At 59.8% G+C, this 113,559-nt stretch carries 102 protein-coding genes and 1 rRNA gene (2 of these 103 only partly in view); 42 read left to right on the top strand and 61 right to left on the bottom strand.

Features of this window, described 5'->3' with window-relative positions:
- Positions 1-820, top strand: the 3' portion of a protein-coding gene (cysB, locus tag ACZZ0G_RS02910) for an HTH-type transcriptional regulator CysB (protein ID WP_003183769.1). Its footprint begins 155 nt before the window's first position; the window shows 820 of its 975 coding nt (coding positions 156-975); its start codon lies off the left edge, out of view; its stop codon occupies positions 818-820.
- Between the two features lie 9 nt (positions 821-829).
- Here cysB and ACZZ0G_RS02905 read toward each other — a convergent pair whose 3' ends face one another.
- Together ACZZ0G_RS02905 and ACZZ0G_RS02900 are read right to left on the bottom strand one after the other, a co-directional pair.
- Positions 830-1,312: a GreA/GreB family elongation factor gene (locus ACZZ0G_RS02905; protein ID WP_463395339.1), complete on the bottom strand. Its 483-nt coding sequence runs from the start codon at positions 1,310-1,312 to the stop codon at positions 830-832.
- Positions 1,313-1,314: 2 nt separating this feature from the next.
- Entirely contained in the window at positions 1,315-1,722 is a 408-nt protein-coding gene (locus ACZZ0G_RS02900; RefSeq protein WP_463395340.1) for a hypothetical protein, read from the bottom strand.
- Between the two features lie 124 nt (positions 1,723-1,846).
- On the opposite strand from ACZZ0G_RS02900, the gene earP reads away from it, so the two are divergent.
- Both earP and ACZZ0G_RS02890 read left to right on the top strand, forming a co-directional pair.
- Complete coding sequence (gene earP, locus ACZZ0G_RS02895) at positions 1,847-2,989, top strand: elongation factor P maturation arginine rhamnosyltransferase EarP (protein ID WP_463555245.1); 1,143 nt, start codon at positions 1,847-1,849, stop codon at positions 2,987-2,989.
- Between the two features lie 48 nt (positions 2,990-3,037).
- Complete coding sequence (locus ACZZ0G_RS02890; RefSeq protein ID WP_007908599.1) at positions 3,038-3,607, top strand: elongation factor P; 570 nt, start codon at positions 3,038-3,040, stop codon at positions 3,605-3,607.
- Positions 3,608-3,785: 178 nt separating this feature from the next.
- On the opposite strand, the gene ACZZ0G_RS02885 is transcribed toward ACZZ0G_RS02890, so the two are convergent.
- The 4 genes from ACZZ0G_RS02885 to ACZZ0G_RS02870 all read right to left on the bottom strand — a co-directional run bounded on the left by ACZZ0G_RS02885 (position 3,786) and on the right by ACZZ0G_RS02870 (position 7,063).
- Positions 3,786-4,796 (bottom strand): alpha/beta hydrolase, encoded by a 1,011-nt coding sequence (locus tag ACZZ0G_RS02885; RefSeq protein ID WP_463555244.1) that lies wholly within the window; start codon positions 4,794-4,796, stop codon positions 3,786-3,788.
- A gap of 34 nt (positions 4,797-4,830) precedes the next feature.
- Positions 4,831-5,250 (bottom strand): organic hydroperoxide resistance protein, encoded by a 420-nt coding sequence (locus tag ACZZ0G_RS02880; protein WP_034155242.1) that lies wholly within the window; start codon positions 5,248-5,250, stop codon positions 4,831-4,833.
- Between the two features lie 328 nt (positions 5,251-5,578).
- Positions 5,579-6,061, bottom strand: a complete 483-nt coding sequence (locus tag ACZZ0G_RS02875) for a MarR family winged helix-turn-helix transcriptional regulator (RefSeq protein WP_463555243.1) — start codon at positions 6,059-6,061, stop codon at positions 5,579-5,581.
- A 45-nt stretch (positions 6,062-6,106) separates the two neighbouring features.
- Positions 6,107-7,063 (bottom strand): LysR family transcriptional regulator, encoded by a 957-nt coding sequence (locus tag ACZZ0G_RS02870; RefSeq protein ID WP_463555242.1) that lies wholly within the window; start codon positions 7,061-7,063, stop codon positions 6,107-6,109.
- A gap of 114 nt (positions 7,064-7,177) precedes the next feature.
- Here ACZZ0G_RS02870 and ACZZ0G_RS02865 point away from each other — a divergent pair, with 114 nt between their 5' ends.
- Complete coding sequence (locus ACZZ0G_RS02865; RefSeq protein WP_463555241.1) at positions 7,178-7,924, top strand: sulfite exporter TauE/SafE family protein; 747 nt, start codon at positions 7,178-7,180, stop codon at positions 7,922-7,924.
- On the opposite strand, the gene ACZZ0G_RS02860 is transcribed toward ACZZ0G_RS02865, so the two are convergent.
- Positions 7,914-8,768: a LysR substrate-binding domain-containing protein gene (locus tag ACZZ0G_RS02860; protein ID WP_007908606.1), complete on the bottom strand. Its 855-nt coding sequence runs from the start codon at positions 8,766-8,768 to the stop codon at positions 7,914-7,916. The genes ACZZ0G_RS02865 and ACZZ0G_RS02860 overlap by 11 nt on opposite strands.
- A gap of 96 nt (positions 8,769-8,864) precedes the next feature.
- Between ACZZ0G_RS02860 and ACZZ0G_RS02855 the strand changes: the two genes are divergently transcribed.
- Positions 8,865-9,080, top strand: coding sequence for a DUF1127 domain-containing protein (locus ACZZ0G_RS02855; RefSeq protein WP_122592284.1), 216 nt, complete (start codon positions 8,865-8,867; stop codon positions 9,078-9,080).
- Positions 9,081-9,144: 64 nt separating this feature from the next.
- A complete protein-coding gene (locus ACZZ0G_RS02850) occupies positions 9,145-10,371 on the top strand; it encodes a winged helix-turn-helix domain-containing protein (protein WP_463555240.1) in 1,227 nt (408 codons plus the stop codon).
- A gap of 98 nt (positions 10,372-10,469) precedes the next feature.
- Here the strand turns inward: ACZZ0G_RS02850 and ACZZ0G_RS02845 are convergent, their stop codons facing one another.
- Positions 10,470-11,816 (bottom strand): class II 3-deoxy-7-phosphoheptulonate synthase, encoded by a 1,347-nt coding sequence (locus ACZZ0G_RS02845; RefSeq protein ID WP_463555239.1) that lies wholly within the window; start codon positions 11,814-11,816, stop codon positions 10,470-10,472.
- 152 nt (positions 11,817-11,968) lie between these two features.
- Between ACZZ0G_RS02845 and ACZZ0G_RS02840 the strand changes: the two genes are divergently transcribed.
- On the top strand, positions 11,969-12,724 hold the full coding sequence (locus ACZZ0G_RS02840) for a spermidine synthase (protein WP_463555238.1): 756 nt from the start codon (positions 11,969-11,971) through the stop codon (positions 12,722-12,724).
- A gap of 108 nt (positions 12,725-12,832) precedes the next feature.
- Here the strand turns inward: ACZZ0G_RS02840 and ACZZ0G_RS02835 are convergent, their stop codons facing one another.
- Positions 12,833-13,624 (bottom strand): crotonase/enoyl-CoA hydratase family protein, encoded by a 792-nt coding sequence (locus tag ACZZ0G_RS02835; protein ID WP_463555237.1) that lies wholly within the window; start codon positions 13,622-13,624, stop codon positions 12,833-12,835.
- Between the two features lie 424 nt (positions 13,625-14,048).
- Here ACZZ0G_RS02835 and ACZZ0G_RS02830 point away from each other — a divergent pair, with 424 nt between their 5' ends.
- Positions 14,049-15,722 carry a DEAD/DEAH box helicase gene (locus ACZZ0G_RS02830; RefSeq protein WP_123453007.1) on the top strand — a complete coding sequence of 558 codons (1,674 nt, stop codon included), beginning with the start codon at positions 14,049-14,051 and terminating at the stop codon, positions 15,720-15,722.
- 105 nt (positions 15,723-15,827) lie between these two features.
- Here ACZZ0G_RS02830 and ACZZ0G_RS02825 read toward each other — a convergent pair whose 3' ends face one another.
- Entirely contained in the window at positions 15,828-16,595 is a 768-nt protein-coding gene (locus ACZZ0G_RS02825) for a DODA-type extradiol aromatic ring-opening family dioxygenase (protein ID WP_463555236.1), read from the bottom strand.
- 103 nt (positions 16,596-16,698) lie between these two features.
- Here ACZZ0G_RS02825 and ACZZ0G_RS02820 point away from each other — a divergent pair, with 103 nt between their 5' ends.
- A complete protein-coding gene (locus ACZZ0G_RS02820; RefSeq protein WP_463555235.1) occupies positions 16,699-17,346 on the top strand; it encodes a thiopurine S-methyltransferase in 648 nt (215 codons plus the stop codon).
- A gap of 201 nt (positions 17,347-17,547) precedes the next feature.
- On the opposite strand, the gene htpX is transcribed toward ACZZ0G_RS02820, so the two are convergent.
- Both htpX and ACZZ0G_RS02810 read right to left on the bottom strand, forming a co-directional pair.
- Positions 17,548-18,435: a protease HtpX gene (gene htpX, locus ACZZ0G_RS02815; protein WP_007908619.1), complete on the bottom strand. Its 888-nt coding sequence runs from the start codon at positions 18,433-18,435 to the stop codon at positions 17,548-17,550.
- Positions 18,436-18,738: 303 nt separating this feature from the next.
- Complete coding sequence (locus tag ACZZ0G_RS02810; RefSeq protein WP_007908620.1) at positions 18,739-19,950, bottom strand: pyridoxal phosphate-dependent aminotransferase; 1,212 nt, start codon at positions 19,948-19,950, stop codon at positions 18,739-18,741.
- Positions 19,951-20,174: 224 nt separating this feature from the next.
- On the opposite strand from ACZZ0G_RS02810, the gene msrB reads away from it, so the two are divergent.
- The 3 genes from msrB to ACZZ0G_RS02795 all read left to right on the top strand — a co-directional run bounded on the left by msrB (position 20,175) and on the right by ACZZ0G_RS02795 (position 21,624).
- Complete coding sequence (msrB, locus tag ACZZ0G_RS02805) at positions 20,175-20,570, top strand: peptide-methionine (R)-S-oxide reductase MsrB (protein WP_463555234.1); 396 nt, start codon at positions 20,175-20,177, stop codon at positions 20,568-20,570.
- Between the two features lie 110 nt (positions 20,571-20,680).
- Positions 20,681-21,166, top strand: a complete 486-nt coding sequence (locus ACZZ0G_RS02800) for a glutathione peroxidase (protein ID WP_034155230.1) — start codon at positions 20,681-20,683, stop codon at positions 21,164-21,166.
- Positions 21,163-21,624, top strand: a complete 462-nt coding sequence (locus ACZZ0G_RS02795; protein ID WP_463555233.1) for a MarR family winged helix-turn-helix transcriptional regulator — start codon at positions 21,163-21,165, stop codon at positions 21,622-21,624. Before ACZZ0G_RS02800 ends, ACZZ0G_RS02795 begins: the two co-directional genes overlap by 4 nt.
- On the opposite strand, the gene ACZZ0G_RS02790 is transcribed toward ACZZ0G_RS02795, so the two are convergent.
- On the bottom strand, positions 21,608-23,929 hold the full coding sequence (locus ACZZ0G_RS02790; protein ID WP_463555232.1) for a hybrid sensor histidine kinase/response regulator: 2,322 nt from the start codon (positions 23,927-23,929) through the stop codon (positions 21,608-21,610). The two genes, ACZZ0G_RS02795 and ACZZ0G_RS02790, sit on opposite strands and share 17 nt — an antisense overlap.
- A gap of 167 nt (positions 23,930-24,096) precedes the next feature.
- Between ACZZ0G_RS02790 and ACZZ0G_RS02785 the strand changes: the two genes are divergently transcribed.
- A complete protein-coding gene (locus ACZZ0G_RS02785; protein WP_007908631.1) occupies positions 24,097-24,987 on the top strand; it encodes an ATP-binding protein in 891 nt (296 codons plus the stop codon).
- Positions 24,984-25,466 carry a GAF domain-containing protein gene (locus tag ACZZ0G_RS02780; RefSeq protein WP_401213422.1) on the top strand — a complete coding sequence of 161 codons (483 nt, stop codon included), beginning with the start codon at positions 24,984-24,986 and terminating at the stop codon, positions 25,464-25,466. The genes ACZZ0G_RS02785 and ACZZ0G_RS02780 overlap by 4 nt, the downstream gene beginning before the upstream one ends.
- On the opposite strand, the gene ACZZ0G_RS02775 is transcribed toward ACZZ0G_RS02780, so the two are convergent.
- The 8 genes from ACZZ0G_RS02775 to ACZZ0G_RS02740 form a co-directional block, all read right to left on the bottom strand.
- Positions 25,467-28,412, bottom strand: a complete 2,946-nt coding sequence (locus tag ACZZ0G_RS02775) for an HD domain-containing phosphohydrolase (RefSeq protein ID WP_463555231.1) — start codon at positions 28,410-28,412, stop codon at positions 25,467-25,469.
- A gap of 47 nt (positions 28,413-28,459) precedes the next feature.
- Positions 28,460-32,104: a transporter substrate-binding domain-containing protein gene (locus tag ACZZ0G_RS02770; RefSeq protein ID WP_463555230.1), complete on the bottom strand. Its 3,645-nt coding sequence runs from the start codon at positions 32,102-32,104 to the stop codon at positions 28,460-28,462.
- A gap of 8 nt (positions 32,105-32,112) precedes the next feature.
- Positions 32,113-32,739, bottom strand: coding sequence for a response regulator transcription factor (locus ACZZ0G_RS02765; RefSeq protein ID WP_007908640.1), 627 nt, complete (start codon positions 32,737-32,739; stop codon positions 32,113-32,115).
- Between the two features lie 366 nt (positions 32,740-33,105).
- Positions 33,106-34,434: a deoxyguanosinetriphosphate triphosphohydrolase gene (locus tag ACZZ0G_RS02760; protein ID WP_077573918.1), complete on the bottom strand. Its 1,329-nt coding sequence runs from the start codon at positions 34,432-34,434 to the stop codon at positions 33,106-33,108.
- Between the two features lie 76 nt (positions 34,435-34,510).
- A complete protein-coding gene (locus ACZZ0G_RS02755) occupies positions 34,511-35,674 on the bottom strand; it encodes an EAL domain-containing protein (protein WP_463555229.1) in 1,164 nt (387 codons plus the stop codon).
- Between the two features lie 123 nt (positions 35,675-35,797).
- Positions 35,798-36,136 (bottom strand): hypothetical protein, encoded by a 339-nt coding sequence (locus ACZZ0G_RS02750; RefSeq protein WP_463555228.1) that lies wholly within the window; start codon positions 36,134-36,136, stop codon positions 35,798-35,800.
- On the bottom strand, positions 36,133-36,519 hold the full coding sequence (locus ACZZ0G_RS02745) for a phage holin family protein (RefSeq protein ID WP_007908652.1): 387 nt from the start codon (positions 36,517-36,519) through the stop codon (positions 36,133-36,135). Before ACZZ0G_RS02745 ends, ACZZ0G_RS02750 begins: the two co-directional genes overlap by 4 nt.
- A 2-nt stretch (positions 36,520-36,521) precedes the next feature.
- The gene (locus ACZZ0G_RS02740; protein ID WP_007908653.1) at positions 36,522-36,836 is read right to left on the bottom strand and encodes an ElaB/YgaM/YqjD family protein; all 315 of its coding nucleotides are present in this window, start codon (positions 36,834-36,836) and stop codon (positions 36,522-36,524) included.
- A 305-nt stretch (positions 36,837-37,141) separates the two neighbouring features.
- Here ACZZ0G_RS02740 and ACZZ0G_RS02735 point away from each other — a divergent pair, with 305 nt between their 5' ends.
- Entirely contained in the window at positions 37,142-38,350 is a 1,209-nt protein-coding gene (locus tag ACZZ0G_RS02735; protein WP_463555227.1) for an ammonium transporter, read from the top strand.
- Here the strand turns inward: ACZZ0G_RS02735 and ACZZ0G_RS02730 are convergent.
- Positions 38,347-40,059, bottom strand: a complete 1,713-nt coding sequence (locus ACZZ0G_RS02730) for a cation:proton antiporter (protein ID WP_463555226.1) — start codon at positions 40,057-40,059, stop codon at positions 38,347-38,349. The genes ACZZ0G_RS02735 and ACZZ0G_RS02730 overlap by 4 nt on opposite strands.
- A 209-nt stretch (positions 40,060-40,268) precedes the next feature.
- Here ACZZ0G_RS02730 and ACZZ0G_RS02725 point away from each other — a divergent pair, with 209 nt between their 5' ends.
- From ACZZ0G_RS02725 to ACZZ0G_RS02715, 3 genes are all read left to right on the top strand, one after another.
- On the top strand, positions 40,269-40,505 hold the full coding sequence (locus tag ACZZ0G_RS02725) for a glutaredoxin family protein (protein WP_463555225.1): 237 nt from the start codon (positions 40,269-40,271) through the stop codon (positions 40,503-40,505).
- A 113-nt stretch (positions 40,506-40,618) separates the two neighbouring features.
- Entirely contained in the window at positions 40,619-40,936 is a 318-nt protein-coding gene (locus ACZZ0G_RS02720) for a transcriptional regulator (RefSeq protein WP_093435111.1), read from the top strand.
- A gap of 70 nt (positions 40,937-41,006) precedes the next feature.
- Positions 41,007-41,897, top strand: coding sequence for a pseudouridine synthase (locus ACZZ0G_RS02715; protein ID WP_463555224.1), 891 nt, complete (start codon positions 41,007-41,009; stop codon positions 41,895-41,897).
- Positions 41,898-41,977: 80 nt separating this feature from the next.
- Here the strand turns inward: ACZZ0G_RS02715 and ACZZ0G_RS02710 are convergent, their stop codons facing one another.
- Both ACZZ0G_RS02710 and mobA read right to left on the bottom strand, forming a co-directional pair.
- A complete protein-coding gene (locus ACZZ0G_RS02710; protein ID WP_016770600.1) occupies positions 41,978-42,199 on the bottom strand; it encodes a YgdI/YgdR family lipoprotein in 222 nt (73 codons plus the stop codon).
- Between the two features lie 78 nt (positions 42,200-42,277).
- A complete protein-coding gene (gene mobA, locus ACZZ0G_RS02705) occupies positions 42,278-42,880 on the bottom strand; it encodes a molybdenum cofactor guanylyltransferase MobA (RefSeq protein ID WP_463555223.1) in 603 nt (200 codons plus the stop codon).
- A gap of 81 nt (positions 42,881-42,961) precedes the next feature.
- Here mobA and moaB point away from each other — a divergent pair, with 81 nt between their 5' ends.
- Both moaB and ACZZ0G_RS02695 read left to right on the top strand, forming a co-directional pair.
- The gene (gene moaB / locus ACZZ0G_RS02700) at positions 42,962-43,501 is read left to right on the top strand and encodes a molybdenum cofactor biosynthesis protein B (RefSeq protein ID WP_463555222.1); all 540 of its coding nucleotides are present in this window, start codon (positions 42,962-42,964) and stop codon (positions 43,499-43,501) included.
- Positions 43,485-44,711 carry a molybdopterin molybdotransferase MoeA gene (locus ACZZ0G_RS02695; protein WP_463555221.1) on the top strand — a complete coding sequence of 409 codons (1,227 nt, stop codon included), beginning with the start codon at positions 43,485-43,487 and terminating at the stop codon, positions 44,709-44,711. The genes moaB and ACZZ0G_RS02695 overlap by 17 nt, the downstream gene beginning before the upstream one ends.
- A gap of 61 nt (positions 44,712-44,772) precedes the next feature.
- Here ACZZ0G_RS02695 and ACZZ0G_RS02690 read toward each other — a convergent pair whose 3' ends face one another.
- Positions 44,773-45,081 carry a hypothetical protein gene (locus tag ACZZ0G_RS02690; protein WP_463555220.1) on the bottom strand — a complete coding sequence of 103 codons (309 nt, stop codon included), beginning with the start codon at positions 45,079-45,081 and terminating at the stop codon, positions 44,773-44,775.
- 312 nt (positions 45,082-45,393) lie between these two features.
- Here ACZZ0G_RS02690 and yegS point away from each other — a divergent pair, with 312 nt between their 5' ends.
- Entirely contained in the window at positions 45,394-46,311 is a 918-nt protein-coding gene (yegS, locus tag ACZZ0G_RS02685; RefSeq protein WP_463555219.1) for a lipid kinase YegS, read from the top strand.
- On the opposite strand, the gene ACZZ0G_RS02680 is transcribed toward yegS, so the two are convergent.
- The 3 genes from ACZZ0G_RS02680 to ACZZ0G_RS02670 all read right to left on the bottom strand — a co-directional run bounded on the left by ACZZ0G_RS02680 (position 46,295) and on the right by ACZZ0G_RS02670 (position 48,798).
- Positions 46,295-46,954, bottom strand: a complete 660-nt coding sequence (locus tag ACZZ0G_RS02680; RefSeq protein WP_435037551.1) for a response regulator — start codon at positions 46,952-46,954, stop codon at positions 46,295-46,297. The genes yegS and ACZZ0G_RS02680 overlap by 17 nt on opposite strands.
- Entirely contained in the window at positions 46,951-47,844 is an 894-nt protein-coding gene (locus ACZZ0G_RS02675) for a sensor histidine kinase (RefSeq protein WP_463558811.1), read from the bottom strand. Before ACZZ0G_RS02675 ends, ACZZ0G_RS02680 begins: the two co-directional genes overlap by 4 nt.
- A gap of 486 nt (positions 47,845-48,330) precedes the next feature.
- On the bottom strand, positions 48,331-48,798 hold the full coding sequence (locus tag ACZZ0G_RS02670) for a hypothetical protein (protein ID WP_463555218.1): 468 nt from the start codon (positions 48,796-48,798) through the stop codon (positions 48,331-48,333).
- A gap of 454 nt (positions 48,799-49,252) precedes the next feature.
- Here ACZZ0G_RS02670 and ACZZ0G_RS02665 point away from each other — a divergent pair, with 454 nt between their 5' ends.
- Positions 49,253-50,188 (top strand): chemotaxis protein CheV, encoded by a 936-nt coding sequence (locus ACZZ0G_RS02665; RefSeq protein WP_064391361.1) that lies wholly within the window; start codon positions 49,253-49,255, stop codon positions 50,186-50,188.
- Between the two features lie 167 nt (positions 50,189-50,355).
- Complete coding sequence (locus tag ACZZ0G_RS02660; RefSeq protein ID WP_463555217.1) at positions 50,356-51,162, top strand: MOSC domain-containing protein; 807 nt, start codon at positions 50,356-50,358, stop codon at positions 51,160-51,162.
- A 72-nt stretch (positions 51,163-51,234) separates the two neighbouring features.
- Here the strand turns inward: ACZZ0G_RS02660 and ppnP are convergent, their stop codons facing one another.
- The 8 genes from ppnP to ACZZ0G_RS02620 all read right to left on the bottom strand — a co-directional run bounded on the left by ppnP (position 51,235) and on the right by ACZZ0G_RS02620 (position 60,587).
- A complete protein-coding gene (gene ppnP, locus ACZZ0G_RS02655) occupies positions 51,235-51,519 on the bottom strand; it encodes a pyrimidine/purine nucleoside phosphorylase (protein ID WP_003226701.1) in 285 nt (94 codons plus the stop codon).
- 105 nt (positions 51,520-51,624) lie between these two features.
- Positions 51,625-52,167: a 3'-5' exonuclease gene (locus ACZZ0G_RS02650; protein ID WP_463555216.1), complete on the bottom strand. Its 543-nt coding sequence runs from the start codon at positions 52,165-52,167 to the stop codon at positions 51,625-51,627.
- A gap of 70 nt (positions 52,168-52,237) precedes the next feature.
- Positions 52,238-54,199 (bottom strand): acetyl/propionyl/methylcrotonyl-CoA carboxylase subunit alpha, encoded by a 1,962-nt coding sequence (locus ACZZ0G_RS02645; RefSeq protein WP_463555215.1) that lies wholly within the window; start codon positions 54,197-54,199, stop codon positions 52,238-52,240.
- 119 nt (positions 54,200-54,318) lie between these two features.
- Positions 54,319-55,116: an enoyl-CoA hydratase/isomerase family protein gene (locus ACZZ0G_RS02640; protein WP_463555214.1), complete on the bottom strand. Its 798-nt coding sequence runs from the start codon at positions 55,114-55,116 to the stop codon at positions 54,319-54,321.
- Positions 55,113-56,270, bottom strand: a complete 1,158-nt coding sequence (gene atuD, locus ACZZ0G_RS02635; protein ID WP_463555213.1) for a citronellyl-CoA dehydrogenase — start codon at positions 56,268-56,270, stop codon at positions 55,113-55,115. Before atuD ends, ACZZ0G_RS02640 begins: the two co-directional genes overlap by 4 nt.
- Before the next feature lie 30 nt (positions 56,271-56,300).
- Complete coding sequence (gene atuC, locus ACZZ0G_RS02630; RefSeq protein WP_463555212.1) at positions 56,301-57,917, bottom strand: geranyl-CoA carboxylase subunit beta; 1,617 nt, start codon at positions 57,915-57,917, stop codon at positions 56,301-56,303.
- Positions 57,918-57,920: 3 nt separating this feature from the next.
- Entirely contained in the window at positions 57,921-58,790 is an 870-nt protein-coding gene (locus tag ACZZ0G_RS02625) for an SDR family oxidoreductase (RefSeq protein ID WP_463555211.1), read from the bottom strand.
- A 12-nt stretch (positions 58,791-58,802) separates the two neighbouring features.
- Positions 58,803-60,587, bottom strand: coding sequence for an acyclic terpene utilization AtuA family protein (locus ACZZ0G_RS02620; protein WP_463555210.1), 1,785 nt, complete (start codon positions 60,585-60,587; stop codon positions 58,803-58,805).
- Positions 60,588-60,771: 184 nt separating this feature from the next.
- Here ACZZ0G_RS02620 and ACZZ0G_RS02615 point away from each other — a divergent pair, with 184 nt between their 5' ends.
- From ACZZ0G_RS02615 to ACZZ0G_RS02605, 3 genes are all read left to right on the top strand, one after another.
- The gene (locus ACZZ0G_RS02615; protein WP_454565015.1) at positions 60,772-61,395 is read left to right on the top strand and encodes a TetR/AcrR family transcriptional regulator; all 624 of its coding nucleotides are present in this window, start codon (positions 60,772-60,774) and stop codon (positions 61,393-61,395) included.
- 92 nt (positions 61,396-61,487) lie between these two features.
- Positions 61,488-62,285 carry a substrate-binding periplasmic protein gene (locus ACZZ0G_RS02610; RefSeq protein ID WP_463555209.1) on the top strand — a complete coding sequence of 266 codons (798 nt, stop codon included), beginning with the start codon at positions 61,488-61,490 and terminating at the stop codon, positions 62,283-62,285.
- Positions 62,286-62,371: 86 nt separating this feature from the next.
- Entirely contained in the window at positions 62,372-63,385 is a 1,014-nt protein-coding gene (locus ACZZ0G_RS02605; protein ID WP_463555208.1) for a GNAT family N-acetyltransferase, read from the top strand.
- Between the two features lie 136 nt (positions 63,386-63,521).
- On the opposite strand, the gene ACZZ0G_RS02600 is transcribed toward ACZZ0G_RS02605, so the two are convergent.
- A complete protein-coding gene (locus ACZZ0G_RS02600) occupies positions 63,522-64,076 on the bottom strand; it encodes an RNA polymerase factor sigma-70 (protein WP_008088195.1) in 555 nt (184 codons plus the stop codon).
- Positions 64,077-64,446: 370 nt separating this feature from the next.
- Here ACZZ0G_RS02600 and ACZZ0G_RS02595 point away from each other — a divergent pair, with 370 nt between their 5' ends.
- Both ACZZ0G_RS02595 and ACZZ0G_RS02590 read left to right on the top strand, forming a co-directional pair.
- A complete protein-coding gene (locus tag ACZZ0G_RS02595) occupies positions 64,447-77,445 on the top strand; it encodes a non-ribosomal peptide synthetase (protein ID WP_463555207.1) in 12,999 nt (4,332 codons plus the stop codon).
- 191 nt (positions 77,446-77,636) lie between these two features.
- The gene (locus ACZZ0G_RS02590) at positions 77,637-78,452 is read left to right on the top strand and encodes an alpha/beta fold hydrolase (protein ID WP_463555206.1); all 816 of its coding nucleotides are present in this window, start codon (positions 77,637-77,639) and stop codon (positions 78,450-78,452) included.
- A gap of 134 nt (positions 78,453-78,586) precedes the next feature.
- Here ACZZ0G_RS02590 and dsbG read toward each other — a convergent pair whose 3' ends face one another.
- The 4 genes from dsbG to ACZZ0G_RS02570 all read right to left on the bottom strand — a co-directional run bounded on the left by dsbG (position 78,587) and on the right by ACZZ0G_RS02570 (position 82,738).
- The gene (gene dsbG, locus ACZZ0G_RS02585) at positions 78,587-79,357 is read right to left on the bottom strand and encodes a thiol:disulfide interchange protein DsbG (RefSeq protein ID WP_463555205.1); all 771 of its coding nucleotides are present in this window, start codon (positions 79,355-79,357) and stop codon (positions 78,587-78,589) included.
- Positions 79,333-80,214, bottom strand: a complete 882-nt coding sequence (locus tag ACZZ0G_RS02580) for a TlpA family protein disulfide reductase (RefSeq protein ID WP_463555204.1) — start codon at positions 80,212-80,214, stop codon at positions 79,333-79,335. Before ACZZ0G_RS02580 ends, dsbG begins: the two co-directional genes overlap by 25 nt.
- Entirely contained in the window at positions 80,214-81,947 is a 1,734-nt protein-coding gene (dsbD, locus tag ACZZ0G_RS02575) for a protein-disulfide reductase DsbD (RefSeq protein ID WP_463555203.1), read from the bottom strand. Before dsbD ends, ACZZ0G_RS02580 begins: the two co-directional genes overlap by 1 nt.
- A gap of 98 nt (positions 81,948-82,045) precedes the next feature.
- Entirely contained in the window at positions 82,046-82,738 is a 693-nt protein-coding gene (locus ACZZ0G_RS02570) for a hypothetical protein (protein ID WP_463555202.1), read from the bottom strand.
- Positions 82,739-82,983: 245 nt separating this feature from the next.
- Between ACZZ0G_RS02570 and ACZZ0G_RS02565 the strand changes: the two genes are divergently transcribed.
- The 5 genes from ACZZ0G_RS02565 (at position 82,984) to ACZZ0G_RS02545 (ending at position 87,550) form a co-directional block, all read left to right on the top strand.
- Entirely contained in the window at positions 82,984-83,664 is a 681-nt protein-coding gene (locus ACZZ0G_RS02565; RefSeq protein ID WP_463555201.1) for a response regulator, read from the top strand.
- Positions 83,664-84,986, top strand: a complete 1,323-nt coding sequence (locus ACZZ0G_RS02560) for an ATP-binding protein (RefSeq protein ID WP_463555200.1) — start codon at positions 83,664-83,666, stop codon at positions 84,984-84,986. Before ACZZ0G_RS02565 ends, ACZZ0G_RS02560 begins: the two co-directional genes overlap by 1 nt.
- Before the next feature lie 215 nt (positions 84,987-85,201).
- Entirely contained in the window at positions 85,202-85,687 is a 486-nt protein-coding gene (locus ACZZ0G_RS02555; RefSeq protein WP_463395386.1) for a GNAT family N-acetyltransferase, read from the top strand.
- 142 nt (positions 85,688-85,829) lie between these two features.
- Positions 85,830-87,242, top strand: a complete 1,413-nt coding sequence (locus ACZZ0G_RS02550; protein ID WP_463555199.1) for a diaminobutyrate--2-oxoglutarate transaminase — start codon at positions 85,830-85,832, stop codon at positions 87,240-87,242.
- 83 nt (positions 87,243-87,325) lie between these two features.
- On the top strand, positions 87,326-87,550 hold the full coding sequence (locus tag ACZZ0G_RS02545) for an MbtH family protein (protein WP_003226665.1): 225 nt from the start codon (positions 87,326-87,328) through the stop codon (positions 87,548-87,550).
- A gap of 182 nt (positions 87,551-87,732) precedes the next feature.
- On the opposite strand, the gene ACZZ0G_RS02540 is transcribed toward ACZZ0G_RS02545, so the two are convergent.
- The 8 genes from ACZZ0G_RS02540 to ACZZ0G_RS02505 are packed head-to-tail and all read right to left on the bottom strand — an operon-like array spanning position 87,733 to position 93,966.
- The gene (locus ACZZ0G_RS02540; protein ID WP_463555198.1) at positions 87,733-88,638 is read right to left on the bottom strand and encodes a metal ABC transporter substrate-binding protein; all 906 of its coding nucleotides are present in this window, start codon (positions 88,636-88,638) and stop codon (positions 87,733-87,735) included.
- Positions 88,639-89,538 carry a metal ABC transporter permease gene (locus tag ACZZ0G_RS02535; protein WP_007917717.1) on the bottom strand — a complete coding sequence of 300 codons (900 nt, stop codon included), beginning with the start codon at positions 89,536-89,538 and terminating at the stop codon, positions 88,639-88,641. It lies immediately after the preceding gene.
- Positions 89,538-90,368, bottom strand: a complete 831-nt coding sequence (locus ACZZ0G_RS02530; RefSeq protein WP_463555197.1) for a metal ABC transporter ATP-binding protein — start codon at positions 90,366-90,368, stop codon at positions 89,538-89,540. Before ACZZ0G_RS02530 ends, ACZZ0G_RS02535 begins: the two co-directional genes overlap by 1 nt.
- Positions 90,365-91,294, bottom strand: a complete 930-nt coding sequence (locus ACZZ0G_RS02525; protein ID WP_463555196.1) for a metal ABC transporter substrate-binding protein — start codon at positions 91,292-91,294, stop codon at positions 90,365-90,367. Before ACZZ0G_RS02525 ends, ACZZ0G_RS02530 begins: the two co-directional genes overlap by 4 nt.
- Before the next feature lie 35 nt (positions 91,295-91,329).
- Complete coding sequence (locus ACZZ0G_RS02520) at positions 91,330-91,902, bottom strand: DUF6162 family protein (protein WP_463555195.1); 573 nt, start codon at positions 91,900-91,902, stop codon at positions 91,330-91,332.
- Positions 91,899-92,231 carry a hypothetical protein gene (locus ACZZ0G_RS02515; RefSeq protein ID WP_463555194.1) on the bottom strand — a complete coding sequence of 111 codons (333 nt, stop codon included), beginning with the start codon at positions 92,229-92,231 and terminating at the stop codon, positions 91,899-91,901. Before ACZZ0G_RS02515 ends, ACZZ0G_RS02520 begins: the two co-directional genes overlap by 4 nt.
- On the bottom strand, positions 92,228-92,770 hold the full coding sequence (locus ACZZ0G_RS02510) for a thiamine pyrophosphate-binding protein (protein WP_463555193.1): 543 nt from the start codon (positions 92,768-92,770) through the stop codon (positions 92,228-92,230). The genes ACZZ0G_RS02515 and ACZZ0G_RS02510 overlap by 4 nt, the downstream gene beginning before the upstream one ends.
- Positions 92,767-93,966, bottom strand: coding sequence for a PepSY-associated TM helix domain-containing protein (locus ACZZ0G_RS02505; protein ID WP_463555192.1), 1,200 nt, complete (start codon positions 93,964-93,966; stop codon positions 92,767-92,769). Before ACZZ0G_RS02505 ends, ACZZ0G_RS02510 begins: the two co-directional genes overlap by 4 nt.
- Before the next feature lie 400 nt (positions 93,967-94,366).
- Between ACZZ0G_RS02505 and leuC the strand changes: the two genes are divergently transcribed.
- Positions 94,367-95,785, top strand: a complete 1,419-nt coding sequence (gene leuC, locus ACZZ0G_RS02500) for a 3-isopropylmalate dehydratase large subunit (protein WP_463555191.1) — start codon at positions 94,367-94,369, stop codon at positions 95,783-95,785.
- Positions 95,782-96,396 (top strand): 3-isopropylmalate dehydratase small subunit, encoded by a 615-nt coding sequence (gene leuD, locus ACZZ0G_RS02495; RefSeq protein ID WP_463555190.1) that lies wholly within the window; start codon positions 95,782-95,784, stop codon positions 96,394-96,396. Before leuC ends, leuD begins: the two co-directional genes overlap by 4 nt.
- A gap of 126 nt (positions 96,397-96,522) precedes the next feature.
- Here the strand turns inward: leuD and ttdR are convergent, their stop codons facing one another.
- The 4 genes from ttdR to soxR all read right to left on the bottom strand — a co-directional run bounded on the left by ttdR (position 96,523) and on the right by soxR (position 99,637).
- The gene (ttdR, locus tag ACZZ0G_RS02490) at positions 96,523-97,437 is read right to left on the bottom strand and encodes an L-tartrate utilization transcriptional activator TtdR (protein ID WP_463555189.1); all 915 of its coding nucleotides are present in this window, start codon (positions 97,435-97,437) and stop codon (positions 96,523-96,525) included.
- Positions 97,438-97,498: 61 nt separating this feature from the next.
- Positions 97,499-98,374 carry an alpha/beta fold hydrolase gene (locus ACZZ0G_RS02485; RefSeq protein ID WP_463555188.1) on the bottom strand — a complete coding sequence of 292 codons (876 nt, stop codon included), beginning with the start codon at positions 98,372-98,374 and terminating at the stop codon, positions 97,499-97,501.
- A gap of 248 nt (positions 98,375-98,622) precedes the next feature.
- Positions 98,623-99,081: a VOC family protein gene (locus ACZZ0G_RS02480; protein ID WP_463555187.1), complete on the bottom strand. Its 459-nt coding sequence runs from the start codon at positions 99,079-99,081 to the stop codon at positions 98,623-98,625.
- Between the two features lie 103 nt (positions 99,082-99,184).
- Positions 99,185-99,637 (bottom strand): redox-sensitive transcriptional activator SoxR, encoded by a 453-nt coding sequence (gene soxR, locus ACZZ0G_RS02475; RefSeq protein WP_463555186.1) that lies wholly within the window; start codon positions 99,635-99,637, stop codon positions 99,185-99,187.
- Positions 99,638-99,730: 93 nt separating this feature from the next.
- Between soxR and ACZZ0G_RS02470 the strand changes: the two genes are divergently transcribed.
- Positions 99,731-100,084: an antibiotic biosynthesis monooxygenase gene (locus tag ACZZ0G_RS02470; protein ID WP_463555185.1), complete on the top strand. Its 354-nt coding sequence runs from the start codon at positions 99,731-99,733 to the stop codon at positions 100,082-100,084.
- On the opposite strand, the gene ACZZ0G_RS02465 is transcribed toward ACZZ0G_RS02470, so the two are convergent.
- The 4 genes from ACZZ0G_RS02465 to msuE form a co-directional block, all read right to left on the bottom strand.
- Positions 100,081-101,184 carry a sigma-54 interaction domain-containing protein gene (locus ACZZ0G_RS02465; RefSeq protein ID WP_463555184.1) on the bottom strand — a complete coding sequence of 368 codons (1,104 nt, stop codon included), beginning with the start codon at positions 101,182-101,184 and terminating at the stop codon, positions 100,081-100,083. The two genes, ACZZ0G_RS02470 and ACZZ0G_RS02465, sit on opposite strands and share 4 nt — an antisense overlap.
- Positions 101,185-101,220: 36 nt before the next feature.
- Positions 101,221-102,408 carry an acyl-CoA dehydrogenase family protein gene (locus ACZZ0G_RS02460; protein WP_463555183.1) on the bottom strand — a complete coding sequence of 396 codons (1,188 nt, stop codon included), beginning with the start codon at positions 102,406-102,408 and terminating at the stop codon, positions 101,221-101,223.
- A gap of 146 nt (positions 102,409-102,554) precedes the next feature.
- A complete protein-coding gene (gene ssuD / locus ACZZ0G_RS02455; RefSeq protein ID WP_463555182.1) occupies positions 102,555-103,700 on the bottom strand; it encodes an FMNH2-dependent alkanesulfonate monooxygenase in 1,146 nt (381 codons plus the stop codon).
- 10 nt (positions 103,701-103,710) lie between these two features.
- Complete coding sequence (gene msuE, locus ACZZ0G_RS02450) at positions 103,711-104,274, bottom strand: FMN reductase (RefSeq protein ID WP_463555181.1); 564 nt, start codon at positions 104,272-104,274, stop codon at positions 103,711-103,713.
- A gap of 389 nt (positions 104,275-104,663) precedes the next feature.
- Between msuE and ACZZ0G_RS02445 the strand changes: the two genes are divergently transcribed.
- From ACZZ0G_RS02445 to ACZZ0G_RS02430, 4 genes are all read left to right on the top strand, one after another.
- On the top strand, positions 104,664-104,921 hold the full coding sequence (locus ACZZ0G_RS02445) for a hypothetical protein (protein WP_007917547.1): 258 nt from the start codon (positions 104,664-104,666) through the stop codon (positions 104,919-104,921).
- 101 nt (positions 104,922-105,022) lie between these two features.
- Positions 105,023-105,637, top strand: a complete 615-nt coding sequence (locus tag ACZZ0G_RS02440) for a LysE family translocator (protein WP_463555180.1) — start codon at positions 105,023-105,025, stop codon at positions 105,635-105,637.
- 205 nt (positions 105,638-105,842) lie between these two features.
- Complete coding sequence (locus tag ACZZ0G_RS02435) at positions 105,843-107,009, top strand: aminotransferase class V-fold PLP-dependent enzyme (protein ID WP_463555179.1); 1,167 nt, start codon at positions 105,843-105,845, stop codon at positions 107,007-107,009.
- A gap of 56 nt (positions 107,010-107,065) precedes the next feature.
- Complete coding sequence (locus ACZZ0G_RS02430; RefSeq protein WP_463555178.1) at positions 107,066-108,874, top strand: aminopeptidase P family protein; 1,809 nt, start codon at positions 107,066-107,068, stop codon at positions 108,872-108,874.
- 43 nt (positions 108,875-108,917) lie between these two features.
- Here the strand turns inward: ACZZ0G_RS02430 and ACZZ0G_RS02425 are convergent, their stop codons facing one another.
- Positions 108,918-109,514 carry a 2-hydroxychromene-2-carboxylate isomerase gene (locus ACZZ0G_RS02425; protein ID WP_463555177.1) on the bottom strand — a complete coding sequence of 199 codons (597 nt, stop codon included), beginning with the start codon at positions 109,512-109,514 and terminating at the stop codon, positions 108,918-108,920.
- Between the two features lie 36 nt (positions 109,515-109,550).
- Positions 109,551-110,279, bottom strand: a complete 729-nt coding sequence (locus ACZZ0G_RS02420) for an SDR family oxidoreductase (protein WP_463555176.1) — start codon at positions 110,277-110,279, stop codon at positions 109,551-109,553.
- Between the two features lie 91 nt (positions 110,280-110,370).
- On the opposite strand from ACZZ0G_RS02420, the gene ACZZ0G_RS02415 reads away from it, so the two are divergent.
- Positions 110,371-110,934: a TetR/AcrR family transcriptional regulator gene (locus ACZZ0G_RS02415; protein WP_463555175.1), complete on the top strand. Its 564-nt coding sequence runs from the start codon at positions 110,371-110,373 to the stop codon at positions 110,932-110,934.
- 1 nt (position 110,935) lies between these two features.
- Here ACZZ0G_RS02415 and ACZZ0G_RS02410 read toward each other — a convergent pair whose 3' ends face one another.
- A complete protein-coding gene (locus tag ACZZ0G_RS02410; protein ID WP_463555174.1) occupies positions 110,936-111,217 on the bottom strand; it encodes a hypothetical protein in 282 nt (93 codons plus the stop codon).
- Between the two features lie 168 nt (positions 111,218-111,385).
- Positions 111,386-112,273, bottom strand: coding sequence for a threonine/homoserine exporter RhtA (rhtA, locus tag ACZZ0G_RS02405; protein WP_463555173.1), 888 nt, complete (start codon positions 112,271-112,273; stop codon positions 111,386-111,388).
- A 610-nt stretch (positions 112,274-112,883) separates the two neighbouring features.
- Here rhtA and ACZZ0G_RS02400 point away from each other — a divergent pair.
- Positions 112,884-113,559, top strand: a 16S ribosomal RNA gene (locus ACZZ0G_RS02400) (it continues 861 nt past the right edge of the window).

Raw genomic sequence — 113,559 nt, 5'->3', positions numbered from 1 at the left:
CGGCAAGCACCTGACCCGCGTCACCCCGGCCGGCGAGCGCATCATCACCACTGCCGGTGAGATCCTGCGCAAGGTCGAAAGCATCAAGCAGATCGCCCAGGAATTCTCCAATGAGAAGAAGGGCACCCTGTCGATCGCCACCACTCACACTCAGGCACGTTATGCGCTGCCACCGGTGATCAGCAATTTCATCAAGCAATACCCGGACGTTGCGCTGCACATGCATCAGGGTTCGCCGATGCAGATCGCCGAGATGGCCGCTGACGGCACCGTCGATTTCGCCATCGCCACCGAAGCGCTGGAGCTGTTCGGCGATCTGGTGATGATGCCGTGCTATCGCTGGAACCGTTGCGTGGTCGTGCCACAGGGCCACCCGCTGACCAAGCTGCCGAAGCTGACCCTGGAAGCGCTGGCCGAATACCCGATTGTGACTTACGTATTCGGTTTCACCGGCCGTTCGAAACTCGACGAAGCCTTCAGCCATCGCGGCCTGACGCCGAAAGTGGTGTTCACCGCCGCCGACGCCGACGTGATCAAAACCTATGTGCGTCTGGGGCTGGGCGTGGGCATCGTCGCTAAAATGGCGGTCGACACCAAGCTCGACAACGATCTGGTGGTGCTGGATGCCAGCGAACTGTTCGAGTCCAGCGTGACCAAGATCGGTTTCCGTCGCGGGACTTTCCTGCGTGGTTTCATGTGCGACTTCATCGAGAAGTTCGCCCCGCACCTGACCCGCGAAGTCATGGCCAAAGCCATTCAGTGCCACAACAAGCAGGAACTGGAAGAACTGTTCGACGGCGTCGAACTGCCGGTTCACTGATCCGTCGAATCAGAGCACCTCGGTAACAGCAAACTGTTGCCGGGTGCCCGCCACCAGAATCTCCACCTCATCACCTTCGCACTTGCCCAGCAGACCTTTGCCCAGTGGCGAGCGCGGGGTGATGACGGTAATCGGCTGGCCGACCACATCGACTTTCAGGCCGGCGGCATCCGGCGCCAGAAACAGCCATTGCTCGCGACCCTTTTCGTCTTCCAGACCGAGCAGGGCGCCGATTTCGATGCCGCGATTTTCGTCGTAGGCACGCAACGTCAGGTTCTGGCACAGCGCCAGTGACTGGCGAATTTCCTCGACCCGCTTCGCCTGACCCGCCGCCAGATACGACGCCTCCAGTCCCAACGTGTCGTACTTGTTTTCGGCGATGTTCTCTTCGTGAGTCGCGGTTTCGTAGGCGGTTTGCGCGGCACGTTCGGCGATATCAAGGTCGATGCGCAGTTTGTCGAGAATCAGTTGGTGAACCGTGTGCTTGTTCATGATCAATCGCAGAATTGCAAAACGTTGGCGCGGCTTTTCTCGCTCGGGGCGGTCTGATCCTGCTGCAGCCAGAACTGGCACTTCGGATTTGACTGATTGCGAATGCTGCTGCGGGCCTGATCCAGGCGCACCTGCTGCTCGTTCTTGCGCAGGTTTTCTTCGTATTGTTCGAACAATGGACTTTGCGGCGGAATTTCCGGCTGCACCTGCACTGCCGGCGGATTAGCCAATTGCTGCACCGCCTGGGCAACCGGCGCCAATTGTTCTTTGAACAGCAAATGCGACAGCAGCCAGCAAGTCAGCGCGATGGCGACAAAGCCCAGCCACATGCCCAAGGCAATGCTGCCGGTCAAATGCAACGCGCTAAGCTGAACAGGCAACGGGCGACGCGGGTTGGGACGATAGGGCATGGCTGCCTCCTGGCGGGTGATTGCGGGCAAGTGGCGATTGTCGCACGAAGATTAATCGCCGTCGGCTCTTCTGCGCGAGGTGATTTATGCGGACAATCGACGCTTTTGCCAACGGGAGTCTTGAATGCCGGAATTGAAACCCCGCTGGGATATTTTCTGCACCGTGGTCGACAACTATGGCGACATCGGCGTGACTTGGCGTCTGGCCCGGCAACTGGCGGCCGAGCATGGTCTGGCGGTGCGACTTTGGGTCGATGATCTGCGCGCATTCGAACGGATGTGTCCCGAAATCGATATCAACGCCGCACAGCAATGGCAGCAGGGCGTCGAGGTGCGGCACTGGCCGGGCGAGTGGTTACACACTGACGCCGCTGATGTGGTGATTGCCGCGTTCGCCTGTCAGTTGCCCAGTGATTACATGGACGCGATGGCCACGCGAGAGCAGCCGCCATTGTGGATGAACCTCGACTATCTCAGCGCCGAAGACTGGGTCATTGGCTGTCACGGCTTGCCGTCGGTCAAATACAAATCGGTGCAGAAGTTCTTTTTCTTTCCGGGGTTCCAGCCGGGCACTGGCGGGCTGTTGCGTGAGCGCGGCTTGCTCGAGCAGCGTCGGCAGTTTCAACAGGATGCCGAGGCTCAGCGACAATTCCTGCAAGGTCTCGGGGTCGATCACGCAGCGGATGCACAGCTGATTTCGCTGTTTGCCTACGAGAATGCCGGGCTGGCCAGTTGGCTCGATGTACTGGCTGGCGACGCGACGCCGACACACCTGTTGGTGCCTGAAGGGCGGATTCTGGGCGATATGGCACGCTGGCTGGGGGTGGAGACCCTGACCGTGGGCGAGATTAATGTGCGTCAGTCACTGACTGTGCAAGTGTTGCCGTTCGTCCGGCAGGATCAATACGACCATTTGCTCTGGTGCTGCGATTTCAACGCGGTGCGCGGTGAGGATTCATTCGTCCGCGCGCAATGGGCGGGGCGGCCGATGCTCTGGCATATCTATCAGCAGGACGAAGACATCCATCTGGATAAGCTCGACGCCTTTCTCGCGCTCTACACAAAAGGCCTGTCACCGGCCGCTGCCGAGGCGATGAACGGTCTCTGGCGAGCCTGGAGCGCCGGTCAACCCATCGGCGAACACTGGCTCGCAGCCCGTAATCATTGGTCAGAACTGCAGGAAAACGCCGAGGCGTGGTGTCTGGAACAAGGCTTGCAGGCCGATCTTGCCGCAGCGCTGGTACAGTTTTACCTAAATTGGATATGATACGCGGCCTAGATTTTTGTAAATCCCATCCAAATTCGGATATTCGCAATGAAAACTGGTAAAGAACTGAAACCCGGTACCGTGATCCGTCTCGAGAACGATCCTTGGCTGGTTCAGAAAGCTGAATTCACCAAGTCGGGCCGTAACAGCGCGATCATGAAGACCAAGCTGAAAAACCTGCTGACCGGTTACAAGACCGAGATCGTTTACAGCGCTGACGACAAACTGGACGACGTAATCCTCGACCGCAAAGAAGCGACCCTGTCCTTCATCAGCGGCGACACCTACACGTTCATGGACACCACCGACTACACCATGTACGAGCTGAACGCTGAAGACATCGAAGCCGTTCTGCCTTTCGTTGAAGAAGGCATGACCGATGTTTGCGAAGCGATCTTCTTCGAAGAGCGTCTGGTTTCCGTAGAGCTGCCGACCACCATCGTGCGCGTAGTTGACTACACCGAAGGTTCGGCTCGTGGCGACACTTCCGGCAAAGTCATGAAGCCAGCCAAGCTGGCCAACGGTACTGAGCTGCAAGTTGCTGACTTCATCGAAATCGGTGACAAGATCGAAATCGACACCCGCGAAGGCGGTTCCTACAAAGGCCGTGCCAAATAAGCACTGGTTTTTGCGGAAAGAAAAAGCCCGACCATTGAGTCGGGCTTTTTTGTGCCTGTTAGAAACACTCTGAACCCTGTGGGAGCGAGCTTGCTCGCGAACGCGGTGTGTCATTCAATGGCATGTTGTCTGACAGGACGCCTTCGCGAGCAAGCTCGCTCCCACAATGGGGCTGCGTTTATTTCAGATGTTCCTTCAACTCCTGCGAAGCCTGCAACATCGCCGAACGCACCGCCGGCACTTGGCTCACCACGTTAAGCAAACCGTAATCGTGAATCATGCCGTTGTAACGCACTGACGTCACCGGCACGCCGGCCTCGTCGAGTTTGCGCGCGTAGGCTTCACCCTCATCACGCAACACATCGGCACCAGCGGTCTGTACCAGTGCTGGCGGCAGGCCCTTCAGTTGTGCGGTGGTGGCGCGCAGCGGGGAGGCGTAGATCTCGTTTCGCTGCTTGGCGTCGGTGGTGTAGTTGTCCCAGAACCACTTCATCATGTTGCGAGTAAGGAAGTGTCCCTCGGCGTACTGGTTGTAGGAACCGGTATCGAAATTGGCATCGGTCACCGGCCACAACAACACTTGGAATTTGATCGCCGGAGTGCCTTTGTCTTTGGCCATCAGTGCAACCACAGCCGCCATGTTGCCGCCGACGCTATTGCCCGCAACGGCCAGACGCTTGCCATCGACATTGATCTCTTTGCCGTGCTCTGCGACCCACTTCGTCGCCGCGTAGGCCTGGTTGATCGCCACCGGATAATGCGCTTCCGGCGAAGGCGTGTAATTGACGAACACCGCCGCCGCGCCCGAACCGACCACCAGATCGCGCACCAGTCGTTCGTGAGTCGGGAAGTCGCCTAGCACCCAGCCACCGCCGTGGAAGAACATGAACACCGGCAGCTCGCCTTTGACCCCGGCCGGCCGGACGATGGTCAGGCTCAACGGTTGATCATCGACCTGGATGGTTTTCTCGCTGACGTCCGCTTTGGGCAGCGTCAACTTGACCCCGGACTGCGCGCCAACCAGCACGGCGCGGGCATCTTTGGGTGTCAGCTGTTCCATCGGTTTGCCGGTGCCGGCATTCAGCACATCGAGAAATGCCTGAGTGTTGTTTTCGACATCACCGGCAAATGCGCTGTGGATGGACAGGGCGAGAAGGGTACCGGTCAAGACTTTGCTGAAAGTGTTCATGTTCATTTCCTGTTCGGGCCTGGGACGTCAGCCGTTAGACGGTCACGTGCAGACGTACATCGACGTTGCCACGGGTAGCGTTGGAGTACGGGCAGACCTGGTGGGCCGCATCGACCAGTGACTGCGCGTCGGCCTGTTCCAGACCGGGCAGGCTGATGTGCAGGTCGATGTCCAGACCGAAGCCGCCAGGAATCTGGCCGATACCGACGTGGGCGGTGATCGAGGCGTCGTCAGGGATTTTGCGTTTGGTCTGACTGGCGACGAATTTCAGTGCGCCGATGAAGCAGGCCGAGTAGCCGGCAGCGAACAGTTGCTCAGGGTTGGTCGCCGCGCCGCCGGCACCGCCAAGTTCTTTCGGGGTGGCCAGTTTGACGTCGAGGATGTTGTCGCTGGAGATCGCGCGACCGTCACGGCCGCCAGTGGAGGTTGCGATTGCGGTGTAGAGAGTTTGCATGGTGTGAGCCTCATTAAGTGTGTTTGTGTGCGCTAATTGTTTGCGCGCTAAGTAAGTGCGAGATAAATGTATCGCGTGAATATTTAGTGCGCAAGATAAATTTTAAAGAAATCTGTGCTTTGACGGAGAGGTGGGGATGGGAGATGGCCTATAAGGCTTGATTTAGAGCGGTTTGTGCAGCATGTCAGTTGTTGAAAAATATTTTGCTGTCGATGAAATCAATGTGGGAGCGAGCCTGCTCGCGAATGGAGTCTCTCATTCACCAAACAAATTGGCTGACAGACTGCATTCGCGAGCAGGCTCGCTCCCACAAGGGACAGTGTCGGGGTTAGATCAGGCTTTCTTGTAGATGGCTACGCAGCGCCTGCAACTCTGCTTGCAGCTTTTGCAGGCGTTCCAGAGAAAAGCCGCTGGCGCCGAGGATGCATTGCGGGACCGTCTGGGCTTTTTCTTTCAACGCACGGCCTTGCTCGGTCAGCTCGACAATCACCACGCGCTCATCTTCACGGCTGCGCGTGCGACTCAGTAGGCCTTCAGCCTCCAGCCGTTTGAGCAGTGGAGTCAATGAGCCGGGATCGGTCAGCAGTCGAGCGCTGATTTCTCCTACGGTCAAACCATCCTTCTCCCATAACACCATCATCGCCAGATATTGCGGATAGGTCAGGTTCAAGGCTTGCAGCAGCGGCTTGTAGACCTTGGTCATCATCAGCGAAGTGGAATGCAGGGCGAAGCACGCCTGGTTATCCAGCAGCAGGTCGTCGCAGTTGTCGCGTTCGGAAGTCATGTCAAAGCCTTGTTCGGTGATGGTCATGAATCTAGCGCTCGAATCTTTAATGCGCCAGATAATTCTGGGGAACTAATGGCGTCCCAGATCCCGTTGCAACGCCAGATCCCATGGCGGCACTGGGCTGAAACGAGTCTTGAGGTATTCAAGCAACAAGCGGCTGCGCGAGTTGGTCTGCTGTTCCATGCGCAGTGCGTAGATGCCGGTGGATTCCGGGGCCGGCAGGCCGTTTTCGCAGAACAACGGCAGCAGTTCACCGCGCAGCAGGTATTCGCTGGCCAGCCATGTCGGCAGATGCGCGATGCCCAGTCCGGCAAGGGCCCCACACACCAGCGCTTCGGCATTGTTGGCGCTCATGCGGATCCGTGCCGGGCGGTGCAAGTGCATCTGGCCGTCCTGTTCGAACCGCCAGGCGAAGGGCGGAGCGAGACCGTCCCAATCCAGACCATCGTGCTCGTTCAGTTGGGCTGGATTGACAGGCACGCCTCGGCGTTTGAGATAGTCGGGACTGGCGCAGGCAATGCGCACCATGCTTGCCAATGGTGTGGCCACCAGTCGGGTGTCAGCCATTTGCCCGGCGCGCAGCACCAGATCGACTTTGCCCAGATTCGCGCCGCTCATATCGACGAAGCTGTCGATCAGGTGCAGCTGCACATCGAGTCCAGGGTACAAAACGAGAAAGTCAGCTATTACCGGTGCCAGATGTCGCCGCCCGAAAGCTGCTGGGGCATCGATGCGGATCAAACCTTCCGGCGCACTGCTCAAGGACACCGCCTCCGCACGGGCCAGTTGCAACTCGGCAACAATTCGCCGCGCCCGCTCGGCAAAGGCCAGGCCCGCCGGTGTCGCGCGCACGGCATGCGTACTGCGGACAAACAACTGACTGCCGATTGCGTTTTCGAGGTTGTCGATCCGTCGGGCGACGGCCGAGGGGGTCAGTGGATGGCGGCGGGAAGCAGCAGAAAAACTGCCACTTTCCAGCACATCGAGAAACAGTCCGAGTTGAGCGGTCAATTGATTGGGATTCATGGTCAGCTTCACGCTTGTGCGAAATCGGCACAACCATTGTGCGTTGCTGTGCGTTTCCCCGCCAGCCGCGACTGCGTAGGATGAGTCGCCTGACGTAAGAGGAATTCAGCTGTGATGGAGTTTGTGTTGTACCTGCTGTTCGGCGCCGCCCTTGGCACACTCGGTGGCATATTCGGGATCGGGGGCGGCTTGATCGCCATTCCGTTACTTGGCGTGTGGTTTGGTCTGGATCAACAGATTGCCCAAGGCACTGCGCTGGTCATGGTCGTACCGAACGTAATGCTGGCGCTATGGCGTTATCACCAGCGCAATCGCATCGAACTGCGGCATGCGCTGCCCTTGGCGGTGATGGGCTTCTGTTTTGCCTGGATCGGTTCGATCTGGGCGGTGGGTATCGATGCGCAAGCCATGCGCATCGGCTTTGTCGCGTTCCTCGTGGTGCTCTCGGCGTACAACCTGCTGAAGATGTTCGGCAAGCCACCCGCTGCGACTTCGCAAATGCGTTATTCCTGGCCATGGCTCGGCGTGCTCGGGGCGGCGTCCGGGACCATGGGCGGTTTGTTCGGGGTCGGCGGGGCGGTGGTTGCAACGCCGGTGCTGACCAGCCTGTTCGGCACCACGCAAGTCGTCGCTCAGGGCTTGTCGCTGGCGTTGGCCTTGCCAAGCACCGGCGTGACCCTGGTGACCTACGCGGTACATCACGAAGTGGACTGGATGATCGGTCTGCCGCTGGCCATCGGCGGTTTGGCCAGCATCAGCTGGGGGGTGAAAGTCGCCCACGCCATGCCGGAGAAACTCCTGCGCGGGTTGTTCTGCGGTTTTCTGGTGCTGTGTGCGGTGATGCTCGCGTTTAAAGTTTAAAGCCTTCGACAATGTGCTCGGCCAGGCACTCGGTGATCGGCGACGGATTGTTCAAGTTGCGGATCAGCATGATGCTGGCCTCGGGCAACAGCGGCAGATCTTCGGCGGCGCCAAGAATGCGCATGTCCGGGGTGATCAGGCTTTCCAGTTGCGCGGTGATCGCCAGACCCGCGCTCACCACCGCCATTAGCGCCGAGAGACTGGTGCTGTTGTAAGCGATGCGGTATTCGCGGCCCATCGCATCCAGCGCATTACACGCCCACAAGCGGCAGAAACAATCACTGTTGAACATCGCCAGCGGCAGCGGCGTTTGCTCGTGGGCACTGAAGTTCTGCGCCTCGGCCCAGACGAAACGCTCCTTGCGCAGCAACTGGCCGATCTCGTTGCCCGGCTCGCGGGTAACGATCGACAGATCCAGGTCGGTTCGTTGCAACAGTTGCTTGGTCGATTCGCAGTGCACTTCGATCTGGATCAGCGGATAGAACTGCGCGAACCGCGACAGAATCCCCGGTAGAAAACGCATCACGTAATCATCCGGTGTGCCGATGCGCACGGTGCCGACCATGTGCGGCTCGCGCAAAGTGTTGAACACTTCGCTGTGCAGCTTGAGGATGCGTCGGGCGTAACCGAGCAGCACTTGGCCCTCAGCTGTGAGGCGCACCTGACGTCCATCACGCTCGAACAACTGGCGTTGCAACACATCTTCTTCCAGACGCTTCATCTGCATGCTCACCGCTGATTGCGTGCGGTTGACCATTTCGCCGGCGCGGGTAAAACCGCCCTGATCGGCAATCGCCACGAAGGTGCGCAGGACATCGGTATCGATACTGGGGTAGGCGGACAATTGATGAATCTCCGTGATGCATGCCATCAGAAACATTCGTTGGATTGATCTTAGCGCTGGCGCGAGACTTGAGCCATCCACATGGAGGGCAACACGATGAAAGGTCAAAGAGAGTATGCAAGCGAAGAAAAATACAGCGGCCATATCGTTTCCGACCTGTTGCACAAGTTTAGCCGCTGGTACGAACTGCACCGTGAGCGCGAGTTGCTGGCCAGTCTGAGCGACGAAGCGTTGAAAGACATCGGCGTCAGTCGTGCCGACGTTGAACACGAAGCCGTGCGGCCGTTCTGGGATGACCCGATGCACAAATGATGAGCAGAACGCTACACAAACCAACTTCCGGTGAGGTAGGTTGCGAGCAGACAAGGAGATGCTCATGCCCGCAACAGTATCCTTTTCCCTCAAACAGGCGCGACGACTGGCGCTGGCTGCCCAAGGCTTCAACGGGCGCCAGCCGCCGACCGTCAAAGCCGCTAACGTCAACCGGCTGATCGAACGGCTCGGTCTGCTGCAAATCGACTCCGTCAATGCCGTGGTGCGCTCGCACTACCTGCCGCTGTTTTCCCGTCTCGGTTCCTATTCTTCTGACTTGCTCGACCAGGCTGCCTGGAGTTCGGGGCGACGTCGCACGTTGTTCGAATACTGGGGGCATGAAGCGTCTTTGTTGCCGATGTCGATGTATCCGCTGCTGAACTGGCGTATGCAGCGGGCCAGGCGTGGCGAGGATATCTATCAGCAATTGGCCAAATTCGGTCGCGAGCAGCAGGACGTGGTTCGTCGGGTCTTGAGTTTGGTGGAAGAGCAGGGCGCGTTGGGCGCCGGCAGCCTTTCAACCCGTGAAGACAAGGCCGGGCCGTGGTGGGACTGGAGCGCGGAAAAGCATGCTCTGGAGTGGCTGTTCGCGGCTGGCGAGGTGACGGTGGCGGGGCGGCGTGGTTTTGAGCGTTTGTATGATTTGCCGGAGCGGGTGATTCCTTCATCGATTCTGCAACAAGCGATGCCTGATGAAGCCGAGGCGCAGCGCGGGCTGTTGCTGCACGCGGCGCAGGCCTTGGGCGTCGGTACTGAAAAAGACCTGCGTGATTACTTCCGCCTGAACCCGGCGGATGCGCGACCACGTCTCGCGGAGCTGGTCGAGGCCGGGCAGTTGCAGATGTGCGAGGTCGCCGGTTGGCGGCAAATCGCCTATTGCCTGGCGGAGCCGAAAGTCCCGCGCAAGGTGGCGGCCAGTGCGTTGTTGTCGCCCTTCGATTCGTTGATCTGGGAGCGCAGCCGCACTGAGCGCTTGTTCGATTTTCGCTATCGATTGGAGATTTATACGCCGCAGGACAAGCGGGTTTTCGGCTATTACGTGTTGCCGTTTTTGCACAACGAGCGAATTGCCGCCCGAGTGGATTTGCGTGCCGAGCGCGCGGCCGGGCAGTTGGCAGTGCATGCGGTGCACGAGGAGGAAAAAGGGCTGGATGACGAGGGGGTGTTAGCGTTGGCCGTGAATCTACGGGACATGGCGGATTGGCTGGGGCTGGCGCGGGTGCAGTTGAATTGTCAGCGCGAGAGTGCGGTGCGGTTGCGGGTGGCATTGGCAGAGATTGTTAGTGTCTGAGTCGGCCTCTTCGCGAGCAGGCGCGCTCCCACATGGGTTTTGTATACGACACAAATCCAGTGTGGGAGCGAGCCTGCTCGCGAAAGAGGCGACGCGGTCTAGCGGCGAACCTGCTTCAAGGTTTCGGCAATCAAAAACGCCAGTTCCAGCGACTGATCAGCATTCATCCGCGGATCACAATGCGTGTGATAGCGATCCGACAAGCCATCTTCTGTAATCGGCCGCGCGCCACCAATGCACTCGGTGACATTCTGCCCGGTCATCTCGATGTGAATGCCGCCGGCATAGCTGCCTTCGGCTTCGTGAACCTGGAAGAACTGTTTAACCTCACCGAGGATCTGCGCAAAGTCGCGAGTCTTGTAGCCGCTGCTGGCCTTGATGGTGTTGCCGTGCATCGGATCGGAGCTCCACAGCACTTGCTTGCCCTCACGCTGCACCGCGCGAATCAGCGCCGGCAGGTGATCACCGACCTTGTTCGCGCCCATCCGCGCAATCAGGTTGAGACGCCCCGGATCGTTGTCCGGGTTGAGCACGTCGATCAGGCGGATCAGATCGTCGGGGTCCATGCTTGGGCCGACTTTCACGCCGATCGGATTATTCACGCCACGGAGGAATTCGACGTGAGCGCCGTCGAGCTGACGGGTGCGGTCGCCGATCCACAGCATGTGCGCCGAGCAATCGTAGTAATCGTTGGTCAGGCTGTCGCGACGCACGAAGGCTTCTTCGTAGTTCAGCAGCAACGCTTCGTGGGCGGTGAAGAAACTGGTTTCGCGCAGTTGCGGCGAACTGTCCATGCCACAGGCGCGCATGAACGCCAGAGTCTCATCGATGCGGTCGGCGAGGTGGCTGTACTTCTCGGCCAGCGCCGAATTGGCGATGAAATCGAGGTTCCACTTGTGTACTTGGTGCAGGTCGGCAAAACCGCCCTGAGCGAACGCGCGCAGCAGGTTCAGCGTCGCGGTGGACTGGTGGTAGGACTGCAGCAGACGCTCCGGATCCGGCACGCGGCTCTTTTCGTCGAAGCCGATGCCGTTGACGATGTCGCCACGGTAGGCCGGCAGGGTTACACCATCGATGGTCTCGTCGTTGGCCGAACGCGGTTTGGCGAACTGACCGGCCATGCGCCCGACCTTGACTACCGGGCAACCGGCGGCAAAGGTCATGACGATCGCCATTTGCAGCAACACTTTAAAGGTGTCGCGAATCTTCGCCGCAGAGAACTCGGCAAAGCTTTCCGCGCAATCGCCGCCCTGCAGCAGGAATGCCCGGCCCTGGGTGACTTCGGCAAACTGCCGACGCAGTTCGCGCGCTTCACCGGCAAACACCAGCGGCGGATAGCTGGACAGCGTCTGCTCGACCTGGCGCAGATGCGCAGCGTCAGGATATTGGGGTTGTTGCTGGATCGGCAGGGCGCGCCAGCTGTCAGGGCTCCACGGTTGGCTCATCACGGTCTCTAATTGGTTCTACGCACGGAAGGCCATGTTAGCAGCAATTAGTGCGTGACCTGCTCCCGCCCCATCACCGACAATCGCCGCTTTGCCACGGCGCCACAGCGGTGCCATCGCGTCACCGCGCCCGGTGACCATCAGGAGACGAAATGACTGAGGAGCGCGTCGAGCATCTGCTCGCCGAAGTACAGGATGAGTTCGGCGTGATTCGCGTGCTGGAAGTGGCCGACTACCGGTTTCTCGAATTTGGCGATGCCATTGAGCAGAGCTGCGTGTTCACCGCTGATCCGAGCTGGCTGGAATACGACTACACCCGGGCGATGCTGATCGGCGCGTTGTGCCATGAGCAGCCGGAGAGTGCGCTGTTTCTCGGGCTCGGCGCCGGTACGTTGACTCAGGCCTGCCTCAAGTTCCTGCCGCTGGAAGATGTCGAAGCCATCGAACTGCGCCCGGACGTGCCGCGTTTGGCTATCGAATACCTCGGGCTGGATGATGATCCTCGCCTGTACATCCGTGTCGGCGATGCGCTGGAGTTGTTGCCGACCGCAGAGCCTGCGGATCTGATCTTCGTCGACCTCTACACTGACGTCGGGCCGGGTGTCGGGCATCTGGCCTGGGGTTTTCTCGGTGATTGCCAGAAGCGTCTGAATCCGGGTGGCTGGCTGGTGATCAATCAGTGGGCTACCGATGATGGCCAGCCGCTGGGCGCGGCGCTATTACGCGGACTCTATCACCGGCATTATTGGGAGCTGCCGGTGAAGGAGGGCAATGTGATTCTGCTTGTGCCAGCGGATCTTGATCAGGCGCTGGACATGCAGGCGCTGACCGCAAGGGCTGAAGCGCTGGCGCCGCGGCTGGGGTATTCGTTGCAGTCGTTGATCAATGCGATTCGCCCGGCTACATGAGTTGTCAGTGAGGGCCCCTTCGCGAGCAAGCTCGCTCCCACATTGGAATGCATTTTCCCTGTGGGAGCGAGCCTGCTCGCGAAGAGGGTCTGATAACCAGCGAATATTTCAGATCCCTTTGAAAATGCCAGGTCGCCGCTCCACCAGCGACCTCACCCCCTCCTTGGCATCCTCACTGGCCAGCAACTTCTTCACCAGCGCCGGCAACCCTTGTGCCGCCGCCGTCTCACCTTCATACCGCGCCTGCCGCGCCGACAGCAACGTCGCCTGCACCCCCAACGGTGCCTGGCGGGCAATCCGTTCGGCCAGTTCAATCGCCCGTGGCAGCAAATCCTCACTGGCCATCACTTCCTGCACCAAGCCCAAGTGCAACGCATCGTGGGCATCAAACTCGTCGCCGGTCAGCAACCAGCGCATGGCATTGCCCCAGCCAGCGATCTGCTGAAAACGTAAAGTCGCGCCACCAAAAGGAAAAATCCCACGCTGCACTTCCATTTGCGCGAAGCGGGTATTGCTCGCACACAGGTTGATATCCGCCGCCAGCATCAGTTCTATGCCAATGGTCAGGCAGTAACCCTGCGCGGCGACAATCACCGGTTTGCTCACCCTTGGCCCGACGAAAACACCCCAGGGGTCGCATCCACCGGTCGGAACCTGCCAGCCTTCGGCGAGTGCGCCGCTGGCATTCACCAGATCCAGACCGGCGGTAAAGTGCTCGCCATGGCCGAACACCACCGCGACCCGTGCCTCGCTGTCGGCCTCGAACTCGCCATAGGCCAGGCTAAGTTCATTGAGCAGGTCGAGGTCGAAAGCATTGCGCTTGGCTGCTCGATCAAGGCCGATCAGGTGGACGTGGCCACGGCGTTCACGGCTGACGCGGCCGGGGCAGGGCTGATTCATGGCTGGATCCTCGGGCGGGAAGGGCGGTGGCAGCGACGGTATGCCGCACATCGGTGAATCGTTTAAGCGTCATCGCCCGCAGGGCCGGGCCTTTGAAAAATAGACCTTGACGCGATTATCCGCAAAACCCCGTTACACAGCGGTGACACACGCATTCAGACGATAAAAAAAGCTCCCTTTTCGGGCAAAATCCGGTATAGTGCGCGCCGGCCTTTAACCGGGCCGCGTTTAGGTAGCGCAATTCCCCGAAGTCAGCTTCGGCTGCACGTCCGCATTGCGGGCTCTTCCCGGACGATTCTTTTTTTTCATTCATTCGTTTTCGCAAATCCCCGCCGACAAAGCTGCCAGGGCGACTCTTGAGTCTCAACACGGCATGCGCAGCTTTGGAGCATGGGTCTTTGCGGATGCACTTAGAGGCAGACCCATGACCCAGGAAACCGGCGGATTCGCCGCTTTTAATCTTAACCCGAATATTCTTGCAGCCGTCGCAGCGACCGGCTACGAAGAGCCTTCGGCGATTCAGCAGCAATCGATCCCGATCATCATGGCCGGCCAGGACATGATTGGCCAGGCGCAAACCGGTACCGGTAAAACCGCCGCGTTCGCACTGCCTATCCTGCACCGCATCGATCCTGCCAAGCGCGAACCGCAAGCCCTGATCCTGGCGCCAACTCGTGAGTTGGCGCTGCAAGTAGCAACCGCTTTCGAAACCTACGCCAAGCAAATGCCGGGCGTTACCGTTGTGGCCGTTTACGGCGGCGCGCCGATGGGCCCGCAACTGAAAGCAATCCGTAATGGCGCACAGATCGTTGTCGCCACTCCGGGCCGTCTGTGCGACCACCTGCGTCGTGACGAAAAAGTGCTGTCGACCGTGAACCACCTGGTTCTCGACGAAGCTGACGAAATGTTGAAACTGGGCTTCATGGATGACCTGGAAGTCATCTTCAAGGCTCTGCCACCTACCCGTCAGACCGTATTGTTCTCGGCTACCCTGCCGCAGTCGATCCGCGCCATTGCCGAACGCCATCTGCGCGATCCGCAACACGTGAAGATCCAGACCAAGACCCAGACCGTTACCGCGATCGAACAGGCTCACCTGTTGGTTCACGCTGACCAGAAGACTTCGGCCGTTCTCAGCTTGCTGGAAGTGGAAGATTTCGACGCGCTGATCATGTTCGTGCGCACCAAGCAAGCGACCCTGGATCTGGCCAGCGCCCTCGACGCCAAAGGCTACAAAGCCGCGGCGCTGAACGGTGACATCGCCCAGAACCAGCGTGAGCGCGTCATCGACTCGCTGAAAGATGGCCGTCTGGACATCGTTGTCGCGACCGACGTTGCTGCTCGTGGTCTGGACGTTCCGCGCATCACTCACGTGTTCAACGTTGACATGCCGTACGACCCGGAATCCTACGTTCACCGTATTGGCCGTACTGGCCGTGCCGGTCGCGAAGGTCGTGCACTGCTGCTGGTGACTCCACGTGAGCGCCGCATGCTGCAAGTGATCGAGCGTGTAACCGGTCAGAAAGTCGCTGAAGTCCGCCTGCCGGATGCTCAGGCTGTTCTCGATGCGCGCATCAAGAAACTGACCAACAGCCTGTCGCCGCTGGTCGCTGATGCCGAGTCGACTCACGGTGAGCTGCTCGACCGTCTGACTGCAGACATCGGCTGCACCCCGCGTGCTCTGGCCGCTGCGCTGCTGCGCAAAGCCACCAACGGTCAAGCGCTGAACCTGGCTGCCATCGAGAAGGAACGTCCACTGGTGCCGAACAACGCACCGCGTGGCGACCGTCCTGAGCGCACCGGTGATCGTCCTGATCGTGGTGACCGCGAGCGTCGCGCGCCAATGCCTCTGGGCGAAGGCCGTGCTCGTTGCCGTACCGCGCTGGGCGCGCGTGACGGTATCGCTGCGAAGAACCTGCTGGGCGCCATCCTCAACGAAGGCGGTCTGGCCCGTGAAGCGATCGGTCGCATCCAGGTGCGTGACAGCTTCAGCCTCGTCGAGCTGCCGGAAGATGGTCTGGACAAGCTCCTGACCAAACTGAAGGACACTCGCGTTGCCGGTAAGCAGCTGAAACTGCGTCGCTATCGCGAAGATTGATCCGCCCCCGGGCTGATTGATCGAATATAAAAAATCCCCGACTGGTTCGGGGATTTTTTTTGCCTGATTTTTGCCTTTGTGGGAGCGAGCCTGCTCGCGAAGGCGTCAACCGAAACGATAAATATCCATGCCCAGCGCACCCATCGTGAATCCCTTGTGCGCCACGCTGAACTCACCGCCCGCACCCCGCGCGAAATACAGCGGCAACAAATGCTCATCACTCGGATGGCTGCGCACCGCATGCGGCCCCTGCTGGCGATAATCATGCAGCGCCGCCTCATCGTCGGCCGCCAGTTTCTCGATCACCCAGTCACGGAAATCCCGCGCCCAAGGCTCGACACTCTCCGGGCCGGCGTGCCAGTCCAGTTCACGCAGGTTGTGGGTGATGCTGCCGGAGCCGATCAGCAAAATGCCCTGATCACGCAGGCTCGCCAGCGCTCGGCCGACCCGGGTTTGCAACGCCGGGCCAGCGCGACTCGGCAGCGAAACCTGCACCACTGGAATATCCGCTTGCGGGTACATCAGCGACAACGGCACCCAAACACCGTGATCGAACGGGCGTTGCGGATCGAGACGCGCAGGCAGGTTGTTGGCATTCAACAGATTGGCCACCTCAGCGGCCAGTTGCGGATTGCCCGGCGCCGGGTACTGCACCTCAAAGAGTGCGCGGGGGAAACCGCCGAAGTCGTGCCAGGTTTCCGGTTGCGCATGACTGCTGACCAGCAACTCGTGACTTTCCCAATGCGCAGAGACGATCACGATAGCTTTGGGTTTCGGTAATTCAGCGGCAAGGCGCGCCAGGGCCGGACCACTGGCACCGGGTTCCAGAGCGAGCATGGGTGAGCCGTGGGAAATAAACAGGCTGGGAAACATGATGGGCTCCTGAGCGTTAAGATGACCTCATCTTCAGTCAGATCATTGATCTAAATCTAATATAAGTTTTAACGCTTTTTGATCGAATTATTGGGAGTGATGCATGCAACCTGAGTTTTGGCACAAGAAGTGGGATTCGGGGCAGATCGGTTTTCATTTGCCTGAGGTGAACCCGTACTTGCAGCGACACTGGGCGGTGCCGGCACCGGCGCGAGTGCTCGTGCCTTTGTGTGGGAAAAGTCTGGATCTGGCGTGGCTGGCCGGGCGCGGTCATCAAGTGCTTGGGATTGAGCTGTCGGCGAAGGCCATCGAAGATTTTTTCGGTGAGCATCAGGTGCAGCCGCAGGTCAGCCAGAAGGGCGCATTCAAAGTCTATCGCAGCGATGCCATCGAGTTGTGGTGCGGTGACTTCTTCGCGCTGACGGCGAGCGATGTAGCCGATTGCACGGCGTTGTACGACCGCGCCGCGCTGATCGCCTTGCCGCCGCCGATGCGTGAGCGCTATGCCGCGCATCTTCAGCAGATCCTGCCGTTGGGTGTGCAGGGGCTGTTGATCACGCTGGATTACGATCAGGGGCAAATGCCCGGGCCACCGTTTGCGGTGGGGGATGATGAAGTGCAGCGGTTGTTCAGTGGTGCCTGGCAGGTGCAGGTGCTCGAAGAGCAGGATGTGCTGAGTGAGAGCGGGAAGTTCTTGCAGGCTGGCGTGACGCGGCTTGAGGAGCGGGTTTACCGCGTTTCTTCCCGATAGTTTGTTGCCGCCCTTATGGGCCTCTTCGCGAGCAAGCTCGCTCCCACAGTGATTTGTGCTGTGTCACCTATTGCATTAACACCACGTAACCCTGTGGGAGCGAGCTTGCTCGCGAAAGGGCCGGCACTGTCGACGCATAATCCAGAGATATGAAAAAGGCCCGCATCACTGCGGGCCTCTTTCATGTTTACACCGGTCAGATCAACCGCGACGACGCAGTGCGTCAATACGCTCTTCCAGCGGTGGGTGGCTCATGAACATGCGGGCAAAGCCCTGCTTGATGCCACCGTTGATGCCAAAGGCGTTCAGGGTGTCCGGCATGTGCACCGGCAGGCCCTGTTCGGCACGCAGGCGTTGCAGTGCGCCGATCATCGCGCTGGTGCCGGCCAGGCGTGCGCCGGCTTCGTCGGCACGGAATTCGCGCTTGCGCGAGAACCACATGACGATTGCACTGGCGAGAATGCCCAGTACCAGTTCGGCGAAGATGGTCGCCACGTAGTAGGCGATGCCCTGGCCTTCTTCGTTCTTGAAGATCACTTTGTCGACGAAGTTGCCGATGATCCGTGCAAAGAACATCACGAAGGTGTTCACCACGCCCTGGATCAGCGCCAGCGTGACCATGTCGCCGTTGGCGACGTGGCCGATTTCGTGGGCCAGCACGGCCTTCACTTCATCAGGCGAGAAACGCTCGAGCAAGCCCTGGCTGACCGCGACCAGCGCGTCGTTCTTGTTCCAGCCGGTAGCGAAGGCGTTTGCTTCGTAGGCCGGGAAAATACCGACTTCGGGCATCTTGATCCCGGCTTCGCGGGACAGTTGCTCGACGGTTTGCAGCAGCCATTGCTCATGCCGGGTACGTGGCTGGCTGATGATCTGGGTACCGGTGCTCATCTTCGCCATCCATTTGGAGATGAACAGCGAGAACAGCGAGCCGGCGAAACCAAAGACTGCACAGAAAACCAGCAGCTGACTAAGGTCGAGATCAACCCCGTTGGCCGCCATGAACCCGTTGAAGCCGAAAAGGCTCAGGGTGATGCTGGCTATCAGCACGACCGCCAGGTTAGTGGCCAAAAACAGCAGGATGCGCATCATGGTTGTAGAAATCTCCTCAAGCTAAAGATGTAGCGTACTGCGGGGTATATAAGGTGCCGCACCGGGCTATTCAACTGAGTGACTATTTCAAACTGTGTCCTACAGCGGATTCTTCGGTGCTCGGCATATTTCCCACAACAGATAACGATAGGGATGACAGCCAGCCGCGACCCGTCGCCATTACGCCGAACGCAGGCAACCGGTACGAATCGCAAGTGTAGAAGGCGTACGCAGAGCTGGAATGCAGAAGTGTTGCTGAATCAGACAGTGCGCAACGTTTTGCCGTTGCGCACTGCTGGCCAGTTACTGGCGGTAGGACTTGAGGAAGTTGCCGATACGGCCGATGGCCATTTCCAGATCGTCGACGCGGGGCAGGGTGACCACGCGGAAGTGATCCGGCCACGGCCAGTTGAACGCCGTGCCCTGCACCACCAGCAGTTTCTCGGAGAGCAACAGGTCGAGGACGAACTTCTCGTCGTTGTGGATCGGGCAGACTTTCGGGTCGATTTTAGGGAACGCATACAGTGCGCCCATCGGCTTGACGCAGCTCACACCCGGAATGTCGTTGAGCAATTCCCAGGTGCGGTTGCGCTGCTCCAGCAGGCGCCCCTGCGGCAGCACCAGATCATTGATGCTCTGGTAGCCGCCCAGCGCGGTCTGGATCGCGTGTTGGCTCGGCACGTTGGCACAAAGGCGCATATTGGCCAGCATATCGATGCCTTCGATGTAGCTCTGCGCATTGTGCTTCGGCCCGGAAATCGCGATCCAGCCGGAACGGAAACCCGCCACGCGGTACGACTTCGACAGACCGTTGAAGGTCAGGCAGAGCAGATCCGGGGCCAGCGACGCGGTGCAGATGTGCACCGCGTCGTCGTACAGAATCTTGTCGTAGATTTCGTCGGAGAACACCACGAGGTTGTGCGCACGGGCGATTTCCAGCATGCCCAGCAAGACTTCCTTCGAATACACCGCACCGGTCGGGTTGTTCGGGTTGATGATCACCATGGCTTTGGTGTTCGGGGTGATCTTGGCCTTGATGTCGGCGAGATCCGGGAACCAGTCGGCACCCTCATCGCACAGGTAGTGCACGGCGTTACCGCCGGCGAGGCTGACGGCGGCAGTCCACAGCGGATAATCCGGGGCCGGCACCAGCACTTCGTCGCCGTTGTTGAGCAGCGCCTGCAGCGACATCACGATCAGTTCGGACACGCCGTTGCCCAGGTAGATGTCTTCGATGCCGACACCTTCGACATTCTTCTGCTGGTAGTACTGCATCACGGCTTTACGCGCGCTGAACAGGCCTTTGGAGTCGCTGTAGCCCTGTGCGGTCGGCAGATTGCGGATCACATCCTGAAGGATTTCGTCCGGCGCTTCGAAACCAAACGGCGCCGGGTTGCCGATGTTCAGCTTGAGGATGCGCTGGCCTTCCTCCTCCAGACGTTTGGCGTGCTTGAGCACCGGGCCGCGAATGTCGTAGCAGACGTTGGCGAGCTTGTTCGATTTGCTGAACTGCATGGCGATGTGATCCCGAAAATGAACGATCCAGGCGGCGAATGGACAACCGTGCTGGGATTCCTGTGTTTTCACACAGGCGGACGTCTTGAGCCGTGGCTCCCATAATCCGTTTGAATGCGCCCGGTCTGGCTGCCAGACTGGTGCGTGACGAGGCGCAATCATACGTGCCGCCCGATCCGTGGAAAAGGTACAGATCGGGCTTTTTCAGCCGCTGAGGTGTGATGATGGAAAAGTTGGAAAAAACCCTGGAAGAATGGAAAGCCATGCTCGATCCGCAGCAGTACGAGGTTTGCCGCCTCAGTGCCACCGAGCGACCGTTCTCCGGCAAATACAACGCGACCAAGACCGACGGCGTTTATCACTGTGTCTGCTGCAATGAACCGCTGTTCGATTCCACGACCAAATTCGATTCCGGCTGCGGCTGGCCGAGCTTCTATGCGCCGATTGGCGAAAGCGCGATGACCGAAATCCGTGATACCACCCACGGCATGATCCGCACGGAAGTGAAGTGCGCGCACTGTGATGCGCATCTGGGTCATGTGTTCCCCGATGGTCCGCCGCCGACCGGTCTGCGTTATTGCATCAATTCGGTGTGCCTGAACCTTGAGCCACGCGAATAAATGAATGAAGGCGACCTGTGGGTCGCCTTGTTTTTCGATAATTAAATTGCACGCAATTTAATTGCTCGCTATGTTTGGCCTTTCCCGACTTTTCTGCGGAGCCCTACGTCATGAGCGACAACCTGCTGAACATCCCCTGCACCACCATCAAGGGTGAGCAAAAGACCCTCGCCGACTTCGCCGGCAAAGCCGTGTTGGTGGTCAATACCGCCAGCAAGTGCGGTTTCACCCCGCAATACAAAGGCCTTGAGGAGCTGTGGCAGACCTACAAGGATCAGGGCCTGGTGGTTTTGGGCTTCCCGTGCAATCAGTTCGGCAAGCAGGAGCCGGGTAACGAAGGGGCGATCAGCGAGTTCTGCGAGCTGAACTTCGGCGTTAGCTTTCCGCTGTTCAAAAAGATCGAAGTCAACGGCGCCGGCGCGCATCCCTTGTTCGTGCAGTTGAAGAAACGCGCGCCGGGCGTACTGGGTTCGCAAGGCATCAAGTGGAACTTCACCAAATTCCTCATCGGCAAGGACGGTCAGTTGGTCAAGCGCTTCGCCCCGGCCACCAAGCCGCAGGACCTGAGCCGCGAGATCGAAGCCTTGCTCAAATGAACAGCCTGCCGGTCGATTCGCTGAAGCTCGACAACCAGTTGTGCTTCAAGCTCTACGCCGCCTCCCGGGCGGTGATCCGGGCCTACAAGCCGATGCTCGATCAGCTCGGCCTGACGTACCCGCAATACCTGGCGATGCTGGTGTTGTGGGAATGGCAGGACACCGCGCCGGAGCAACCGACCGTCAAGGCCTTAGGAGAACGCCTGGCACTTGATTCGGGCACGCTGACGCCGTTGCTCAAGCGTCTGGAGCAGTTGCGATGGGTGCAGCGCCAGCGTTCGACGCGTGACGAACGGGAAGTGCACCTGAGCCTGACACCGGCCGGCCAAGCCTTGCGCGAGCAGGTCGGGCCGCTCAAGGCCCGTCTGCTGTGCGACAGCGGGGTGGATCTGAACCGCCTCAATGACTTGCGTGATGGCCTTGATCACTTGTTGGGGCAGATCAGAGCGCTGTCGTAGTCGGGATCCATTGATCGAGCAATGCCGCCAGTTCCTCACGGCGGAATGGCTTGGCCAGATAGTCGCTCATGCCGGCGGCGCGACAGCGTTCGCGTTCCTCGGACATGGCGTTGGCAGTCAGGGCGACGATAGGCAGGTTCGGCCAGCGCCCGCTCTGGCGGATCTGCCGGCTGGCTTCGTAGCCGTCCATCACCGGCATGTTGCAGTCCATCAGCACCAGATCGAATTCGTGATACTCCAGTTGATCCAGCGCTTCGGCGCCATGGGCGGCGACGATGACTTCGCAGCCCAGTTTGCCAAGCATGCCTTTGGCCACCAGTTGATTGACCGGGTTGTCCTCGACCAGCAACACCCGGCCGCGTCTCAGGGTAGGGGATGTTTCAAGTTGCGCATCATTGATGGCGACGATGTCCGGTTGCAGGGTGCGCCTCAGGTTCTGATAGAGCGCGTTGCGCGCCAACGGCCGCGCCTGTTGTTGCAGAGGCGCCAGCGCTGCCGCTTCTTCGCTCGGCAGAAAACTGCCGTAGGCGGTCACCAGCAAAATCGGCGCTCCGAGCGTCGGGCGCAGGCCGAACAGGCACTCGGGACAATCGGTAATCACCACGTCCGGTGCCAGGCCGATCAGTGAGTCATCGATGGTGCGCTGCTCATACGTCAGGCCCCAGACCGGTAACAGACTCTGCAACAGTTCCGCCAGACCGCTGCTGGCCGCAGTGATAGCGAGGACTTTGCCGTGCAGGGGCGCAGGGGCCAGTGCGCGGGTATGACAGGGCAGTGGCAACTCGGCACAGAACTGACTGCCGAAACCGGTCTCGGAACTGATGGTCAGACGCCCCTGCATGGCTTCGCAGAGGTTGTACGTCAGCGCCAGTCCCAGCCCGGTGCCGCCGTACTGTCGAGTGATGCCGGCGCCCGCCTGCGTGAACGGCTGAAAGATTTTCAGCTGTGCGTCCTGGGCGATACCGATGCCGGTGTCGCAGACTTCGATGCGCACGCCATCCTTGTAAGTCGACAAGCGCACGTCTACCCGGCCGAAACGGGTAAATTTCAGTGCGTTGGACAGCAGATTGCTGACGATCTGCCGGACCCGTGTCGGATCGCCCAGCACCAGTGCCGGGAAGTGCGGATCGATCAGGCAGGTGAGTTCCACGCTCGGCGCTGCGTTCTGCGACAACAGGTTGGCGGTGTCTTCGACCAATGAGCCGAGATCGAACGGGATGTGCTCAAGCTCCAGCTGCCCGGCATCAAATTTCGACAGGTCGAGGATATCGTTGAGCAATTCGACCAGCACCTTGCCCGAATCGTGGGCGATCGACAGCTGTTGCTGCTGTTCGGCATTCAACGGGCCGTCGAGTGACAGCGCAATCATTCCCAGCAGACCGTTAAGTGGTGTGCGGATCTCATGGCTCATGTTGGCGAGGAACGCCGAGCGGGCCTCGGCCATTTCCAGGGCGGTGCTGCGGGCGACTTCGAGTTCCTGATTGGACTGACTGAGCCGTGCGTTGATTGCCTTGAGTTCAGCGGTGCGCGCCGAGACGATATTTTCCAGTTGTCCGAGGTAGTCGGTCAGGCGGTTTTCGGCGTTGCGCCGCTGCTGGATTTCAGTGGCAATGTTCTCGAATTGCTGATTGGCGACCTTGACCAGCACGCCGATTTCATCGTTGCCGTGGCCGGACGGACACTCCAGCGTGGTCGGCTCGGCGCTGCGCGGGTCGCGCCCGCTGAGTTCGCGGATCACCCGCACCAGCGGTTTGGTCAGCATCACGTAGAACAGCGCCAAGAGGATACCGGTGAGAATCAGGCTGCGCGCGAACCCATTGAGCAGGGTGACCTCGGCCCGGCGCAGAAAACGGCTGCCGAAGGCATAGGTGTCGACCTCAAGGCTCAAAACCCCCAGCGATTCGTTGGGCAGATGATCCAGATACAGACGATCCTCGAACTGGCGCTTGGCGCCAAACAGGAAGTCGCTGATCACCCGATAGCCGCTTTGCAGTTCCGGGCGTTTGACGCTGGCCAGCACCGTATTGTTGTTGTCGATCAGTTGCGCAGAAATGATCGCCGGCGAGCGTAACAGACCCAGGGTCAGTTCCTGCGCCAGTTCGGCGTCGATGTTGTAGGCAATCCGTGAGGCCGGGTTATGGCTGATTTCCAGCAAAGACAGGATTTCACGGTTGATGGAGGCGTCTTCACTGGCATAATCGATGCCGATTTGCAGCAGGCTGAGCAGCGTGCCCAGAATGAACCCGACCAGCACAGTAAGCCTGGCTTGCTTGTAAGACAGCCGGTGGGTGAATTTGATATCCATGGGGTGTTGAACCACTTCCGTTTCCCTTCGCTGCTCAAGCATAGTCGATCATGTATGGATACCGAGGTTCCCGAATCGCCTTGTAACAAGGCTTGGTAGGGTGATTTTTATCTGTACGTCGTCACAGCAATCGCCATCATCACTGTGAACGTGCCCGAGGAGAAGACGTGGATTCCCGATTGAATGCTTTTCTTGAACGCGCCGAGTCGGTTCTGGCGCGGATCGAACCGCTGTTGCCGGCACCACGGCCGGTGATCGACTGGGGCACTTGCCTGGCTGCGCGCTGGCAGCGCGACGGGCGCAGCGGCTACCTGTTGCCGCTGGAGGTTAGCCTCGACATGCGCCTGTCCGACCTGATCGGTGTCGACCGACAGCTTGAACAATTGGGGCGCAATACCCAGCAATTTCTCGATGGCATGCCGGCCAACCATGCGCTGCTCTGGGGCTCGCGCGGTACCGGCAAGTCTTCGCTGGTGCGGGCCTTGCTGGCGGAACACGCCGCCGCTGGCCTGCGCCTGATCGAGATCGAGCGCGATCATCTGGCGGATCTGCCGCGGGTAGTCGAGCAGATCGGTAAACTGCCGCAACGTTTCGTGCTGTTTTGCGATGACCTGTCGTTCGAATCCGGTGAAGGCGATTACCGCGTGCTGAAAAGCGTGCTCGACGGCTCGCTTGAGCAGGCGCCGGACAATGTTCTGTTGTATGCCACTTCCAACCGTCGCCACTTGGTGCCGGAGAAAGAAAGCGACAACGAAAACTGGAAACGCGTCGACGGCGAACTGCACCCCAGCGAAGCCGTGGAAGACAAGATCGCGCTGTCGGACCGTTTCGGTCTGTGGCTGTCGTTCTACCCGTTTACCCAAGAACACTTCCTCAACGTCGTCGAGCACTGGATCGGCCAATTGGCGGCCAAGGCCGGCCTGAGCTGGCAGCGTGACGAAGAACTGGACATCCTCGCCGTGCGTTGGGCCACCGGCCGCGGTAATCGCAACGGACGTTGCGCGTACCAATTCGCCCGGTACTGGGTGGGACTGAAATTGTTGGAGCACAAGGCATGATTGATTTGCAACAAAGCGGCCAGGGCCTCGAAGGCTATGGCATGTTGGCCGCACAACTGGAATCGCTGCTGGCGGACGAGCGCGATTTCATCGCCAATGCCGCGCAGTTTTCGGCGTTTCTGTTCAACCAGCTCGATGATCTGAACTGGGCGGGTTTTTACCTCAATCGCAACGAGGAACTGGTGCTCGGCCCGTTCCAGGGACAGATCGCCTGTGTGCGTATTCCGTTCGGTCGTGGCGTATGCGGTGCGGCGGCGGCCACTCTGCAAACCCAGCGCGTTGAGGACGTGCACGCGTTCCCAGGACATATCGCCTGTGACAGCGCTTCGAACAGTGAGCTGGTCGTGCCGTTGGTCAAGGACGGTCGCCTGATCGGCGTGCTCGATCTCGACAGCCCGAAACTGGCGCGTTTTGGTGCCCAGGATCAGGCCGGTATCGAGCAACTGGCGGCGATTTTCCTGCGTCTGACCGACTGCTGATCACGCTGTGAGGCCAGCCTTGCGCAACAGGCTGGCCGGATCGACGTTGTCGATCTGCCCGTGATCGAGAAAACGCATCGCGTACTGCATGTACACGCCTTCGTTGATGAACAATTCAAACAGCTCGGCATCGATGTGCGCCTCACGGCACATGGTGGCCATGATCGCTAACGCCTCGCTCAGGGTTTTCGCCTTCTTGTACGGGCGATCCGCTGCGGTCAGCGCCTCGAAGATATCGGCAATCGCCATCATCCGCGCCGGCAGGCTCATCTCCTCACGCTTCAGGCGTTTCGGGTAACCGGTGCCGTCCATTTTTTCATGATGACCGCCGGCGATTTCGGCAATGCTGTCGAGGTGGCCAGGGAAGGGCAGGTGGCTGAGCATCATGATCGTCTGCACCATATGGTGATTGATCACGTAACGCTCTTCGCGGGTCAGCGTGCCGCGGCTGATGCTCAGGTTGTACAGCTCGCCGCGATTGTATTTGTAGCGCGGTACATCCAGTTTGAAGCCCCACGGATTGTCTTCGGGAATCAACTCGTTCGGGTCCCGTTCGAGCAAGTGCTCGGGCTTGTCGGCCAATAGCTTTTCACTGATCGGCAAACTCGGTGCAGGCGTGCGCGCCTGACGCTGGCTCTCTTCCCATGACACGCCCAGTCGATCATCAAGGGTGCGCATCCAGGTGCGTTGGGCCAGGTGAGCAAGGCGTTGCAAATCCGCTTCGGCCATCGCTTCGCTGCCCAGATTGCAGCGCGCGACAAACGCAAAGTCGTCGTCCAGCGCCGCCAGCGTGGCATCGCGCAATTGCGCCAGTGCTGTCTCATCGCCGCCCAAGGCGCGCGCCTGCCAATAGCCGATCCAGGCATCACGCTTGAGCACTTCAAAGCGGGTGCGGATTTCATGAATGCGGTCGTTGATGGTTTCCAGTTTGGTCGCCTTGTCGACCACGTATTCCGGCGTCGTGACCTTGCCGCAGTCGTGCAGCCACGCGGCAATGTGCAAGGCTTCCCATTCATCCTCGCTGGGCTGGTAGGCACTGAAGGCGGGTGCCTGACTGGCCGCCGCTGCCTGGGCAAGCATCAACGTCAGCTCGGGCACACGCTGACAATGCCCACCGGTGTACGGACTCTTGGCGTCGATGGCTCCGGCGAGCAATTGAATAAAGGCGTCGAGCAGCTGCTTCTGGCGGGCTTGCAGGCGTTGGCTCTCGATGCTTACCGCCGCCGCACCGGACACTGCCTGCAGGAAAGCGATGCGGTCGGGGCGCAGTTTTTCCAGGTCGGCTGCCGTGCCACTGTCATTTACCAGCAGGATCAGCAGGCCGATGGTTTCGTCATGACGATTGTGCAGGCGGATGCCGATCAGATGGATGCGTGGCGATTGCATCGCCAGCAGGACTTTCTGCAGATCCCCGGCCTGATCGACGCCGAAATTGCTGACGACATTGTTGGCGCTGACCAATTGCTCGAACCACACCGGACCGTTGCTGTGTTGCAGGTCGTGGCCCTGGATGTCGAATGCGGACAACGCCTGAGGCGAGCCATCGATGACCAATCCGTAGGGCTCCATCCGGCTGCTGTCACTTTCACGCAGATAGATCAGCCCTGCCTGAGCCTGGGCGATCTGTACCGTTTCGAACAGCACCCTTTGCAGCAGGGGGGCAAAGCGGGTTTCGGCGCCGAGGGTATCGGTGATCCGGAAGAAACTCGCGAGGGTGTCTTTCATCCGTGCCATCGACAAGCTCAACTGGTCGACTTCCAGCACCGGCGAGCGGCGTGCCAGCGGAAAATTGAAGTCGAAACTGCGGATTGCGTCCGCTTCTCTGACCAGCGCGTGCAGTGGCTTGACCAGAATCCGCGAAATCACCCAGCCCAGCGGCAGGCACAACAGCAGGGTCGCGAGGGTGATCAGCGCGCCTTGCCAGCGCAAGCGGTAGGCATCGACCAATAATTCGTCCTCCGGTACCAGCAGCGCCAGTTGCAAGCCTTTCGGGCCACCCTCCTGAATGCTGCTGCGGGCGACGATCCACTGGCGACCATCCGCTTGCAGGCGATTGCCGGTATTTGTCCCGGATAACAACGCATGCAGGCCCGGGCTCAGATCCGCCGCTTTGGCCAGATGCGCTGTGCTGCCGTCGACGATCAGGCGTTGGCTGTCGGGGTACGCCACGGCGTTGCCCTCGGCATCGAACAGGGCAATGTCGGTGGACGGTGTGACGACATGTTTGCTCAGCGCGGCCGACAGGGCGACCAGCGTCAGGTCTGCGCCGATGACAGCGTTTTCGCCGCTGCGTCGGGCCAGCGTCGTACCGACATTGTGCGTGGAGAAAAACACGTAGGGTTCGGTGGTGATCTGTTCGTCTTGTTGACGGGCATCGTTGAACCACGCACGGCTGCGCGGATCGTAGCCGTCCTCGGGGTTGTTCTGACGGCTGATCGGCGTCAGTGCCTGATCGAAAAACAGCGACTGTGAGTGCGTCGCACCCTGGGGGTCATGCTCGATACTCCAGACCTGATACGCCGCTGCTTCAGGGGCCTTGAGCAATGTTTTCAGGGCGGCGCTGCGTAGCGGGCGCACCATGAAGAAGTCGCCATTGGCATAACCCAGATACAGCGAGGCCAGGTTGGGATTGTCGGTGAGCGACTGGCTGAACGGTTTGAGCAAGGGCAAGCGTTGTTCAAGGCGGGTGGCCTGACTGGCGGGGTTGTCCGCCAGCAAACTGAGCAGGTGGCGGATCGGCTGATAGGTGGCGGACATGTCCAGCCGAACGTCCTGTTCAATCCGCTCGAACAGCTTCTCGCTGCTCGACAGGATGATCTGCGTCGTCTGGCGGTAATTGAACAGCCCTAACACTACCCCGGTGAGCAGCAGGAGGAATGTGAACATGACGCTGATGTGCACATGCAGCGGGAACCGGCGTTGCTCCGGGCGCAGTGGGCTGGGCATTTCTGGCTCTCCATGATGTTTAACTCACTGCTCAGCGCCAAGCATAGTTAAGGCAAGCTCATTGTGCTTTGATCCGACATCGCCAATTGTTGCTGTAACGCTTGCTCAAGATCGAGCATCGCCCGGTTGCTCGCCTCGCAACGGCGGGCGACTTCGTCCGTTGTCATGACCTCGGCGCAGGCCTGTTCAAGGGCATCGCAGCACTCGATCACGCGCGAAGCCTGAGCGATGCGCGCGGCCCCCTTGATTTTGTGAGCGACCACCGCCAGCGCGCCGCGATCATGTTCGGGCGACAGCGCAAGCAGTTCCTGCCGGTCCAGCCGACTGCTTTTGAGCAGTTCGGCCAGCAGCCGGCGAGCCTGCGCAGGGTTGCCACCGGTCAGCATGTTCATGCTTTGCAGGTTGAAAACCGGTGGCCCTGACGTCGGCGTGATGCCATCGACCCACTGGCTGAGCAGGCTCAGGCTCAGGGGTTTGAATAGACAATCGTTCATGCCGGCCTGTTTGCAGCGCTGGATTTCTTCCGGTTGCGCATTGGCCGTGAAGCCCAGCACGATGCAGGGCTGGCAACGGGCCTGCAGTTCATGCTGGCGAATGGCGCGGGTCAGGTCATAGCCATTCATCAACGGCATGTTGCAGTCGACAATCACCAGATCGAAGTGGCTGGTCTTCCACAGTTCCAGGCCAGTGCAGCCATTCTCGGCAATGCTGAAGTGATGGCCGAGAAACTCCAGTTGCTGACACATCAATAAGCGATTGGCGGGATGATCATCGACCACCAGCACGCGCAGAGGTACCTGTGAAGTCTTGATCGCGGGTTCACTTTTCACCGTGCTCACCTGTATCGGCAGTGTTTCCAGGGCCAGGGAGATGCAAACCTGAGTGCCGATGCCCGGCTGACTGCTCAATTGCAGCTGTCCGCCCATCATTTCGCAGAGATTGCGACTGATCACCAGCCCCAGGCCTGCGCCGCTTCTGCCTTGTTGGCTACTGTTTTCCGCTTGGGCGAACGGTTCGAACAAGCGCTGCTGATCCTCGGCACTGATGCCGACGCCGCTGTCCTGTACGGTCAGCTGCATCAGGGCGCGGGCGGACACCTCGGTGTTCATCAGATCAAGGGTGATCCGGACTTGGCCCTGCTCGGTGAATTTGATGGCATTGCTGATCAGATTCGACAGCACCTGCTTGAAACGCAGGGGATCCAGATACACATCGACGGCCAGATCCGGCGGATTGAAGATGACTTGCAGGGAGATGTTTTTCTGTCGGGCCAGGCCATCGAAGATCCTTGCCACTGACGCCACCGTCTCGACCAGATTGACCCGTTCCGGGCATAGGCTCAGGCGCCCGGATTCGATCCGGGCGATGTCCAGAATGTCGCCGATCAAACCCAGCAGGTCCCTGGCCGAATGATAGGCAGTATCGATCGATGAGCGATCCGGATGCTGTTGGTCCATGCGTTTGAGCGTCAGTTCGAGCATGCCGATCACCGCATTCATCGGTGTGCGGATTTCGTGACTCATGGTCGCCAGAAACGTGCTTTTCGCCCGGTTGGCCTCATCCGCGCGTTCTTTGGCCATACGCAATTCTTCGAACAACTGACGGCGCTCGCTGATGTCGATCCAGCCACCAATGATGCCTTGCACATCGCTGCTTGAGTCGCGGTACGGCAGTATCCAGTGATAGATCGTCAGGCGCCGGTTGCCGATATGCAAAGGCCGGTCGACGACCATCGGCGTGCCCTCCGCAACGACGCGCTGGTAATCGGCCTGAAAGGCCTGGGCCTCGAAGGCGTTGCTCAGGGTGCCCTCAATGACGCTTTTGCCGATCACGTCTTCGCGTCGGGTATTGAACGCTTCGAGGTAGCTGTCGTTGCAGCTTTGCAGCAGGCCTTGGCGGTCGCGAACATAAATCGGGTGCGGTGTACCGTTGACCAGTGATCGCATGAATTCGAACTGGTCGTTCAATGCGCGTTCGGCCGCCCGGCGTTGTTTGATCTGGTGGCGCATGTAGGCGTTCCAGGCCAATAGCAGCAGCAGTACCAGACAAGCACCGATGATCACTTGATAGAACAGGCGCTGGTAGTTGTGCCAGATGTTCTGCGATGCCGTGGAGTAACCGCGCCAGCGGCCGTTGATCACACCCAGTTCATCCGGTGCGATGCTCAATAGAGCTTTATTGATGATCGACGCCAGTTCCGCGTTGTCGCGGGCAGTCGCCAGTGAGAACGCGGCCTGGCCGGTGCCGATGGTGGTGGTGATTTGCAATGGCTGGTTAAAAATCCGCGAAGAGATGAAGTAGTTGGCAATCACCAGCGAATTCACCGCGCCGTCGACCTGACCTTCAGCGAGCAGCGACACTGCGCTGAAGGTATCCGCCGTCTCGATCAACTGGATGCGTGGATACTCTCGGCGCAGGTATTCGACCATCGGGTTGCCCTGAGCAATCGCCAGTTGTTTGCCTTTGAGCTGGCCCAGATTGGTCGGGCCGTCGGCGCTCTTGCGGGTCAGCAGAACGTAGGAGTTTTCCAGGTAGGGGCGACTGAAGTTGAGGGTTTTTTCGCGCTCCGCGGTCGGCAGCAATGCTGCGATCAGATCTGCTTGATGGTGGTCTATCTGCTGGATCATCTCCGCATCATTGCGGCTGCGACGGATCTCGAAACGCAGGCCGGTGCGCAGGCGTATCAGCTCGAGCAGGTCGGCACTGATCCCGCGAAAATTGCCGTCGCTATCGAAGAATGTCAGGGGGGCGAATGCTTCATTGACGACCACGCTGACCACTGGATGTTGTTTAAGCCAGGATTCTTCGCGCTGAGTCAGTTGCAGTTTCTGGTCGGTCAGCAACAGATCGCTGCCGGCACCCCACCGCTTGGCAATATTGTCGCGTTCACTGGCGGGCACGGCTTTAAGCACGGTATCGATAATGGCCAGCAGTTGCGGGTTGTCGCGGCGCACGGCGAAGCTGAATCCCTGGGCTTCCTGTTTGCCAAAATTGGCCATGCGCACGTTGTTCAGGTAGCCCTTGTTGATCATGTAATGCGTGGACAGAGTGTCGCCGAGAAACACGTCGGCCTGGTCGAACGCAACGGCATTGATCGCATTCTGGTAGGAGGGGTAGCAGGTAATGAGTGCTTTGGGATACAGCGCCTTGATTTCGGGCAGCGGCAGATAGTGATAGACCATACTCAGCCGCAGCCCGGAGAGGCCTTCGGTGAGGGCGCGGGTTTCGTCTTCGCGGGTGACCAGCACCGGCAGGTCAATGGCATAGGGGGTCGACAGCGCCAGGTTGGCATTGCTCGCTTCGAACCCGTTTGCGGTGCCGAGCAGGTCGATCTGGCCATCGATCAGTGCGCGAATCGCCGCATCGCGAGAGGCAAAGCGCTGCACCCGAATCGGTAAACCGGCGGCCTGGCCGAGGAGTCCGGCGTAGTCGGCCGTCAGACCTTCGTAATCCTTGCCACTGACTGTCATGTCAAAAGGCGGGTAGTCGGGCGCCGAGGTGCCCAGTATCAGTTCGCTACGTGTGAGCAGCCACTGCCGTTGGGACTGTTCCAGCGTGACCGGCACCGGTTCGTTCGCCGAACGGCTGAGCAGGGCATAGTCCGGTGAAGTCACGGGCATGGCGAACACGTTGGCGCTCAGGAAAAAACCCGCACTCAACGCAATTAAATAGTCCATTAAACGACTGGGCATGCAGGCTCTCACACGAGTGCGTTTCGTTTGGCCATCTCGATAAGTTCTACAAGGGACTTGGCTTTAAGTTTTTGCATCAGGCGTTTTTTGTAGGTGCTGACAGTTTTGTTACTGAGAAACATGCCCTTGGCGATTTCCTTGTTAGTGCGGCCCTGTGCAAACAGTTGCAATACCATCAGTTCGCGATCATTGACGGATTTGAACAGTTCCAGTTCGGCAAATCGGATATCGTCACTGCGCACCGGGTTCAATGCCTGACTGGGGAAGTAGTTGTAACCGGAAAGCACCGCTTTGATAGCACTGACCAACTCGCTCAAGTCTTCCTGTTTGCAGACATAACCCGATGCGCCGGATTGCATGCAGCGGATGCCGAAGAGCGTCGGACACTGCGCCGTCAGAATCAGGATCTTCAGCGGAGACCCCATAGCGTTGAAGCGCGCCAGTACTTCCAGGCCGTCGAGCTTGGGAATACTCACATCGAGAATGACCAGATCGGGCATGCACTCGCGCACCATCTGCATGGCATCGACCCCGTTATCGGTTTCACCGACGACCTTGTAACCTTCATGCTCCAGCAACATTCGAACGGCGAGACGGATGACCGGGTGATCGTCGACAATAAAAACGGAGTTCATAATCAAATCCCATGCAAGCACGAATAAAGCGCGCACCTTAGCTCAGTTGAACGAGCACTCGCATGAAGTGACATGGCTTCAGTTACGTTATCGGATTATTCCTACAATTAATAAGGAAACGGACTACGGCCGAACTAGGTTTGACGTAAGGAAGTGCAGGATTCGAAGGGCCTTATAGTTTGCCTTGATTGATTTGCAAGTGCTGGCTGTAAATGGCTTTTTATAGATGTTTAAAGTTGCCGGGTCGGCAGTTGGCAATAACCGGACTTTCCAGTGATTTCAGTCGTCGGTTCAGCTAACGGGTCGACAAAGACCAGCGGCGTGCATACGGGCGGCGAAACTTATGGCCGCCCGTATGCGAGAGGATCAGTGACTGGAGCGCCCGGTCATTTCCAGCGCCATGTCGCTGGCGTAGCTGTCGGTCATGCCGGCAATGAAGTCGATCATGCGCAGAAACGAGGTGTGTAGCGATCCCTGCGGATCCGGTGCGTTGCTGCCCAGCAGATCGAGAATGCGTCGGCTTTTGAACGACGGCGTACGACCATTGTGCTGTTCCAGCGCGGCGCCGCAGAACGAGTTGAGCAGAATTTCCAGCGTCGTATAGGCGCCGATTTCATGCAGGGTTTTGCGTTTGTCCTGAAAGATTTTCTTGCGCGCGATGTCCTTGGCATTCAACACGCAACGCTTGGCCGGGCCGTGCATGTGCTCCACCAGATCGCCATGCAGCGTGCCGGCGAGGAGGGCGTCCTGTTGCTCGACAAAGGCCCGCGCTGCGGCGTTGGTCAAATGCTCGATGGCCTTGCCGCGCAGGATTGCCAGTTTGCGTCGGCGCGAATCCTGCGGGCCGAGCTGACGATAGGTTTCCGGCAGATCATCGCCCACCAGCCCGAGCAGCAGCGATTCGACTTCGGCGTACTCCAGCAGCTCCATTTCGAGGCCGTCTTCGAGATCGATCAGCGCGTAGCAGATGTCGTCAGCCGCTTCCATCAGGTACACCAGCGGATGGCGTGCCCAGCGTTGGTCTTCGATTTGCGGCAGGCCCAGTTTGTGGGCGATCTGCTCAAGCAGCGGCAATTCGCTCTGATAACAACCGAATTTGTGTTTCTTGTAGCCCAGGGAATCGGCGTGGCGGGCAGTCCACGGGTACTTCAGGTAAGTGCCGAGGGTGGCGTAAGTCAGCCGCGTACCGCCGTCGAACTGATGGTATTCAAGCTGAGTCAGTACGCGAAAGCCCTGGGCATTGCCTTCGAAGTTAAGAAAGTCAGCGCGTTCGGCTTCGCTCATGCCGTCGAGCCAGCCACGCCCGGCCGCCTGCTGGAACCAGTGGCGAATGGCATCTTCGCCGGAGTGGCCGAACGGCGGATTGCCGATGTCGTGGGCCAGACACGCAGACTGCACCACCATGCCAAGGTCGGCCGGGTCGCACCATTCGGGCAAGGCACTGCGCAGGGTTTCGCCCACTCGCATGCCCAGCGAACGGCCGACGCAACTGACTTCCAGCGAATGGGTCAGTCGCGTGTGAATGTGGTCGTTGCTGGTGACCGGGTGCACTTGGGTCTTGCGCCCGAGACGGCGGAAGGCACCGGAGAAAATAATGCGGTCATGGTCTTTGTGGAAAGGACTGCGGCCAAGTTCTTGCGGGCTGTGCAGCGGCTTGCCGAGGCGTTCGCGGTTGAGCAGGGTGTGCCAATCCAAGGCTGATTCTCTCCGTCAGGTGACTGGGGCTATTGGCGCCTAGCTTCCCGGTTCACGCCCGCCCCTGCAAGCGGAACTACAGTCCTGCGGCGTCGATGTCGATCAGCAGCAACCGCTCACCGTCGGCGAAAAACTGCCCGGCCGTCAGGCAGTACTGATTGCTGGTGGCATCGCGGTAGGTATTGGAGAGCGTCAAACGCCGCTCCTCCCAGCCTTCGGCGAGCAAATGATAGAAGTACGGACGCCACGACCAATTGTGTCCCAGGTAACGATTGTCGGCGACCCAGCCGTGCTGTCGCCATTCGAGGTTGGGGGTCAGCTGCGTACCGTGGCGATCGCATTGATAAAACCGCAGCAGCCAAGGGAAGGCGTCCAGTTGCGGCAGTGCGCTCAACGGCGCATGGGCCTGAGCCCAGGCTTGCAGGATCGACATCAGTTCCGCCAGTTGCTGGCGCATTTGCATCAGCCGCCCACGCTCAGCGAGTTTTTTCCGGACATAGCGCTGGCGCAGTTCGGCAAAACGTTGCACGAACGCGTCGGTGGGGAAAAACGCCTCCTGTGCCCGTGCGAACAGGAATCCCTGCACATAACGCGATCCGCATTCCAGGGCGAAATTCAATTGCGCTTCGGTCTCGACGCCTTCGGCAATGATCCAGCAGCCCGTCTTCTCGGCCATCTGCGCCAGCGCCTTGACCACATCACTGCTCGGCCCGCCCAATGCCGCGGCCTGGAACAGGCGCATATCGAGTTTGAGAATGTCCGGTTGCAGCGCCAGGACCCGATCCAGTTGCGAGTAGCCGGCGCCAAAGTCGTCGATGGCGATTCTCGCGCCGGCCTGGCGATAACGACCGACTACTTCAGCCAGCCGTTGACCGTTGCCAGCCAGTTCGGTGATCTCGAAGACGATACGTTGCGGATCGATACCGTAGCGCGCCAATTGCTTGAGGCTGGGCAGGGCTTGATCGGCGCGCAGACGGCTGATCCAGCGCGGCGACATGTTCAGGCTGAGAAACCAGTCTGCCGGCGCTTCATGCAAGCGGCTCAAAGCGTTGTCGCGGATCTGCCGATCGAGGCGGCGCAGGGCAATCGCGGGTGTGCGCGGGTCGGCGAATAACGGTCCGACCGAAGTCAGTTGACCGTCGGCCTGGCGCAGGCGACCCAACGCTTCGACGCCGGCAATGCGTCCCGTGGCAGTATCGATAAAAGGCTGAAAGCAGGCGAGCGGTTGCCCGTCGATCACGGGGCCTCCTTAGTGGTTCTTGTTCTGGTGAACCCCGCCGACCGGGTAGGCGCACGGGATTGAACCTCCGGGTTAAGAGGTTCATCCCGCCGATAGTGCAAGAATGTAGCCAGATGTATCTGATTAGCGCTTTGCTGAACTCTGCATCACCAGTTTGATCAGCGGCCCGAGGCTGGTGCCGAGCCGGATCAAGCGGCTCAAACCGCCGCCACGGCCGCTTTTCGCGCCTTTGCCGGTGACGAAGCCCAATAACGTAACAGCGGCGACGCCCCACAATGGCGCGTGTTTGATGCCAAAACCACCTTGCAGGTTTTGCGTCATGCCGCGCATGCGATGCAGAGGCTGCAGCACTTGCCCGGCTTCATGACGGATTTCCTGGCGATGCATTTCCATGCGCAGGCGGATCAAAGCCTTGCGCATTTCCCGACGCGAGCTGTTATGTGGCAGTTCAGGCAGGCTCATGGCAGCAGGCGCTCCCGGTCGTTGGCCAGCTCTTCGAGCGTGCCGTGGAAAGGCGAGGATTCATCGAAAATAGCAGCCTTGAGGCGCAGCGCGCAGAAGATCGAGGCCAGGGTATAAAACACGCACAGGCCGATGATCGCGGCGAGACGATAAGTGTCCCAGAACACGATCATCACCAACGTCGATAAACCCACCAGCAGCAACAGGGCAAAGACCAATGCCAGGCCTGCGAACAGCAACAGGCTGACGGTACGTGATTTCTGCTCCTGCAATTCAATGCCGAACAACTCGACATGGCTGTGCAGCAGACCGAGAACAGCGGCGCCCAGGCGTCGCGTGGAAGAGGCGGTGCCCGCAGTCGGGCCGGATTCACCGATCGACATAATCAGCGCCGGGTAGCCAGCAGGCCGATCAGAAAGCCGACACCGGCAGCAATGCCGACGGACTGCCATGGGTTGGCCGAAACGTAATCTTCAGTGGCGGTGACCGCAGCTTGACCGCGATCGCGCAGGGTTTCTTCGGTCAGTTTCAGGGTTTCGCGAGCGCGCAGCAGGCTGTCGTGAATCTGCTCGCGCAGCTCATCGGCCTGATCGCCGGCCAGGGTGGCGGTGTGCTCTAGCAGTCGTTCGGTGTCGGCAACCAAAGTCTGGAAGTCGTTCATGAGGATTTCTTGAGCAGTCTTTGCCTTGATGCTGGCCATGGGTAGATCTCCGTAAGTGACGTCTGAAGCGTTCGAGTATGAGCCTTGCGCGAAGGTTCAGTACAAATGACTGGTACAACTTTTGCTGTGTCGTGGTGCGTTCCCCGGCGGTTGTGCGCTGTTGCCGGGCGTGCGCCGTGAGAAACCTTATCCCAAACAAGCCCGGTTCGTGTCAGGACATCGACCTTGTGCGCCAAAGCAGTTCGCCGGATCGTCTGTTCCGTGACTGCGCGGTCGCAACTTGGTGCATGAAATGTGCGCATGAACCGCTTTGGTGCCTTTTTCGCCTTTAGGTCTGCCTGCTTATGGAAAATCTGCAAAGCGCTGTGGACACGCTGGTTCACAGCTCCAATACCTTGTTCATTCTGATCGGTGCGGTGATGGTGCTGGCGATGCACGCCGGTTTCGCCTTTCTGGAAGTCGGCACGGTCCGTCAGAAAAACCAGGTCAATGCGCTGTCGAAAATTCTCAGTGACTTCGCGGTCTCGACCCTGGCCTATTTCTTTATAGGCTATTGGATCTCTTATGGCGTGACCTTCATGCAGCCGGCGGCGGCGTTGAGTGCCGATCACGGGTATGGACTGGTGAAGTTTTTCTTCTTGCTGACCTTTGCCGCCGCGATCCCGGCGATCATTTCCGGCGGCATCGCCGAGCGGGCGCGGTTCGTGCCGCAGTTGTGCGCCACAGCTTTGATCGTCGCGTTCATCTATCCGTTTTTCGAAGGCATGATCTGGAACGGCAACTACGGTCTGCAAGCGTGGCTGACAGCGCAGTTCGGTGCCGCTTTCCATGATTTTGCAGGTTCCGTGGTGGTGCATGCCATGGGCGGCTGGCTGGCGCTGGCGGCAGTGCTGCTGCTGGGGCCGCGCAATGGCCGTTATCGCGACGGTCGCCTGGTGGCATTCGCACCGTCGAGCATTCCCTTCCTGGCGCTGGGTTCGTGGATTCTGATTGTCGGCTGGTTCGGCTTCAACGTGATGAGCGCACAGACACTGCAAGGCGTCAGCGGTCTGGTGGCGGTCAACTCGTTGATGGCGATGGTCGGCGGCACCATGGCTGCGCTGCTCGTCGGGCGCAATGACCCGGGCTTTCTGCACAACGGCCCATTGGCCGGTCTGGTGGCGATCTGTGCCGGCTCCGATCTGATGCATCCGGTCGGGGCGCTGGTGACCGGCGCGATTGCCGGTGCGCTGTTTGTCTGGTGCTTTACCGCTGCGCAGGTGAAATGGCGCATCGATGATGTATTGGGCGTGTGGCCGTTGCACGGCTTGTGCGGCGTCTGGGGCGGGATTGCCTGCGGGATTTTCGGCCAGACCGCGCTCGGCGGGATCGGTGGGGTCAGCCTGATAAGCCAGTTGATCGGCACTGCACTCGGTGTCGCGGTGGCGTTGCTCGGTGGCTTTGCTGTGTACGGCGTGATCAAGGCGCTGCACGGACTGCGCCTGAGTCAGGAACAAGAGTATTACGGTGCCGATCTGTCGCTGCACAAGATCGGCGCGGTAAGTCAGGACTAGGTTTCGGCATCGTCGCTACCGGGATAAAAGCCGTGGAGCAGGCGATAGCGGTCGATGCGCACCTGATCGACTTTCTCCTGCACCTGATGCGCCGGCAGGCCGAGCATGATCAAGGCGTGGGAGGCGAGCATCAGGCTCGACTCCAATAGCTCCGGCACCACTTCGGTGGCGCCGGCAGCTTTCAGTTCGGCCCATTGGCTGTCATCGCGGGTGCGTACCAGGATCGGCACATGAGCGTTAAGCCTGCGTGCCTCCTTGAGGATGCGCAGGGCAATGTCACTCTGATCCACGGCGACCACCAGCAATTTGGCGCGCAGCAGGCCAACGGCGTTCAGCAGATCGCCGCGCGACGAGTCGCCGTAATGCACGTCACTTTCCCCACTGGCGGCTTCCTGTACCCGCACCGGGTCATTGTCCAGCGCGATATAGGGCTGTTTGGCATTACGCATGAAACGCCCGATCGACTGGCCGACGCGGCCGTAGCCGCAAATCACCACGTGCTGGTTAAGATCGGCGTTGAGTGCGCTGATCTCTTCGATCTGCGCCTCCTGATTGGGTTTACGGTGCAGGGCTGCGGCGATACGTGGCGCGGCGCGTAGCAACAGCGGCGTCAGCAGCATCGAGCAGAATGTCGCCGCCAGCAGCAGATCGCCCAGCGCTTCGGGCATCATGCTGTTTTGCTGCATCTGCGCCATGAGTGCGAAGCAGAACTCGCCCCCCTGGGCCAGCGCCAGACCGCTGCGCCACGCCGTTTCGCTGTCGCTGCCGCGCCACTTCACCAGCAAGGCGACGGCGATGCCCTTGATCACCATCAACCCGACGGTGAGTCCGAGGATCAGCAGGCTGTGACTGACGAACAGTTGCAGGTCGATGAGCATGCCGATACTGACGAAAAACACCCCGAGCAGAATGTCGCGAAATGGCCGGATGTCGGCTTCGATCTGGTGCCGATAGTGGCTTTCACCGAGCAACATGCCGGCCAGAAATGCACCGAGGGCAGGGGACAGGCCCAGCAGGTGTGTCAGCCAGGCGGTCAACAGCACAATCACCAGCGCCAGCAGCACGAACAATTCTGCCGAGCGTGACGCGGCCACTTCATGGAACAGCCGCGGCAGTAACCAGCGACTGGCCAGCAGCAGCCCGATAAACAGCACCACGGTTTTTGCCAAGGTCAGTGGCAACGCCCAGTACCAGGCCCGCTCGCTGCTGCCAGCGAACACTGGCACTAACGTCAGCAGCAATACCGCGACCACGTCCTGAAACAGCAACACGCCAACGGCATTCTGCCCGTGACTGCTGAACACCTCGCCAAGGCTGCCCAGCTCTTTGGTCACAATCGCCGTTGATGACAGCGAAAGCCCGGCACCGAGCAACAGCGCCGACGTCATCGGCATTCCCAACAGCATCAGCAGCAAACCGAGCAGCGCGGTGCTGATCAGCACCTGCTGGCTGCCGAGACGAAACACCACCTGGCGCAGTGCAATCATCTTCGACAGGGAGAACTCCAGGCCCAGTGAAAACAACAGAAACACCACGCCCAGTTCGGCTACGTCAGGCAGGTGTTCGCTTTCGTTGACCCAGTCGAATGCACTCGGCCCCACCAGCAGTCCCACGCACAGATAACCCAGAACCGGCGGCAACCGCAGCCGACGAAACAGGGCAATCACCACGAGAGACGAGGCGAGGATGATCAACAGATTGGCAAACACTGGACGCTCCGAGGTCAGATTCAGGCTTTTTCAAGCGTAGAGGCAAAAAGACTAGGAGGATCGCGCAAATGATTTTTCTGTGGACTGATTTGCGTCAGGGTTTTGCCTGTGCCCCTTTGTCGAGGGGCTGGAGCCTTTGGGCGGTGGCGGCTCGACGGGTTTTCAGGTGCGGCCTAGAATAGGCCCACTCATTTTCTGGTTGAGCAATCATGCCTCCTGAATGTCAGCTGTTCGGCACCCTGGGGTGTCATCTGTGTGAAGTCGCCGAGGCCGAGTTGATGCCTTTTGTCGAGCATGGCTTGCTGGTGGAGTTGGTTGATATCGCTGACGACGAAACCTGGTTTGGGGCCTATAGCCTGCGGATTCCGGTGTTGCGCCGTGTTGATACGGGTGCTGAATTGGGTTGGCCATTCAGCTCTGATGAAATCGTAGCGTTTCTGCGTTAATCCGCATTTTTCTGGATTATCCCGCCGGTCGCCACTGCCATCCATTTCTTGGCATTTTGCGGATTGTTCGGTTACTGTATGTTCATACAGTAAATGCTTCAGAGGGATGAACCGTGGTCAATGTCGAACAGTTGAAGAACAGCGTGAACCGGATGTCGGTTGACGTGGTGCGCGAGGCCGTTCTCGAGTTGCGCCTGGACGGGTTGGTCACGGAAGGCAAGACGCCGTTTAACAAGCTGCATTTCAATACTTGTTTTGCCGAAATCGAGGCCTTGTTTCAGCGTGCCGGTTATCACAAGCAACTGGATGTGGTCGGTTATCAGGGCTTGCTTTACGCCTTGTACGACCCGGGCCGCTGGGAGGCCGTCGATGTGCTGCGCTGGCTCAAGGAGTTCACTGACGCAGCGGCGCTGAAAACGATCCCGGCCTGAGCATTCTGCGCTAGGTTCGTTTCCCTCAGTGCTGGATAATGCCGCCCTGTATTGAGGGTTCGATTTCCGTATGTCCACATCTACATTCTCTGCTGCGCAGAATCAGGCGAGCACGCTTTATCTGCCTCCAGGTGCCTGGCTGACCGTACTCGATTGCCTGTGCGAGCATTTTCGCGCCATTGATCGCGAGCAATGGCTCGACCGGATCGCTCGGGGGCGAGTGCTGGACGGTCATGGCCAGCCGATCCCGGTGGATTTGCCTTACAAGGAAGGCTTGCGAATTCATTATTTTCGCGAGGTGCCGGACGAGAAGCCGATCCCGGTGGTCGAGTCGATCCTCTATGCCGACGAACATCTGGTAGTGGCTGACAAACCGCATTTCCTTCCGGTGACGCCCGCTGGCGAATACGTTGAGCAGACCTTGTTACGCAGGCTGATTCGTCGTCTGGACAATCCTCACCTGGTGCCACTGCACCGCATCGATCGGCATACGGCCGGACTGGTGATTTTCTCGGCCAATCCGCAGACCCGCTCGGCCTATCAGTCGCTTTTCCCCACGCGGCAGATTGACAAGCGCTATGAAGCTATCGCCCCGGCGCTGCCAGATCTAAACTTCCCCTTGGTGCACAAAAGCCGTCTGGTGGATGGCGAACCGTTTTTCCGCATGCAGGAAGGCGCCGGTGCCAGCAACACTGAAACGGCGGTGGAAGTCCGGGAAAAGCATGGTGATCTGTGGCGCTATGGGTTGTTTCCGGTGACCGGCAAGAAACATCAACTGCGCGTCCACATGACTGCGCTGGGGGCGAGCATCTGCAACGATCCGTTTTATCCGGATGTGTTGAAAGACGTCGAGGATGACTATGCCAATCCGCTGAAGCTGCTGGCGCAGGGTCTGCGGTTTATCGACCCGGTGACCGGTGAAGAGCGCGAGTTCGAGAGCCGGATCACGCTGCAGTGGTGACACCGACGATATTTTTTCGACACCCATGAAAAAGCCCGCAATCAATGCGGGCTTTTCTGTATCCGGTGTCGACCCAGAGCTTACAGCTCTTTAACGGTACGAACCTGATCCTTGTTGATGCGAGTTTCTTTGCCGTCCAGCTGTTGGAACTCGTAGAAACCCGAATCGTCATCGTACTTCGGGGTGTCGACGGCCTGGATTTCGCGACCGTCATTCAAGGTGATCACTGTAGGCGACGAGCAACCGGCGAGGGTAGCCAGGCCCAGTGCGAGCATGAAAGTGGCGAGGGTCCGTTGAGTCATGGGTGTGTCTCCGAATGGGAATTCTTTTGGTTACTGAGCTTGAGACGTATACAAGGCGTGAGAGTTCCTTGAATGCTGTCAGTCTGACACAGTGTTGTGGGAATTTAACAGTTCAGGGGTGTTCAGGTTGGCCAGCCGCGGGTCATTGTCCGGGCATTGCAGGGCAGTGGCACCGAGATTGCGCATGACCCGGCCGGGGCTGCGTTCACCAGCATTCCAGGCTTCTTCGAAGGCTTCTAGAAGGGCCACCGGAATCACACACAGCAACGGTTCCCAATGCTCGTCATGGCGCAACATTAAAGGTTTGTCAGGATTCTGATTGGCGGTCTCGCGCATGCTTTGTAGCAAGTCTGCATCAATGCGCGGCACATCACAGGGCAATACCAGCAGATGGGGGTAGCGCGCAGCTTTCAGACCGGCTCGAATGCCAGCCAATGGACCCGGAAAATCACCCTCGTCATCGACCACCAATTGATCGGCGAACGGCGTATAGCGTTCGCGATTGCGGTTGCAGGAGATAATCAGGTCGTCAGTCAATGCCCGTACCTTGCGTTGCAAATGCGCAATCAACGGCTCCCCCAGCCACTCGACCAAGCCTTTGTCCTGACCGCCCATGCGTTGGCCGCGTCCACCTGCCAGGAGCAGAATGGAGCAGGGGGGCAATTGCGAATCAAGGGTCATGGCAGCTCTCCAGAGGGACGTCGAAAAAATGGGGCGCTGTGATATAACACCGGGCTGTTTCTCCTACAACTGGACGAGCCTATGAAAGCCAAGGCTGATGTACCTTTCGTGCCGCTCAATATTGCGGTGCTGACTGTCAGTGATACCCGGACTCTGGAAACCGACACCTCCGGCCAGGTCTTCGTCGACCGTTTGACGGCGGCGGGCCATGTTCTGGCGCAGCGGGTCTTGCTTAAAGATGACCTCTACAAAATTCGCGCGCAAGTTGCTACCTGGATTGCCGACGACGTCGTGCAGGTCGTGCTGATTACCGGCGGTACCGGTTTTACAGGTCGCGACAGCACACCGGAAGCGGTTGCCTGCCTGCTGGACAAGCAGGTCGACGGGTTTGGTGAGTTGTTTCGGCAGATATCTGTGGCCGATATCGGCACCTCGACGGTGCAGTCGCGTGCGCTGGCCGGTCTGGCCAACGGCACGCTGGTGTGCTGCCTGCCAGGGTCGACCAATGCTGTACGCACCGGTTGGGATGGCATCCTCGGTGAGCAACTGGATGCACGTCATCGCCCGTGCAACTTCGTCACTCATTTGAAGCAGGCGGCGCCTTGTGAATCCCGTGGGTAAGCCGGGCAAGACCGGAGCGTTGATGCCGGTCGAGCTGGCGCTGCAGCGCCTGCTCGATATGGCCGAGGCCTCGCCCATCGTCGAGCATGAGTATCTGCCCTTGGCTCAGGTTCAGGGCCGTGTGCTGAGCGAAGATCTGATTTCGACGCTGGATCTGCCGCCCTGGCCGAACAGTGCCATGGACGGCTATGCGCTGAATCTGGCCGACTGGACGGGCGAACCGATGCCGGTCAGTCAGAAGGTGTTTGCCGGGCAATCCCCCGAACCGCTGAAGCCGGGCACCTGTGCACGGATTTTCACCGGAGCGCCGGTGCCAGCGGGCGCTGACTGCGTGGAAATGCAGGAAAACGTTGAGGTTCAAGCCGATGAAAGGGTGCGTTTCCTTGAACCGATGAAGGCCGGGCAGAACATTCGCCCGCAAGGTCAGGAAACCACTGTCGGTGAGCTGATCCTGCCCGTCGGGACTCGCTTGGGTCCGATCGAGCAGGGGCTGGCCGCGTCGTTGGGCTGCGCCGGGCTGAAGGTCGTGCGCAAGGTTCGTGTCGCGGTGATTTCCACGGGTGATGAATTGGTCGAACCAGGCCAGGCGTTGGGGCCGGGTCAGATATACAACAGCAATCGGGTGTTGCTGTGCAGTTGGTTGCAACGCCTGGGCTGTGAAGTGGTCGACGCCGGTATTCTTCCGGATGATCTGCCCGCTACCCGTGCCCGCCTGGGTGAGTTGCAGGATGTTGATCTGATTCTTTCCACCGGTGGCGTGTCGGTGGGTGAGGCGGATTTTCTCGGTGTCGCTTTGCGAGAAGAGGGCGAGCTTGCCCTTTGGAAGCTGGCGATCAAACCAGGGAAGCCGCTGACGTTTGGCCATTTTCGCAGTGTTCCGGTCATTGGCTTGCCAGGCAATCCGGCGTCGACGTTGGTGACCTTTGCGCTGCTGACTCGGCCTTACCTTTTACGCCGACAGGGCGTGCGGGACGTCGAGCCGCTGAAGTTCACTGTGCCGGCTGGCTTCGACTGGCCAGTGGCAGGCAATCGGCGCGAGTACCTGCGGGGTCGTCTGGAGCAAGGGCGGGCGACTGTCTATCGTAACCAGAGCTCAGGCGTGCTGCGCAGCGCCGCGTGGGCAGATGGTTTGGTCGAAGTGCTGGAAGGTCGCACACTGAGCGCGGGAGACCCAGTTGTCTTCATTCCGCTGAGTGATTTGCTGGGTTGATCGCGGTCTCGCAAATGCAGGCGTCGACTGACTCGAGCGGCGCCTGCAATGACTCATTCCGTTAATTGCTGATCAGTGTCACAAGCTGATCGAATCGGCTGTTGGCCACCCAGCCCAGCAGACCCAGCACTACCGCTGTTGCACCTGCGGAGTAGGCAAGCCGGTGTTTGATCGTTCTGACGTCACCGCGGACTTCGTCCATGTCCCGCCGAAGGTATTTGAGATGGGTTTCCAGTTCGGTAACGCGAGGTTCCATATCAACTTCTCCAGTGGTTCTGCCGCTGTTTTTGAATTCAGACTTTTGATTCGTGCGGCTTTCGACGAGGGGGCCAACCGGACTCACTGGCATTCTGGCTTCATGACTTGGCATGGAAGCATCCACCGGTTGTTTCAAAAGCCTGCTTGCAAGTTGTTCCAGCTCTCAAATGGGCGAGAGCCCTGGGGGTGTATCCACTCATTACATGCACGTCCTTGTGTGTGGGATTGAAAATCGATAGCGCCGGCACACGGTGACCCAATGTTCGAACCGGGTCAATTAAGCCGATTCCGCATGTTTTGTAAGAAAAAATACCGCTGTGTAGGACGCCCGGGCCAGAAGGCTGAATTAATTGTGGGGTTGACGGCTTTTTTGCGTGCGGCAGCGGTCAAGATGATTCAACCGATTCGATTTGGGAGTGATGAAATGAGTGAACGCCGCGCGCTGTTGATTCTGCATGGCAAGCAGGCACTCAACGAGACGGTTCGCACCGCCGTCGAGGACAAGCGCAAACAAGGCTGGGAGCTGGCTGTGCGTCTGACCTGGGAGGCCGGGGACGCTCAGCGTTGGGTGGAGCAGGCATTGGCGGACGGCTACACGAAGATCATCGCCGGCGGTGGCGATGGCACCTTGCGCGACATCGCCGAAGCGCTCGCGGCGCATCCGGGCAAAGCCAGCCTGGTGCTTTTACCCTTGGGCACCGCGAACGACTTTTCCCGTGCCGCCGGCGTGCCTCTGGAGCCTGCCGAAGCACTTGAGCTGCTCGATGTGCCGCCGCGCGACATCGATCTGGGCGAAGTGGGCGGGCAGATTTTCCTCAATATGGCCACGGGTGGTTTCGGTAGTCAGGTCACGGCCAATACCTCCGAGGACCTGAAAAAAGTACTCGGTGGTGCAGCCTATCTGTTCACCGGTTTGTCACGATTCAGCGAGCTGCATGCCGCTTATGGTGAGCTTCAGGGGCCGGACTTTCACTGGAGTGGCGAAATGCTTGCGCTGGGTATCGGCAATGGCCGTCAGGCCGGTGGCGGACACGTACTGTGCCCAGAGGCGCTGGCCGATGACGGTTTGCTTGATATCAGCATCCTGCCGGCGCCGCAGGAGCTGGTGGGCACCTTGAAGACGCTGCTCAGCGATGGTTTCGGCATCGATAACATGTTTGTCCGAGCCCGTTTGCCATGGATCGAAATCAAGGTGGCCGAGGGGCTCTGCATCAATCTGGATGGAGAACCACTGGAAGGTGACAGCTTGCGATTCGAAGCGCGTCCGGCAGCGCTGCGCGTGCATTTGCCAGAGCATTCTCCATTGTTGGGCGGCGCCGGATCGATCAGTCGTCCAGGCTGATGATCTGTTCGCGCACGGCAAAAAGTACCAGGCCCGCCACATCGTAGATTTGCAGACGTTTCATGATCTGTGAGCGGTGGGTCTCGACCGTCTTGATGCTCAGCCCGAGGCCATTGGCGATTTCCCGGGTGGATTTGCCCCGCACGATCAAACGCAGGATTTCCAGCTGGCGCGCGGTCAGATTGTGCGAGTCGGCGACTTCCGGCTGCTGCTTCTGATTACGGGTCAGGGCCTGATTGATCACCGTGTGGGCGATGGCCGGGCTCAGGTAGCGCTCGTTGTTGCGCAAGGCTTCCAGTGCATGTTCAAGCTCTGTCGCTGTCGTGTCCTTTAGCAGGTAGCCGTGGGCGCCGGATTCCAGTGCCTGCATGATCAGCGCCGGATCGGTATGCATCGACAGGATCAGCACCTTGCTCTGCGGGCGTACTCGCTTGAGCCGTTGCAGCGCTTCGAGGCCACCGGTTTCTTTCATGGAGATATCCAGCAACACGATATCCGGACTCAGTTGCTCGACCATTTCGAGCAACTGCGAACCGTCATTGGCCTCGCCAATCACCGCGTAACCGGGAATATCCAGTACCAGAGCGCGCACGCCGGCCCTGATCAGCGAGTGGTCATCCACCAGGAGTAAGTTACAAGTCAACGCATAACCTTATTCGTACTGGCCCGCTCGAGTGCGCGAGGCGCCCAGGGGAAGAGTGCTTCGATTTGAGTGCCTTTGCCCGGCTCGCTGATGACGTTCAGGGTGCCACCCAGTTGCTCGATACGTTCGGCCATCCCGGCCATGCCTCGTTGTCCTTCTCGACCCGGATTGGCAGCCGGAGCGAACCCCAGGCCGTCATCGTTGATCAGCAACGTCAGACCCTTGGGCAGACGTTGCACGCGTATCACCAGGTTTTTCGCCTGGGCATGACGCAGGATATTGGTAACAGCCTCTTGGGTAATACGAAAGGCGGCGACGGCCATTTCTTCCGGGATACCGTTAAGGCGCTGCTGGCAGTCGAGGCTCCAGTGCACGCTGCTGTTGGTCAATGTCTTGAGCAGATGTGCACGCAGGCTGGCTTCAAGCCCCAGGCTGGTCAACTGGCGTGGATTGAGAATCGCCGAAACGTCGCGCACCTTGTTGAGGGTCTCTTCCAGGGTCTCGCACAACGCCGTGCATTGCGTCTGCAAGTCTTCCGGCATGCGTCGCTTGAGCCATTCACTCTGCAGTTTGGCGGCCGTCAGCAATTGGCCGATATCGTCGTGCAGTTCGCGGCTGAGGCGATGGCGCTCGTTTTCCTGGACTTCCAGCAGGCGGTCAGCGAGTTCTTGCGGCTGGAATTTGATTGATTTGCGTGACAGCCGATATTGCACCCAGACACACGCGGTGGCGGCAATGTCGAGCAGTAGCAAGCCCAGGCTAAGTGGTGTCGAAAGTCCATAGGTCAGCAGGCTGCCGAGCGTTGCCGCGATGCACAGTATGAGTGTGAACCGACGTGCATTTTCCCGGGAGGGTGGCCATGTAGTGATTGACTTGAGGCTGGCGTACATAACGGATGGAGCCAATGGATGTTCGCTGCGGGCAGACCGGCCGGAGGCTGGCGGGTCTCTGTCTGAAAATGCTGTCAATTATGTTATTGATTTCAACGCAGGTCAGTGAGTGTAGTGATCGCCAACTTCAGTGAAGAGCGCTCTTTGAGATCACTGTGCCATTAATTTGAAAGCAACTAATGGGCGGCATAATACCACTTAAGATACCGTTGGTCGCGCTCGCTATATATGTCCATTGGGTCAGGAAATACGGATATTGGACGCAAGTTCCATAATGGAAAAACGACGATTTATTGTGTTCGATAGAGGTCGGTGTTGCCCGAAGTTGTGCTTGTTATCACACAGGCAAACCCTGAGGCCGGCACAAAACATTTCGTGTCTGTCAGAGGTGATTATTTAATTCGACTTGTCGCTGGCAGGTATGAACTATTCAATTACGACATGCGAAGCTTGCATCCCGAATATCCGCGCGAGGCAACGCGCTGATCAGGCCTGTCCCGAGTAGGGCAGATGAGGCAAACGTTTGCCCGCAAGTGACGGCTGAAGCTGGCTTTGGCCTACCTGGAAGGCGAATGCTTCGATCAGCAAGGCCTGTTCACTTTCATCAAGAGTCAGTTGCCCGGTCTTCTGGTCGACCAGTTCAAGCTGCCAGGCCATCAGCGTGAAGCAATCCTGCAATGCCTGCAGAGCCTGTTCGTGAAGATCGATGCGATCCTGGCTCAGGTTGAGCAGACTGTAAATGTGCAGCGAGAACTCGGAAATCGCCTGCAATGCCAGAGCTTCAGCCCTGCGTGCGAGTTTGAGAAGGGTACCGAGCATGCACTCGATGGCGTCCTTGTCATTGCTGATCAGTTGCAGATGGCTGAGGCATTCTTCGGACTTGGCCAGGAGTTTTTCGGCCTCGGCAAGAAACTCGGGGAAGCGTTCTGCCCATTCTTTGCGATCCATTGGCATGCTTATCTCCACCACGTCATGTCTGATGAGGGAATGCCGTGTGTGGCGACGATCGTGAATCGTCGGGAGATCGCGCCCAGACGTGCAGGTGCACAGACTGAGGGGTTCCAGAGGGCTTGTTTCCACTGAATTGCGATCGCACACAATAGCCTGACTCCGTTCATGCAATGAGAATGGCGTCACATTAATGGCTATTGGATATTGCGAATATCAGGTTGGGCCTGATTGATACTAGGGGAATCCCTTAGACACGGGAACCTACCGTGCAAACCGAGGTCGCGCCGCAGAGAATGTAGCAGATGAAAATCACAGCGCCAGTAAAGCATGATGTTAATGTGACATCAATGCCCGAACATGGCATTTTTGACGGGGTCTGGCATGGCAATCAAGAACCGCCATTTGCCGCCGATAACCTCACATAGTGAATTCATCAGAACAAGCCCAGGAGTCATTGATGGCCGGCATTCTCGACACGGTAGACCAACGCACGCAACTGGTGGGTGAGAATCGCCTGGAAATTCTCATGTTTCGGCTGGCCGGGCGCCAGTTGTTCGCGATCAACGTGTTCAAGGTTCAGGAAGTGCTGCAACTGCCGAAACTGACCTTGATGCCGCAGCGTCACCCGTTTGTGTGCGGCGTGGTCAATCTGCGCGGTCAGACCTTGCCGGTGATCGATCTGTCGCAGGCGATCGGCATGCGTCCATTGGTGCCGGGTCCGAACAGCACCATTATCGTCACCGAGTACAACCGCTCGGTACAGGCCTTCCTCGTCGGTGGTGTGGATCGCATCGTCAACATGAACTGGGAAGCCATTCTGCCGCCGCCGACCAGCGCCGGGCGTCAGCATTATCTGACTGCGATCAGCAAGGTCGACGATCAACTGGTGGAAATCATCGACGTCGAGAAAGTCCTCGCTGAAATCGTCCCGTATAACGCCAAGGTCTCGCGTGAAAAACTCGATGATCCGGTGCTGGAACGTGCACGTGGCCGTGAAGTGCTGCTGGTGGACGATTCCAACGTGGCCCTCTCGCAATTGCGCGACACCCTCGGCCAGCTCGGCGTGAAGATGCACATTGCCAGTGATGGTCTGAAAGCCCTGAACATGCTCAAGGCCTGGGCTGATACCGGCGTGAACATGACCGACAAGCTGCTGATGATCTTCACCGATGCGGAAATGCCGGAAATGGACGGCTATCGCCTGACCACCGAAATTCGCAACGACCCGCGTTTGCGTGGTTTGTACGTGGTGTTGCACACCTCGCTGTCCGGCAGTTTCAACGACTCGATGGTGAAGAAGGTCGGCTGCGACAACTTCCTTTCCAAGTTTCAGCCGGACAAACTGGTCGACGTCGTGCGCCAGCGCTTGATGCTGGACGAAGTCCCGGCTTGATCACACACCCATTGTAGGAGTGAGCCTGCTCGCGATAGCGGTGTGTCAGCCCCGAATCACTACCTGACACACCGCTATCGTGAGCAGGCTCACTCCCACAACTATTGCTCTTTGATTCCTGATCAAGCTCGTATAGGGTGGCGTTTTTATCCTCCAGGGAGCTGGCCATGCTGCGTCTGAGCGCGCTTTATCGTTACCCGTTGAAATCCGGCAAGGTCGATGTGCTGCAAAGCGTCGACCTCGACAAGCTGGGGCTTGATGGCGATCGACGCTGGATGCTCGTGGACGAAGCCAGCGGCCGCTTCCTGACCCAGCGCGCCGAAGCGAAGATGAGTCAATTGTCGGCGCTGTGGAATGCGCAGGGCGGGCTGACTCTGAGCGCACCGCAACAGTCTTCCATCGACATCGCCTTGCCGGGCAACGACGCCGAACTGCGCGGCGTGACGATCTGGCGTGACACCCTGCGTGTGCCGGATGCCGGTGATGAGGCGGCGCGCTGGGTCAGCGATTTCATCGGCAAACCGACCCGTCTGGTGCAGGTGCCGCTGGATCGCGCCCGCACCACGCAAGCGGGCTATGGCAACGATGATGATCAGGTCGCATTCGCCGACGGATTTCCCCTGCTGCTGATCGGCGAAGCCTCCCGGCAGGATCTTTCGGACAGAGTCGGTCGTCCGCTGGAAATGCTGCGTTTTCGGCCGAATCTGGTGATTGAAGGCAGTGCTGCCTATGCCGAAGACAGCTGGAAGCGCATTCGCATCGGCGATGTCGAATTCCGCGTGGTCAAGCCCTGCTCGCGCTGCATCCTTACCACGATTGACCCGCAAACCGGTGAGCGCAGTGCCGATCGCGAGCCGCTGGCAACCTTGCAGAAATATCGTGCTCAAGCCGATGGCGCGATGTTTGGCCAGAATCTGGTGAATGACAGCAATGGTCGACTCGAAGTCGGCATGCCGGTGGAGATTCTCGAGTAAGCCGTCACCACAACGAAAAATGCCCGTGTCCTTGGACACGGGCATTTTTATTGGTGCAGTGAAGCCGTTGCTTTAGCCGCGGTACTCGCACAGGTAAGCGGTGTCGACGGCAACCTTCAGCTGGAACTTGCTGTTGGCCGGGACGTTGAACTGGCTGCCGGCGGCGAAGGTTTCCCAGTCGCTGCTGTCGGGCAGTTTGACCGTCAGAGCGCCGGAAACCACGTGCATGATTTCACGCTGAGCAGTGCCGAATTCGTATTCGCCCGGGGCCATGACGCCGATGGTCGCCGGACCTTCAGCGGTGCCAAAGGCGATCGACTTGACGGTGCCGTCGAAGTACTCGTTGACTTTAAACATGGGCGATTCCTCGAAAAGGGCTAAAAATTGGAGGCGGCCAGTATGCACAAGGCTTTTCGCGCCGTCACCTGCCCGGCGTCTGTCCAGTGAATTCTCGACTTGACCCTAGAGTGGCAAGACCAGCGGCAACAACCGCGCGGTGTTGCGCGCATCCTCCAGCGCCCGATGCTGCTGGCCGCTGAACTGCATGCCAGCCAGTTGCAGCGCGCCGTTGAGACCTAACGGTCGCTCCAGGCGTCGGGCCTTGGCGAAACGTTGTTTGAGATTCATGTGCGGTACATGGCTCAAGCCGCTGTCGATCTGCAGGCGTTGCCATTCCTGGAGCAATTGCTTGCGGTCGTAGTCACCCCAACTGGCCCAGCCTTCGAGGCGGGTCTGATGTTGCGCGAGCCAGCGTTCGAATGCCGGCCAGACTTCGTTCAACGGCTGCGCCGAGTCGATATTGGCCTGGGTGATGTGCGTCAGTTCACGACAAAATGGCGTCAGCAACGGCCGCCGCGTCGGTTTGACGAAACGCTGGAAGTGATCCTGCTCGCGTCCGGCGCGATCGACCAGGGTGGCGCCGATCTCGATAATTTCCATTTCGGTGACCGGCCAGCCACCCTCATCGGTGGTGGCTTCCAGATCTATGACCAGCCAGTGAGGCATCGCAGGCTTCCTGATTTCCGCGTTCTGATAACTCAGAGCGTAGTCAAAACCCGCATGGGTGTGTGGGCGACTACTCGACCTGCAACAGAACCTGACGATTTTTTACCTGATCGCCGACCTTGACCTGCACCCGCTTGAGTACGCCGTCGATGCCGGCCTTGAGCGGGTGCTCCATTTTCATTGCCTCCAGTACCACCAGCAGCTGACCTTTGCTGACCGAGCTGCCTTCGCTGACGAGAACGTCGACGATGGCACCGTCCATCGGCGCTTTCAGGGTGCCGGAGCTGACGCTGGTCTGACTGTCGATCACCGCGTGAGTTCGATCCTCCAGGCACAGACTGCCGTGATGAGCGAACAGCCAGATGTGCCCGCTATCAAGTCGATAGGCGTGCCGCTGGCGCAAACCGTCGATTTCCAGTGTCAGCGACTGCGTGTTCTGGTCGATGAGTTTTAACTCAAGCGTGCGTTCGGCTACCTGTACGGTGAAGGCGCCTTGCGCGTGAGCGAGCAGTTGCACCGTCCAGGTCTGATCATCAAGCCCGAGGCGATAATGCAGCGGGACACTGGCGTTGTTGCGCCAGCCGCTCAGCGGTGTGCAATGTTTTTTGGCGCTGGTCTGATAGAACAGCACAGCGGCGATAGCCAGTTCCTCGGCGCCCGGAGTATAGCGTTGCAGGCTCGGGTTAGCGCTGAAGTGCTGCGCGATAAACCCGGTGCTGAATTCGCCGCTGATGAACTGCGGATGTTGCAGCAGGCTGACCAACAGACGCTGATTGCTTTGCACGCCGAGCAACACCGTGTCCTGTACCGCGCGCAGCAGTTTGCGCCGGGCCTCTTCACGGCTGGCGCCATGGGCGATCAGTTTGCCGAGCATCGGGTCATAGAACGGGCTCACCGATTGCCCTTCAAGCAAGCCATGATCGATTCGCGAACCGTGTTGCAGCGCCGGCTCCCAGACTTCTACCCGACCGGTTTGCGGGAGGAAGTCTTGCGCAGGGTCTTCGGCGTAAAGCCGTACTTCCATGGCATGCCCGTTGAGTTGAACCTGATCCTGGGTCAGCGGCAACGGCTGCCCCTCGGCGACCCGCAATTGCCACGCGACCAGATCCAGCCCGGTGATCAACTCAGTCACCGGATGCTCGACTTGCAGGCGCGTGTTCATTTCCAGAAAGTAGAACTGCCCGCGTGCATCGAGCAAAAACTCAACGGTGCCGGCGCCGACATAGTTCACTGCGCGCCCGGCTTTCAATGCCGCTTCACCCATGGCCTGGCGCAACTCGGCGGTCATCACCGGACAAGGCGCTTCCTCGATGACTTTCTGATGGCGACGCTGGATCGAACAGTCACGTTCGCCGAGATAGATCAGGTTACCGTGCTGATCGCCAAACAGTTGCACTTCGACGTGCCGTGGTTCGATCAGCGCCTGTTCAAGGATCAACTCGTCGCTGCCGAAACCGTTCAGTGCTTCGGAGCGCGCGGTGCGCAGTTGCGCGGGCAAATCGGCGGCGTTGTGCAGCAGACGCATGCCGCGCCCGCCGCCGCCAGCACTGGCCTTGATCATCAGCGGATAGCCAATGCGTTCGGCTTCACGCAGCAGGGTGGCGTCGTCCTGTTCGGCACCTTGATAACCAGCGATGCACGGCACACCGGCTTCGAGCATGGCGATTTTTGATTGGCGTTTGCTGCCCATCAATTCGATAGCTTCTACGCTAGGGCCGATGAAGATCAGCCCGGCCTGTTCGCAGGCGCGGGCGAATTCGGCGTTTTCCGAAAGAAAGCCGTAGCCGGGGTGGATGGCGTCAGCACCGCTGCGGCGGGCGGCGTCGAGGATGGCCGGGATGTTCAAATACGACTGCTGCACCGGGGCGGGGCCAATGCGTACGGCTTGATCGGCCATTTTGACGTGCAAGGCCTCGGCGTCGGCATCGCTGAAAACGGCGACGGTACGGTAGCCCAAGGCTTGGGCGGTGCGCTGGATGCGGCAGGCGATTTCACCGCGGTTGGCGATCAGGATTCTGTGAATGGCGGGCATGGGCTATTTCCTCGGAGGTTGCGTCGCAGGTGCTGACCTCTTCGCGAGCAAGCTCGCTCCCACAGGGGATTTATGAGCGATCAAGATCCAATGTGGGAGCGAGCTTGCTCGCGAAGCTTTTAAGAGGCCCATCGAGGTTTACGTTTCTGCATGAAAGCCATGGTTCCTTCCACACCTTCGTCGCCAGTCACCGCCTCGCTAAACCACTGCGCCGCCTCATCCAGCAATTCAGTCGAAGGCTGCCCGGCACTGGCCAGCAACAATTTCTTGGTCATCGCATTCGCCTCCGGCGCGCAGCACAGCACATGCTGCAACACCTCATCCAAACGCTCAGCCAGCGCCTGCGCATCCTGCTCGACAAAATGCACCAGCCCCAGACGCCGCGCCTGATGTCCGTCAAAACGTGCGGCGGTCAGTGCCAAGCGACGGGTTTCGGTCAGGCCAATGCGCTGTACCACAAACGGCGCGATCTGCGCCGGCAGCAAGCCAAGACTGGTTTCCGGCAGGCCGAATTGCGCCTGATGATCGGCAATGGCGATATCGCTGACACAGGCCAGACCGAAACCACCGCCGAGCACCGCGCCCTGCAGCACCGTGATCAGCACTTGCGGTGCGTGCTGCGCTTCTTCCAGCAGAGTCCCGAAGACGCGATTCAAGTCACGGTAAGCATCAGCGCCTTGAGCGCGCGCGCTGCCCATGTCCTTGATATCGCCACCGGCACAGAAATGGCCGCCGGCACCGCTGAGCACCAAGGCTCGAACTGATCGGTCATCTCGAACTGCGCTCAACACGGCGCGTAATTCGTCGACCATCTGCAGGCTCATTGCATTGCGACTGTCCGGGCGGTTGAGGGTGATGTGCAGCACGCCGCCATGCAGTTCCAGCAACAGCGTCTGGCAATCCGGCAGGCTGCTCATTTCTTTTTCCCCGGCAGAATGCCCATCAGTTTGCAGATGATCCCCAGCATGATTTCATCGGCGCCGCCGCCAATCGACACCAGCCGCACATCGCGATAGGCGCGGGCCACCGGGTTGTCCCACATGAAGCCCATGCCGCCCCAATATTGCAGGCAACTGTCGCTGACTTCGCGACCCAGGCGTCCGGCCTTGAGCTTGGCCATCGACGCCAGACGCGTAACGTCCTGGCCTTTCACGTACTGCTCGGTGGCCTGATAGACCAGCGCGCGCAGGCATTCGATTTCGGTCTGCAATTCGGCGAGGCGGAAATGGATCACTTGATTGTCGATCAGGGGATTGCCGAAGGTCTTGCGCTCCTTGCAGTACTCGATGGTGCTGTCGACGCAATATTCCAGGCCTTTGATCATGTTCGCCGCGCCGAACAAACGCTCTTCCTGAAACTGCAGCATTTGCATCATGAACCCGGCGCCTTCGTGGCCGACGCGGTTGCGCTGCGGCACGCGCACGTTGTCGAAAAACACCTGGGCGGTTTCCGAACTGCGCATGCCGAGTTTGTCCAGGTGCGAACTGAGGCTGATCCCCGGCGTGTTCATCGGCACCATGATCAGCGACTTGTTGATGTGTGGCTTGTCGTCCGAAGTATTGGCCAGCAGGCAGATGAAATCGGCACTCGGCGAGTTGGTAATCCACATCTTGCTGCCGTTGATCACGTAGTCGTCACCGTCCTTGCGCGCGGTGGTTTTCAGCCCGGCGACGTCGGAGCCGGCGCCGACCTCGGAGACGCCGATGCAGCCGACTTGTTCGCCGCTGATTGCCGGGCGCAGGAATTCTTCGCGCAGTTCATCGGAGCCGAAGCGGGCGAGGGCTGGCGTGCACATGTCGGTCTGTACGCCGATCGACATCGGAATGCCGCCGCAATGGATGGTGCCGAACTCTTCGGCGGCGACAATCGAATAGCTGTAATCGAGGCCCATGCCGCCGAATTTTTCCGGTTTCGAAATGCCGAGCAAACCGAGGTCGCCGGCCTTGCGGAAGATCTCGTGGATGGGAAAGCGTCCGGCCTTTTCCCATTCATCGACGTGCGGGTTGATTTCGTGCTCGACGAACTGGCGGACGGTACGGCGCAGGGCTTCGTGTTCCGGGGTGAAGATCATTGTTCTTGTTCTCCGTAGAATCCGTGGCGGTCAGAACCGGCTGACGCCGAAGCTGTTGGGTTGCAACGTGCGAATGTCGGCTTCGTGGCAGATATCGAGCAAATAGCCGAGCAGGGTGCGGGTGTCACGGGGGTCGATCAGCCCGTCGTCCCACAGGTTGGCGCTGCCATAAAGAGCAGTGGACTGGCTGTCGAGTTTCTGCGCGGTGACCTGTTCGAGCATGTCGAGCATTTTCGGGTCCGGTGTCAAACCGTCCTTGAGCTGTTTGGCTTCGGTGACGATGCGCAAGACTTTGCCGGCCTGCGCGCCGCCCATCACCGCCGTACGGCTGTTTGGCCAAGCGAAAATGAAGCGTGGATCGAGGCCACGTCCGCACATCGCATAGTTGCCGGCGCCGTACGAACCGCCGACCACGATCGTCAGTTTCGGCACCCGCGCATTGGCCACCGCCTGAATCAGTTTCGAGCCGTGTTTGATCACACCTTGCTGTTCCGATTCGGTGCCGACCATGAAACCGGTGGTGTTGTGGAAAAACAGTAGCGGCGTCTGGCTCTGATCGCACAGTTGAATGAACTGCGCCGCTTTGCTTGCCCCGTTCGGCGTGATCGGGCCGTTGTTGCCGATGAACCCACAGGCGCGGCCCTGAATCTTCAATTGGCCGCAAATGGTCTGCTGATCGAACTCGCCTTTGAATTCGACGAAGTTCGATTCGTCGGCAATGCGCGCGATGATTTCGCGCACGTCGTAAGGCTTTTTCGGATCATCGGGGATCAGCCCGAGCAATTCGTCGATGGGGTAGAGCGGCTCTTTGTATTGCGGCTCCGGCAGCCACGGCAATTGCTCGTTCCAGGGCAGCATGCGGAGGATTTCACGAACCTGGCGCACGCCATCGGCATCGTTTTCCGCGAGGTATTCCGCCGTGCCAGCAACCTGCGCATGCATCTCCGCGCCGCCCAATTCTTCATCGGTGGCGACTTCGCCGGTGGCGGCTTTGAGCAGCGGGGGACCGGCGAGAAACAGCTTGGCCTTGCCGCGCACCACCACCACGTAATCCGACAGCCCCGGCTGATAAGCGCCGCCCGCCGTGGCCGAGCCGTGCACCACGGTGATCTGTGGCAAACCCATGGCGGACATTCGCGCCTGATTGGCAAAACTGCGCGCACCTTCGACGAAAATCTCGGCGGCGTAGTTGAGGTTGGCGCCGCCACTTTCGGCGAGGGTGATCACCGGTAGTTTGTTTTCCTGAGCGATCTGTTGCAGGCGCAGGGATTTTTTCAGGCCGCTCGGCGAGATGGTGCCGCCCTTGATCGCGCTGTTGTTCGCCACGACCATCGCGCGGATGCCGCAGACATAACCGATCCCCGCGATCAGCCCGCCACCGGCTGAGCTGCCGTCCTTGTCGTCATGCAATTTGTAGCCGGCGAGGCTGGCCAGTTCGAGAAATGGCGCACCGGGATCCAGCAGCAGGTTCAGGCGTTCGCGCGGTAGCAATTGCCCGCGCTTGTCGAACTTCTCCTTCGCTTCGGCTGCTTTATTCAGCAGGTTTTGTTCGAGCTGTTGCACTTGCTCGATGGCCGTGAGCATCGCCGCACGGTTGCGCGCGAAAGCCTCGCTGTGCGGATCAAGTTGGGACTGGATCTGCGGCATGGCTTACTCCTTGTCCTTGAGGACATCTGGCAAGTACGCCCGGTGGAAACCGTTGAACGATTCGCTGTGCGTCGCCTTGTGCAGCGGCCATGCCCGACTGCCGAGACTTGCCGCGCCATCGATTTTCAACGTGCTGCCACTGATAAATGCAGCGGCCGGGCTAAGCAGAAATACAATCGCCGCGCTGACTTCCGATTCGGTGCCGATGCGCTTGAGCGGCACATGTTCACGCAATGTCGGAATCACCGCTTTGAACGCGCCTTCGTAAGTGTCCATGCCGCTGGAGGCGATCCAGCCCGGCGCCACCGCGTTGACCCGCACGCCGGCATAACCCCATTCGAACGCGGCGGTCTTGGTGAAGTTGTCCATGCCCGAACGCGCCGCGCCCGAGTGGCCCATGCCGGGCATGCCGCCCCACATGTCGGCGAGCATGTTGACGATGTTGCCGCCGTGCTTGCTCATCGACTGGTTGAACACTTCCCGCGCCATCAGGAAACCGCCGACCAGATTGGTGCGCAGTACGGTTTCGAAACCCTTCTGATTGATCGAAGCCAATGGCGACGGGTACTGGCCGCCGGCATTGTTGACCAGACCATGGATCGGGCCGTGTTCAGTGATCAGTTCGCTGACCAGTTGTTTGACCGCTTCTTCATCGCGGATATCACAGGCTTTCCAGTGCGCACGGCCACCGTCCTCGGTGATTTCGGCGGCGACCTTTTGCAGTTTCTCCGGTTTGCGCCCGACCAGCAGCACATGGGCACCGAGGGCTGCCAGTTCATGCGCGGTGCAGCGACCGATGCCGCTGCCGCCGCCAGTCACGATGATGGTCTGACCGCTGAACAGACCGGCGTTGAAAATCGACGCGTAAGCCATGCAAACCATCCTCTAGTCGAGCTGTTCGGCGATGCTCTGCGGCACCGGGATCTGGATTTCCAACAGTTGCTGGGCGAAGGCTTTGCCTTGCGGATCGATGCGCAGACTGGCCACACCACCCCCGCCAAGAGCGTTTTCCAAGAGAAAATTCAGGCTGTGGGTGCCGGGCAGATACCAGCGCTCGACCCGGCCGTGGATCGGGTCGAGCACATGGCTCATCCAGTCAACGATGACGGCCGGGGTCAGCGCTTCGGCGATCCATGGCAGGTATTCGGGCTTGCGCGGCAGCACGCCGATGTTGCTGTGATTACCTTTGTCTCCGGAGCGCGCCACGGCCAGTTTCACCAACGCCACACTGGCATCGGCGCGACCCTGAGGTTTCGGCGGTTGCCGGGCAATCGGCAAATCTTCGCTGTCGAGCGCTGCCAATGAGGGCAGGGCACAAGGATGGCGAACGCCGGCCAGATCAATCTGCAAGGTACAGGCGCTTTTATCGATCAGAAACGAGAACAGGCGGATCAGCGGATACACGGTTGGCCGCCCGCCGACGATACCGGTCAGCCCCGGTGCCATGCCGGTGGCGGCCTGGGCGATTTCCCGGGAGAACAGCACCAGGGCCTGTTTGCTCGGATGGCGCACGGCGAGTTTGATCACCACTTCACGGCTGTCCTGGCGCTGACCGTGGGGGCCGTAAGTGGCTTCGCTGCCGAGCAGTTCGATATCGGTCTCGGTGTACGGCGGCCAGCCGCGCTGGCTGAACATTTCCTCTGTCTTGGCAATGATCGCCTGACTGACGCGCTGCGCTTTCTCCACCGCATCGATGCCAGCGATCAGGCAACTGGCGGTGCAGCGAAAACCGTCCGGGTACGTGGCGCTGACCTTGTATTTGTCGCTGGGTGGCAGGCCTTTGGCGCCGTGCACATGCACCGCGTTTTTGCCTTGTTGCTGAAGTTTGACCTCAGTGAAATCGCAGACCACGTCGGGCAGCAGATAGCCTTGGGGATCGCCGATTTCATACAGCATCTGCTCGCCGACGGTCAGCGGTGTGACCAGTCCGCCGCTGCCTTCGGGTTTGCTGACGATGAACTGGCTGTCGGCGCTGACTTCAACAATCGGAAAACCGATGTGCTCGTAGTCCGGCACTTCGCGCCAATCGGTGAAATTGCCACCGGTGCATTGCGCGCCGCATTCGATGATGTGCCCGGCAAGTGCAGCCTGGGCGAGTTTGTCGTAGTCGTGCCATGACCAGCCGAATTCGTGCACCAGCGCGGCGCTGACCACAGCGCTGTCGACCACCCGACCGGTGATGACGATGTCAGCGCCCAGGCGCAGCGCTTCGACGATGCCCGGTGCGCCGAGGTAGGCGTTGGTCGAGACGCACATCGGCGGCAGCGGGGCGCCGCTGAACATCTCGGTGATGCCGCTGAGTTGTTTGAATTGTGGTTGCAGGTCATCGCCGAGTAACACGGCGATTTTCAGCGCGATACCGGCCTTGTCGCACGCGGCTTGCAGGGCGGCGGCACAGGCTTGCGGGTTGACCCCGCCGGCGTTACTGATGACGCGGATGCGCTGCTCGGCCAACTGCGGCAACAGGGGCGTGAGCACTTCGATGAAGTCGCCGGCGAACCCCGCCTGCGGATCCTTCATGCGTGCGCCGGCCATGATCGACATAGTGATTTCGGCCAGGTAATCGAACACCAGATAATCCAGGCGTCCGCCGGCTACAAGCTGGGCGGCGGCGGTCGACGTGTCACCCCAGAAGGCACTGGCACATCCGATACGGACGGTGGTGGGCATTTTTATCTCCGACTCAGCAACCTGCGACAGAAGTGTCTGGAGGCTACCAAGCAAGCGCTTGGTTTGTAAACAGTTGAAACTATCTTCTGCCCAAGCGCTTGCTTGGTTGTCGCGGGCGGCTTAAATTGCGCGCAACCCTGCGGTTTCAGGGGGCAACAGACTGATCGACTGTAGGAGAGAACGGGTGGACGAGCAAAAAGCCCTGAGGGTCATGCGCGATTTGGTCGACGAGGGCCAGTTGACCGACCCCGACAGCGCCCGTGGCAAATTGCTGCAAGTGGCGGCTCACCTGTTTCGCAACAAAGGCTACGAACGCACCACGGTGCGCGATCTGGCCGGCGCCGTCGGTATCCAGTCGGGAAGCATTTTTCATCACTTCAAAAGCAAGGATGAAATCCTCCGTGCGGTAATGGAGGAAACCATCCGCTACAACACCGCGCTGATGCGAGCGGCGCTGGCCGACGCGGCGGATGTGCGCGAGCGCGTGCTGGCGCTGATCCGCTGCGAATTGCAGTCGATCATGGGCGGCAGCGGTGAAGCCATGGCGGTGCTGGTCTATGAGTGGCGCTCGCTGTCCGAAGACGGCCAGGCCAAAGTGCTGGCGCTGCGCGATGTTTACGAAGATATCTGGCTGCAGGTGCTGGGTGAAGCCAAAGACGCCGGATTCATTCGTGGCGATGTATTTATTACCCGACGTTTCCTCACTGGCGCACTGTCCTGGACGACCACATGGTTCCGTGCCGGCGGCAGTTTGAGCCTTGATCAGTTGGCCGACGAGGCGTTGATTCTGGTCCTCGAAGCGCGTTGAAGCACTTTCTATCCGGCCGGGAAACTGGCTAACTGGGCGAAACCGCCTAGCTTGAATGCATTGATCGGTATTTTTTCGGGGAGTGGGGTGTTTTGAAGTCTTTGCCAATTCGGACGGCCGCGGGTTTGATGCTCGCAGCGCTGGCTGCATTCTGGGTATTGCCCGCTCAGGCAGCGCAATTGGTTCGGGTCGGCGCGGCGCATTTTCCGCCCTACACCATTCGCCCGGAAAACGGGGCCGACACGGGTCTTCTGCCGCAGTTGGTCGAAGCCCTCAATCGTTTGCAGAGCGACTATCAGTTCGTCCTTGTACCGACTTCGATTCCCCGGCGTTTCGGTGATTTCAAACAGGGCCGGATCGACATGGCCATTTTCGAGAACCCCGATTGGGGCTGGAAGGAAATTCCCCACACGGATGTCGACCTGGGCCTTGAGGATGCGGAGATTTTCGTCGCGCAACGCGAAGACGGTCGTCAGCAGAACTATTTCGCCGATCTCACCGGTAAACGTCTGGCACTGTTCAGCGGTTATCACTACGAATTCGCCAACTTCAATGCCGACCCCAAGTTCCTTGCGCAGAACTTCAACGCCACACTGACCTATTCCCACGACAGTAACCTGCTGATGGTGCTGCGCTCGCGTGCGGATATCGCCTTGGTAACCCGCTCGTACCTGAGTGATTACCTGCTGCGTAACGAGAAGGTGCGCGGTGAATTACTGGTGTCGCAGCGCATCGATCAGGTTTATCACCATTACGCGATCCTGCGCCCGACCGCACCGATCACTGGGGAGGCGTTTGGCAAACTGCTGCAAGGGTTGCGCGACAATGGCGAGATGCTGAAAATTTTCGATCCATACAAGATTGCGGTGGTGCCGATACCTCATCGCTGAGGCACTGATTTTCCCCAAAGCCTAAATTTCCCCTTTCGGCTCACGTCACATCGTTGAACTGTCGACGATTATCGTGAGCCCGACCCATGTCCAATCTGAATGACCTGACTGCCCTGGCTTTGCCTTCGGGCAGTCAACTGATCGCTGATGCCACTGAAAGCCGTCTGAGCCTGAGTCTGGACGGACAACCGCTGATTCGCTTGCGCCTTGATCGGCAGGCCAAGGGGCCGATCCAGATCGATGAGCGCTTTGCGTTGCCGCCCGGGCAGGCGCTGTGGGCGGCCTGTTACTGGCTGTTCGCGCGGGATCCGGCGTGCCAGCAATTGACCTGGCAACTCGATCAGCCTCCGACCGAAGCCCTGCTCAGTGGCTTGCTGGTGAGCACCGAGGTGGCAGGCGAATATCGCTGCGAGCGCACGTTGTTCTGGCAGTTGCCGCAACCGTGGCTCGGCACATCGCTGACCGGCAGCTATCCGCAGCAAATGGTCATCAGCCAGGGCAAGCGCCATCCGCTACGACCGGTGAAGCCACGGGGTGAGGTGTATCGGCGTTTCGATGCGCGTCTTGGTGCGTGGATTTCCCTGCGCACCGTCGAGATCGAAGAAGACTTGCCGCGCTTCAACCGTTGGCAGAACAGCCCGCGTGTCGCCAGTTTCTGGCAGGAAGAGGGCAGTATCGAGAAGCACCGCGAGTACCTGAGCAAACTCGATGCCGATCCGCACACGCTGACGCTGATCGGTTGTTTCGATGATCAGCCGTTTGCCTATTTCGAAGCCTATTGGGCTAAGGAAGATCGCATCGCGCCGTTCTACGATGCCGATAATTACGACCGTGGGATTCACATGCTGGTCGGCGAAGAGGATCACCGCGGGCCGCACAAAGTGGCGAGCTGGTTATCGGCGCTGGTGCATTACCTGTTTCTGGATGATCCGCGCACACAGCACGTGGTCGCTGAGCCGCGTGCCGACAACGCGAAGATGATCGGCCACATGCAGAATCAGTGCTTCCACTGCGAGAAGGAATTCGACTTCCCGCACAAGCGCGCGGCGTTGATGATTCTGGGGCGTGAGCGGTTTTTTGATCGGTGCAAGCTGGCCTGATGATCTGGCTTCAGGATTTCTGTGATCCTGAGGCCGCCTTCGCGAGCAGGCTCGCTCCCACATGAGATTTGTGGAAATCACAAACTTCATGTGGAAGCGAGCCTGCTCGCGAATGGCTTGACGCCGAATTCAGATCTTAACGACGACCCGCAATCACCGCATCCCGACGACTGCCCGACACCTTGCGGCAGTGCACCAGTGCGTCACGAATCATGAAGTTGACCAGGGTCGGCGAAACGCCCAGCTCCTTGGCGATGTCCTTCTGCGGCACGCCGTGCAGACGGTACATCTCGAACGCGTAACGGGTGCGGCTGGGCAGCTCGGTCAGTGCGTCGGCGATGTGTTCCAGGGTCGAGAAATTGATGTGCGAGGTTTCCGGCGAGGCACCCTGGATGACCACATTCAGCCCTTCCTCTTCAGGGCCGGAATACTTCTGTTCCAGCGCCTGTTTACGGTAGTGATCGATGGCGAGGTTGCGCACGATCTGGAACAGATAACTCAGTTGAGCCTTGATCGACGACGTGATCGGTGGCGCCGATTGCAGTCGGAAAAACGCATCCTGCACCACGTCTTCGGCGCGCGAGCGGCAGCCGGTAATGCGGGCTGCAATCTTGACCAGAATCAGTCGATTGTCGACGAATGCCTGAAGTAGCGGTGAATCGCACCTGCTTGTGGATACTTGTTCCGTCATGGAAATCACCTTGCTGCCAAATAGGTTAGTGGGACGCCTGGGGGACGGGGCCGTCCTACACATCGAGCGACAAATTATGTTGAATGATAATGATTGTCAAATGAGAAGAAGAATTAATGATCCAGATCGGTGCGTTGTGAGAACTGCGACACACCGCCACACCCCAGCCCCATTGGCGATCCAGCCTGCCGACTAATTATTTCAAGACGTCATCCGTTCTCATTGGTGAATGGTTCCGGGCGCACATGCCCGGCCAGACAGCATTCCGTAGCCTTGCGCGGTCGGCACAGACCGCGCCCTGCATGCCCTTCGAGGGGCGTGACGCAGCAACCCGATTCCACTAGCAAGCCGAATTCAGGCAGGAAACCTCATGACCGACGCGTTCGAACTCCCCAGCACCCTGGTCCAAGCCCTCCAGCGCCGCGCGGCCCTGACGCCGGATCGACTGGCCCTGCGTTTTCTTGCCGAAAACCCAGAGCAAGCCGTGGTACTCAGTTATCGCGAGCTGGATGAGCGCGCGCGCACCATTGCCGCCGCGCTGCAAGCCGAGACTGGATTCGGTGACCGCGCGGTGTTGCTGTTTCCGAGCGGCCCGGATTACGTTGCGGCGTTTTTTGGTTGCCTGTACGCCGGCGTGATCGCGGTGCCGGCCTATCCGCCGGAGTCGGCGCGCAGGCACCACCAAGAGCGTTTGCTGTCGATCATCGCCGACGCCGAACCGCGTCTGCTGCTGACCAGCGCCGACCTGCGCGATGCCTTGCAGCAGATCGAGGGCGCGCCACCGCTGCTGTGCGTCGATACCCTCGACAGCACGCTGGCCGAAAACTGGGTCGAGCCGAATCTGCCGCCAGACCACATCGCTTTCCTGCAATACACCTCCGGTTCTACCGCACTGCCCAAAGGCGTGCAGGTCAGCCACGGCAATCTGGTCGCCAACGAACTGCTGATCCGTCACGGTTTTGGCATCGACGTGAACCCGGACGATGTGATCGTCAGTTGGCTGCCGCTGTATCACGACATGGGTTTGATCGGTGGTCTGCTACAGCCGATTTTCAGCGGCGTGCCGTGCATCCTGATGTCACCCGCGTATTTCCTTGGCCGGCCATTGCGCTGGCTGGAAGCGATCAGCGAGTACGGCGGCACCATCAGCGGCGGACCGGACTTTGCCTATCGCTTGTGCAGCGAACGGGTCAGTGAATCGGCGCTGGAGCGCCTCGACCTGAGTCGCTGGCGCGTGGCCTATTCCGGCTCCGAGCCGATCCGCCTCGACACCCTCGAACGCTTCGCCGAAAAGTTCGCGGCGAGCGGTTTCAACGCAGACAGTTTCATGGCCTCGTACGGTCTGGCCGAAGCGACGCTGTTCGTCGCCGGCACCCCGCGCGGCACCGGCATTCCGACACTGCGCGTGGACGATCAGGCGCTGGCACAAAACCGTGCCGAGCCGGGCGAGGGCAGCCCGATCATGAGTTGCGGTATCAGCCAGCCCGAGCATGCGGTGCTGATCGTCGAACCAAACTCCCTCGCAGAACTGGCCGATAACGCCGTCGGCGAAGTCTGGGCCGCCGGCCCGAGCATCGCCCTCGGGTACTGGCGCAATCCCGAGGCCAGCGCCAAGACTTTCGTGCAGCACGCCGGCCGCACCTGGCTGCGTACCGGTGACTTGGGCTTCATGCGCGCAGGCGAGCTATTCATCACCGGTCGCCTGAAAGACATGCTGATCGTGCGCGGCCACAACCTCTATCCGCAGGACATCGAGAAGACTGTCGAGAACGAAGTGGAAGTGGTGCGCAAGGGCCGCGTCGCCGCGTTCGCCGTCAATCAGGATGGCGAGGAGGGCATCGGCATCGCGGCAGAAATAAGCCGCAGCGTGCAGAAAATCCTGCCGCCGCAGGCGTTGATCAAAGCCATACGCCAAGCGGTGGCCGAGGCTTATCAGGAAGCCCCAAGCGTGGTGGTGTTGCTCAACCCGGGCGCGCTGCCGAAAACCTCCAGCGGAAAGTTGCAACGTTCGGCGTGCCGCAATCGTCTGGCCGATGGCAGCCTCGACAGCTACGCAGTATTCCCGACGACGGCATCCGAAAGCCAAGAGGCAATCACCAGCGCATCCGAACTTGAAGCCCTGATCGCGAAAATCTGGGCCGAGCAACTCAACGTCAAACAGGTCAACGCCGACGACCACTTCTTCCTGCTCGGCGGCAACTCGATCGCCGCCACGCAAGTCATCGCCCGAGTCCGCGAAGAGCTCGCTCTCGAGCTGAATCTGCGCCTGCTGTTCGAAGCCCCGACGCTGTCCGCGTTCGCCGCTGCCGTGGCCCAACAACAGCAGGACGGCGGCAGCGCCCAAGGCGCAATCACCGCACTGTCGCGCAGCGAGCCGATGCCGCAATCGCTGGCACAAAACCGTTTGTGGATCACCTGGCAACTCGATCCGCAGAGCAGCGCCTACAACATTCCCGGTGCCCTGCGTTTGCGCGGCGAACTGGACGAAGACGCCTTGCGCGCCAGTTTCCAGCAACTGATCGAGCGCCATGAATCCCTGCGCACCCGCTTCTTCGAGCGCGACGGCGTGGCCCTGCAGCAAGTCGATGCCGCCGCCGAATTCAATTTGCAACTGATCGACATCAGCGATCTGCCGGCGCATGAGCGTGAAGCCCGCGCGCAGCAAATCCGCGAGGACGAAGCACGCACTCAGTTCGACCTGGAAAAAGGCCCGCTGCTGTGGGTGACGCTGGTGCGTCTCGACGACGAAGATCACCAACTGCTGGTGACGCTGCACCACATCATCGCCGATGGCTGGTCGCTGAACGTATTGATCGACGAATTCTCGCGCCTGTACGCCGCCGCTTCGCAAGGTGCGAGCGCCAACCTCGCAGCCCTGCCAAGCCAATACGCCGACTACGGCAGCTGGCAGCGTCAATGGCTGGCGCAAGGCGAGGGCGAGCGGCAACTGGCGTACTGGAAAGCGCAGTTGGGCGACGAACATCCGGCGCTGGAACTGGCCAGCGATTACCCACGGTCGGCCAAGCAAATTCATAGCGCCGCACGCCATACCGTGCGTCTTGGCGCCAGCCTCAGCGATGCGATCCGCAACACGGCGCAAGCGCATCAATCGACGCCGTTCATGCTGCTGCTCTCGGCATTCCAGAGCCTGCTGCATCGCTACAGTGGTCAGCGCGACATCCGCATCGGCGTACCGAACGCCAACCGTCCGCGCCTGGAAACCCAGGGCCTGATCGGCTTCTTCATCAACACCCAAGTACTGCGCGCTGAAATCGATTCGCGCCTGTCATTCGTTGAGCTGCTGACCCAAACCCGCGAAGCCGCACTGGGTGCACAAGCAAATCAGGATCTGCCGTTCGAACAACTCCTCGAAGCGTTCCCGCAGGCCCGCGAACAAGGTTTGTTCCAGGTCATGTTCAACCACCAGCAACGCGACCTGAGTGCGCTCAAACGCCTGCCGGGCCTGCTCGCTGAAGAACTGCCGTGGCACAGTCGCGAAGCCAAGTTCGACCTGCAACTGCATAGCGAAGAAGACCGTAACGGGCGTCTGACCCTGTCGTTCGACTACGCTAGCGAACTGTTCGACGCCGCGACCATCGAGCGTCTGGCCGAGCACTTCAGCAATCTGTTGCGCGAAGTCTGCGAACGCCCGGAGCAAGCCATCGGTGATCTGCAGCTGCTGACCGCCACTGAACACGATCAGCAAAAACACTGGGGCGTTGCGCCATGCACTCCGGCGCAACAATGGCTGCCGGAATTGCTCAACGAACAGGCGCGGCAAACGCCGGAACGCACCGCGCTGGTGTGGGACGGTGGCAGCCTCGACTTCGCCGAACTTCACACCCAGGCCAACCGCCTCGCGCATTACCTGCGTGACAAAGGCGTCGGCCCGGATGTCTGCGTGGCCATCGCCGCCGAACGTTCGCCACAACTGTTGATCGGCCTGCTGGCGATCATCAAGGCCGGCGGTGCTTACGTGCCACTGGACCCGGACTACCCGGCGGATCGTCTGGCGTACATGCTTAGCGACAGCGGCGTCGAACTGCTGCTGACCCAGACCGAATTGCTCGACCGTTTGCCGGCCAGCGACGGCGTCAGTGTCATCGCCATGGACGCCTTACACCTGGAAAACTGGCCGAGCCAGGCGCCGGGTCTGCACCTGCACGGCGACAACCTCGCCTACGTGATTTACACCTCGGGTTCCACTGGCCAGCCGAAAGGCGTCGGCAACACTCACGCCGCTTTGGCCGAACGCCTGCAATGGATGCAGAACGCGTACGCCCTCAATGAAACCGATGTGCTGATGCAAAAGGCCCCAATCAGTTTCGACGTGTCGGTGTGGGAATGCTTCTGGCCGTTGATCACTGGCGCACGCCTGTTGATCGCCGGCCCGGGTGAACACCGCGATCCGCATCGCATCGCGCAACTCGTTCAGGAGTATGGCGTGACCACGCTGCACTTCGTACCGCCGCTGCTGGCGCTGTTCATCGATGAACCGCTGAGCGCCGAATGCACCAGCCTGCGCCGGGTATTCTCCGGTGGTGAAGCGCTGCCCGCTGAACTGCGCAACCGCGTCCTCGCGCAACTGCCAGCGGTGCAACTGCACAACCGTTACGGCCCGACCGAAACCGCGATCAACGTCACCCATTGGCACTGCACCACCGCCGATGGCGAGCGCTCGCCGATTGGTCGTCCGCTGGGCAACGTGATTTGCCGCGTACTCGACGCCGATCTCAATCCAGTGCCGGCCGGTGTGCCGGGTGAACTGTGCGTCAGTGGCATCGGTCTGGCTCGCGGTTACCTCGGTCGGCCATCGTTAACCGCTGAACGCTTTGTGGTCGATCCGCTGGGCGAGCAGGGCGCACGGTTGTACCGCACTGGCGACTGCGCACGCTGGACCGCTGATGGCGTCATCGAATACCTCGGCCGCCTCGATCAGCAGGTCAAACTGCGCGGCTTCCGCGTCGAGCCGGAAGAAATCGAAGCACGTCTGCTCGCCCAGGACGGCGTCGCGCAAGCAGTGGTGCTGGTACGTGAAACGGCTGCCGGCGCGCAGCTGATCGGCTACTTCACCGCGACCGATACGAGCGAAAATGCAGACGAGCAAATCACTCGCCTGAAAAGTGCACTGGCGGCCGAGCTGCCGGAATACATGGTCCCGGCGCAACTGATGCGTCTGGATGAAATGCCCCTGAGCCCCAGCGGCAAACTCGACCGTCGCGCCTTGCCCGAGCCGCAGTGGCAAATACGCGAACACGTCGAACCGGTGACTGAACTGGAACAGCAAATCGCCGCGATCTGGCGCGAAGTTCTCGGTCTGGCGCAAGTCGGCCTGCGCGACGATTTCTTCGCCCTCGGCGGTCACTCGTTGCTGGCCACGCAAATCATCTCGCGCACCCGTCAGGCCTGCGACGTCGAGTTGCCGTTGCGTGCGTTGTTCGAGCACAGCGAACTCGGTGATTTCGCTGAGCAGATTCGTCTGATCCAGGCCAGCGGCCGCACCAATAAACAGCCGCCGATCGACAAGGTCGACCGCAGCCAACCGATTCCGCTGTCGTACTCGCAGCAGCGCATGTGGTTCCTCTGGCAGATGGAGCCGGACAGCCCGGCCTACAACGTCGGCGGCATGGCGCGTCTGCGCGGCGTCCTGCATGTCGAGCGTTTCGAGGCGGCGTTGCAAGCGTTGATCCTGCGTCACGAAACCCTGCGCACCACGTTCCCGAGCGTCGACGGCGTCGCCCGTCAGCAGGTGCATGCCGAAACCGGCGTGCGCATGGGCTGGAAGGATTTCTCAAAACTTGCCGCCGACGTGCGTGAGCAAAAGGTTCAGCAACTGGCCGATGAAGAAGCGCATCTGCCGTTCGACCTGGAAACCGGCCCGCTGCTGCGCGCCTGCTTGGTCAAGACTGCCGAGCACGAGCATTACTTTGTCCTGACTCTGCACCACATCGTCACCGAAGGCTGGGCGATGGACATTTTCGCCCGCGAACTCAGCGCGCTGTACGAAGCGTTTGTCGATGACCGTGATTCGCCGCTTGAGCCGCTGCCGGTGCAGTACCTCGACTACAGCGTCTGGCAGCGCAACTGGCTGGAGTCCGGCGAGCGTCAGCGCCAACTCGACTACTGGACGGCGCAACTCGGCCGTGAACATCCGCTGCTGGAATTGCCGGGCGACCGTCCGCGTCCGCCGGTGCAAAGCCATCAGGGCGAACTGTTCCGTTTCGACCTGAGCGATGACCTCGCCGCGCGGGTTCGTGCGTTCAACGCGCAAAACGGTCTGACCCTGTTCATGACCATGACCGCCGCACTCGCGACATTGCTGTACCGCTACAGCGGCCAGACCGATCTGCGCATCGGCGCGCCAGTGGCCAACCGCATCCGCCCGGAAAGCGAAGGGCTGATCGGTGCGTTCCTCAACACCCAAGTGCTGCGTTGCCAGCTCGACGGCATGATGTCGGTCGGCGAATTGTTCGAGCAGGTGCGTCACACCGTGATCGAAGGCCAGTCGCATCAGGATCTGCCGTTCGATCATCTGGTTGAAGCCCTGCAACCGCCGCGCAGCGCCGCTTACAACCCGCTGTTCCAGGTGATGTGCAACGTGCAGCGCTGGGAATTCCAGCAGAGCCGCATGCTCGCCGGCATGACCGTCGAGTACCTGGCCAACGATGCGCGGGCGACCAAGTTCGACCTCAATCTGGAAGTCACCGACCTCGACCATCGCCTCGGTTGCTGCCTGACTTACAGCACCGATTTGTTCGATGAGCCGACCATCGCGCGCATGGCCAAGCATTGGCGCAACTTGCTTGAAGCATTGATCGCCGATCCGCAACAACGCCTCAGCGAATTGCCACTGCTCGACCAGCCTGAGCAACAGCAACTGCTCGACAATCTCGGCATCGAGCCGGGCGAGCATCGTCTCGACCAGTGCATTCATCACCTGTTCGCCGAACAGGCACTGGCGCGCAAAGACGCACCTGCCCTGACTTTCGCCGGGCAGACTCTGAGCTACGCCGAACTCGACGCCCGCGCCAATCGCTTGGCCTGGGCCTTGCGTGAACGTGGCGTCGGCCCGCAAGTGCGCGTAGGCCTGGCGCTGGAGCGTTCGCTGGAAATGGTCATCGGCCTGCTGGCGATTCTCAAGGCTGGCGGCGCCTATGTGCCGCTGGACCCGGAATACCCGCTCGACCGTCTGCATTACATGATCGAAGACAGCCGCATCGGCCTGCTGCTCAGTGATCGCGCCATGTTCAAAGCCCTCGGCGATCTGCCGCCAAGCGTGGCGCGTTGGTGTTTGGAAGAGGACAGCGCGGCACTCGCCGATTACCCGGCCACTGAATTGCCGTTTATCAGCCTGCCGCAACATCAGGCCTACCTGATTTACACCTCGGGTTCGACCGGCAAGCCGAAAGGCGTGGTGGTCTCTCACGGCGAAATCGCCATGCACTGCCAAGCGGTGATCGAGCGTTTCGGTATGCGCCCCGACGACTGCGAACTGCACTTCTACTCAATCAACTTCGACGCCGCCACCGAGCGTCTGCTGGTGCCGCTGCTCAGTGGCGCGCAAGTGGTATTGCGTGCGCAAGGTCAGTGGGACGCGGAGGAAATCTGCGGCTTGATCCGCACGCACAAAATCAACGTACTCGGTTTCACCCCGAGCTACGGCAGCCAATTGGCGCAGTTCCTCTCGACGCAAAACGAGATCCTCCCGGTACGGATGATCATCACTGGCGGCGAAGCGTTGACCGGTGAACACCTGCAACGGATTCGTGCAGCGTTCAAACCGGCGATGTTCTTCAACGCCTATGGCCCGACGGAAACCGTGGTCATGCCACTGGCCAGTCTGGCGCCGGAGGTGCTGGAAGAGGGCGCCGGCAGCGTGCCGATTGGCAGCGTGATTGGCGCGCGTGTTGCGTACATTCTTGACGCCGATCTGGCGCTGGTGCCGCAAGGCGCGACGGGTGAATTGTTCGTCGGCGGCGCGGGTCTGGCGCAGGCCTATCACGACCGTCCGGGCATCACCGCCGAACGTTTTGTCGCTGACCCGTTTGCCACTGATGGCGGGCGCATGTATCGCACCGGCGACCTGGTGCGCCAGCGTGCCGATGGTTTGGTGGAGTATCTGGGGCGCATCGACCATCAGGTGAAGATCCGTGGTTTCCGTATCGAGCTGGGCGAAATCGAAACGCGCCTGCTTGATCACGATTCGATCCGTGAAGCCGTGGTGCTGGCACTGGATGCACCGAGCGGCAAGCAATTGGTCGGCTACCTCGTCACTGAAGTCGCCGAGCAAAACGAAGCCAGACAGGCTGAATTGCGCGACGCTCTCAAGGCGCACCTCAAGGCGCAACTGCCGGATTACATGGTGCCGACCCACCTGATTCTGCTGGCGAGCATGCCGCTGACCGCCAACGGCAAACTCGACCGCCGCGCCTTGCCGGCGCCGGATCCTGACTTGAATCGTCAGGACTACGTCGCGCCAAGCAACGAACTGGAGCAGACCCTGGCGCAGATCTGGTGCGAGGTGCTCAACGTCGAACAGGTCGGCCTCAACGACAACTTCTTTGAATTGGGCGGCGATTCGATTCTGTCGATTCAAGTGGTCAGCCGCGCACGGCAGCAGGGCATTCATTTCAGCCCGCGTGATCTGTTCCAGCATCAGACTGTGCAGACACTCGCCGCGGTGGCCAGCCGCACCGAACAAGTGACGGCCGAGCAGGGGTTGGTGGTTGGCGAATCGGCGCTGACGCCGATTCAGCACTGGTTCTTCGACACTGAAATTCCTGAGCGTCAGCACTGGAATCAGGCGCTGCTGCTGGAACCGACCTTGACCCTCGAACCGCATCGTCTGGAGCAGGCGTTGTTGGCAGTGATCGAGCAGCATGATGCCCTGCGTCTGCGCTTCACCGAGGCCAGCGGCCAATGGCAGGCGACGCACCAACCCGTTTCCGATGTGGCGGTGTTGTGGCAAGTGCGCGTCACCTCGATGGACAAGTGCGAAGCGCTGTTCGCCGATGCCCAGCGTAGCCTCGACCTTGGGCAAGGCCCGTTGGTGCGTGCTGTGCTGGTCGACGGCCCTGAAGGCCAGCAACGCCTGTTTATCGCGATCCATCACTTGGTGGTCGATGGCGTGTCGTGGCGCGTATTGCTCGACGACCTGCAAACCGTGTATCGCCAACTCGACGCCGAACAAGCAGTAAAACTGCCAGCGAAAACCAGTGCCTTCAAAGACTGGACGGCGCGTTTGCAGGCCTACGCTGGCAGCGAATCCCTGCGCGAAGAACTCGACTGGTGGCAAACCCAGCTGGCCGGTCAGAACGCCGACCTGCCTTGCGAAAACCCGCATGGCGGCCAGCAGAATCGTCACGCGCAAACCGTGAGCGTGCGTCTAGATGCCGAGCACACCCAACAACTGCTGCAACAGGCGCCGGCCGCCTATCGCACTCAGGTCAACGACCTGCTGCTGACGGCATTGGCCCGCGTGCTGTGCCGCTGGAGCGGTCAGCCGTCGGCGCTGATTCAACTGGAAGGGCACGGCCGCGAAACCCTGTTCGACGAGATCGACCTGACCCGCACCGTCGGCTGGTTCACCAGCGCCTATCCATTACGCCTGACCCCGCACAACATCGAAGAGGCCGCCGGGCAGGGCGCTTCGATCAAGGCAATCAAGGAACAACTGCGCGCAGTGCCGCACAAAGGCTTGGGTTATGGCGTGCTGCGTTATCTCGCCGATGACCTCAGTCAGCGCAGCATGGCCGCGCTGCCGCAGGCGCCGATCACCTTCAACTACCTTGGCCAGTTCGACCAGAGCTTCGGCAGCGATGCGCTGTTCCGTCCGCTGGATGAACCGGTCGGTGCCGCCCACGATCCGCAGGCGCCGTTGCCGAACGAGTTGAGCGTCGACAGTCAGGTTTACGGCGGTGAATTGCTGTTGCGCTGGACATTCAGCGCCGAGCGTTACGAGGCGCAGACCATCAACGATCTGGCCGATGCCTACCTCGGCGAGCTGCAAAGCCTGATCGGCCATTGCCTGCAAGACGAAGCCGGTGGTCTGACGCCGTCGGACTTCCCGCTGGCCAGGCTGACTCAGGCGCAACTCGATGCCTTGTCGGTGCCCGCCGCGCACATCGAAGATGTCTACCCGCTGACGCCGATGCAGGAAGGCATGTTGCTGCACACCTTGCTCGAACCGGGCACCGGTCTGTACTACATGCAGGATCGCTACCGTATCAACAGCGAACTCGACGCCGAGCGTTTCGCTCAGGCCTGGCAAGCGGTGATCGCCCGCCACGAAGCGTTGCGTGCGTCGTTCTGCTGGAACGTCGGCGAAGACATGCTGCAAGTGATTCACACGCCGGGTCGCACACCGATCGAGTATCTGGACTGGAGCGCCATCGCCGAAACCGAGCAGGAACCGAAGCTGCAAGCGCTGCTGAAAAACGAGCGCGAGGCCGGTTTCGATCTGCTCAATCAGGCGCCGTTCCACCTGCGTCTGATCAAGGTCGGCGCGGCGCGTTACTGGTTCATGATGAGCAACCACCACATCCTCATCGATGCTTGGTGCCGTTCGCTGCTGATGAACGACTTCTTCGAAATCTACTCGGCCCTCGGTGAGGGTCGCGAAGCGCAACTCGCCGTGCCGCCGCGTTATCGCGATTACATCGCCTGGCTGCAACGTCAAAGCCTCGCCGAAGCGCGGAACTGGTGGCAGCAGAATCTGCGCGGGTTCGAACGCACCACGCTGATTCCGAGTGATCGTCCGTTCCTGCGTGAACACGCCGGTGAAAGCGGCGGCATGATCGTCGGCGACCGCTACACCCGCCTCAATGTCGAGGACGGTGCGCGTCTGCGCGAACTGGCGCAGGCCCATCAATTGACCATCAACACCTTCGCTCAAGCGGCGTGGGCGCTGGTGCTACGCCGTATGAGCGGCGATCGCGATGTACTCTTCGGCGTGACCGTGGCCGGGCGCCCGGTGGACATGCCGGAAATGCAACGCACCGTCGGCCTGTTCATCAACAGCATCGCGCTGCGGGTGAAAATGCCTGAGGACGATCAGCGCAGCAGCGTGCGTCAGTGGCTTAGTGGTCTGCTCGACAGCAACATGCAACTGCGCGAGTACGAATACCTGCCGCTGGTGAACATCCAGGAACAAAGCGAATTACCGAAAGGCCAGCCGCTGTTCGACAGCCTGTTCGTTTTCGAGAATGCCCCGGTGGAAGTCTCGGTACTCGACCGTGCGCAGAGCCTCAACGCGACCTCGGACTCGGGCCGTACGCACACCAACTTCCCGTTGACGGCGGTGTGCTACCCGGGCGATGACCTTGGTCTGCACCTGTCGTATGACCAGCGTTATTTCGACGAATCGACCATCGAGCGCATGCTTGGCGAGTTCAAACGTCTGCTGCTTGCACTGGTCGACGGCTTCCACGGCGACATGGCCGATCTGCCGCTGCTGGGCAGTGAAGAACAGGACTTCCTGCTGCATGGCTGCAACCAGAGTGCCCACGATTATCCGCTGGAGCAGAGCTACGTTGCGCTGTTCGAAGCGCAGGTTGCCGCGCATCCGCAACGTATCGTTGCCAGTTGCCTCGATCAGCAGCAGAGCTATGCCGAACTGAATCAGAACGCCAACCGTCTCGGCCATGCACTGGTCGCCGCTGGTGTGCAAATGGATCAACCGGTGGCATTGCTCGCCGAACGTAATCTCGACCTGCTCGGCATGATCATCGGCAGCTTCAAGGCTGGCGCGGGTTATCTGCCGCTGGATCCGGGCCTGCCGAGTCAGCGTCTGCAACGCATCATCGAACTGAGCCGCACGCCGGTGCTGGTCTGCACTCAGGCGTGCGTTGAACAGGCGCAGACCCTGCTGGATGAATTCAGCTGCGCCAATCGTCCAAAGTTGCTGGTGTGGGAAGCGATTCAAGCGGCAGCGACATCGACGCAGGACCTGGGCATTTACAGCGGCCCGGACAACCTCGCTTACGTGATCTACACCTCGGGTTCGACCGGCCTGCCGAAAGGCGTGATGGTCGAGCAGCGCGGCATGCTCAACAACCAATTGAGCAAGGTACCGTACCTGCATCTGAGCGATGCCGACGTGATCGCCCAGACCGCTTCGCAAAGCTTCGATATTTCGGTCTGGCAGTTCCTTGCCGCACCGCTGTTCGGTGCCCGGGTGGACATCGTGCCGAACACCATCGCCCACGATCCGCAAGGTTTGTTGGTGCATGTGCAAGCGCAGGGCATCACCGTGCTGGAGAGCGTGCCGTCGCTGATTCAGGGCATGCTCGCTTCGGAGCGCCTGAGCCTCGATGGCTTGCGCTGGATGCTGCCGACCGGTGAGGCAATGCCGCCGGAACTGGCGTACCAATGGCTGCTGCGTTACCCGGACATTGGTTTGGTCAACGCCTATGGCCCGGCGGAGTGCTCGGACGACGTGGCGTTCTTCCGAGTCGACATGGCCTCGACGCGCGGCAGTTACTTGCCGATCGGTACGCCGACCGACAACAACTTGCTGTACCTGGTCGACGGCGCGCTGGAGCTGGTGCCGCTGGGCGCGGTGGGTGAGTTGTGTGTTGCCGGGACCGGCGTCGGTCGTGGTTATGTCAGCGATCCGCTGCGTACTGCGCCGGTGTTTGTGCCGAACCCGTTCGGTGCGCCGGGCGAACGTCTGTATCGCACCGGTGACCTCGCGCGCCGTCGCAGTGACGGCGTGTTGGAGTACGTTGGCCGGGTCGACCATCAGGTGAAGATTCGCGGTTACCGCATTGAGCTGGGTGAAATCGAAGCGCGTCTGCATGAACAGCCGGAAGTGCGCGATGGTGCGGTCGGTGTGCAGGAAGGCGTTAACGGCAAACACTTGGTCGGCTACCTCGTCGCTGCTGAAACTGCGCTGAACCCGAACGAACGCCTGGAGCGGATCAAACAACGTCTGCGCGCCGAACTACCGGAATACATGGTGCCGCTGCACTGGTTGTGGCTCGATCAACTGCCGCTCAATGCCAATGGCAAACTGGATCGCAAAGCCTTGCCGGCGCTGGAGATCGGCCAGTTGCAGAGCCAGGATTATCTGGCGCCGCGCAATGATCTTGAGCAGACACTGGCTGACATTTGGGCCGAGGTGTTGAAGGTCGAGCAGGTCGGTGTGCGCGACAACTTCTTCGAACTGGGCGGGCATTCATTGCTGGCCACGCAGATTGCTTCCCGGGTGCAGAAAACCCTGCAACGGGATGTGCCGCTGCGGGCGATGTTCGAGTGCAGCACGGTGGAGGAGCTGGCTGAATACATTGATGGACTGGCGGCGAGTGACATTACCGAGGAGAAGGTTGATCGGTTGAATGACCTGATGGCGGAGCTGGAGGGCCTTTGATTTTCTAGTGTCTGCACTGGCGCTTTCGCGAGCAGGCTCGCTCCCACACTCAGTACTGCGTACGCAGAACCAATGTGGGAGCGAGCTCGCTCGCGTATGGCGGCGGTACAGTCGCCTACATTTCCAAGGTTGACGATAAAGAACCGGCAGCTCAGTCTGCCGGTTCTCTTTTTTTGTCGCGGGGGTGATCGATGCCTTTTTTCACGGTTGACGGACAAGCGCTGCATTACATTGATCAAGGCACCGGTCCGGCGGTTTTGCTGGCCGGCAGTTATCTGTGGGATCAGGCCATGTGGGCGCCGCAGATCGCCGCGCTGTCGCAGCACTATCGAGTGATTGCACTGGATCTGTGGGGTCATGGCCAGTCAGGACGGTTACCTGGGGGCACGACATCCCTGGACGACATCGCCCGTCAGGCGCAGGCCTTGCTCGATCATTTGGATATCGACCGCGTCACGCTGGTCGGGCTGTCGGTTGGCGGCATGTGGGGTGTGCGTCTGGCACTGTCGGCACCGCAGCGGATCAATGGTCTGGTATTGATGGACACCTACGTTGGCGTCGAACCTGAACCCACCCGTCAGTACTACTTCTCGCTGTTCAAACAGATCGAAGAAACCGGCGAAATCTCCGAGCAATTACTGGATATCGTCGTGCCGATTTTCTTCCGTCCGGGGATCGATCCGCAGTCGGCACTGTATCAGGATTTTCGCGCGAAACTGGCGGCGTATTCGTCGGATCGACTGCGTGAAAGCATCGTACCGATGGGGCGTATCACCTTTGGCCGGGATGACTTGTTGTCACGGCTGGGCGAATTGAATGCAGCGTCCACGCTGGTGCTGTGTGGCGATCAAGACAAGCCGAGACCACCGTCGGAAGCCCAGGAAATGGCCGAGCTGATCGGTTGCCCTTGGGTGTTGGTGCCGGAAGCGGGGCATATCTCCAATCTGGAAAATCCGCAGTTTGTCACCGAGGCGTTGTTTACTTTTTTGTCTGAACGCAACCGTTAGACCGAGTCAACGTTCTTCGTCGGAACGCCGCCCGGAGACAAGCTCGCTCCCACAGGATTTGTGATCGACACAGAATCCCTGTGGGAGCGAGCCTGCTCGCGAAGGCGTCATTTCAGGCGCCAACAACCCCGGAATTATTTCGGTCCGAGAATCTTCACCAACTTGTCCGGCGAAGGCGCCCCTTGCTGCTGTTGCAGTTCGCCCTTGTCATCCATATAGAAAATCGCCGGAGTGGCCTGCAAATCCAGGTCTTCCATCAACTGCATGTTCGCCGCCAATTTGCTCTGCACGGCCACCGGAATGTCTTTCAAGGCTTTGAGCGAACTGCCCTTGCCAGCCTTTTCGTGATCTTCCAGCGCCTTGGCCGGATCTTTTGCGGCGAGCAGCGCCGCCGATTTGCCAGGGCTGTCTTCACGGATAATTCCGACCATGATGTGCCGCAGTTGCACCTTGCCGGCCTTGACCCATGGCCGCGCCTGTTCCCAGAACATGTTGCAGTAAGGGCAGTTCGGATCGCTGAACAGGTACACCGTGCGCGGTGCATCCTTGTTGCCGTCCTGAATCCAGTTGCTCGCCTCGAACTTGGCCCAGACTTCCTTGGCCATCGGCGCGTAGACCAGTTTTTGCAGGGGCTCGCTGCTCAGGTCTTTGCCATCGGCGTCGTACAGATTACCGAGCAACACGTGTTTGCCGTCCGGGGTCAGGTACATCGCCATGCCGCGGTTCTGATACTGCGCCGCATAGCCGCGCAAGCCATCGGGGGCGTCGAACTGGCCGACGATTTTCGCGCCTTTGGCTTCGATCTGTTTGATCGCCGCAGGCAACTCTTCAGCAGCCTGCACCGACGGCAAGTGCAGCAGGGCGCTGCCCAGAGTCAGCGTCAGCAGGTGGCGGAGGCGGGGCATGGCAGTTTCCTTGCAGAGGTGGCCGGTGCGGTGGCCGGGTTCGAATTCGGGGTCGGGGTGTCAAAGTTTTCCAGGGCGCGCGCCAGGCTGGCATTGGACAGCTCGCCCAAGTGGCTGGTCAGCAGGCGACCGTCAGGGCTATAGAACAGCGTAGTCGGCAATGCCATCGAGCCGACGGCCTGACCCAGCCGACCACTGCGGTCGAACAGCACGTTGTTGAGGCTCAGGCCCTGAGTTTCGAGAAACGTCGCCACGCTTTGCATGCTTTCGGCCTGATTGACGAACAGGAAGGTCAGGTCCGGGCGTTGCTGCTGGGCGTTTTCCAGCACTGGCATTTCGCGCCGGCATGGCGGGCACCAGGTCGCCCACAAGTTGATCACCAGCGGGCCGCCCTGATAATCGCTGAGCTGGATGGTTTCTCCGGCCGCATTGCGCAGGGAGATGTCCGGCAGTCGGGTGCCTTGTTCATAAATGTTCAGCGACAGCGTCGCCAACAGCCAGAACGCCACACCGCTGGCCACGCCAAAACCCAACGGGCGACGCAGACCGGGACGCCGCCAGCCGCGATACAGGGCGACCAGCAACAATACGATCACCCCCGGCCAGGCGAGGAAGCCACCGTCACGCAAATCGATGATCTGCCACAGGTCATTGCGATAGTGCGACCAGTACAGCAGCACAAACGCAATTCGCGCCGCGAGCATGCCCAGCAGAAACAGGCTGAACAAGGCCGACTCGGGGTTATCGCCGCCGCGCTTGGCCACCCGCCAGCCGACAAAGGTCGCCAATGCCAGAGCACTGATCAGCAGCAGGTGGTTAAGCGCGATGGCAAAAGTGCCGAGGGTTAGCGTCAGCATTAATTGGCGTCCCGGGTGGTGGCCCAGCGTTGCAGAAATGTATCGGCGTCGACTTCGCCGGTGATGCGCTGGCTGCGGCGCTCTTCGCCATCAGCACCGATCCAGATGAAACTCGGTGGCCCTGGCACTTTGTAGCGGCTGAGCAATTCGCGGCTGGCGGCATTGTCGGCGGTGACATCGAGGCGCAGCAGACGCACGTCACTCAACGCTTGCATGACCTTGTCCTTGCCGAACACCTGCTTCTCCATGACCTTGCACGACACGCACCAGTCCGCGTAGTAATCGAGCAACACCCACTGGCCCTGCGCCTTGGCCGCATCGAGTTCGCGTTGCAGCGCAGCCGGTTCCTTGATCGTGGTGAACGCATCGTGAGCCGATGGCGCCGCCGTGCTGGCACGGCCGGCGCTGTAGACCTGCAACGGCTGATACGGGTCATCGCTGCCGCCCGCCGCACCAATCACCAGCAAACTGCCCCACAGCCCAAGCAACAGCGAACTGGCGCCGAACAACTGGGCAACGCGGCCAAAACCTTCGGACTGTTTCCAGGCGCAGAACGCGGCGATCAACAGCAGTGCGCCCCACAGACCCAGCCACAACGAAGCGTCCAGTACCGGGCGCAGCATCAGCAGTGCGGTGGCGAGGAAGAGGAAACCGAACACGCCTTTGAGCAGGTTCATCCAGGCGCCGGGTTTGGGCAGGAAGCGATTGCCCACGGTGACCAGCAACAGCAACGGCACGCCAATGCCGATGCCCAGCGAGAACAGAATCAAGCCACCGTGCAGCGCGTTACCGGTCTGCGCGATATATAGCAATGCACCGGCCAGCGGCGCAGTCATGCACGGGCCGACCAGCAGGCCGGACAGCGCACCGAGCACCCCGGCGCCGATCAGGCTGCCACCGCTGCGGCTGCGCGAGACGTGTTCCAGCCGATCACGCAGGGCCACCGGCAGTTGCAGCTCAAAGAAGCCGAACATCGGCAAGGCCAGCACCACGAAGATCGCGGCAAACGTGCCGAGCAGCCACGGATTTTGTAACCACGCTTGCAGGTTCGCGCCGAGCAGCGCGGCAATCACGCCCATCGCCGCATAGACCAGCGCCATGCAGATCACATAACTGCCGGCCAGTGCGAAGCCGCGACGCGGGGTCGCGCCACTACCGACGACCATGCCGGCCAGAATCGGCAGCATCGGCAACGTACAAGGCGTGAAGGCGAGCAACAGACCGAGACCAAAAAACACCAGCAAGCTCCAGCCCAGCGCGCGTTGCTGCAGGCTGCTGGCCAAAGCCTGATCCGGCGCTTCAGCGCTGGCAGCCACCGCTGCTTTGCCGCCCAGGTCAATGACCCGGGTTTGCGGCGGATAGCACAGACCGGCATCGGCACAACCCTGATAGCTGACCTTGATCTGGCCCGTGGCGTTTGCCGGGATTTTCACTTCCAGCCCTTGGCGATAGACCGGTTGTTCACCGAAGAACTCGTCGCTGTGTGATTCGCCTTCAGGGAGCGCTGGCTGCTGCTCTGCGCTCAATCCGTCGAACTTCAGACGTTTCTGATACAGGTAATAGCCGTCGGTGATTTGCCAGAACAGCTGGGTTTCACCGGATTCCAGACGTTCGGACGTGAGCACGAACGCCTGGTCGACCGGCAGAAATTCCGGTTTTGTCTCAAATGGATTGTTCCCGGCCTGGGCCAGACTCGAAATCAGCAGAGCAAACAAAAGAAAAAAATGACGCATGGAGGAGCCTTGTCCCTGTGCAAGTGAGGTGCAGAATGGGCGGCGGCGATTAACCGATAATTAAACCTATCCTACAAGCCCCTCCTGGCTTCGGCCAATCAGCCGCGCAGCAATCCGGGCCAGTTCTTGTCATTGATGGTTTGCGGGCCGGCGACCAGACGGTCGGACTGAATGTTGTAGGTCAGATATTGGTTGTCCGTCAGGAAGATGTACCAGTAGCTGTCGGCAAACGTCCGGTCATTTTGCGCTGCCGTGATGATGCGGTCCTTGTACGGTTTCAGCGCGCCGAGTTGATAATCCCCGAAGGGTTTGTAAGTCAGGGTTTTTGCTTTGTAGTTAAACGATAGATAGTGTCCATCGTTGAGGATGAATCGGAACAGGAACGGATGACCGGTTAGTTGAAACCAGGTGCCTGCGATGATCTTGTCAAAGTAAGGCAGTATTGGCTTCCAGATTGAATCGGAAACTTTATAGAACGCGTCGACCTTGTCCGTGTCCTGGTTGTATTTGCAGACCACGGGCGTTTTTCCCTGATAGAAGAACAACCAGGCAATATCTTCGTCAGACGAGGTGTTCCAGCCGAATGAAGTGGTTGTCAGGCCGAAACGCAAGTCTTTGGCATAAGGACCAAAACTGTCCCAGTTATCGGCAACCTGGGCGGGATAGTCAGCGGATACGTTGTTGTCACCGAGATCGAATCGGGAATAGGTGTCGCTGTCCTTGAAGAAGAAATAAATACGGTCGGGGCCGGAGCGCCAATCGATCGCGACGACATTTTTTAATTGAGGCATGTTTATCAAGTCCGTTTAAAAGTTGTGGGCAGTTGCCAGCCGAAAGCTAAAGGATCGAAGGGTTGTTAAAAAGGCAGGAATTGTTTCTTCATTAGTGGCGGAGGTTTCGCCCCCCGGCCTATTGACTTGCGTAGCCTGAGGACGACAACTGCGTTTGTGCCCGGCTTCCCGTAAACGCCAATGCTGGCCATAATTGCGGCTTAATCCTCGCCTGCTTCACTCACGTTTTTTCTTGCGGAGTTCCCATGCACGTACTGGTTTGCGAAGACGATGAACTGATCGCCAGCGGTATTGTTGCGGGACTCAGTGCCCAAGGTCTGACTGTCGAGCACGTCAACACCGCATCGAAGGCCCGGGCGATGCTCAAGGTCGCCGAATTCGACGTGATGGTGCTCGATCTCGGCCTGCCCGACGAAGATGGCCTCAAGTTGCTGCAACAACTGCGTCAGAGCGGCCTGGAGATCCCGGTGCTGATTCTGACCGCGCGCGACTCTGTCACCGACCGCGTTGACGGTTTGCAGGCCGGCGCAGACGATTACCTGCTCAAGCCGTTCGATCTGCGTGAACTGTTCGCCCGCCTGCAAACCTTGTTGCGCCGGGTGGCCGGGCGCAGCGTCAACCTGATCGAGCACGGCGCGCTGACCTACGATCCGAGCAGTCGCGAAACCACGCTGGCCGGGCAGCCAGTGGAACTGTCGCGCCGCGAGCAATCGTTGTTGCAGGCGCTGCTGCACAATCGTGGCCGGGTGCTGTCCACCGAACAATTGAAAGACAGCGTCTACGGCTTCAACGATGAACTGGAAAGCAACGCGCTGAACGTGCACATCCATCACCTGCGCAGCAAACTGGGCAAAGGCATCGTCGAAACTGTGCGCGGTCTGGGCTATCGCCTAGGCCCGGCCGACGGTGGAGATCAAGCCAAGTGATGAGCCTGCGACTGCGCCTGAGCCTGACCCTCGGCGCTGCGTTCGCGCTGATCTGGGCGCTGGCGGCGGCCTGGATGCTCAGTGACCTGCGCAATCAGATGATGTTTTCCCTCGACCAGCGTCTGGTCGCCTCGGCGCGCATGGTTGCCGGGCTGCTGGAGCAGTTGCCGACCCTGCCGAGCAAAGGCGAGGGCACCCATTTCAGTGCCGAACAACTGAACATTCCCGGCGGCATGGCCTGTCAGGTCAGTTCGTTGCGCGGGGAAATTCTCGCGCGCAGCCACAATAACCCCGAGCAAGCGCTGGAAGCCGAGAAAATGGGCTTCCATGACCAGATGATCGACGGTGCGCCGTGGCGCAGCTTCACCCTGGCCCGGGGCGATGTGCGGATTACCACTGCCGACCGGCAGATCGAGCGCGAGGCGCTGAACATGTCGATTCTGCTGGCGGCATCGGTGCCGGTGGGTGTGGCGCTGCTCGGTTGTCTGTGCCTGTTGTGGCTGGGCATTGGCCAGGGGCTGGCGCCGCTCAACCGTCTGCGTGAAGCGCTGATGCGGCGCAATGCCGACTCGCTCGAGCCGTTGCAGATACAGACCTTTCCCAGCGAATTGAAGCCGCTGCTCGAAACCCAGAACCAGTTGTTTCAGCGCATTGGCAAGACCATCGAGCGTGAGCGACGCCTGACCGGTGACGCGGCGCATGAGTTGCGCAGTCCGCTGACGGCGATCAAGACTCACCTGCAAGTTGCGCGCATGACCGACGGCAACGCCCGCGATCAGTCACTGGCGCGGGCCGAGGAGGGTGCCGATCGCTTGCATCGCACGCTCGAACAATTGCTGTTGCTGGCGCGGGTCGAGGGCAGTCTGTCGTTCGATGACGGTTCACAATGCAGCGCCGAGCAGGTAGCGCGCCTGGCCATTCAGGACGCCACGGGCGGCGAGCGCCTGCGCATCAAACTGCAACTGCCAACCGAGCTTTCCACGGCGCCGCTGCAGATGCCGGCCGTGCTGTCGATTGCGGCGCTGCGCAATCTGCTCGACAACGCCTTGCGCCATACGCCCGAAGACTGTGCGGTTGAGCTGAGTCTGGAAACCATTGGCAACCGCGTACGTTTTGTCGTGCGCGACCATGGCCCGGGGATCGCGCCGGATGATCTGCAGCACCTGACGCAACGCTTCTGGCGCAACGGCCAAAGCACCGGTTGTGGCCTCGGTCTGGCGATTGTCCAGGCGATCGTTCAGCGTTGCGACTGCGCCCTGCATTTCGACAGCCGCCCGGATGGGCTGCGCGTCGAGCTCACCATGCCGTTGCAACCCGTCTGAATTCACCGCAAATCCCCTGTGGGAGCGAGCCTGCTCGCGAAGACGGCGGCACAGTCGGCATCAACGTGGCTGTCAAAGCGCTTTCGCGAGCAGGCTCGCTCCTACAAGGGCTGATGTTGGGGCACATCAAATGTAACTTCTCGATGTTCGCTATCCGGCTGAAGTGGGGGTAAGTTCGACGCAGCTTTGACTCAATGGATTGAGGGAACTGCGCCATGGAAGCACCCATCTGCATTCGTCCGGCCACACTGGCCGACGCCGGTATCATCAGCCGCATCATCGAACGTTCGATCCGCATCGGTTGTGCGCTCGATCACCGTAACCACCCGCCACTCGTCAGCGACTGGATCGGCCAGCAATCCGCCGATTTCATCAGTGCCCGGCTCGCCGACCCGCACTGTTATCTGTGTATCGCGTTGTTGGCGGACAAACCGGTCGGTGTCGGCATGGCGCAGGGCAGTGGCGACATTTCGCTGTGTTATGTACAGCCAGAGTGCTTTCGGCGTGGTGTCGGCCGAGCGCTGATGCAGGATCTGGAAGGTTGGTTGCGGGTTCGCGGAGCTCTTCACGCTGACCTCAACAGCACGTTCACCGGCCAAGAGTTTTATCGCCGTCTGGGCTATCGCGAGTCAGCGCCACCCCTCGAATACCAAGGCTTGCCGATCCTGCCCATGCGCAAGCCGTTGGCATCGCCGGTCTGACAACTCGATCACAGGCTAAATCCTCAGGCCCCTTAAGCGTTTCCAGAACAGGAAAACCTGCAAGTGCGCCCCGCGATCGGAATGCGCACCTGTCCGGTGTGCTGTTTTGGTCACTATCCATAGCCAATTGAGGGGTCGAGAGATGTCAGTCGCCACCAGCCTTATCAAAGAGTCGTCGGCCCGGGTTAGCTCGGCGCCGGCCGAAACGCTTTACCAGTTCAATGAGTCGCCATTACTGGCCCGTCAGGCCCAACAGGAATCCAACGCCCGCAGCTATCCGCGGCGCATTCCGCTGGCCCTGAAACGCGCCAAAGGCCTGTACGTCGAAGACGTCGAAGGCCGTACCTTCATCGACTGCCTGGCCGGTGCCGGTACGCTGGCGCTGGGGCATAACCACCCGGTGGTGATCGAAGCGATCCAGCAAGTGCTGGCCGATGAATTACCGCTGCACACCCTCGACCTGACCACGCCGGTCAAGGATCAGTTTGTTCAGGATCTGTTCGGTCTGCTGCCATCGGCCCTCGCGGCGGAAGCGAAAATCCAGTTCTGCGGCCCGACCGGCACCGATGCCGTGGAAGCGGCATTGAAGCTGGTGCGCACGGCGACCGGACGCAGCACGGTGCTGTCGTTCTCCGGCGGTTATCACGGCATGAGCCAGGGCGCGCTGAGCCTGATGGGTAGCCTGGGGCCGAAAAAGCCGCTGGGCGCCTTGCTCAGCAATGGCGTGCAGTTCATGCCGTTCCCGTATGACTACCGTTGCCCGTTCGGCCTCGGTGGCGAAGCAGGCGTGAAGGCTAACCTGAGTTATCTGGAAAACCTTCTCAACGATCCCGAGGCCGGCGTGCAACTGCCCGCTGCGGTCATCGTCGAAGCGGTGCAGGGCGAGGGCGGTGTGATTCCGGCGGACATCGAGTGGCTGCGTGGCTTGCGCCGGATCACCGAGAAGGCCGGTGTGGCGCTGATCGTCGACGAGATCCAGAGCGGTTTCGCCCGCACCGGCAAGATGTTCGCCTTCGAACACGCCGGCATTACTCCGGATGTGGTGGTCTTGTCCAAAGCCATCGGCGGCAGCCTGCCGTTGGCCGTGGTGGTCTATCGCGACTGGCTCGACACCTGGCAACCGGGGGCGCATGCCGGCACGTTCCGGGGCAATCAGATGGCCATGGCGGCAGGCTCTGCGGTGATGCGTTATCTGGTTGAGCACAAGGTCTGCGAGCACGCTGCTGCCATGGGCGAGCGCCTCAGCGAGCACCTGCGCATCCTGCAACGCGACTTCCCGCAACTGGGTGATATTCGCGGTCGTGGCCTGATGCTCGGGGTCGAGCTGGTCGAGCCGAACGGCACGCCGGATGCGCTCGGTCATCCGCCAGCATTTGCGCGACTGGCGCCGCTGGTCCAGCGCGAATGCCTCAAGCGCGGCCTGATTCTGGAGCTGGGTGGACGGCACGGCGCGGTGGTGCGTTTCCTGCCGCCGCTGGTGATCACTGCTGCCGAAATCGACCGTGTCGCGGAAATCTTTGGCCGTGCTTTGGCCGCTGCCACCGCTGCGCTGTAAATTTTTTGCCGCGCCGAACGTTCTTTCTACATACCCGGCTGCACTCAGCGTGCAGCCCACCCTTATAACGATGGAGAACCAGCATGACGTCAGTATTCGACCGCGAGGACATCCTCTTTCAGGTCGTGGTCAACCACGAAGAGCAGTACTCGATCTGGCCGGACTACAAAGCCGTGCCGGAAGGCTGGCGCACCGTGGGCAAGAGCGGCCTGAAAAAGGAATGCCTGGCTTATATCGAAGAAGTCTGGACGGACATGCGTCCGCTGAGCCTGCGCCAGAAGATGGAAGGGCAGGCCGCCGCGCAATAAGCTGCCGGGCAAAAGAAAACCCGCTGTACCGATAACGGTCAGCGGGTTTTTTCTTGCCTGGGATTTGTGTTGTCAAGTCAGGCCTCTTCGCGAGCAAGCTCGCTCCCACAAGGGTGAACGACACCGATCCAATGTGGGAGCGAGCTTGCTCGCGAAGAACGATAACGCGGTTTCGGCTAAAACTAAGCTCCGCTCAGCCCTTTGAGCAGCAAATCGACATTGCCTTCCAGCTCCGCCACCGGATCCGCCGCATCGGTACTCAGCACCACTAGATGGCTACCCGATTCGGCAATCGCCGCTTTTACCGCGTCCGATGGCTGCCGATGATGCAGCACCACCGCTACATCATTGTCTTTGAGCGTCGCTGTGAGTTTTTTCAGATCCTCCGGCGTCCACTCGGCATCCGGCCGTGGATCCTGGCCAACCAGCTCCAGATTCAGACTGCCGATCAGATAGCCGAAGTGATCGCTCAAACTCATCACGCTCAGATTGTCGGCGCTGGCCAGTCGCGCCTCGCTATCGGCGCTGAGCTTCAACAAACGCTGCTTCAACGTCGCCAGGTTGGCCTCGATTTTCGGCTTGGCGCTCGGTGCCAGGCGCACCAGATCCGCCGCCATCACATCCGCCATGCGTCCCATGTTGTTGCTGGCCAGCCACGGCTGACTGTTCAAACCATCGACATTCAGATCCGGTTGCACGGCGATGCCTGGCAGGGCGCCGTCGACCGGGCGCGCCGCATCGACTTCAACAATGCGGATGTTGCTGCGACGGGCGATCGGGTACAGCTGATCATCCGGCCATAGCGAGCGCACGCCAATCACGGCATCGGCAGCGGTGGCCAGTTTGCTCAATGCCGGAGCGCCACGTCCCGTGAAATAGGCGCTCTGACGACTGCCCGGCAGGTTTGCCGGCGCCGCCCGCTCAAGATTGACATCGGTGCCTTTGAGCAGCGCTTCAGCCAAGCCAAAAGTGATGGGCAACGAGGCCAGCACGCGCAGCGGTTTAGTCTCTTCGGCAGCCATCAACGGCGTGCAGACCACGCCGCACAGCGTCATGGCCAAGGTCAGTTTTCGCAGTGAAGAAATCATTTATCCAAGATTCCCTTTCAGACTCGGGACAACCCCGCGCGCAATGGCGGCGAGGGCGAAGGCAATGCCGGCGACCAGAATGATCGCGGCGCCGGACGGAATCGGCAGATCGAACACGATCGGCGCAAGAATCCCGCACAGCGTGCTGACCGTGGCGATCAGCACCGAGCACCAGAAAAAGCCCTTGAGCGATTGGCTGAGCAAACGTGCCGCCGCTGCTGGAATCACCAGCAGTGCACCGACCAGAATCGCACCGATGACTTTCACCGCGGCCACGGTAATCAGCGTCACCAGAATCACGAACAGATAATCCAGGGTTTTCACCGCCACACCGCGCACCGCCGCGAGTTGCGGGTTGAAACTGGCGAGCATGATGCGGTTGTACAGCGGCAGGGCCAAGGCCATGACCAGCGAACCGACGATGGCCAATACCGCCAGATCGTTACCGTTGACCGTCAGCACTGAGCCGAACAGTACGTTTTCGAGAATGTGCACATTGATCTTGCCGGCGAGAATCAGCAGCAGGCTCGCGCCCAGTGCCAGCGACACCGACAGAAACACGCCGATCAAAGTATCCGGCGCCAGTCCGGTACGGTTGCGCAGGTAGTTGAGCAGGATGCCGAACAACAGGCAGTAGCCGAACAGGCTGCCGTACGGACCGGTATAGGGTTCGCCAAGCAATATGCCGATGGCCACCCCGGTCAGTGCCGCGTGGCCCACCGCTTCGGAGAAGAACGCGAAGCGCTTGACCACCACCAGCGTGCCGAGGCCGCCGAGTACCGGGCCGATCAGTAGGCCGGCGAGCAACGCATTGACCACGAAACCGTAGGCCAGCGCTTCTGGCAGATACCCGGACGAGGCCCAACCTTGGACCATCAAACGAAAGGCTTCGTAACTCATCAGGCAGCGCTCCGTGGATGGGTGGAAAACAGCGTCAGCAGACGTTCCGGGGTCAGCGCCTCTTGCGGTGAAGCATCGAACAGCACACGGCGGTTCAGACCGGTGACGCGGCTGGCCAGACGCCCGACCGCTTCCAGATCGTGCTCGATCCACAGCACGGTGATGCCCGCCGCGCGCCAGTCATTGAGCAGACGTTCGAACACTTGGATCCCGGCTTCATCGAGGGCCGACATCGGTTCGTCCAGCACCAGCAACTGCGGCGCCGGAATCAAACCTTGGGCGAGCAGCACCCGCTGCCGCTCACCGCCGGACAGCGCGCCCATGCGGCGTTTGCGTTTGTCCTGCATGCCGACCCGTTCCAGCGCTTCACCAATGGCGCCAGCGTAACGCTTGCTCAAACCGAGAAACGCCGGGCGGCGCTGACACATGGCAGCCATGAAATCGTCGACGGTCATTGGCAGACCGCGATCGAATTCCAGCGCCTGCGGCACGTAACCGATGGTGCCGGGTTCGCCAGGCCATTGCAGGCTGAGCTGGCCTTGATGCGGCATTTGCCCTAGCAGGGTTTTGATCAGCGAACTCTTGCCGCCACCGTTGGGGCCGACCAGCGCGTGCACGCTGCCGGGTTGCACCTGGAAGGTGACGTTGTCGAGAATCGTCGTGCGCCCCAGCGTCAGGCAAACCTCCGCAAAATCCAGCGTCGGCCCGTAGGTCTGTGGGAGCGACGGCGTGTCATTCAATACAGATGTTGGCTGATCCGGCGCCTTCGCGAGCAGGCTCGCTCCCACAGGGGATTCGAGTTCGTTCGAAATCGTTTCTCTGGAAGTCATGCGCCGGACTCCTGAATCGCCCGCACCACAGTGTTGAGGTTGCCGGTCATTTCCTTTTCGTACTTGTCGGCGGTGTATTCGCCGTAGGAAATGTGCGACAGCGGATACAGCTTCACGCCGGATTCACGCTGGATCGTTTCGACGTAAGTGGAAGGGAAGTCCATCTCCGAAAAGATCACTTTCACGTCCAGTTCACGCAATTGATCGATGGTCTTCTTCAACTGACTCGGGCTCGGCTCGATACCGTGGGCCGGTTCGACCACAGCGGTCACTTCCAGGCCGAACTCACGCAGCAGATAGTCGTAAGCCGCGTGTACGGTGGCCACGCGCAGTTCGGCGTTCGGCGCCTGAGTCAGCTTGGCCAGGGCATCGGCGCGCATCTGCCGCAGGCGTTTGCCGTAGGCGCGGGCGTTCTGGGTGTAGGTCTTGGCGTTGTCCGGGTCGAGTTTGCCCAGTTCGCGGGCAATGTTGTTGACCTGAGCGATGGAGGCGCTGATCGACAGGAACGTGTGCGGGTTCACCACTTTGCCGGCGCCGCGTGCGGCAACCCCGGTGGCGGCCAGCAGCGGCACGTTCTCGTTGGCTTCGATGGTCTTGATATTCGGCGTTTCGCTGGCGGCGATCATGCGATCGGCGAAGTCGTCATGACCGACACCGTTGAGCACGATTACGTCCAGGCCGCTGATGCGTTTGATGTCCTCGGCTCGTGGCTCGTAGGCATGCGGGTTGAAACCGGCCGGGATCAGCGGCACGACCTCGGCCTTGTCGCCGACGATGTTCGCCACATAGCTGTAATAAGGGTGCAGGGTGATGCCGATGCGCAGGCGTTTGGCCTGATCGGCGCTGGCCAACGGGCTCAGCAGGCAGGCGCAGAGGCCGAGCAGAAACAGACGCAACAATGGACGGCGAGGCGATGAAGTAGACATGGGCAAACGGTCTTCTCTCGGATGAGGGCGAGGAATCAATGGCGATGTTCGCGGGTAACCCCGGCATCGTATTGCGCGACGATCTGTTTCCAGCCAGAGGCGGACAGGACGGCTTCGGTCAGTTCGGTCGGCACTTGCAGATTGGCATCGCGGTTGAGCCAGATGTCTGGCGCAGCCTTGTCGGCGCCGAGCAACATCACGAACGAACCGGCGACGGCAGGGTTCTGGCTGTGACCGAAATAGGCGCTGTTCCCCAGCAATTGCCAGGCGTGCCCACCGCGGCTGACCGAACTCGCATCCTGAGCAAACGGGGCAAACCCTTCTTCTGCCAGTTGCTGCGGCGTCGGCAGGGCTTGCTGTTCTTCGCGCAGCAAACGGATTTCGTCGAGGGTCACTCGCAGGTCGGCGTAGATACCTTGCTCGGAAGCACTGAGATCGCGCCGCGCATCGAGTTGGTGAGTGGAAACCGGCTCCGGTTCGTGGGAAACCCCGCGCCACGCCACCACGGAACCTGCGATCGCCAGAATCAGCAGACACAGGAGCAGCACGTTGAGGGTTTCATGGCCGGCACCGGCCGGGCGGACGATTTGGGTGGTTGGCGTACTCATGGGGTTTCGATGTCCGCCTGGTCGATTTCCACAACGTGGCCCGGGCCGGCGTCGAACAGTACGTAGAACTCGGCGCCGGGCTTTTTGAACGTCAGCGTGGAGTCGGCACCGAGTTTGCCCGGCACCAGAATCGTTTCGTCATAGCCGATCACATCGAGGGTAACCCCCGGCGCGCCGCTGCCATCTGAAAAACCACCGGTGCATTTGATCTGCTCGGCGTCGATGGCTTTGCATTCGCACATCGGGTTATGCGCCAGAGCGCTGGCACTGAAGCCGGCGCCGAGCACCAGCAGCACGGCGCTCAGCCGCAGGCGAAAAGGGCGGGTCATGGTTTGGCTCCTTGTTTGTTCAACCAGGCAATGGTGGCGGGGGAGGCCTGACTCAGAGGGATCGAAGCCTGATGCATGCTGCCGTCCCAGCCTTCCATGGTGATCCACAGTTCGGCGTCGGCTTTGGTTTTTTCCGGCACTGGCAATTGCGCACCCATGCGGTAGGGCGTGCCGAAGAAAATCACCCCGGCGGCGCGCAGGCTGCGGGGTTTGCCGATACGCAGGTAGGTGGCCTTGACCTGGTCGATGCAGGCATCGCAGAGGGCGGCGTTGAAACCTTTCATATGGCCCGCCGGACCTTCGAGGCGCGGCGCTTCGTTGCGCAGCTCGGCCAGGCGCAGGCTCCAGGGACCGACCGTGACTTCGCCGATTTCTCGTTCACCGAGGCCGATATCACCCCGAAACAGCGCGGCATCGGCGAAGTACTTGGGCATGAAACCCAGCGGGATCAGCAGCAACAGCACGTTGATGTGAAAGCGCCATTTGTGCCAGAACAGGCTCAGGCGCGACGGTTGCGGCGCAGCAGTGGACTTGCTCACAGGTTGACCTCCGACGCTTCACGACTCATGGCCGGTTGCGCCTGAACGCGGGATTTCTTCGACTCACGCTTGAGTGCATTGGCCGTCGCCAGCGCGGTGCGTTTGGTCCAGATCAACAAGCCGCTGAGCACCATCATGCTCAGTATCAGGCCGAAGAAGAACCAGATCAGTTTGATCCACAGTCCGCCAAAGTCGCCGGTATGCAGGGGGCGCATGGATTCGGTGACGAACTCCAGTGAGGTGCGGTCGGACAACAGGCGAGAAGCGGCGACGTCACCGTTGAACGGGTTGAGGGTCGCGGTCTGGAACATCAGCGGATACCAGCCGCGGCCGCCGAGGCTCATATGGCTGTAAGCATTGCCCGGCAAGCTGACGAAGCTGACTTCCAGACCGGGAATTTTCTCTTGGGCGACTTCGATCGCGCGATCCAGACTGATGCGCGGCGGTGGCGTGCCATCGGCCGAGATCGGCACGGCCTCACGGGCCATCGCCGGAATGACCGGCTCGCTGGAGATCGAGATGTGGTTATCGAACAGCATCGCCTCGATCAGGAACCAGGTGCCGGTGACCGAAATCACCGCAATAAACCAGATCGACCAGATACCGCTCAGGCGATGGAAATCGCCCCAGAAAATCCGCGCGCCGTGGCGAAAGCGCAGGGTCGGACTAAAGAATCCCTTCCAGAAGCGTTTATAGACCACCAGCCCGGTGATCAATGAAGCCAACAGCGGCAGACCGAGGAACGACACCAGGTACCAGCCCCAGCTGTAGCCATTGGTGAACGGCACCAGCCACCAGCCATGCAGGGCACGGGTGAAGGCCTTGAAGTTGAAGTCCGGTGCGCCGCCCTGAATCACGCCAGTGTACGGGTTGACGTAAACGGTCTGCGAACGCCCGTCCGGGTAGCTGACAGCGACATCCAGGGCGAAATGCGATTCGTCGGGGCGGCTGATACTTTGGACGACGGTTTGCGGTTCGGCTTTCTTGATGGCGGCGAGAATCTGGTCATAGCTGAGCCGCGGTGCATCGTCCGATGGTTGGCTGGCACGCATCTGCGGATTGGCCAGCCAGACGATTTCCTGGCTGACCACCGCCAGGGTGCCGGTGACACAGACGATCAGCACAAAGAACCAGATCGGTAACGCCAGCCAGCTATGAACGAGGAACCACAGTTTGGAGCGGGATTTCTTCGACATGATTGCGCGTCTTGATAGCGGTGAAAGGGCGCGTGGCTACGGGCTTCGCAGCACGGGATCCCCGAAAGACCGGACTTGGCTTTTGCCTACACGAACGGCCTGCATCTATATAGGACGGATGAGTGGGGCAAATCCCGAAAGGTGATATGAAAGCAAATGTTTCCCACTTCCCCGATCACCACGAATCCCCTTGTGGGAGCGAGCCTGCTCGCGAAAGCGCCGGGTCAGTCACTTCACCCGTTACCTGAACCACCGCTTTCGCGAGCAGGCTCGCTCCTGCAACGTTGCGTACAGGGGATCAAACACGATTCATGATTTACGCCATCACTCTCAGGCAATTGATGGCCGGGCCGTGCTGCCTATGATGGGAATCACCCGGTTTCCCTGAGTGAGCGCCCTGATGACCCCCAGAACCCTCTACGACAAACACATCGATTCGCATACGGTGTGCCGCCTCGACGATCAGGGCCATGTCCTGTTGTATATCGATCGCCAGGTGATCAACGAGTACACCAGCCCGCAGGCGTTCAGCGGTTTGCGCGCGGCCGGTCGCGATGTCTGGCGGCCGGCCACGGCGCTGGTGGTGGTCGATCACGTCAACCCGACCGCGCCTGTGCGCATCGCGGCGATGCCTGATGCGGGCGGCGCGCGGCAAGTGTCGTATCTGGCGGAGAACTGCCGGGACTTTGGTATCGAGTTGCTGGACATCCTCGACAAACGTCAGGGCATCGAACACGTGATCGCCCCGGAGCAGGGCTTTATTCTGCCTGGCATGGTGATCGCGGCTGGCGACAGCCATACCACCACCTATGGCGCGCTCGGCGCTTTCGGTTTCGGCATCGGCACCTCTGAGATCGAACATCTGCTGGCCTCGCAGACTTTGGTCTACAAACGTCTGAAAAGCATGCGCGTGAACGTGGATGGGAATCTCGCACCGGGCCTGACCTCCAAAGACGTGATCATGGCCCTGATCAGCCGCATCGGTGCCTCCGGGGCCAGCGGTTACGCGATCGAATTTTGCGGCTCGACCATCGATGCATTGAGCGTTGAGGCGCGCATGACCATCTGCAATATGGCGGTCGAGGCGGGTGCGCGCGGTGCATTCATGGCCCCGGATGAAAAGGTCTTCGCCTATCTCAAGGGCAAGCCGCGTGCACCTGAAGGCGCGCAGTGGGAACAAGGCTTGAAGACATGGCGCGAGCTGCGCAGCGATCCCGGTGCGCTGTTTGATCGTGAGATTCACCTCGATGCCAGCCTTCTGGAGCCCATGGTCACGTGGGGCACCAGCCCCGATCAGGCCGCTGCTATCGGTGCGCGGGTGCCGGACCCGCAAGCGATCAGCGACCCGATCCTGCGTCAGGACATGCGCCGCGCCCTCAACTACATGGGCCTCGAAGCGGGCATGGCGCTCAGCGATATCGTTATCAGCCACGCCTTTATCGGTTCGTGCACCAATGCGCGGATCGAAGACCTACGTGATGCCGCCAGCGTCGTGCGTGGTCAGCAGGTGGCCGGACATGTGCGGGCGATGATCGTCCCCGGCTCCAGTGAAGTCCGCGCGCAGGCCGAAGCCGAAGGGCTGGCGCAGATCTTTATCGACGCCGGTTTCGAATGGCGTCAGTCCGGCTGCTCAATGTGCCTGGCGATGAACGACGACGTCCTCGCCCCCGGTGATCGCTGCGCGTCCAGCACCAACCGCAATTTCGAAGGCCGTCAGGGCGCTGGCGCCCGCACTCATCTGATGAGCCCGGCGATGGTCGCCGCCGCTGCGATCCGCGGTCGACTCACCGATATCCGCCATTTTGGAGAACGCCCATGAGCCTGCAACCCTTTACGCAAGTCAGCGGCCAGGCCGCGCCGTTACTGGCGGCCAATGTCGACACGGACGTGATCATGCCCAAACAGTTTCTCAAGGGCATCGATAGAAAAGGACTGGATCGCGGCGTGTTTTTCGATCTGCGGTTTTTGCGCGATGGCAGTCCCGACCCTGACTTTGTGTTGAACAAACCTGCATGGCAGGGCGCGAGTTTTCTGGTGGTCGGGGCGAATTTTGGCTGCGGCTCCAGCCGCGAACATGCGGTCTGGGGCCTGCAGCAGATGGGCATCCGCGCCTTGATCGGCAGCAGTTTTGCCGGGATTTTCTACGACAATTGCCAGCGTAACGGGGTGTTGTTGATCACCCTGGAGGAAGCGCAGGTGCAACGCATCGGACAGCTTGTCGGTCAGGCTGAAACGGCGCGGATCAGTATTGATCTGGAGGCCCAACACATTGGCCTGGCGGATGGCAGCGTAATCGACTTTAAGATCGATACCCTATGCAAGACTGCGTTGCTCCTCGGTCTGGACGCTATCGGCAGTACCTTGCAACGCCGCGAACAGATCAAAGCCTTCGAACGCCAACACCTGGCCAACAACCCTTGGCTTTGCTGACACACCACTGATCCCCTGTGGGAGCGAGCCTGCTCGCGAAAGCGGTCGTTCAGTCGAGATCAATGTTGACTGACTGGACGCATTCGCGAGCAGGCTCGCTCCCACATTTGATATCGGGTGTTTCAGCTAAACGGAAAGGCTTTTGAAATGCGCCTGCAAAAACTCCACACACGCGCGCAATTTCCCGGAGTTCGCCAGCCGTGTCGGATAAACCGCCCAGACATTGGCGCTCTGGCTGTAATCGTCCAGTATTTGTACCAAGCTGCCTTGCTCCAGCAGCGGTTTCACATCCCACAGCGAACGCAACAACACCCCGCGCCCGTCCAGTGCCCACTGCAAGACAATCTCGCCGTTGTTTGACGACAAGGGCCCGCTGACCCGCACGCTCTCTTGCCCGCCAGCGCGATCCAGATTCCAGATGCCGAAGGCGTTGTCGCGCTCCTTGATCACCAGGCAATCGTGTTGCTGCAGGTCGTCCAGCGTCTGCGGCGTGCCGCGGCGTTGCAGATAACCGGGGGCGGCACACAGCACTCGTCGATTACTGACCAGGCGTCGACCAATGTGCTGTCCGGGCAGGTCATCGCCGACGCGGATCTCCAGATCGAAGCCTTCATTGATGATGTCCACCACCCGGTCAAACAGGTCGAGGCGAATCTCCAGGTCTGGATACCGTTCGGCCAGCAACGACACCGCCGGCGCTACGTGATTGCGACCGAAACCGAAACTGCTGCAAATGTGCAAACGCCCACGCGGGCTGTCGTGAGCGTCAGACAGTTCGTCGTGCAGTTGCTGAAAGTCATCGAGAATGCGCAACGCCCAGCGCTGCACGCGTTCACCGTCCTCGGTCAGCGCGACGCGACGGCTGGTACGGTGCAGCAGGCGAGTGCCGAGGGTGGTTTCAAGAATCTGGATGCGTTTGCTGACATAGGCCGGTGACAGACCCAGTTCATCCGCCGCAGCGGCAAAGCCGTTCTTGCGGATCACGGTGAGCAGCACGCGCAGGTCTTCGGGCAGGGGCACGGTGTCTTTCTTCTGGGACATGTCAAAAACGAACGCTGGCGGCAGACGCCACCAGCATAGCACTGAGATCCGGCGGCTCGGCTCAGCGCAAAAAGGCCAGTGCTTCGGCGAGTAACGGTTCGGGGATTTCTTCGGCAATGTAATGGCCGGCGGGCAAGGCCTGGCCGCTGACGTTGGTCGCCACTTGCTGCCACTCCTTGAGCGGATCGAAGCAGCGCCCGACAGTGCCCTCGGCGCCCCACAACACCCGCAGTGGCAGACTCAGGTGATTCCCGCCAGCGATGTCGGCGCGGTCGTGGTCCAGATCGATGCCGGCGCTGGCGCGGTAGTCTTCGCAGATGCCGCGCGCGCTGCCCGGTTGTTGCAGGCAGCGCAGGTACTCGCCGAAAGCCTCTTCGGTAAATGGCTTGAGTCCGGCGCTGCGGCTACCCATCACGCTGCGCAGATATCCCCCGGGATCAGCTTCGATCAAGGTTTCCGGCAATGGCGCCGGGCGGATCAGGAAGAACCAGTGCCAATACGCGCGGGCGAACGCTTCGTTGGTTTGCGCGTACATCGACAGGGTCGGGGCGATGTCCAGCAGCATCATGCGCTGCACGGCGTTCGGGTGATCGAGGGCGAGACGATGGGCCACCCGTGCGCCACGGTCGTGAGCGAGTATCGAAAACTGCTCGAAGCCCAGCGCCTGCATCAGCTCGACATTGTCGCGAGCCATTTCGCGTTTCGAGTAATTGACGTGCAACTCATCCGCAGCCGGGCGACTGCTGTCACCGTAACCGCGCAGGTCGGCGGCGACCACGGTGAAATGCTCGGCCAATTGTTCGGCAATCTTGTGCCAGATCACGTGGGTCTGCGGGTGCCCGTGCAACAGCAACAGGCCTGGGCCGCTGCCACCGAGGCGGTAGGCGATGTCGGCGCCGTTGACGTGGCGCTGGTCTTTGCGGAATCCGGCAAACATCGGGTTGATCCTTGTTCAGGGTTCTTGTGGGTTGCATCCTGAAATCGTCCGGCGTTCGCGGCAAGGGGTAAAGCGTGGTGGGCCGGTTCATGAAGTGTGTTCGTGGAGTTTTGTGTTGCCTGTGCCGGCCCCTTGCGAGCAGGCTCGCTCCCACAGTAGTTTCCGGTGTGACCATTATCTATGCCACCCAACGAAACCCTGTGGGAGCGAGCCTGCTCGCGAAGAGGCCAGTCCAGACACTGAAATACTCAACCCTGCTGAAACATCTCCATCGCCCGCTGCCTGATCTGCTCCTCGGTCAGATCCTCCTTGCGCGAGGCCAGAAACCACAGATGCCCATACGGATCCTTCAACGTGCCGCTGCGATCACCGTAAAACTGATCCTTGACCTCGAACACCGTCGTCGCCCCGGCGTCCAGCGCCCGTTGAAAGGACTTGTCGACATCGGTCACATACAGATGCAAACCAACCGACACGGCTTGATCCGGATTACTCAACGGCCCCTGATCGCACGGCGAACCGAGCATGATTGCGCTGTCGCCAATACGCAGTTCAGCGTGGCCGATACCGCCGTCGGGCATGGCAAGGCGCATGACTTCGGTGGCACCGAAGGCTTTTTTATAGAAGTCGATGGCCTCGGCCGCTTTGTGAATGCCGAGATACGGGGTAATGCTGTGATACCCCTCGGGAATGGGTTTGACGCTCATGACGTTCTCCCTGATTTTTGTTCTATGAGATGTGGCTCCACCGGATTTGTGGAAGATTCACTATAGAACTGTCCTCGCCATGCAGACTTTTGCCCGACGAGCGTCAGTCTTCGGGAAAGTGCGGCCCCGGTCCCTGTTCACCGAGCACATCACCCTGATTGCGCAGCGGGCAGGCCTCCATCGACAAACACCCGCAACCGATACAGCCATTGAGCCGATCGCGCAGTAGCGTCAGTTGCTCGATCCGCTCATCCAGTTCCCGGCGCCATTGCTGCGAGAGGATTTTCCAGTCGGCCGCAGTGGGCGCACGGTCATCCGGAAGGATTTTCAGCGCCTCACCGATTTCCGCCAATGGAATCCCCAGCCGCTGCGCGACTTTGATCAACGCCACCCGGCGCAGCACTTCGCGCGGATAGCGCCGCTGATTGCCGGCATTGCGCTGGCTCTTGATCAAGCCTTTGGATTCATAAAAGTGCAGGGCGGTAACGGCTACGCCACTGCGCGCTGCGACTTCACCGACTGTTAACTGCTTGTGCACATTTTCTTTGCTGATCATCTGCAGACTGCTCTTGACCTTGACTTAACTAGAGGTTTTACCCTGCAGGTCTTCGAGTCGCAAGGCTCGTCTTACGTTGAGTGGGGGCTTTCCATGAATAACCGCAGCTTTACCCAATTGATCGAATTCGAGATCGAACCGCGCCAGCAACCCGCTTTGGTCACTGCGCTATCGATGCAGACCGAACGCCTGGCGCAACGTTATGCAGGCTTTGTCAGCGCCAGCGTACAGGCCAGCGATGACGGCCGGCGCGTGCTGAGTTTTCTCCAATGGCAGACCCGCGAGGCGGGGGAGGCGGCGTTTCGCAGCTTTGAGAGTGGCGAGCAGGATTTCTGGCAACTGATTCACACCCATCAGGCGAAAACCATCACCTTCAATTCATTTCAGGTGCTGAGCAGCATCGCCCGCAGTCACGACGATGCGCTGCACTGCAATCTGGTCGGCTAGATCGACAACTGGATCAAGCGCTCACCCTGCAGGTTTTCCGTGAGTCGCCGCTTGTTCACCGCCAGTTCGCCGATCTTGATCAAACGCGTGCGGGTGACGTTGCGGCTCAAACCGAGCAACGCGGCGGTGTGCACCTGGTTGTAATGGCAAAAGCGATACGCCGCGCGCAGCAAGGCGTCTTCGACTTTTTCGTGCAACGCGCCGGCCTGTTGCGCGAACAGTTTTTGAAAGGCCTGTTCCAGCAACGCCTCCGGTGAGTCATCGGCACTGCTGTGTTGATCGTCCGGGCGTTCGATGCGCAGGTTCGACAGGCGCAAATCATCGCGTTCGATCACACCGTTGCGGCAGATCAGCAGTGTGTGGTGGATGACGTTTTCCAGTTCACGAATGTTGCCCGGCCAACTGTAGGCACGCAGTTTGTGCTCAGCGCCCGGGCTGATGCTGACCCGCCCGTAACCGAGGCGCTGGCTGTAGGCCTCGATGAAATGGCGAGTCAGCGGCAGGATATCGCCGGGACGCTCACGCAACGGGCTCAGTTCCAGATTGACCACGTTGAGGCGGTAATACAGATCCTCACGGAAATGGCCGGCATTGATGGCTTTCTCCAGTTGCACGTTGGTCGCTGCCAGCACCCGTACATCAATGGCGATGCTTTTGCGCGAGCCTAGTCGCACTACTTCGCGTTCCTGCAACACCCGCAGCAACTTCACCTGAATCGCCATCGGCAGGTCGCCGATCTCATCGAGAAACAAGGTGCCGCCATCCGCTTCCTCGAACCACCCGGCCTTGGCGCTCAGGGCGCCGGTGAACGCACCTTTTTCATGACCGAACAATTCCGCTTCCACCAGCGACTCGGAAAACGCCCCGCAATTGACCGCGATAAACGGCCGATGACGACGGTTGCTGAGGTTATGAATATGCCGCGCCACCAGCTCTTTGCCAGTGCCGGTCTCGCCGATGATCAGCACACTCGCTTCACTCGGCGCGACCTGTTGGAGATGCGCGAGCAGGGCCTGGGACTTCGGGTCTTCGAACACCTGCGCAGTGGCGCGGATCGACGTGGCGAGCGCGGGTGAGGGCGGTAGGGTCAGCAGTTGCATGGGCTCGTCCTTCTTTTTAGTTCAAATGCAGGCAGGTCAGGAATAGAAGGTCGGCACCGGCAGCGACTGATTCAGCGCCCAGTCGCCCAGCTCATGGAGTTTGTAATCCAGCGGGTCGTGCAAAGTTTGCGTGCGCAGGTTGCGCCAGTGGCGGTCGAGACGCAGGGAGGCGTGGGTCGAACGCGCGCCGGTCACTTCGAACAGACGACTGCAAATTTCCAGGCCCTGGCGGCTGGCGGCGACTTTGGCGGTGGCAATCGCCGTGGCGACATGACCGCGCTCTTCGGCGCTGAGATTCGCGCCTTTGGCCCAGGCCGCATCGAGCAACGCCGCCGCGCGTTCGACCAACAGGCGGATGCCTTCCAGCGCCACCCAGAACTCGCCGTAATGCGCGAGCACGTACGGATCCTCACGTACATCACGCGCCGAGGATTTATGCCAGAGCCGGGTTTCGCTGAGGGTGTACTGCCGCGCCTCTTCGAAAGCGCCTTCGGCAATCCCGAGAAACATGTGCGTGAAAGTCAGCTGCGCAATCAATGGCCGCAAGCAGGCGAACGGCGTGCTCAATGGGCCGGGGTCGAGCAGCAGTTCCGATTCTTCGACGCGTACTCGTTCAAACGTGGCGCTGCCGCTGTCGGTCTGACGCTGGCCAATGTTGTTCCAATCATTGTGCAGGGTGATGCCACTGCGGCCGCTGGGGATCGCCGCGATCAGCAACTTGCCGCCAGCGCTCTCATCGACCGCCGAAGCGATCAGCATTTGTGAATCACTGGCGCCGGAGCAGAAGCTTTTCTTCCCGGAAAACTCGCGCCAGCCACCGAGATCCTTGACCACGGTGCGGGTGTCGAGCGGGTTTAGTGCATTGCCCCAGAACCAGTTCTGTCGCGCAGTCTGTTCGAACCACGGCTGCCATTGTTCCGGCCGGGAAAACAGGCGCACGGTGGCGAGCATCAAATGATGAAACCCGAAAACGTGGGCAATCGAGCTGTCGACCTTGGCGAATTCGCGAACGACCTGCAGGGTTTCACTCCAGCTTGCGCCGAGGCCGCCGTAGCGGGTTGGAATGCTCAGGGCCAGCAGGCCACTGTCGCGCAGGGCATCGCGCTCGACTTTCGGCGTGCCGCCACGCTCGTCACGCTCGACGGCGGTCAGGGCAAACTCGGCGGCCAGTTGGCGGGCGGTCTGCAACGGGGATAACAAAGTACTTTGCGGTTTGGCAGTCACACGGTGTTCCTCAAAGAATCGACGCAGCCCCCTGTGGGAGCGAGCTTGCTCGCGAAGGCGAGGTATCAGTCACCATTTATGTAGATGACCCACCGCATTCGTCGGAACGCCGCCCTGAGCAAGCTCGCTCCCACGAGGGATCCGGTTCAGGCAGTGGCTTTTGTGGGCAACACATCATTGGCAATCATTTCGCCAAACGGCCCGGTCAGATTGGTGACGCCACGCCCGGCCAGACTCGCGTAAGGCTCGGGTAACAGAGGGAACACCAGCTCGGCAAAGCGGTAAGCCTCTTCCAGATGCGGATAACCGGAGAAGATGAAACTCTCGATGCCCAGATCCGCGTACTCCCTGATCCGCGCCGCGACTTGCTGTGGATCGCCAACCAGCGCCGTACCGGCACCGCCGCGCACCAGGCCGACGCCGGCCCACAGATTCGGGGCGATTTCGAGGTTATCGCGCCGGCCATCGTGCAACGCCGCCATGCGTCGTTGACCCTCTGAGTCAAACCGCGAAAAGGATTTCTGCGCCGCTTCAATGGTTTCGTCACTGATGTGTTCAATTAGTTTGTCTGCGGCTTTCCACGCCTCTTCGGCGGTCTCGCGCACGATCACATGCAGACGAATACCGAACTTCACCTTGCGCCCATGCCGCGCCGCACGTTCGCGCACGTCGGCGAGTTTTTCCGCGACAGCGGACGGTGGTTCGCCCCAGGTCAGATAGACATCGACTTGCTCGGCGGCCAGATCATGCGCCGCATCGGAGGAGCCACCGAAGTACAGCGGCGGATAGGGTTTCTGCACGGGTGGATACAGCGCTTTGGCGTTCTGCACCTTCAGATGTTTGCCGTCGAAATCCACCGCCTCGCCTTGCAGTACGCGGCGCCAGATCTTGAGGAATTCATCGGTGACCTCATAGCGCTCGGCGTGGCTGAGGAAACTGCCGTCGCCACGGTTTTCGTCCGGATCGCCGCCGGTCACGACATTGATCAACAAGCGGCCGTTGGATAACCGATCCAGAGTTGCCGCCATCCTGGCCGAGACCGTCGGCGAGATGATTCCCGGACGGATCGCCACCAGATAACGCAGACGTTCAGTCAACGGCACCAGTGCCGAGGCGATCACCCACGAGTCCTCGCAGGAGCGCCCGGTAGGAATCAGCACGCCGTGGTAGCCGAGGCTGTCAGCGGCCTGTGCCACTTGTTTCAGATAGTTGAGCGTGACCGGGCGCGCGCCTTGGGTGGTGCCCAGATAGTGGCCGTCGCCGTGGGTCGGCAGGAACCAGAAAACATCCATGAACGGCTCCTTAAGCAATCTTCAGCAAGGGTTTGATTTGCGTGGCGAACAGCGGCGCGGCGCGTTCGGCCGCGAGGCGGATGCGCGCCTTCAACAGTTCGCTGGTGATTTGGTAATCGGCGAAGTCGGCTTCGGTGGCGTACACGCCGATTGGCAAGGTCATGGCCTGGAAGAAGCTGAACAGCGGGCGCAACTGGTGATCGAGGACCAGCGCATGGCGTTCGCTGCCGCCGGTAGCAGCCAGCAGCACCGGGGTATCGATCAGTGCGTTGAGGTCGATCAGGTCGAACAGATGCTTGAGCAGACCTGGGTAGGAACCGCGATAAACAGGCGCGGCAACGATCAGCAGATCGGCCTGTTCGATGGCCTGCAACTCGGCTTCAACCTCTGTGCTGAGTTCCTGACGCGACAGCGCGCCACCGAGCGGGCGAGCGATATCACCGAGTTCGATCAAATGGCTTTCGATCGTCAGGTGCCCGGCCAGTTCGGCGAGCAAGGCTTGGGTCAGCACCAGCGTGCGGGAGGGACGCCAGGTGCCGCCGGAGAGGGCGACGACTTTCAGGGGACGCGACATGATCAGTTCCTTTTTCAACAGTTGCTCAGTGAGCAGTGAGTAAGTCACCGGATCCGAGCAAGCGCTGTACCAATTCCTGGAAGCCCCGGTTTACAAGGCGTTGAGTGCTGTCGTGGTGGTCGCCCCTGTGATTATCAGGGCGCTTTGTTGAATCGCTGTTGGCTGAGCAACAGTTGCTGGAGCAACAGTGATCAGCGCATGTAGAGAGTTATAAAGACTGTTTGTTATGCCGTAAAATAACGTTAATCGATATTTATATATCATCTGGAGATATGCGCGGGCCGGTGTCGATTTCCTGATAGCTACTATTGAAAGCGTTGATTTCTGCGCGAGCGTGCCCGGGCGTAGCCTTTATCCATCGACTCCCCATTGCTCGCCAGGACGCTCCCATGAATCGTTTACTGACTGTTTCCCTGTTGCTCGCTGTCTCCGTACTCGCCGGTTGTGCCGGACATGTTTCGCCGGAACTGCGCCCCTATACCGATGAAGAGTCCCGGGAATTGGCGATGGAAGCGCTCAATCGCAGCGGCCTGTCCTTCGACGAATACCATGCGAAAAAAGCGCAATTGCTCGGTCAGACCCAGTTCGACAAAAAAGCTGAAATGAGTGCCGAACGTGCCGTACAGCTACACGGCCGTCCTAGCTGAAAACAAACTGTACTGCTGGAAGTTTTACCCAACTGTCCGTGGGCTTGCCAGGCGGCGTGGGATAGGGTCAATACCTGAATGACCCTGATGGATTGCCTGCCATGACCCTCTCGCTTGACCTGCTGTTGGGCTTTGCCCTGTTTGCCCTTGTCACTTCGATTACGCCGGGGCCGAACAACACCATGTTGCTGGCATCGGGGGTGAATTTCGGCTTCAACCGCACCATTCCGCATATGCTCGGGATTACCTGTGGCTTCTTCGTTCTGGTCGTGGCCGTGGGCTTTGGCCTCGGCGCGGTGTTTCAGAACTATCCGATTCTCTACACGGTTCTGCGTTATGTCGGCGCGGCGTATCTACTTTATCTGGCGTGGAAAATCGCCCACTCGGGACCTGTCGGTGACAGCGCCGAAGGCGAGGCGAAGCCGATCAGCTACCTCGGCGCCGCCGCGTTTCAGTGGGTCAATCCCAAGGCGTGGATCATGGCCATCGGGGCCATCAGCACCTACACACCGATGCAGGGTTATTTCAGCAATGTCGTGGTGATTGCTGCAGTGTTCGCCATCATCAACCTGCCGAGTGTTGGCGTCTGGGCGGCCTGCGGCACGTTGTTGCGCAATGTGCTGAAGGATCCGCGCTGGTTGCGCGTGTTCAACTGGGGCATGGCGGCGCTGTTGGTGATTTCGCTGTACCCGTTACTTCTCGAAAGCTTTAGCTGACGCATCGCTTCAACCGCAGGCCGGATGCCTGTTAAGCTCGACTTCAGGAGCGTTCCTACGCACTTTTAAATGAAGTTGTTCTTCTTTAACGGCATCCGATCAGGTATTGATGACGCTCTCGAACCGACGCGCAGCTCACAAGGCTGTGCGGTGCCGTTTGCAGACACGAGCCTCCTGATCCCGGAACACGCTCTGCGAGTCTTTTATGAACACACGTCCGTTGTATTTCGATTACGCCGCCACCACCCCGGTCGACGAGCGGGTCATCCAGGTGATGATCGAGTGTCTGGGGTTTCACGGTAACTTTGGCAACCCGGCTTCCAGCTCCCACGCGTTCGGCCAACAGGCCCGGCAGACGGTCGAGCAGGCCCGCCGGCAAGTTGCCGAGCTGGTCGGCGCCAATGCCGAGCAGATTGTCTGGACCTCCGGTGCCACCGAGTCCAATAACCTCGCCCTTAAAGGCGTGGCGCAGGCGCGCGGGGTGTCCGGCGGCCACATCATCACCAGTCAGATTGAACACAAAGCCATCCTCGATACCGCCCGCCAATTGCAGGACGCCGGTATCGCCGTGACCTATCTGGTGCCGGACGCCGATGGCCTGATCACGCCGCAAGCGGTCAGTGAAGCCATGCGTGAGGACACCTTTCTGGTGTCGCTGATGCTGGTCAACAACGAATTGGGCACCGTCAATGATGTTCAAGCAATTGGCGAAGTCGTGCGCAGTCGAGAGGCGTTGTTGCATGTCGATGCGGCGCAGGGCGCCGGCAAAGTGGCCATCGATCTGGGGCAATGGCCGGTGGATCTGATGTCGTTTTCCGCGCACAAACTTTACGGTCCCAAAGGCATCGGCGCGTTGTATGTCGGCCCGCGGGCGCAGCAGCGGTTGCAGGCGCAGATTCATGGCGGCGGTCACGAAGGTGGTTTGCGCTCCGGGACCTTGGCGACGCATCAGATTGCCGGAATGGGTGCAGCGTTTGCCTTGGCCGCCGAGGCATTCGAGGCCGAGAAAAAAACCATCGTCGCACTGCGTGAGCGCTTGCTCGAACAACTGCTCGGTTTGCCGGGCGTGCGCCTGAACGGTTGCGCCATTCAGCGCATTCCGCACACCTTGAGCCTGACCTTCAGCGAAGGCGAATTCAACAGCGCAGCGTTGAGCCATTCGATCGCCTTTTCCGCGACCTCGGCCTGCAATTCGGCGAGTAACGCGCCGTCCCACGTGCTATTGGCATTGGGGCATGACGCGCATCTGGCCGGCCGCACCATTCGCCTGAGCCTCGGCCGCTTCACCACCGCCGAGGATATCGACAAGGCTGTGCAACTGATCAAGACCGCCTGCGCCAGTGCTCCGGCATTCTGGGCGACAGGGCTTTAAACGAGCCGACCTATCGGCTACGAACAATAACGATGAAGTGATTAGCAGGAGACATGATGAGTACCCAGACCTCGACCGAAGGATCGGTGCCCCAGCGCCTGGCGCACACCCGTGAACTGATGCGCCGCGAAGGCATTCACGCACTATTGGTGCCGTCCGCCGATCCGCATTTGTCGGAATATCTGCCAGGTTACTGGCAGGGCCGGCAGTGGCTTTCAGGTTTCCATGGTTCGGTCGGGACTTTGATTGTCACCGCTGATTTCGCCGGTGTCTGGGCCGACAGCCGTTACTGGGAGCAGGCGAGCAAAGAACTCAAGGGCAGCGGCATCGAACTGGTCAAACTGCAACCGGGGCAGCCGAGCCCGCTGGACTGGCTCGCCGAGCAGACACCGGAAGGTGGCGTGGTCGCGGTTGACGGTGCGGTGATGGCCGTGGCGTCGGCGCGTACGCTGAGCAGTAAACTGGAAGCACGCGGCGCGCGTCTGCGTACCGACATCGATCTGCTGCAGGAAGTCTGGAGCGATCGCCCGAGCCTGCCGAATGCACCGATCTATCAGCATTTGCCACCGCAAGCGACCGTCAGCCGTGGCGAGAAACTCGCAAAACTGCGCGAAACCTTGCAGGAACGCGGCGCTGACTGGCATTTCATCGCCACACTCGACGACATCGCCTGGCTCTTCAACCTGCGTGGCGGCGATGTTTCGTTCAACCCGGTGTTTGTTTCGTTTGCGTTGATTAATCAGCAGCAGGCCACGTTGTTCATAGCGTTAAGCAAGGTCGACGCGGATTTGCGCGCGGTGCTGGAGACGGATGGCGTGACGCTGCGTGATTACAGCGAAGTCGCTGATGCCCTGCGCGCCGTGCCGAGTGGTGCGAGTTTGTTGGTTGATCCGGCGCGCGTTACCAGCGGTTTGCTGGATAACCTCGACAGTACGGTGAAGCTGGTCGAAGGCCTGAACCCGACAACATTGGCCAAGTCGCAGAAAAGTGAAGCGGACGCTGCACATATCCGCAAAGCGATGGAGCAGGATGGCGCCGCGCTGTGCGAGTTTTTCGCTTGGCTGGAATCGGCCTGGGGCCGCGAACGCATTACCGAATTGACCATCGACGAGAAGCTCACCGCTGCCCGTGAGCGTCGTCCGGATTACGTCTCGCTGAGTTTCAACACGATTGCCGCGTTCAACGCCAATGGCGCCATGCCGCATTACCACGCCACCGAAGAAGAGCATGCGGTGATCGAGGGTGACGGCTTGCTGCTGATTGACTCGGGCGGTCAATACCTGGGCGGCACCACGGATATCACGCGGATGGTGCCGGTCGGTACGCCGACCGAAGAGCAGAAGCGCGATTGCACGCGCGTGTTGAAGGGCGTGATTGCCCTGTCGCGAGCACAGTTTCCGAAAGGCATTCTCTCGCCGCTGCTGGACGCCATTGCCCGTGCGCCGATCTGGGCCGAAAGCGTGGATTACGGTCATGGCACCGGTCACGGCGTCGGCTATTTCCTCAACGTCCATGAAGGCCCACAGGTAATCGCCTATCAGGCCGCGCCTGCACCGCAAACGGCCATGCAGCCGGGGATGATTACTTCGATCGAGCCGGGCACCTATCGTCCGGGCCGTTGGGGCGTACGTATCGAGAACCTCGCGATGAATCGCGCGGCGGGTAGCAGCGAATTCGGTGAGTTCCTCAAGTTCGAAACCTTGACTCTGTGCCCGATCGACACTCGCTGTCTGCTGCCGGCGCTGCTGACCGAGGAAGAAAAGCAGTGGTTCAACGACTATCACGCGCAAGTGCGTGAGCGCTTGAGCCCGTTGCTTGAAGGTGCTGCGCTGGAGTGGCTGAACACCCGCACTGCGGCTATCTGATTGGTTGGGATTCAGGCGCTGTGTTCAGCGCCTGATTGATCGCTTAGCCTTGGCGCAAGGCTTCCTCAACGAAGTCGAGCCGATCCTGGCCGAAGAACAGTTGATTGCCGATAAACATACTGGGTGCTCCGAACACGCCGCGTTTAACGGCGGTTTCGGTGTTCTCCTTGAGTACGGCTTTGACGGATTCGTCGGTGCTCAGCGCCAGTACCTCCTGCGGGTCGAAACCGTGTTCGCTCAGCACAGCGGCAACAGTCGCGGGTTCGTCGAGGCTGCGTCCTTCAACCCATAGCGCCGTGAACAGACAATCGATAAACGCCTGAAAGCGTTCTGGCTGCCGCAACTGGATGCCAGTGACGGCACGCATCAACATCAATGTGTTGATCGGGAAATGCGGATTGAATGTCAGCGGCACCCCGTAGCGTTTCGCGTAGCGGTCCAGATCCTCAAACATATACCGACCCTTCGCCGGAATCATCGCCGGCGATGCGTTACCGGTTGCCTTAAACACGCCACCGAGCAGCATCGGGATGTAGATCAGTTCACTGTTCGTTTCGGCGCAAATCTTCGGTAACTGGGTGTAGGCCAGATAGGTGGCAGGGCTGCCGAGGTCAAAATAGAACTCCACGGTTTTAGTCATTTTCGCGTCTCTGTCGTTATTGTTATAGCGGGGGGCTTACCAGCGTTCGTTCCAGGGGCGCAGATCCAGTTCGAATGTCCAGGCATCCCGTGGCTGACTGTGCAGATACCAGTAGTTCTCGGCGATGTGCTCGGGATTGAGGATGCCATCCTGATCTTTGGTGGCGTACTTCTCGGGGAAACTGTTGCGAATGAAATCGGTATCGATTGCACCGTCGACCACCACATGGGCGACGTGGATGTTCATCGGCCCCAGCTCCCGCGCCATACTTTGCGCCAAGGCGCGGATACCGTGTTTGGCACCAGCGAATGCGGCGAAACCGGAAGCGCCGCGAAGTCCGGCGGTGGCGCCGGTGAACAGAATCGTGCCGCGCTGGCGAGTGACCATGCGTTTGGCTACTTCACGGGCATTGAGAAAACCAGAGAAACAGGCCATCTCCCAGATCTTGAAATACTTGCGCGCGGTTTCTTCAAGAATGCTGCACGGCACGTTGGCGCCGATGTTGAACACAAACGCTTCGATCGGACCGAGGCGGGTTTCGATATCTTCGATCAGAGCGATGACGTCTTCTTCCTTGCGCGCATCGCAGGCAAAACCATGAGCTTCGCCGCCATCAGCATTGATTGCGTCCACCAGCGGTTGCAATTTGTCGGCGCTGCGCCGGGTGACGCAGGCGACGAATCCCTCACTGGCAAAACGCTTGGCAATCGCTCCGCCCGTGGCATCGCCGGCGCCGACAACCAATACGACCTTCTTGTTATTCATGGGTGAGTCCCTTTATTAAACGATCGTTAAGTGAACGAACGTTATGCTAGGATCCAGACCACGTCAAGGCAGTCGATTCGAGGGCAAATCCATGCGTTATTCCGCCAGTCACAAGCTGGAAACCCGGGAAAAGCTATTGCAGAGCAGCGCGCTGTCGGCAAAGCGATCGGGGTTCTCCACGGTAGGCGTCGATGGTCTGATGAAGGCTATCGGATTGAGTGGTGCGGCGTTCTACAGTCACTTCTCGTCGAAAGACGCGTTGTTCACCGCCATTGTCGAGCGAGAGTTAGGTCAAAGCCTTGAGCGATTGGGCGGGGAGGGCACGCAGGATCGTGAGCGACTGGAGCGTTGTCTCAAGCACTATCTGAGCATGGCCCACGTAGAACAACCTGAGGCCGGTTGCGCGTTACCAGCGCTGGGCGCAGAAATCGCCCGATCGGATGTCCAGGTGCGCGAGCAGGCCGAGTTGTGGATTTGCCGGCTTCAAGAGTGCTGGGCACAGATACTTGAGAGCGAGACCCTGGCGTGGTCGGTGCTCTCGCAATGTGTCGGCGCTTTGGTGGTGGCGCGTATGCTGGCTACGCCGGACGTTCAGCAAGCGGTGCTGAAGTCCAGCCATGAAGAGATTGGCCGCCAGATTGCCGGACAGCGCTGATCTATTTGCAGATGACGATCATGCTGCGACTGGTGTAACCCGCAGGATTGAGACCGAACGGATAATCGCCAGGTTCTTCCACGGTGTCACCGGACTTGGCGATGACCTTGTAGCCTTTCGGCAAACAGGCGTTGGCGGCGCTGGCGTAGCACTTGTCCCAGGAGGACGATAGCCCTGAGCAGTTGATGTGCAGCCCTTTTTTTCCGCGTTTTACATGAGTTTCCGAAGTCGCCGCACAACCGGCAACTGCCAGTATGGCGATCAGTATCAAAATTCGTTTCATTACCGTCCTTATAGCGGCCACGAGTCTTCTGCTCGGGTTTGCCTGTGTTCGCTTGCGCTCTAAGCGTTTTGAAATCCCTGTCCGAAAAAATCCATGCCTGGTATTGGGTTACGGGTCTAAACATGGCCTAAATGCGCGCCAATTGCCAGACCTTCGTCAAAACCTCTTTCAATCAGCCGCGATTGCAGGTTTCGCAGCGCTACCCATGGTCATGGTTGCGCCGACGGAGGCCAGAATAATGCACATGATCGCCATCCATTGTGACAGCGTGAGGAATTCATGCAGAAACAACAGGCCCGATAAGGCACCGAAGGCCGGTTCGATGCTCATCAATGTGCCGAATGTACGTGCCGGCAGTCGGGTGAGGGCGACCATCTCCAACGTATAGGGCAGGGCGGTGGACAGAATGGCGACGCCGATGGCTATCGGGATCAAGGAGGGGGTCAACAAGGCTGCGCCGGCATGCACGATACCGATAGGGGCCACGAACAACGCCGCGATCATTACCCCTAATGCAGCAGTCGTCACGCCGTTATCGGCGCCGGCCTTCTGACCGAACAGAATGTATAACGCCCAGCAGACCCCAGCTCCCAATGCATACCCGGCGCCCACCAGATCGATCCCTGCGCTGGTAGCTCCTGTTGGAATCAGCAACAGCAAACCGGCTGCGGCCAGAGCTATCCAGACGAAGTCGATGGCGCGGCGGGAGGCATAGATGGCTACGGCCAGTGGCCCGGTAAATTCGAGAGCAACGGCAATCCCCAGCGGTACCGTGCGCAATGACATATAGAAGAGGAAATTCATTCCGCCCAATGCCATCCCGTAGACAATGACGGTGCGCAGCGATTTCGCCGTGAGCCTGGCTCGCCAGGGGCGCAGGATTAACAGCATGATCACGCTGGCAAAAATCAGGCGCAGCGTGGTGGTTCCCTGAGCGCCAACGATGGGGAACATGCTTTTGGCCAGTGAAGCGCCGGACTGGATTGATGCCATGGCTATTAATAGCAGGCCAACCGGGAACAGCATTGAGGCAAGAGAGCGTGGCTGGTCATTCATTGCGCGGCATCGTCCGAGGTAAGAGCAAGGTTTTGTGTTGTTATTGGGCAATATACTGCGCATTCGTTACGGTTACGTCTATATAGAGAAGGCTTTTTCCCTGCTTCGATAGAAAACTGAAATTAACGGTTGACGGCAGATTCAGGATGTCTATAATTCGCCCCACTTCCGGCGCAGTCGAAACGGAAAACTCCTTGAGATTCAATAAGTTATCTAGGTTTCGGCAGCAGGTTGCTTCAGTTCATCGAAGCCAGAAGGAAGTTGAAAAAGAGGTGTTGACAGCAGCGTGTAACGCTGTAGAATTCGCCTCCCGCTGACGAGAGATCGGAAGCGCAAGTGGTTGAAGTTGTTGAAGAATTCTTCGAAAACTTCTGAAAATAATCACTTGACAGCAAATGAGGCTGCTGTAGAATGCGCGCCTCGGTTGAGACGAAAGATCTTAACCAACCGCTCTTTAACAACTGAATCAAGCAATTCGTGTGGGTGCTTGTGGAGTCAGACTGATAGTCAACAAGATTATCAGCATCACAAGTTACTCCGCGAGAAATCAAAGATGTAACCAACGATTGCTGAGCCAAGTTTAGGGTTTCTTAAAAACCCAAAGATGTTTGAACTGAAGAGTTTGATCATGGCTCAGATTGAACGCTGGCGGCAGGCCTAACACATGCAAGTCGAGCGGATGACAGGAGCTTGCTCCTGAATTCAGCGGCGGACGGGTGAGTAATGCCTAGGAATCTGCCTGGTAGTGGGGGACAACGTTTCGAAAGGAACGCTAATACCGCATACGTCCTACGGGAGAAAGCAGGGGACCTTCGGGCCTTGCGCTATCAGATGAGCCTAGGTCGGATTAGCTAGTTGGTGAGGTAATGGCTCACCAAGGCGACGATCCGTAACTGGTCTGAGAGGATGATCAGTCACACTGGAACTGAGACACGGTCCAGACTCCTACGGGAGGCAGCAGTGGGGAATATTGGACAATGGGCGAAAGCCTGATCCAGCCATGCCGCGTGTGTGAAGAAGGTCTTCGGATTGTAAAGCACTTTAAGTTGGGAGGAAGGGTTGTAGATTAATACTCTGCAATTTTGACGTTACCGACAGAATAAGCACCGGCTAACTCTGTGCCAGCAGCCGCGGTAATACAGAGGGTGCAAGCGTTAATCGGAATTACTGGGCGTAAAGCGCGCGTAGGTGGTTCGTTAAGTTGGATGTGAAATCCCCGGGCTCAACCTGGGAACTGCATTCAAAACTGTCGAGCTAGAGTATGGTAGAGGGTGGTGGAATTTCCT

This window comes from Pseudomonas sp. AC169 (genome assembly GCF_979258515.1).
This window is presented reverse-complemented; position numbering and strand designations above follow the sequence as displayed.

Bases quoted from the DNA above. Each gene is read 5' to 3' on its own strand.
- ACZZ0G_RS02445 (WP_007917547.1), top strand. From the start codon at position 104,664: ATGAATCGTTTACTGACTGTTTCCCTGTTGCTCGCTGTCTCCGTACTC.
- ACZZ0G_RS02540 (WP_463555198.1), bottom strand. From the start codon at position 88,638: ATGATTTCTTCACTGCGAAAACTGACCTTGGCCATGACGCTGTGCGGC.
- ACZZ0G_RS02565 (WP_463555201.1), top strand. From the start codon at position 82,984: ATGCACGTACTGGTTTGCGAAGACGATGAACTGATCGCCAGCGGTATT.
- ACZZ0G_RS02555 (WP_463395386.1), top strand. From the start codon at position 85,202: ATGGAAGCACCCATCTGCATTCGTCCGGCCACACTGGCCGACGCCGGT.
- ACZZ0G_RS02750 (WP_463555228.1), bottom strand. From the start codon at position 36,136: ATGAGCCTGCCTGAACTGCCACATAACAGCTCGCGTCGGGAAATGCGC.
- soxR (WP_463555186.1), bottom strand. From the start codon at position 99,637: ATGATCAGCAAAGAAAATGTGCACAAGCAGTTAACAGTCGGTGAAGTC.
- ACZZ0G_RS02650 (WP_463555216.1), bottom strand. From the start codon at position 52,167: ATGCCTCACTGGCTGGTCATAGATCTGGAAGCCACCACCGATGAGGGT.
- ACZZ0G_RS02740 (WP_007908653.1), bottom strand. From the start codon at position 36,836: ATGGCCAGCATCAAGGCAAAGACTGCTCAAGAAATCCTCATGAACGAC.
- ACZZ0G_RS02835 (WP_463555237.1), bottom strand. From the start codon at position 13,624: ATGAATCAGCCCTGCCCCGGCCGCGTCAGCCGTGAACGCCGTGGCCAC.
- ACZZ0G_RS02725 (WP_463555225.1), top strand. From the start codon at position 40,269: ATGCCTCCTGAATGTCAGCTGTTCGGCACCCTGGGGTGTCATCTGTGT.
- ACZZ0G_RS02880 (WP_034155242.1), bottom strand. From the start codon at position 5,250: ATGCAAACTCTCTACACCGCAATCGCAACCTCCACTGGCGGCCGTGAC.
- leuD (WP_463555190.1), top strand. From the start codon at position 95,782: ATGAGCCTGCAACCCTTTACGCAAGTCAGCGGCCAGGCCGCGCCGTTA.
- ACZZ0G_RS02415 (WP_463555175.1), top strand. From the start codon at position 110,371: ATGCGTTATTCCGCCAGTCACAAGCTGGAAACCCGGGAAAAGCTATTG.
- leuC (WP_463555191.1), top strand. From the start codon at position 94,367: ATGACCCCCAGAACCCTCTACGACAAACACATCGATTCGCATACGGTG.
- ACZZ0G_RS02425 (WP_463555177.1), bottom strand. From the start codon at position 109,514: ATGACTAAAACCGTGGAGTTCTATTTTGACCTCGGCAGCCCTGCCACC.
- ACZZ0G_RS02625 (WP_463555211.1), bottom strand. From the start codon at position 58,790: ATGGCTTACGCGTCGATTTTCAACGCCGGTCTGTTCAGCGGTCAGACC.
- ACZZ0G_RS02905 (WP_463395339.1), bottom strand. From the start codon at position 1,312: ATGAACAAGCACACGGTTCACCAACTGATTCTCGACAAACTGCGCATC.
- ACZZ0G_RS02795 (WP_463555233.1), top strand. From the start codon at position 21,163: ATGAACAGCCTGCCGGTCGATTCGCTGAAGCTCGACAACCAGTTGTGC.
- ppnP (WP_003226701.1), bottom strand. From the start codon at position 51,519: ATGTTTAAAGTCAACGAGTACTTCGACGGCACCGTCAAGTCGATCGCC.
- ACZZ0G_RS02770 (WP_463555230.1), bottom strand. From the start codon at position 32,104: ATGCCCAGTCGTTTAATGGACTATTTAATTGCGTTGAGTGCGGGTTTT.
- ACZZ0G_RS02800 (WP_034155230.1), top strand. From the start codon at position 20,681: ATGAGCGACAACCTGCTGAACATCCCCTGCACCACCATCAAGGGTGAG.
- ACZZ0G_RS02470 (WP_463555185.1), top strand. From the start codon at position 99,731: ATGAATAACCGCAGCTTTACCCAATTGATCGAATTCGAGATCGAACCG.
- ACZZ0G_RS02545 (WP_003226665.1), top strand. From the start codon at position 87,326: ATGACGTCAGTATTCGACCGCGAGGACATCCTCTTTCAGGTCGTGGTC.
- ACZZ0G_RS02525 (WP_463555196.1), bottom strand. From the start codon at position 91,294: ATGTCTACTTCATCGCCTCGCCGTCCATTGTTGCGTCTGTTTCTGCTC.
- ACZZ0G_RS02485 (WP_463555188.1), bottom strand. From the start codon at position 98,374: ATGTTTGCCGGATTCCGCAAAGACCAGCGCCACGTCAACGGCGCCGAC.
- ACZZ0G_RS02595 (WP_463555207.1), top strand. From the start codon at position 64,447: ATGACCGACGCGTTCGAACTCCCCAGCACCCTGGTCCAAGCCCTCCAG.
- ACZZ0G_RS02830 (WP_123453007.1), top strand. From the start codon at position 14,049: ATGACCCAGGAAACCGGCGGATTCGCCGCTTTTAATCTTAACCCGAAT.
- ACZZ0G_RS02900 (WP_463395340.1), bottom strand. From the start codon at position 1,722: ATGCCCTATCGTCCCAACCCGCGTCGCCCGTTGCCTGTTCAGCTTAGC.
- ACZZ0G_RS02745 (WP_007908652.1), bottom strand. From the start codon at position 36,519: ATGTCGATCGGTGAATCCGGCCCGACTGCGGGCACCGCCTCTTCCACG.
- ACZZ0G_RS02560 (WP_463555200.1), top strand. From the start codon at position 83,664: ATGAGCCTGCGACTGCGCCTGAGCCTGACCCTCGGCGCTGCGTTCGCG.
- ACZZ0G_RS02840 (WP_463555238.1), top strand. From the start codon at position 11,969: ATGACTGAGGAGCGCGTCGAGCATCTGCTCGCCGAAGTACAGGATGAG.
- ACZZ0G_RS02645 (WP_463555215.1), bottom strand. From the start codon at position 54,199: ATGCCCGCCATTCACAGAATCCTGATCGCCAACCGCGGTGAAATCGCC.
- ssuD (WP_463555182.1), bottom strand. From the start codon at position 103,700: ATGGATGTTTTCTGGTTCCTGCCGACCCACGGCGACGGCCACTATCTG.
- ACZZ0G_RS02885 (WP_463555244.1), bottom strand. From the start codon at position 4,796: ATGAACACTTTCAGCAAAGTCTTGACCGGTACCCTTCTCGCCCTGTCC.
- ACZZ0G_RS02465 (WP_463555184.1), bottom strand. From the start codon at position 101,184: ATGCAACTGCTGACCCTACCGCCCTCACCCGCGCTCGCCACGTCGATC.
- ACZZ0G_RS02570 (WP_463555202.1), bottom strand. From the start codon at position 82,738: ATGCCTCAATTAAAAAATGTCGTCGCGATCGATTGGCGCTCCGGCCCC.
- ACZZ0G_RS02435 (WP_463555179.1), top strand. From the start codon at position 105,843: ATGAACACACGTCCGTTGTATTTCGATTACGCCGCCACCACCCCGGTC.
- mobA (WP_463555223.1), bottom strand. From the start codon at position 42,880: ATGACCCTTGATTCGCAATTGCCCCCCTGCTCCATTCTGCTCCTGGCA.
- ACZZ0G_RS02665 (WP_064391361.1), top strand. From the start codon at position 49,253: ATGGCCGGCATTCTCGACACGGTAGACCAACGCACGCAACTGGTGGGT.
- ACZZ0G_RS02870 (WP_463555242.1), bottom strand. From the start codon at position 7,063: ATGAATCCCAATCAATTGACCGCTCAACTCGGACTGTTTCTCGATGTG.
- ACZZ0G_RS02505 (WP_463555192.1), bottom strand. From the start codon at position 93,966: ATGTCGAAGAAATCCCGCTCCAAACTGTGGTTCCTCGTTCATAGCTGG.
- ACZZ0G_RS02735 (WP_463555227.1), top strand. From the start codon at position 37,142: ATGGAAAATCTGCAAAGCGCTGTGGACACGCTGGTTCACAGCTCCAAT.
- ACZZ0G_RS02410 (WP_463555174.1), bottom strand. From the start codon at position 111,217: ATGAAACGAATTTTGATACTGATCGCCATACTGGCAGTTGCCGGTTGT.
- ACZZ0G_RS02855 (WP_122592284.1), top strand. From the start codon at position 8,865: ATGAAAGGTCAAAGAGAGTATGCAAGCGAAGAAAAATACAGCGGCCAT.
- ACZZ0G_RS02810 (WP_007908620.1), bottom strand. From the start codon at position 19,950: ATGCAGTTCAGCAAATCGAACAAGCTCGCCAACGTCTGCTACGACATT.
- ACZZ0G_RS02710 (WP_016770600.1), bottom strand. From the start codon at position 42,199: ATGACTCAACGGACCCTCGCCACTTTCATGCTCGCACTGGGCCTGGCT.
- atuD (WP_463555213.1), bottom strand. From the start codon at position 56,270: ATGATCTTCACCCCGGAACACGAAGCCCTGCGCCGTACCGTCCGCCAG.
- dsbG (WP_463555205.1), bottom strand. From the start codon at position 79,357: ATGCCCCGCCTCCGCCACCTGCTGACGCTGACTCTGGGCAGCGCCCTG.
- ACZZ0G_RS02640 (WP_463555214.1), bottom strand. From the start codon at position 55,116: ATGAGCAGCCTGCCGGATTGCCAGACGCTGTTGCTGGAACTGCATGGC.
- ACZZ0G_RS02660 (WP_463555217.1), top strand. From the start codon at position 50,356: ATGCTGCGTCTGAGCGCGCTTTATCGTTACCCGTTGAAATCCGGCAAG.
- ACZZ0G_RS02780 (WP_401213422.1), top strand. From the start codon at position 24,984: ATGATTGATTTGCAACAAAGCGGCCAGGGCCTCGAAGGCTATGGCATG.
- ACZZ0G_RS02775 (WP_463555231.1), bottom strand. From the start codon at position 28,412: ATGCCCAGCCCACTGCGCCCGGAGCAACGCCGGTTCCCGCTGCATGTG.
- ACZZ0G_RS02820 (WP_463555235.1), top strand. From the start codon at position 16,699: ATGCAACCTGAGTTTTGGCACAAGAAGTGGGATTCGGGGCAGATCGGT.
- ACZZ0G_RS02845 (WP_463555239.1), bottom strand. From the start codon at position 11,816: ATGAGCCAACCGTGGAGCCCTGACAGCTGGCGCGCCCTGCCGATCCAG.
- ACZZ0G_RS02580 (WP_463555204.1), bottom strand. From the start codon at position 80,214: ATGCTGACGCTAACCCTCGGCACTTTTGCCATCGCGCTTAACCACCTG.
- ACZZ0G_RS02620 (WP_463555210.1), bottom strand. From the start codon at position 60,587: ATGCCCACCACCGTCCGTATCGGATGTGCCAGTGCCTTCTGGGGTGAC.
- ACZZ0G_RS02670 (WP_463555218.1), bottom strand. From the start codon at position 48,798: ATGCCAATGGATCGCAAAGAATGGGCAGAACGCTTCCCCGAGTTTCTT.
- ACZZ0G_RS02430 (WP_463555178.1), top strand. From the start codon at position 107,066: ATGAGTACCCAGACCTCGACCGAAGGATCGGTGCCCCAGCGCCTGGCG.
- ACZZ0G_RS02825 (WP_463555236.1), bottom strand. From the start codon at position 16,595: ATGTTTCCCAGCCTGTTTATTTCCCACGGCTCACCCATGCTCGCTCTG.
- ACZZ0G_RS02675 (WP_463558811.1), bottom strand. From the start codon at position 47,844: ATGTACGCCAGCCTCAAGTCAATCACTACATGGCCACCCTCCCGGGAA.
- ACZZ0G_RS02440 (WP_463555180.1), top strand. From the start codon at position 105,023: ATGACCCTCTCGCTTGACCTGCTGTTGGGCTTTGCCCTGTTTGCCCTT.
- ACZZ0G_RS02865 (WP_463555241.1), top strand. From the start codon at position 7,178: ATGGAGTTTGTGTTGTACCTGCTGTTCGGCGCCGCCCTTGGCACACTC.
- atuC (WP_463555212.1), bottom strand. From the start codon at position 57,917: ATGCCGCAGATCCAGTCCCAACTTGATCCGCACAGCGAGGCTTTCGCG.
- ACZZ0G_RS02550 (WP_463555199.1), top strand. From the start codon at position 85,830: ATGTCAGTCGCCACCAGCCTTATCAAAGAGTCGTCGGCCCGGGTTAGC.
- yegS (WP_463555219.1), top strand. From the start codon at position 45,394: ATGAGTGAACGCCGCGCGCTGTTGATTCTGCATGGCAAGCAGGCACTC.
- msuE (WP_463555181.1), bottom strand. From the start codon at position 104,274: ATGTCGCGTCCCCTGAAAGTCGTCGCCCTCTCCGGCGGCACCTGGCGT.
- ACZZ0G_RS02765 (WP_007908640.1), bottom strand. From the start codon at position 32,739: ATGAACTCCGTTTTTATTGTCGACGATCACCCGGTCATCCGTCTCGCC.
- ACZZ0G_RS02605 (WP_463555208.1), top strand. From the start codon at position 62,372: ATGTCCAATCTGAATGACCTGACTGCCCTGGCTTTGCCTTCGGGCAGT.
- ACZZ0G_RS02420 (WP_463555176.1), bottom strand. From the start codon at position 110,279: ATGAATAACAAGAAGGTCGTATTGGTTGTCGGCGCCGGCGATGCCACG.
- ttdR (WP_463555189.1), bottom strand. From the start codon at position 97,437: ATGTCCCAGAAGAAAGACACCGTGCCCCTGCCCGAAGACCTGCGCGTG.
- ACZZ0G_RS02690 (WP_463555220.1), bottom strand. From the start codon at position 45,081: ATGCCAAGTCATGAAGCCAGAATGCCAGTGAGTCCGGTTGGCCCCCTC.
- rhtA (WP_463555173.1), bottom strand. From the start codon at position 112,273: ATGAATGACCAGCCACGCTCTCTTGCCTCAATGCTGTTCCCGGTTGGC.
- ACZZ0G_RS02535 (WP_007917717.1), bottom strand. From the start codon at position 89,538: ATGAGTTACGAAGCCTTTCGTTTGATGGTCCAAGGTTGGGCCTCGTCC.
- dsbD (WP_463555203.1), bottom strand. From the start codon at position 81,947: ATGCGTCATTTTTTTCTTTTGTTTGCTCTGCTGATTTCGAGTCTGGCC.
- earP (WP_463555245.1), top strand. From the start codon at position 1,847: ATGCCGGAATTGAAACCCCGCTGGGATATTTTCTGCACCGTGGTCGAC.
- ACZZ0G_RS02515 (WP_463555194.1), bottom strand. From the start codon at position 92,231: ATGACCCGCCCTTTTCGCCTGCGGCTGAGCGCCGTGCTGCTGGTGCTC.
- ACZZ0G_RS02790 (WP_463555232.1), bottom strand. From the start codon at position 23,929: ATGGATATCAAATTCACCCACCGGCTGTCTTACAAGCAAGCCAGGCTT.
- ACZZ0G_RS02480 (WP_463555187.1), bottom strand. From the start codon at position 99,081: ATGAGCGTCAAACCCATTCCCGAGGGGTATCACAGCATTACCCCGTAT.
- htpX (WP_007908619.1), bottom strand. From the start codon at position 18,435: ATGATGCGCATCCTGCTGTTTTTGGCCACTAACCTGGCGGTCGTGCTG.
- moaB (WP_463555222.1), top strand. From the start codon at position 42,962: ATGAAAGCCAAGGCTGATGTACCTTTCGTGCCGCTCAATATTGCGGTG.
- ACZZ0G_RS02850 (WP_463555240.1), top strand. From the start codon at position 9,145: ATGCCCGCAACAGTATCCTTTTCCCTCAAACAGGCGCGACGACTGGCG.
- ACZZ0G_RS02715 (WP_463555224.1), top strand. From the start codon at position 41,007: ATGTCCACATCTACATTCTCTGCTGCGCAGAATCAGGCGAGCACGCTT.
- ACZZ0G_RS02875 (WP_463555243.1), bottom strand. From the start codon at position 6,061: ATGACCATCACCGAACAAGGCTTTGACATGACTTCCGAACGCGACAAC.
- ACZZ0G_RS02520 (WP_463555195.1), bottom strand. From the start codon at position 91,902: ATGAGTACGCCAACCACCCAAATCGTCCGCCCGGCCGGTGCCGGCCAT.
- ACZZ0G_RS02590 (WP_463555206.1), top strand. From the start codon at position 77,637: ATGCCTTTTTTCACGGTTGACGGACAAGCGCTGCATTACATTGATCAA.
- ACZZ0G_RS02890 (WP_007908599.1), top strand. From the start codon at position 3,038: ATGAAAACTGGTAAAGAACTGAAACCCGGTACCGTGATCCGTCTCGAG.
- ACZZ0G_RS02530 (WP_463555197.1), bottom strand. From the start codon at position 90,368: ATGACTTCCAGAGAAACGATTTCGAACGAACTCGAATCCCCTGTGGGA.
- ACZZ0G_RS02600 (WP_008088195.1), bottom strand. From the start codon at position 64,076: ATGACGGAACAAGTATCCACAAGCAGGTGCGATTCACCGCTACTTCAG.
- msrB (WP_463555234.1), top strand. From the start codon at position 20,175: ATGGAAAAGTTGGAAAAAACCCTGGAAGAATGGAAAGCCATGCTCGAT.